This is a genomic window from Streptomyces sp. NPDC047043, assembly GCF_040644055.1.
Classification (GTDB): Bacteria; Actinomycetota; Actinomycetes; order Streptomycetales; family Streptomycetaceae; genus Streptomyces.
This window is the reverse complement of the sequence record NZ_JBEYVO010000012.1, coordinates 111,785-224,243: the sequence shown is the minus strand read 5'-3', so window position 1 is coordinate 224,243 and position 112,459 is coordinate 111,785. Positions and strand designations below refer to the sequence as shown.

The 112,459-nt window shown below is 70.4% G+C and carries 103 protein-coding genes, 1 tRNA gene and 1 pseudogene (2 of these 105 cut by a window edge); 46 read left to right on the top strand and 59 right to left on the bottom strand.

Going from position 1 to position 112,459, the window contains the following annotated elements:
- Positions 1-317: the beginning of an acetyl-CoA C-acetyltransferase gene (locus ABZ880_RS20845; protein ID WP_361264826.1), read on the bottom strand. The gene continues 886 nt to the left of window position 1, outside the view; 317 of the gene's 1,203 nt are visible here — the first part of the coding sequence; it begins with the start codon at positions 315-317; its stop codon lies off the left edge, out of view.
- A gap of 148 nt (positions 318-465) precedes the next feature.
- Here ABZ880_RS20845 and mce point away from each other — a divergent pair, with 148 nt between their 5' ends.
- The 3 genes from mce to ABZ880_RS20830 all read left to right on the top strand — a co-directional run bounded on the left by mce (position 466) and on the right by ABZ880_RS20830 (position 6,126).
- Positions 466-906, top strand: coding sequence for a methylmalonyl-CoA epimerase (gene mce, locus ABZ880_RS20840; RefSeq protein WP_361264823.1), 441 nt, complete (start codon positions 466-468; stop codon positions 904-906).
- 210 nt (positions 907-1,116) lie between these two features.
- Positions 1,117-4,995 (top strand): polarized growth protein Scy, encoded by a 3,879-nt coding sequence (gene scy, locus ABZ880_RS20835; RefSeq protein ID WP_361264820.1) that lies wholly within the window; start codon positions 1,117-1,119, stop codon positions 4,993-4,995.
- Between the two features lie 195 nt (positions 4,996-5,190).
- On the top strand, positions 5,191-6,126 hold the full coding sequence (locus ABZ880_RS20830) for a cellulose-binding protein (RefSeq protein WP_361264817.1): 936 nt from the start codon (positions 5,191-5,193) through the stop codon (positions 6,124-6,126).
- Here ABZ880_RS20830 and ABZ880_RS20825 read toward each other — a convergent pair.
- Entirely contained in the window at positions 6,111-6,737 is a 627-nt protein-coding gene (locus ABZ880_RS20825) for a TetR/AcrR family transcriptional regulator (protein ID WP_361264815.1), read from the bottom strand. The genes ABZ880_RS20830 and ABZ880_RS20825 overlap by 16 nt on opposite strands.
- A 98-nt stretch (positions 6,738-6,835) precedes the next feature.
- Between ABZ880_RS20825 and ABZ880_RS20820 the strand changes: the two genes are divergently transcribed.
- The 5 genes from ABZ880_RS20820 (at position 6,836) to ABZ880_RS20800 (ending at position 12,220) form a co-directional block, all read left to right on the top strand.
- Entirely contained in the window at positions 6,836-8,224 is a 1,389-nt protein-coding gene (locus tag ABZ880_RS20820) for a DHA2 family efflux MFS transporter permease subunit (protein WP_361264812.1), read from the top strand.
- A 9-nt stretch (positions 8,225-8,233) separates the two neighbouring features.
- Positions 8,234-9,202, top strand: a complete 969-nt coding sequence (locus ABZ880_RS20815; RefSeq protein ID WP_361264809.1) for an ABC transporter ATP-binding protein — start codon at positions 8,234-8,236, stop codon at positions 9,200-9,202.
- 2 nt (positions 9,203-9,204) lie between these two features.
- On the top strand, positions 9,205-9,975 hold the full coding sequence (locus tag ABZ880_RS20810; RefSeq protein ID WP_361264806.1) for an ABC transporter permease: 771 nt from the start codon (positions 9,205-9,207) through the stop codon (positions 9,973-9,975).
- Positions 9,976-10,088: 113 nt separating this feature from the next.
- Positions 10,089-11,348 (top strand): ABC transporter ATP-binding protein, encoded by a 1,260-nt coding sequence (locus ABZ880_RS20805; protein WP_361264803.1) that lies wholly within the window; start codon positions 10,089-10,091, stop codon positions 11,346-11,348.
- Entirely contained in the window at positions 11,345-12,220 is an 876-nt protein-coding gene (locus ABZ880_RS20800) for an ABC transporter permease (RefSeq protein WP_361264801.1), read from the top strand. The genes ABZ880_RS20805 and ABZ880_RS20800 overlap by 4 nt, the downstream gene beginning before the upstream one ends.
- 7 nt (positions 12,221-12,227) lie before the next feature.
- Here ABZ880_RS20800 and ABZ880_RS20795 read toward each other — a convergent pair whose 3' ends face one another.
- Positions 12,228-12,569, bottom strand: coding sequence for an ATP/GTP-binding protein (locus ABZ880_RS20795; RefSeq protein WP_361264797.1), 342 nt, complete (start codon positions 12,567-12,569; stop codon positions 12,228-12,230).
- 221 nt (positions 12,570-12,790) lie between these two features.
- On the opposite strand from ABZ880_RS20795, the gene ABZ880_RS20790 reads away from it, so the two are divergent.
- Positions 12,791-13,819, top strand: coding sequence for an LLM class flavin-dependent oxidoreductase (locus ABZ880_RS20790; RefSeq protein WP_361264794.1), 1,029 nt, complete (start codon positions 12,791-12,793; stop codon positions 13,817-13,819).
- Between the two features lie 100 nt (positions 13,820-13,919).
- Here the strand turns inward: ABZ880_RS20790 and ABZ880_RS20785 are convergent, their stop codons facing one another.
- Entirely contained in the window at positions 13,920-14,312 is a 393-nt protein-coding gene (locus ABZ880_RS20785) for an SCO5389 family protein (protein WP_361264791.1), read from the bottom strand.
- A gap of 255 nt (positions 14,313-14,567) precedes the next feature.
- Here ABZ880_RS20785 and nucS point away from each other — a divergent pair, with 255 nt between their 5' ends.
- Positions 14,568-15,239 (top strand): endonuclease NucS, encoded by a 672-nt coding sequence (gene nucS, locus ABZ880_RS20780; RefSeq protein ID WP_361264788.1) that lies wholly within the window; start codon positions 14,568-14,570, stop codon positions 15,237-15,239.
- 77 nt (positions 15,240-15,316) lie between these two features.
- On the opposite strand, the gene ABZ880_RS20775 is transcribed toward nucS, so the two are convergent.
- The 4 genes from ABZ880_RS20775 to ABZ880_RS20760 form a co-directional block, all read right to left on the bottom strand.
- Positions 15,317-17,854: an ATP-binding protein gene (locus tag ABZ880_RS20775; RefSeq protein WP_361264786.1), complete on the bottom strand. Its 2,538-nt coding sequence runs from the start codon at positions 17,852-17,854 to the stop codon at positions 15,317-15,319.
- Between the two features lie 256 nt (positions 17,855-18,110).
- Positions 18,111-18,434 carry an STAS domain-containing protein gene (locus tag ABZ880_RS20770; RefSeq protein ID WP_123997713.1) on the bottom strand — a complete coding sequence of 108 codons (324 nt, stop codon included), beginning with the start codon at positions 18,432-18,434 and terminating at the stop codon, positions 18,111-18,113.
- 169 nt (positions 18,435-18,603) lie between these two features.
- Positions 18,604-19,452, bottom strand: coding sequence for a 3-hydroxyacyl-CoA dehydrogenase family protein (locus ABZ880_RS20765; RefSeq protein ID WP_361264783.1), 849 nt, complete (start codon positions 19,450-19,452; stop codon positions 18,604-18,606).
- Between the two features lie 137 nt (positions 19,453-19,589).
- On the bottom strand, positions 19,590-20,231 hold the full coding sequence (locus tag ABZ880_RS20760) for a TetR/AcrR family transcriptional regulator (protein WP_361264780.1): 642 nt from the start codon (positions 20,229-20,231) through the stop codon (positions 19,590-19,592).
- An 81-nt stretch (positions 20,232-20,312) separates the two neighbouring features.
- On the opposite strand from ABZ880_RS20760, the gene ABZ880_RS20755 reads away from it, so the two are divergent.
- The 3 genes from ABZ880_RS20755 to ABZ880_RS20745 are packed head-to-tail and all read left to right on the top strand — an operon-like array spanning position 20,313 to position 22,456.
- Positions 20,313-21,098, top strand: a complete 786-nt coding sequence (locus ABZ880_RS20755) for an ATP-binding cassette domain-containing protein (RefSeq protein WP_361264777.1) — start codon at positions 20,313-20,315, stop codon at positions 21,096-21,098.
- Positions 21,099-21,105: 7 nt separating this feature from the next.
- Complete coding sequence (locus ABZ880_RS20750; RefSeq protein WP_361264774.1) at positions 21,106-21,855, top strand: ABC transporter permease; 750 nt, start codon at positions 21,106-21,108, stop codon at positions 21,853-21,855.
- A 13-nt stretch (positions 21,856-21,868) separates the two neighbouring features.
- Entirely contained in the window at positions 21,869-22,456 is a 588-nt protein-coding gene (locus ABZ880_RS20745; RefSeq protein ID WP_361264772.1) for a cob(I)yrinic acid a,c-diamide adenosyltransferase, read from the top strand.
- On the opposite strand, the gene ABZ880_RS20740 is transcribed toward ABZ880_RS20745, so the two are convergent.
- Genes ABZ880_RS20740 through ABZ880_RS20720 form a run of 5 tightly spaced genes read right to left on the bottom strand, consistent with a single transcriptional unit; the run spans position 22,453 to position 25,855 of the window.
- Complete coding sequence (locus tag ABZ880_RS20740; RefSeq protein ID WP_361264769.1) at positions 22,453-22,647, bottom strand: hypothetical protein; 195 nt, start codon at positions 22,645-22,647, stop codon at positions 22,453-22,455. The two genes, ABZ880_RS20745 and ABZ880_RS20740, sit on opposite strands and share 4 nt — an antisense overlap.
- Entirely contained in the window at positions 22,647-23,054 is a 408-nt protein-coding gene (locus tag ABZ880_RS20735) for a hypothetical protein (protein WP_361264767.1), read from the bottom strand. Before ABZ880_RS20735 ends, ABZ880_RS20740 begins: the two co-directional genes overlap by 1 nt.
- 54 nt (positions 23,055-23,108) lie before the next feature.
- Entirely contained in the window at positions 23,109-24,572 is a 1,464-nt protein-coding gene (locus ABZ880_RS20730) for a HAMP domain-containing sensor histidine kinase (RefSeq protein WP_361264764.1), read from the bottom strand.
- Positions 24,569-25,264, bottom strand: coding sequence for a response regulator transcription factor (locus ABZ880_RS20725; RefSeq protein WP_361264761.1), 696 nt, complete (start codon positions 25,262-25,264; stop codon positions 24,569-24,571). The genes ABZ880_RS20730 and ABZ880_RS20725 overlap by 4 nt, the downstream gene beginning before the upstream one ends.
- A gap of 12 nt (positions 25,265-25,276) precedes the next feature.
- A complete protein-coding gene (locus ABZ880_RS20720) occupies positions 25,277-25,855 on the bottom strand; it encodes a hypothetical protein (RefSeq protein ID WP_361264758.1) in 579 nt (192 codons plus the stop codon).
- Positions 25,856-26,007: 152 nt separating this feature from the next.
- Here ABZ880_RS20720 and ABZ880_RS20715 point away from each other — a divergent pair, with 152 nt between their 5' ends.
- The 3 genes from ABZ880_RS20715 to ABZ880_RS20705 all read left to right on the top strand — a co-directional run bounded on the left by ABZ880_RS20715 (position 26,008) and on the right by ABZ880_RS20705 (position 29,788).
- Entirely contained in the window at positions 26,008-27,180 is a 1,173-nt protein-coding gene (locus ABZ880_RS20715; protein WP_361264755.1) for a histidine kinase, read from the top strand.
- Positions 27,177-27,818, top strand: coding sequence for a response regulator transcription factor (locus tag ABZ880_RS20710; protein ID WP_361264752.1), 642 nt, complete (start codon positions 27,177-27,179; stop codon positions 27,816-27,818). The genes ABZ880_RS20715 and ABZ880_RS20710 overlap by 4 nt, the downstream gene beginning before the upstream one ends.
- Positions 27,819-27,961: 143 nt before the next feature.
- Positions 27,962-29,788: a glycoside hydrolase family 18 chitinase gene (locus tag ABZ880_RS20705; RefSeq protein WP_361264749.1), complete on the top strand. Its 1,827-nt coding sequence runs from the start codon at positions 27,962-27,964 to the stop codon at positions 29,786-29,788.
- 356 nt (positions 29,789-30,144) lie between these two features.
- Here the strand turns inward: ABZ880_RS20705 and ABZ880_RS20700 are convergent, their stop codons facing one another.
- The 26 genes from ABZ880_RS20700 to ABZ880_RS20575 form a co-directional block, all read right to left on the bottom strand.
- Positions 30,145-30,591, bottom strand: a complete 447-nt coding sequence (locus ABZ880_RS20700; RefSeq protein ID WP_361264746.1) for a DUF2550 domain-containing protein — start codon at positions 30,589-30,591, stop codon at positions 30,145-30,147.
- Positions 30,592-30,733: 142 nt separating this feature from the next.
- Entirely contained in the window at positions 30,734-31,108 is a 375-nt protein-coding gene (locus ABZ880_RS20695) for a F0F1 ATP synthase subunit epsilon (protein WP_053753233.1), read from the bottom strand.
- A gap of 132 nt (positions 31,109-31,240) precedes the next feature.
- Positions 31,241-32,677 (bottom strand): F0F1 ATP synthase subunit beta, encoded by a 1,437-nt coding sequence (atpD, locus tag ABZ880_RS20690; RefSeq protein WP_240868639.1) that lies wholly within the window; start codon positions 32,675-32,677, stop codon positions 31,241-31,243.
- The gene (locus tag ABZ880_RS20685; RefSeq protein ID WP_240868641.1) at positions 32,677-33,594 is read right to left on the bottom strand and encodes a F0F1 ATP synthase subunit gamma; all 918 of its coding nucleotides are present in this window, start codon (positions 33,592-33,594) and stop codon (positions 32,677-32,679) included. Before ABZ880_RS20685 ends, atpD begins: the two co-directional genes overlap by 1 nt.
- A gap of 21 nt (positions 33,595-33,615) precedes the next feature.
- A complete protein-coding gene (gene atpA, locus ABZ880_RS20680; RefSeq protein ID WP_361264741.1) occupies positions 33,616-35,205 on the bottom strand; it encodes a F0F1 ATP synthase subunit alpha in 1,590 nt (529 codons plus the stop codon).
- 128 nt (positions 35,206-35,333) lie between these two features.
- The gene (locus ABZ880_RS20675; RefSeq protein ID WP_361264738.1) at positions 35,334-36,149 is read right to left on the bottom strand and encodes a F0F1 ATP synthase subunit delta; all 816 of its coding nucleotides are present in this window, start codon (positions 36,147-36,149) and stop codon (positions 35,334-35,336) included.
- Positions 36,146-36,694, bottom strand: a complete 549-nt coding sequence (locus ABZ880_RS20670) for a F0F1 ATP synthase subunit B (protein WP_361264735.1) — start codon at positions 36,692-36,694, stop codon at positions 36,146-36,148. Before ABZ880_RS20670 ends, ABZ880_RS20675 begins: the two co-directional genes overlap by 4 nt.
- Before the next feature lie 38 nt (positions 36,695-36,732).
- The gene (locus tag ABZ880_RS20665; RefSeq protein WP_361264732.1) at positions 36,733-36,969 is read right to left on the bottom strand and encodes a F0F1 ATP synthase subunit C; all 237 of its coding nucleotides are present in this window, start codon (positions 36,967-36,969) and stop codon (positions 36,733-36,735) included.
- Positions 36,970-37,038: 69 nt separating this feature from the next.
- Complete coding sequence (gene atpB, locus ABZ880_RS20660) at positions 37,039-37,809, bottom strand: F0F1 ATP synthase subunit A (RefSeq protein ID WP_361264993.1); 771 nt, start codon at positions 37,807-37,809, stop codon at positions 37,039-37,041.
- A gap of 273 nt (positions 37,810-38,082) precedes the next feature.
- Positions 38,083-38,520, bottom strand: a complete 438-nt coding sequence (locus ABZ880_RS20655; protein ID WP_361264729.1) for a hypothetical protein — start codon at positions 38,518-38,520, stop codon at positions 38,083-38,085.
- 303 nt (positions 38,521-38,823) lie between these two features.
- Positions 38,824-40,152: an MraY family glycosyltransferase gene (locus ABZ880_RS20650; RefSeq protein WP_361264727.1), complete on the bottom strand. Its 1,329-nt coding sequence runs from the start codon at positions 40,150-40,152 to the stop codon at positions 38,824-38,826.
- A gap of 139 nt (positions 40,153-40,291) precedes the next feature.
- A complete protein-coding gene (gene glyA, locus ABZ880_RS20645) occupies positions 40,292-41,530 on the bottom strand; it encodes a serine hydroxymethyltransferase (protein ID WP_361264724.1) in 1,239 nt (412 codons plus the stop codon).
- Positions 41,531-41,789: 259 nt separating this feature from the next.
- Positions 41,790-42,470 carry a protein-tyrosine-phosphatase gene (locus ABZ880_RS20640; protein WP_361264721.1) on the bottom strand — a complete coding sequence of 227 codons (681 nt, stop codon included), beginning with the start codon at positions 42,468-42,470 and terminating at the stop codon, positions 41,790-41,792.
- Complete coding sequence (locus tag ABZ880_RS20635) at positions 42,467-43,114, bottom strand: L-threonylcarbamoyladenylate synthase (RefSeq protein WP_361264718.1); 648 nt, start codon at positions 43,112-43,114, stop codon at positions 42,467-42,469. Before ABZ880_RS20635 ends, ABZ880_RS20640 begins: the two co-directional genes overlap by 4 nt.
- A gap of 52 nt (positions 43,115-43,166) precedes the next feature.
- The gene (gene prmC, locus ABZ880_RS20630) at positions 43,167-44,012 is read right to left on the bottom strand and encodes a peptide chain release factor N(5)-glutamine methyltransferase (protein WP_361264715.1); all 846 of its coding nucleotides are present in this window, start codon (positions 44,010-44,012) and stop codon (positions 43,167-43,169) included.
- Positions 44,013-44,053: 41 nt separating this feature from the next.
- Positions 44,054-45,130, bottom strand: coding sequence for a peptide chain release factor 1 (prfA, locus tag ABZ880_RS20625; RefSeq protein ID WP_361264712.1), 1,077 nt, complete (start codon positions 45,128-45,130; stop codon positions 44,054-44,056).
- A gap of 105 nt (positions 45,131-45,235) precedes the next feature.
- The gene (gene rpmE, locus ABZ880_RS20620) at positions 45,236-45,460 is read right to left on the bottom strand and encodes a 50S ribosomal protein L31 (RefSeq protein WP_019753312.1); all 225 of its coding nucleotides are present in this window, start codon (positions 45,458-45,460) and stop codon (positions 45,236-45,238) included.
- Between the two features lie 122 nt (positions 45,461-45,582).
- The gene (locus ABZ880_RS20615) at positions 45,583-46,716 is read right to left on the bottom strand and encodes an LCP family protein (protein ID WP_361264709.1); all 1,134 of its coding nucleotides are present in this window, start codon (positions 46,714-46,716) and stop codon (positions 45,583-45,585) included.
- 203 nt (positions 46,717-46,919) lie between these two features.
- Positions 46,920-48,722 (bottom strand): trypsin-like serine protease, encoded by a 1,803-nt coding sequence (locus ABZ880_RS20610; RefSeq protein WP_361264989.1) that lies wholly within the window; start codon positions 48,720-48,722, stop codon positions 46,920-46,922.
- A gap of 165 nt (positions 48,723-48,887) precedes the next feature.
- A complete protein-coding gene (rho, locus tag ABZ880_RS20605) occupies positions 48,888-50,918 on the bottom strand; it encodes a transcription termination factor Rho (protein WP_361264706.1) in 2,031 nt (676 codons plus the stop codon).
- A gap of 416 nt (positions 50,919-51,334) precedes the next feature.
- Positions 51,335-52,252, bottom strand: coding sequence for a homoserine kinase (gene thrB, locus ABZ880_RS20600; RefSeq protein ID WP_361264703.1), 918 nt, complete (start codon positions 52,250-52,252; stop codon positions 51,335-51,337).
- A 284-nt stretch (positions 52,253-52,536) separates the two neighbouring features.
- Positions 52,537-53,595 carry a threonine synthase gene (thrC, locus tag ABZ880_RS20595; RefSeq protein ID WP_361264700.1) on the bottom strand — a complete coding sequence of 353 codons (1,059 nt, stop codon included), beginning with the start codon at positions 53,593-53,595 and terminating at the stop codon, positions 52,537-52,539.
- A 6-nt stretch (positions 53,596-53,601) separates the two neighbouring features.
- On the bottom strand, positions 53,602-54,894 hold the full coding sequence (locus tag ABZ880_RS20590) for a homoserine dehydrogenase (protein WP_361264698.1): 1,293 nt from the start codon (positions 54,892-54,894) through the stop codon (positions 53,602-53,604).
- Between the two features lie 152 nt (positions 54,895-55,046).
- A complete protein-coding gene (gene lysA / locus ABZ880_RS20585) occupies positions 55,047-56,438 on the bottom strand; it encodes a diaminopimelate decarboxylase (protein WP_361264695.1) in 1,392 nt (463 codons plus the stop codon).
- Between the two features lie 16 nt (positions 56,439-56,454).
- The gene (nrtL, locus tag ABZ880_RS20580) at positions 56,455-57,441 is read right to left on the bottom strand and encodes an ArgS-related anticodon-binding protein NrtL (protein WP_361264693.1); all 987 of its coding nucleotides are present in this window, start codon (positions 57,439-57,441) and stop codon (positions 56,455-56,457) included.
- A 211-nt stretch (positions 57,442-57,652) separates the two neighbouring features.
- Positions 57,653-58,180: a response regulator gene (locus ABZ880_RS20575; protein WP_361264691.1), complete on the bottom strand. Its 528-nt coding sequence runs from the start codon at positions 58,178-58,180 to the stop codon at positions 57,653-57,655.
- A gap of 334 nt (positions 58,181-58,514) precedes the next feature.
- Between ABZ880_RS20575 and ABZ880_RS20570 the strand changes: the two genes are divergently transcribed.
- The 3 genes from ABZ880_RS20570 to ABZ880_RS20560 all read left to right on the top strand — a co-directional run bounded on the left by ABZ880_RS20570 (position 58,515) and on the right by ABZ880_RS20560 (position 61,138).
- Positions 58,515-58,586, top strand: a tRNA-Arg gene (locus ABZ880_RS20570).
- A gap of 783 nt (positions 58,587-59,369) precedes the next feature.
- Positions 59,370-59,981, top strand: a complete 612-nt coding sequence (locus ABZ880_RS20565; RefSeq protein WP_361264689.1) for a hypothetical protein — start codon at positions 59,370-59,372, stop codon at positions 59,979-59,981.
- Positions 59,981-61,138: a S8 family serine peptidase gene (locus tag ABZ880_RS20560; protein ID WP_361264686.1), complete on the top strand. Its 1,158-nt coding sequence runs from the start codon at positions 59,981-59,983 to the stop codon at positions 61,136-61,138. The genes ABZ880_RS20565 and ABZ880_RS20560 overlap by 1 nt, the downstream gene beginning before the upstream one ends.
- 650 nt (positions 61,139-61,788) lie before the next feature.
- On the opposite strand, the gene ABZ880_RS20555 is transcribed toward ABZ880_RS20560, so the two are convergent.
- The gene (locus ABZ880_RS20555) at positions 61,789-62,823 is read right to left on the bottom strand and encodes a Ku protein (protein WP_361264684.1); all 1,035 of its coding nucleotides are present in this window, start codon (positions 62,821-62,823) and stop codon (positions 61,789-61,791) included.
- A gap of 62 nt (positions 62,824-62,885) precedes the next feature.
- Here ABZ880_RS20555 and ligD point away from each other — a divergent pair, with 62 nt between their 5' ends.
- Positions 62,886-63,767: a non-homologous end-joining DNA ligase gene (gene ligD, locus ABZ880_RS20550; RefSeq protein ID WP_361264682.1), complete on the top strand. Its 882-nt coding sequence runs from the start codon at positions 62,886-62,888 to the stop codon at positions 63,765-63,767.
- Positions 63,768-64,064: 297 nt separating this feature from the next.
- Complete coding sequence (locus tag ABZ880_RS20545; protein ID WP_361264679.1) at positions 64,065-65,375, top strand: vanadium-dependent haloperoxidase; 1,311 nt, start codon at positions 64,065-64,067, stop codon at positions 65,373-65,375.
- A 16-nt stretch (positions 65,376-65,391) separates the two neighbouring features.
- On the opposite strand, the gene ABZ880_RS20540 is transcribed toward ABZ880_RS20545, so the two are convergent.
- Positions 65,392-66,195: a nuclease-related domain-containing protein gene (locus ABZ880_RS20540; protein ID WP_361264676.1), complete on the bottom strand. Its 804-nt coding sequence runs from the start codon at positions 66,193-66,195 to the stop codon at positions 65,392-65,394.
- A gap of 100 nt (positions 66,196-66,295) precedes the next feature.
- Between ABZ880_RS20540 and ABZ880_RS20535 the strand changes: the two genes are divergently transcribed.
- From ABZ880_RS20535 to ABZ880_RS20505, 7 genes and pseudogenes are all read left to right on the top strand, one after another.
- Positions 66,296-66,802: a dual specificity protein phosphatase family protein gene (locus tag ABZ880_RS20535; protein WP_361264673.1), complete on the top strand. Its 507-nt coding sequence runs from the start codon at positions 66,296-66,298 to the stop codon at positions 66,800-66,802.
- 68 nt (positions 66,803-66,870) lie between these two features.
- Positions 66,871-67,611 (top strand): hypothetical protein, encoded by a 741-nt coding sequence (locus ABZ880_RS20530; RefSeq protein ID WP_361264670.1) that lies wholly within the window; start codon positions 66,871-66,873, stop codon positions 67,609-67,611.
- Positions 67,611-68,736: pseudogene (locus ABZ880_RS20525) on the top strand (histidine kinase dimerization/phospho-acceptor domain-containing protein). The gene ABZ880_RS20530 and the pseudogene ABZ880_RS20525 overlap by 1 nt, the downstream one beginning before the upstream one ends.
- Before the next feature lie 97 nt (positions 68,737-68,833).
- Entirely contained in the window at positions 68,834-69,292 is a 459-nt protein-coding gene (locus tag ABZ880_RS20520; protein ID WP_361264668.1) for an SH3 domain-containing protein, read from the top strand.
- A 43-nt stretch (positions 69,293-69,335) separates the two neighbouring features.
- Positions 69,336-70,697, top strand: coding sequence for an FtsW/RodA/SpoVE family cell cycle protein (locus ABZ880_RS20515; RefSeq protein WP_361264665.1), 1,362 nt, complete (start codon positions 69,336-69,338; stop codon positions 70,695-70,697).
- Positions 70,694-72,169 (top strand): penicillin-binding transpeptidase domain-containing protein, encoded by a 1,476-nt coding sequence (locus ABZ880_RS20510; protein WP_361264662.1) that lies wholly within the window; start codon positions 70,694-70,696, stop codon positions 72,167-72,169. Before ABZ880_RS20515 ends, ABZ880_RS20510 begins: the two co-directional genes overlap by 4 nt.
- Positions 72,170-72,236: 67 nt before the next feature.
- Positions 72,237-72,752, top strand: a complete 516-nt coding sequence (locus ABZ880_RS20505; protein ID WP_361264659.1) for a DUF3291 domain-containing protein — start codon at positions 72,237-72,239, stop codon at positions 72,750-72,752.
- A 19-nt stretch (positions 72,753-72,771) separates the two neighbouring features.
- Here the strand turns inward: ABZ880_RS20505 and ABZ880_RS20500 are convergent, their stop codons facing one another.
- Both ABZ880_RS20500 and ABZ880_RS20495 read right to left on the bottom strand, forming a co-directional pair.
- Positions 72,772-73,470: a hypothetical protein gene (locus ABZ880_RS20500; RefSeq protein ID WP_361264656.1), complete on the bottom strand. Its 699-nt coding sequence runs from the start codon at positions 73,468-73,470 to the stop codon at positions 72,772-72,774.
- A 47-nt stretch (positions 73,471-73,517) separates the two neighbouring features.
- On the bottom strand, positions 73,518-74,627 hold the full coding sequence (locus ABZ880_RS20495; protein ID WP_361264653.1) for a ferritin-like domain-containing protein: 1,110 nt from the start codon (positions 74,625-74,627) through the stop codon (positions 73,518-73,520).
- A gap of 126 nt (positions 74,628-74,753) precedes the next feature.
- On the opposite strand from ABZ880_RS20495, the gene ABZ880_RS20490 reads away from it, so the two are divergent.
- From ABZ880_RS20490 to ABZ880_RS20475, 4 genes are all read left to right on the top strand, one after another.
- A complete protein-coding gene (locus ABZ880_RS20490; protein ID WP_361264651.1) occupies positions 74,754-75,692 on the top strand; it encodes a diiron oxygenase in 939 nt (312 codons plus the stop codon).
- A 106-nt stretch (positions 75,693-75,798) separates the two neighbouring features.
- On the top strand, positions 75,799-76,446 hold the full coding sequence (locus tag ABZ880_RS20485) for a TetR/AcrR family transcriptional regulator (protein ID WP_361264649.1): 648 nt from the start codon (positions 75,799-75,801) through the stop codon (positions 76,444-76,446).
- Between the two features lie 10 nt (positions 76,447-76,456).
- Complete coding sequence (locus tag ABZ880_RS20480) at positions 76,457-76,768, top strand: hypothetical protein (protein WP_361264645.1); 312 nt, start codon at positions 76,457-76,459, stop codon at positions 76,766-76,768.
- Between the two features lie 103 nt (positions 76,769-76,871).
- Positions 76,872-77,945, top strand: a complete 1,074-nt coding sequence (locus ABZ880_RS20475) for an NlpC/P60 family protein (protein ID WP_361264642.1) — start codon at positions 76,872-76,874, stop codon at positions 77,943-77,945.
- On the opposite strand, the gene ABZ880_RS20470 is transcribed toward ABZ880_RS20475, so the two are convergent.
- The 5 genes from ABZ880_RS20470 to ABZ880_RS20450 are packed head-to-tail and all read right to left on the bottom strand — an operon-like array spanning position 77,918 to position 83,508.
- Positions 77,918-79,171 carry a styrene monooxygenase/indole monooxygenase family protein gene (locus tag ABZ880_RS20470; protein WP_361264639.1) on the bottom strand — a complete coding sequence of 418 codons (1,254 nt, stop codon included), beginning with the start codon at positions 79,169-79,171 and terminating at the stop codon, positions 77,918-77,920. The genes ABZ880_RS20475 and ABZ880_RS20470 overlap by 28 nt on opposite strands.
- A 15-nt stretch (positions 79,172-79,186) precedes the next feature.
- A complete protein-coding gene (locus tag ABZ880_RS20465) occupies positions 79,187-79,825 on the bottom strand; it encodes an ATP/GTP-binding protein (RefSeq protein ID WP_361264637.1) in 639 nt (212 codons plus the stop codon).
- Positions 79,806-80,243: a DUF742 domain-containing protein gene (locus ABZ880_RS20460; protein ID WP_361264634.1), complete on the bottom strand. Its 438-nt coding sequence runs from the start codon at positions 80,241-80,243 to the stop codon at positions 79,806-79,808. Before ABZ880_RS20460 ends, ABZ880_RS20465 begins: the two co-directional genes overlap by 20 nt.
- Positions 80,240-80,743 carry a roadblock/LC7 domain-containing protein gene (locus tag ABZ880_RS20455; protein ID WP_361264632.1) on the bottom strand — a complete coding sequence of 168 codons (504 nt, stop codon included), beginning with the start codon at positions 80,741-80,743 and terminating at the stop codon, positions 80,240-80,242. The genes ABZ880_RS20460 and ABZ880_RS20455 overlap by 4 nt, the downstream gene beginning before the upstream one ends.
- Positions 80,740-83,508 carry a nitrate- and nitrite sensing domain-containing protein gene (locus ABZ880_RS20450; protein ID WP_361264629.1) on the bottom strand — a complete coding sequence of 923 codons (2,769 nt, stop codon included), beginning with the start codon at positions 83,506-83,508 and terminating at the stop codon, positions 80,740-80,742. Before ABZ880_RS20450 ends, ABZ880_RS20455 begins: the two co-directional genes overlap by 4 nt.
- Before the next feature lie 378 nt (positions 83,509-83,886).
- On the opposite strand from ABZ880_RS20450, the gene ABZ880_RS20445 reads away from it, so the two are divergent.
- A complete protein-coding gene (locus ABZ880_RS20445; RefSeq protein ID WP_361264627.1) occupies positions 83,887-84,675 on the top strand; it encodes a protein phosphatase 2C domain-containing protein in 789 nt (262 codons plus the stop codon).
- A gap of 16 nt (positions 84,676-84,691) precedes the next feature.
- On the opposite strand, the gene ABZ880_RS20440 is transcribed toward ABZ880_RS20445, so the two are convergent.
- Positions 84,692-85,186 carry a MarR family transcriptional regulator gene (locus ABZ880_RS20440; RefSeq protein ID WP_361264624.1) on the bottom strand — a complete coding sequence of 165 codons (495 nt, stop codon included), beginning with the start codon at positions 85,184-85,186 and terminating at the stop codon, positions 84,692-84,694.
- 222 nt (positions 85,187-85,408) lie between these two features.
- Here ABZ880_RS20440 and ABZ880_RS20435 point away from each other — a divergent pair, with 222 nt between their 5' ends.
- Positions 85,409-86,233: a lysozyme gene (locus tag ABZ880_RS20435; protein WP_361264621.1), complete on the top strand. Its 825-nt coding sequence runs from the start codon at positions 85,409-85,411 to the stop codon at positions 86,231-86,233.
- A gap of 71 nt (positions 86,234-86,304) precedes the next feature.
- Here ABZ880_RS20435 and lon read toward each other — a convergent pair whose 3' ends face one another.
- Complete coding sequence (lon, locus tag ABZ880_RS20430) at positions 86,305-88,725, bottom strand: endopeptidase La (protein WP_361264618.1); 2,421 nt, start codon at positions 88,723-88,725, stop codon at positions 86,305-86,307.
- Positions 88,726-88,939: 214 nt separating this feature from the next.
- Here lon and ABZ880_RS20425 point away from each other — a divergent pair, with 214 nt between their 5' ends.
- A complete protein-coding gene (locus ABZ880_RS20425; RefSeq protein WP_361264615.1) occupies positions 88,940-90,457 on the top strand; it encodes a sulfatase in 1,518 nt (505 codons plus the stop codon).
- Positions 90,458-90,476: 19 nt separating this feature from the next.
- Here the strand turns inward: ABZ880_RS20425 and ABZ880_RS20420 are convergent, their stop codons facing one another.
- The 4 genes from ABZ880_RS20420 to ABZ880_RS20405 all read right to left on the bottom strand — a co-directional run bounded on the left by ABZ880_RS20420 (position 90,477) and on the right by ABZ880_RS20405 (position 95,406).
- The gene (locus ABZ880_RS20420) at positions 90,477-91,244 is read right to left on the bottom strand and encodes a rhomboid-like protein (RefSeq protein WP_361264612.1); all 768 of its coding nucleotides are present in this window, start codon (positions 91,242-91,244) and stop codon (positions 90,477-90,479) included.
- A 144-nt stretch (positions 91,245-91,388) separates the two neighbouring features.
- The gene (locus ABZ880_RS20415; protein WP_361264610.1) at positions 91,389-91,802 is read right to left on the bottom strand and encodes a hypothetical protein; all 414 of its coding nucleotides are present in this window, start codon (positions 91,800-91,802) and stop codon (positions 91,389-91,391) included.
- A complete protein-coding gene (locus ABZ880_RS20410; RefSeq protein ID WP_361264607.1) occupies positions 91,799-92,173 on the bottom strand; it encodes a hypothetical protein in 375 nt (124 codons plus the stop codon). The genes ABZ880_RS20415 and ABZ880_RS20410 overlap by 4 nt, the downstream gene beginning before the upstream one ends.
- An 83-nt stretch (positions 92,174-92,256) precedes the next feature.
- Entirely contained in the window at positions 92,257-95,406 is a 3,150-nt protein-coding gene (locus ABZ880_RS20405) for an AAA family ATPase (RefSeq protein WP_361264604.1), read from the bottom strand.
- 196 nt (positions 95,407-95,602) lie between these two features.
- Between ABZ880_RS20405 and ABZ880_RS20400 the strand changes: the two genes are divergently transcribed.
- The 7 genes from ABZ880_RS20400 (at position 95,603) to ABZ880_RS20370 (ending at position 104,827) form a co-directional block, all read left to right on the top strand.
- Positions 95,603-96,280, top strand: coding sequence for a spermidine synthase (locus tag ABZ880_RS20400; protein WP_361264602.1), 678 nt, complete (start codon positions 95,603-95,605; stop codon positions 96,278-96,280).
- Positions 96,281-96,413: 133 nt separating this feature from the next.
- A complete protein-coding gene (locus ABZ880_RS20395) occupies positions 96,414-97,151 on the top strand; it encodes a response regulator transcription factor (RefSeq protein ID WP_208785792.1) in 738 nt (245 codons plus the stop codon).
- Positions 97,148-98,260, top strand: coding sequence for an ATP-binding protein (locus ABZ880_RS20390; protein ID WP_361264598.1), 1,113 nt, complete (start codon positions 97,148-97,150; stop codon positions 98,258-98,260). The genes ABZ880_RS20395 and ABZ880_RS20390 overlap by 4 nt, the downstream gene beginning before the upstream one ends.
- Before the next feature lie 292 nt (positions 98,261-98,552).
- Positions 98,553-102,335, top strand: a complete 3,783-nt coding sequence (locus tag ABZ880_RS20385) for a multifunctional oxoglutarate decarboxylase/oxoglutarate dehydrogenase thiamine pyrophosphate-binding subunit/dihydrolipoyllysine-residue succinyltransferase subunit (RefSeq protein WP_361264596.1) — start codon at positions 98,553-98,555, stop codon at positions 102,333-102,335.
- 84 nt (positions 102,336-102,419) lie between these two features.
- Entirely contained in the window at positions 102,420-102,599 is a 180-nt protein-coding gene (locus ABZ880_RS20380; protein ID WP_028420339.1) for a DUF6104 family protein, read from the top strand.
- A 142-nt stretch (positions 102,600-102,741) separates the two neighbouring features.
- Positions 102,742-103,767, top strand: a complete 1,026-nt coding sequence (locus ABZ880_RS20375; RefSeq protein ID WP_361264593.1) for a hypothetical protein — start codon at positions 102,742-102,744, stop codon at positions 103,765-103,767.
- Between the two features lies 1 nt (position 103,768).
- Positions 103,769-104,827, top strand: a complete 1,059-nt coding sequence (locus tag ABZ880_RS20370; RefSeq protein ID WP_361264590.1) for a helix-turn-helix transcriptional regulator — start codon at positions 103,769-103,771, stop codon at positions 104,825-104,827.
- Between the two features lie 26 nt (positions 104,828-104,853).
- On the opposite strand, the gene ABZ880_RS20365 is transcribed toward ABZ880_RS20370, so the two are convergent.
- The 4 genes from ABZ880_RS20365 to ABZ880_RS20350 form a co-directional block, all read right to left on the bottom strand.
- Positions 104,854-105,420, bottom strand: coding sequence for a Clp protease N-terminal domain-containing protein (locus ABZ880_RS20365; RefSeq protein ID WP_361264587.1), 567 nt, complete (start codon positions 105,418-105,420; stop codon positions 104,854-104,856).
- On the bottom strand, positions 105,420-105,629 hold the full coding sequence (locus ABZ880_RS20360; protein WP_016437953.1) for an HTH domain-containing protein: 210 nt from the start codon (positions 105,627-105,629) through the stop codon (positions 105,420-105,422). Before ABZ880_RS20360 ends, ABZ880_RS20365 begins: the two co-directional genes overlap by 1 nt.
- A 127-nt stretch (positions 105,630-105,756) precedes the next feature.
- Entirely contained in the window at positions 105,757-106,722 is a 966-nt protein-coding gene (locus tag ABZ880_RS20355) for a zinc-binding dehydrogenase (RefSeq protein WP_361264584.1), read from the bottom strand.
- A gap of 281 nt (positions 106,723-107,003) precedes the next feature.
- On the bottom strand, positions 107,004-108,224 hold the full coding sequence (locus ABZ880_RS20350) for an NADP-dependent malic enzyme (RefSeq protein WP_361264581.1): 1,221 nt from the start codon (positions 108,222-108,224) through the stop codon (positions 107,004-107,006).
- A gap of 569 nt (positions 108,225-108,793) precedes the next feature.
- Between ABZ880_RS20350 and ABZ880_RS20345 the strand changes: the two genes are divergently transcribed.
- From ABZ880_RS20345 to ABZ880_RS20335, 3 genes are read left to right on the top strand one after another with little or no spacing between them, the layout of a single operon-like run.
- Positions 108,794-109,753, top strand: coding sequence for an ABC transporter substrate-binding protein (locus ABZ880_RS20345; protein ID WP_361264578.1), 960 nt, complete (start codon positions 108,794-108,796; stop codon positions 109,751-109,753).
- Between the two features lie 29 nt (positions 109,754-109,782).
- Positions 109,783-110,712, top strand: coding sequence for an amino acid ABC transporter permease (locus ABZ880_RS20340; protein WP_361264575.1), 930 nt, complete (start codon positions 109,783-109,785; stop codon positions 110,710-110,712).
- 3 nt (positions 110,713-110,715) lie between these two features.
- Positions 110,716-111,477: an amino acid ABC transporter ATP-binding protein gene (locus ABZ880_RS20335; RefSeq protein WP_361264572.1), complete on the top strand. Its 762-nt coding sequence runs from the start codon at positions 110,716-110,718 to the stop codon at positions 111,475-111,477.
- A 70-nt stretch (positions 111,478-111,547) separates the two neighbouring features.
- Here ABZ880_RS20335 and ABZ880_RS20330 read toward each other — a convergent pair whose 3' ends face one another.
- Positions 111,548-112,306, bottom strand: a complete 759-nt coding sequence (locus ABZ880_RS20330; protein ID WP_361264570.1) for a class I SAM-dependent methyltransferase — start codon at positions 112,304-112,306, stop codon at positions 111,548-111,550.
- A 100-nt stretch (positions 112,307-112,406) separates the two neighbouring features.
- Between ABZ880_RS20330 and ABZ880_RS20325 the strand changes: the two genes are divergently transcribed.
- Positions 112,407-112,459, top strand: partial view of a CGNR zinc finger domain-containing protein gene (locus ABZ880_RS20325; RefSeq protein WP_361264568.1) — the beginning only. The gene runs 577 nt beyond the window's last position; the window shows 53 of its 630 coding nt (coding positions 1-53); its start codon is at positions 112,407-112,409; its stop codon lies off the right edge, out of view.

Below are 112,459 nucleotides of genomic sequence, written 5' to 3'. Positions count from 1 at the left end.
AGCTGGTCGGCGAGGGCGATGGCGTCGAGGCCGGACAGACACACCTTGTTGATGGTGAGCGCCGGGACGTTCATCGGGATGCCTGCCTTGACGGCGGCCTGGCGGGCCGGGATCTGCCCCGCCCCGGCCTGCAGCACCTGACCCATGATCACGTACTGCACCTGGTCGCCACCGATCCCCGCACGGTCGAGGGCGGCCTTGATCGCGAAGCCGCCGAGGTCGGCTCCGGAGAAGGACTTGAGGGAGCCCAGCAGCCGTCCCATGGGCGTACGGGCGCCCGCGACGATCACCGAGGTCGAATTGTTCGATCCAGACATGAGCTGCGATCCCCTTCCGGCTGCACTGCCGAGGAGTGAACGAGGGTTTACTTCGAATGTACTGAGTGGCACTCCGTGCCGTCACCCGGCGGTCGGTGTGATCGCTGGCACGTTGCGTAACCATCGGAAGAGCGCTGCACTGACAACCATGCTGACGCGAATCGACCACATCGGAATCGCCTGCTTCGATCTCGACAAGACCGTCGAGTTCTACCGGGCCACTTACGGCTTCGAGGTGTTCCACTCCGAGGTCAACGAGGAGCAGGGCGTCCGCGAGGCCATGCTCAAGATCAACGACACCTCCGACGGCGGGGCCTCCTACCTGCAGCTTCTGGAGCCGACGCGCCCGGACTCGACCGTCGCGAAGTGGCTCGACAAGAACGGCGAGGGTGTCCACCACATCGCTTTCGGTACGGCAGATGTCGACGGGGAGGCCGCGGACATCCGCGGCAAGGGCGTACGCGTTCTGTACGAAGAGCCCCGACGCGGTTCCATGGGGTCACGGATCACGTTCCTGCATCCCAAGGATTGTCATGGCGTTCTGACAGAACTGGTCACTTCGGCGCCTGTTGAGTCACCTGAGCACTGACCCCCGTACATATGGGCCGGTAGGGTTGGGGGCGGTCGCCGCTTCTTGGGGGGTGACCGCACGCCGGGGACCGGGTTTCGGGGGGCGAGCGTCGGGGCAGCAGCCCGTGCTCCGCCGTTGATCTGACACCATTCCCCGGGGGCCCCGTTCGGCGGATGGACGGAGCTCGTTTGGCCAGACTTGCGACCAGGGGACGGATGGGACCGCGCAGTGCGGGGCTACGAACGCCAGGAGCGAGAGCCGGCGGCTGACGTCGACCACCTCTCTCGGTTCGAGGCCGAGATGGAGCGGCTGAAGACCGAGCGGGAAAAGGCGATCCAGCACGCCGAGGACCTCGGCTACCAGGTCGAGGTGCTGCGCGCCAAGCTGCACGAGGCGCGCCGCACCATCATGTCCCGGCCCGCCTTCGACGGCGGCGACATCGGCTACCAGGCCGAGCAGTTGCTGCGGAACGCCCAGATCCAGGCCGACCAGCTGCGCCAGGACGCCGAGCGCGAGCTGAGCCAGGCGCGGGCCCAGACCCAGCGCATCCTCCAGGAGCACGCGGAGAACGCGGCCCGGCTGCAGGCGGAGCTGCACCAGGAGGCGGTCACCCGCCGCCAGCAGCTGGACCAGGAGCTGTCGGAGCGCCGGCAGACCGTCGAGTCGCACGTCAACGAGAACGTGGCCTGGGCGGAGCAGCTGCGCGCCCGTACGGAGTCACAGGCCCGCAGGCTGCTCGACGAATCCCGTGCGGAGGCCGAGCAGGCGCTGGCCACCGCCCGTGCGGAGGCCGAGCGGGTCGCCACCGAGGCCCGGCAGCGGCTGCAGGCGGACGCCGAGTCGGCCCGCGCGGAGGCCGAGCAGCTCCTGCTCCGGGCCCGTACGGACGCCGAGCGGCTGCTGAACGCCGCCTCCACGCAGGCCCAGGAGGCCACCGACCACGCGGAGCAGCTGCGCTCCTCCACCGCCACGGAGTCGGACTCCGCCCGCCGCCAGGCGCAGGAGGCGAGCCGGGCCGCCGAGCAGCGCATGGCCGAGGCCGAGGAGGCACTGCGCAAGGCGCAGGCCGAGGCCGACAAGCTGGTCACCGAGGCCACGGCGCAGGCCGAGAAGGCCCTGGCGAGCGCCGAGTCGGCGAACGAGCAGCGCACGCGCACGGCCAAGGAGCAGGTCGCCCGGCTGGTCGAGGAGGCCACCAAGGAGGCCGAGTCCACCAAGGCGGACGCCGAGCAGGTCGTCGCGGACGCCCGCGCCGAGGCCGAGCGGATCGTCGAGGAGGCCGCCGAGAAGGCCCGCACGATCACCGCCGAGGAGAGCGCGACCCAGCTGTCGAAGGCGGCCAAGACCGCCGAGGACGTCCTGAACAGGGCGCAGGAGGACGCGCAGAACACCACCAAGGCGGCCGGCGAGGAGGCCGAGCGGATCCGTCGCGAGGCGGAGGCCGAGGCCGACCGGCTGCGCGCCGAGGCGCACGACATCGCCGAGCAGCTCAAGGGCTCGGCGAAGGACGACACCAAGGAGTACCGCGCCAAGACGGTCGAGCTGCAGGAGGAGGCCCGCCGGCTGCGCGGCGAGGCCGAGCAGCTGCGCGCCGAGGCGGTCGCCGAGGGCGAGAAGATCCGCGCGGAGGCCCGCAAGGAGGCCGTCCAGCAGATCGAGGAGGCGGCCAAGACCGCCGAGGAGCTGCTGGCGAAGGCCAAGCAGGACGCGGACGAGCTGCGCCAGAAGGCCACGACGGACAGCGAGAAGGTCCGTACGGAGGCCATCGAGCGGGCGACCACGCTGCGCCGGCAGGCCGAGGAGACCCTCGACCGGACCCGCAAGGAGGCCGAGCGGCACCGTGCGGAGATCGTCGAGCAGGCCGAGAGCATCAAGGCCGACGCGGAGCGGGACGCACGCGAACTGCACGAGGAGACCGAGCGGGCGATAGAGGCGCGCCGCGCGGAGGCCGCCGAGGGGCTGACGCGGCTGCACACGGAGGCCGAGGAACGTCTCGCCGCCGCCGAGCAGGCGCTCACCGACGCCCGCCAGGAGGCCGCGCGGATCCGCCGCGAGACCGCCGAGGAGTCCGAGCGGCTGCGCGCCGAGGCCGCCGAGCGGATCCGCTCGCTGCAGGCGCAGGCCGAGGCGGAGGCCGAGCGGCTGCGCAACGAGGCCGCGTCGGACGCGTCCGCCTCGCGCGCCGAGGGCGAGGCCGTCGCCGTACGTCTGAGGTCGGAGGCCGCGGCCGAGGCCGAGCGGCTGAAGTCGGAGGCGCAGGACACCGCCGATCGTGTACGGGCGGAGGCGCAGGCCGCGGCCGAGCGGCTCGGCACGGAGGCGTCGGAGACCCTGGCCGCCGCGCAGGAGGAGGCCAACCGGCGCCGCCGCGAGGCCGAGGAGTACCTCGGCACGGCCCGCCAGGAGGCCGACCAGGAGCGCGAGCGGGCCCGCGAGCAGAGCGAGGAGCTGCTGGCCTCGGCGCGCAACCGCGTGGAGGAGGCGCAGGCCGAGGCGCTCAGGCTGGTCGAGGAGGCGGACCGGCGCGCGAACGAGATGGTGTCGGCGGCCGAGCAGCACGCCCAGCAGGTACGGGAATCCGTGTCCGGGCTGCACGAGCAGGCCCAGGAGGAGATCGCCGGGCTGCGCAGCGCCGCCGAGCACGCGGCGGACCGCACCCGGCGCGAGGCCCAGGAGGAGTCGGACCGCGTCCGCGCCGACGCCTACTCCGAGCGGGAGCGCGCCACCGAGGACGCCAACCGCATCCGGCGCGAGGCCGCCGTGGAGACGGACGCCGCCAAGTCCCTTGCCGAGCGGACCGTTTCGGAGGCGATCGAGGAGGCGGAGCGGCTGCGGTCGGAGACGGCCGAGCACGCCCAGCGGGTGCGTACGGAGGCCTCCGACGCGCTCGCCGAGGCCGACCAGGCCGCGGCGCGCACCCGGGCGGACGCCCGCGACGACGCCAACCGCATCCGGTCGGACGCGGCCACGCAGGCCGACACCCTCATCACCGAGGCCCGCAACGAGGCCGAGCGGCTCACCACCGAGACGGTCACCGACACCGACCGACTGCGCACGGAGACGGTCGCCGAGGCCGAGCGGGTGCGGGCCGAGGCGGTCGCCAAGGCCGAGAAGCTCATCGCGGACGCCACCGGGGACGCCGAGCGGCTGCGCGCCGAGGCGGCGGACACGGTCGGCTCCGCGCAGCAGCACGCCGAGCGGGTGCGCAGCGAGTCCGAGCGCGTCAAGGCCGAGGCCGCGGCGGAGGCCGAACGGCTCGTCAACTCCGCGCGCGAGGAGGCCGAGCGGACCCTCGACGAGGCGCGCAGGGACGCCAACAAGCGGCGCCAGGACGTGGCCGAGCAGGTCGACACGCTCATCACGGAGACCACGGCCGAGGCCGACAAGCTGCTCACCGAGGCGCAGCAGCAGGCGCACAAGACCACCGCCGAGGCGGAGTCGCAGGCCGACACCATGGTGGGTGCGGCCCGCAAGGAGGCCGAACGGCTGGTGTCGGAGGCGACGGTCGAGGGCAACGCCCGGGTGGAGAAGTCCCGTACGGACGCGGACGAGCTGCTCGTCGGCGCCCGCCGGGACGCCACCTCGATCCGGGAGCGCGCCGAGGAGCTGCGCGACCGCATCACCGGCGAGATCGAGTCGCTGCACGAGCGGGCCCGCCGCGAGGCCGCCGAGACGATGAAGTCGACCGGCGATCGCTGCGACGCGCTCATCAAGGCCGCCGAGGAGCAGCTGGCCAAGGCGCAGGCAAAGGCCAAGGAGCTGGTCTCGGAGGCCAACTCCGAGGCGGGCAAGGTCAGGATCGCCGCCGTGAAGAAGGCCGAGGGGCTCCTGAAGGAGGCCGAGCAGAAGAAGTCGGCGCTCGTGCGGGAGGCCGAGGAGCTCAAGGCCGAGGCGATCCGCGAGGCCAAGCGCACGGTCGAGGAGGGAAAGCGCGAGCTGGAGATCCTGGTGCGCCGGCGCGAGGACATCAACGCCGAGATCTCCCGTGTCCAGGACGTCCTGGAGGCGTTGGAATCCTTTGAGGCCCCGACGGCGGGCAAGGACAACGGCGTCAAGGCCGGCGCCACGGTCGGCGCCCCTCGTTCGGGTAAGCCGTCGGACGGCTAGTAGCACAGCTGATCGACAGGTCCAAAACGAGTGACGTCTGGGGCCTTTGACCAAGTTTTTGGCAAGTGGTCCTAGGGTTAGCCACTCAAAAGGGGTGTCATTCTCCAGATCAAACACGTATCCGCTCGATGACACACCGCTTCGGCCCCTAGGATTCCCCCTATCACCTCACCGGTCTCATTTGACAGGAACCCCATGAGCGACACTTCCCCCTACGGCTTCGAGCTTGTGCGGCGTGGGTACGACCGCGCTCAGGTGGACGAACGGATCTCCAAGCTCGTCTCCGACCGTGACAGCGCTCTCGCCCGCATCACCGCTCTGGAAAAGCGCATCGAGGAGCTCCACCTCGAGACGCAGAACGCCCAGGCACAGGTAAGCGACGCGGAGCCGTCGTACGCCGGTCTCGGCGCGCGTGTCGAGAAGATCCTCCGCCTCGCCGAGGAAGAGGCCAAGGATCTGCGCGAGGAGGCCCGGCGCGCGGCCGAGCAGCACCGCGAGCTTGCGGAGTCGGCGGCCCAGCAGGTCCGCAACGACGCAGAATCGTTCGCGGCCGAGCGCAAGGCCAAGGCCGAGGACGAAGGCGTCCGGATCGTCGAGAAGGCCAAGAGCGACGCCTCGCAGCTGCGTTCCGAAGCCCAGAAGGACGCTCAGTCGAAGCGCGAGGAGGCCGACGCCCTCTTCGAGGAGACCCGCGCCAAGGCCGCGCAGGCCGCCGCCGACTTCGAGACGAACCTCGCCAAGCGCCGCGAGCAGTCCGAGCGCGACCTGGCGTCCCGTCAGGCCAAGGCCGAGAAGCGCCTCGCGGAGATCGAGCACCGCGCGGAGCAGCTCCGTCTCGAGGCCGAGAAGCTGCGCACCGACGCCGAGCGCCGCGCCCGCCAGACGGTGGAGACCGCGCAGCGCCAGGCCGAGGACATCGTGGCCGACGCCAACGCCAAGGCCGACCGCATCCGTTCGGAATCCGAGCGCGAGCTGGCCGCCCTCACCAACCGCCGTGACAGCATCAACGCCCAGCTGACGAACGTCCGCGAGATGCTCGCGACGCTCACGGGCGCCGCGGTGGCCGCCGCCGGTTCGCCGGCCGAGGACGAGCCCATCTCCCGTGGGGTTCCGGCTCAGCAGTCCCGGTAACCAGTAGCGCGTTCAGAGGCCCGCACCGTCTCCCCCGGAGGTGCGGGCCTCCGGCGTACCAGGGGGAGGAAGAGCTCGTCGACGATCTCGACCAGAGTGGCCTCGGTGAGGGGTTCGCTGCGCATCACGATGTCGTTGCGCACCAGGTCCGTCGGCAGGGTCATGATCCGCGGTGAGACGTCGGCCGTGGGGATCTCACCCCGTTCCACCGCCCGTTCGAGCAGGGTCTTCATCACGTCACGCATGACGTCGAAGACCGCGGCCCGCTGTTCGCCGATCTCCGCCAGCACCCCGTGCACGACGTCCTGCCCGATGTCGCGCTGCCGCTCGGCCATCGAACGAAGTACGGCCAGGACGTCCTCGCGCAGCGATCCGGTGTCCGGGACCCGGTCCGCCAGGGATCCGCCCTGGCGGTGGCGCAGGGCCGCGACCACCAGCTCCGCCCGGTTGCCCCAGCGGCGGTAGAGGACCTGCTTGCCGGTGCGGGCCCGGGTCGCGACGCCCTCCATCGTCAACTTCGAGTAGCCGACGGCCTTGAGCTCCTCCCAGGCCGCCTCCAGAAGGTCGGCCTCCAGAGCGGCACCGCGCCGCCGCGTGGTCTCCGCGGGCACTGACCCACCTCCTTAAGAGACCTTGCGTCTCTAACGAGGGTCAGCCTATCGTCGACTCAAGAGACTCACCGTCTCTTAAAATCGTCACGGGGGCCCGTATGCCCGAAGAACGCCTCGACCCCGCCGTCCTCGAACTGGCCGGAATCCTCGTCCTCGGCGCCCTCGCGCCGCTCCTGGACAGCACGATCGTGTCGATCGCGATCCAGACCCTGGGCCACGACCTGCACGCCTCGACGGCAACCGTGCAGTGGGTGAGCACGGCGTACTTGCTGGCGCTCGCGATGGTCGTGCCGCTCAGCGGTTGGGCTGCCGAGCGCTTCGGGGGCCGGCGGATGTGGCTGGCCGCGCTGGCGCTTTTCCTCGCCGGGTCGGTGCTCTGCGGCGCGTCCTGGAACATCGAGTCGCTGATCGCCTTCCGGGTGGTGCAGGGCATCGGCGGCGGGCTGATGCTGCCCGTACTGCAGACCCTGATCCTGCGGGCCGCGGGCGGCCAGCGGCTCGGGCGGCTGATGGCCGTCGTATCGCTGCCGGCCCTCCTCGGCCCGATCCTCGGTCCCGTCCTCGGCGGCCTGATCGTCGGTCACCTCAGCTGGCGCTGGATCTTCTACGTCAACCTGCCGATCTGTCTGCTCGCCATCGCGCTCGCATGGCGGGGCGTGCCCAGGGACGCAGGCAGGGCCGGCGCCCGCCTCGACCTGACCGGACTCGCCCTGGTCTCCCCCGGGCTCGCCGCACTCATCTACGGCCTCTCCCAGGTCGGCGACCAGGGCGGCATCGGCCACGCGCGCGTGCTGGTGCCGCTGTGCGCCGGAGTCGTCCTGGTCGCCGTCTTCGCCCGCCACGCGCTGCACAGCGCCCAACCCCTGGTCGACCTGCGGCTGTTCCGGGTGCGGTCGTTCTCGGCGGCCTCGGCGCTGACCTTCACGGGCGGGCTGACGCTGTTCGGCGGAATGTTCCTGCTGCCGCTGTACTACCAGCAGGTGCGCCACGAGAGCGTGATCGCCGCGGGGCTGCTGCTCGTCCCGCAGGGCGTCGGCGCACTGCTGGCCCGGGCGACGGGCGGCCTCACCGACCGCCTCGGTCCCCGCCCGATCGCGGTCACCGGCCTGCTCCTGACCGCCCTCGGCACACTCCCCTTCGCCCTCGACGCCCGGAACAGCCTCCTTCTCGCAGCCGCCCTCCTCATCCGCGGCTTCGGCATGAGCGCGGCCAACCTCGCCCTGCTGGTCGGCGCCTTCCAGGGCCTCGCCCCCGAGCGCATCCCGCACGCCGGCTCCACGACCCGGATCGTGCAACAGCTCGGCGGCTCCTTCGGCACCGCGATCCTGGCGGTCCTCGTCCAGCGCGGCGGCTCGACGAGCACCGCCTTCGCCCACACCTTCCTGTGGACCGCCCTCTTCACGCTCCTCGCGGCCGGCGTCGCCCTGCTGCTCCCGGCGCGGCAGCCCGAGCCCGCTCAAGTGGCAGCGCCCGTACGCCCGTCTTAGCGTGGCCGCATGATCGAGCTCGAGGGGCTGACCAAGCGGTACGGCGAGAAAGTGGCGGTCAACAACCTCACCTTCGCCGTCAGACCCGGCATCGTCACCGGCTTCCTCGGGCCGAACGGCGCCGGCAAGTCGACGACCATGCGGATGATGCTCGGGCTCGACCGGCCCACCGCGGGCGACGTCCGCATCGACGGCAAGCACTACGACCGTCTCAGGGACCCCCTGAAGTACATCGGTGCCCTGCTGGACGCCAAGGCCATGCACGGCGGCCGCAGCGCCTTCAACCACCTGCTCTGTCTGGCACAGAGCAACGGCATCCCGAAGAGCAGGGTGGCCGAGGTCCTCGACACCGTGGGACTCACGGCCGTGGCGAGGAAGAAGGCCAAGGGGTTCTCGCTCGGTATGGGACAGCGGCTCGGCATCGCGGGCGCGCTGCTCGGCGACCCGCGGATCCTGATGTTCGACGAGCCGGTCAACGGCCTCGACCCCGAGGGCATCCACTGGATCCGCAACCTGATGAAGTCGCTGGCCGCACAGGGCCGTACGGTCTTCGTCTCCTCCCACCTGATGAGCGAGATGGCGCTGACCGCCGACCATCTGGTCGTCATCGGCCAGGGCCGGCTCCTCGCGGACACCTCGATGTCCGGCTTCATCGAGCAGAACTCGCGGTCCTACGTCCGTATCCGCACCCCGCAGCGCGAGCGGCTGCTCGACGTGCTGCACGAGGCCGGGGTCACCGTCGTCGAGTCCGGCAGCGGGACGCTGGAGGTGGACGGCGGCAAGGCCGAGCACATCGGCGAGCTGGCCGCGCTGCACCAGATCGTGCTGCACGAGCTGAGCCTCCAACAGGCCTCCCTGGAGGAGGCGTTCATGCAGCTGACCGCGGAGTCGGTGGAGTACCACGCGCACTCCGACACACCCCACGACGACGCGCCGCCCGTGCAGCAGCCCTGGGGCGACGGCTGGAACAGGAGCTGAGCATGGCGGCGATCCAGGTCGTACGGTCCGAGTGGACCAAGATCCGGTCGGTGGCCTCGACCGTGTGGACGCTCTCGCTCGCCGTGGTCGTCACGATCGCCCTCGGCATGCTGATCTCGGCGCTGTCGCGGCACGAGTTCGACAACATGAGCGCGAAGGACCGGCTCTCCTTCGACCCGACGTTCATCAGCTTCGCGGGCATGAGCCTCGGACAGCTGGCGATGATCGTGTTCGGCGTGCTGGTGGTGTCCAACGAGTACAGCACCGGCATGATCCGCACCTCGCTGGCCGCCGTACCGCAGCGCGGCACCTTCCTGCTCAGCAAGATCGCCGTCGCGACCGGCCTCGCGCTGGTCGTCGGCATGGCCACGAGCTTCGTCGCCTTCTTCCTCGGGCAGGCGATGCTCGGCTCGCACCGGGCGTCGATCGGCGACCCGCACGTGCTGCGCGCCGTGATCGGCGGCGGCATCTACATGACCCTCATCGCGGTGTTCTCGATGGGCGTCGCCGCGATGCTGCGCTCGCCGATGCTGTCGCTGGGCATCCTGATGCCGTTCTTCTTCCTGATCTCCAACATCCTCGGCAACGTCGACGCGACCAAGAAGATCGGCCGCTTCCTGCCCGACCAGGCCGGCAGCAAGATCATGCAGGTGGTCCCGCGCATCGACGACGACACCCCGTACGGCCCCTGGGGCGGCCTCGGCATCATGGTGCTGTGGGCGCTCGCCGCGCTGCTCGGGGGGTACGTGTTGCTGAAGAAGCGGGATGCATGAGCGGGGGCAGACCTTTTACCTGGTCTTGAGCGGAACCGTCAGCGCTTCGATACCCTCCTAACCCTTACGGGGGCGTGTGCCCTGCTGTCCTGACCTTTCGATGGGTGCGGAGCATGATCGAGGCTGTCGGCCTGACCAAGCGCTACGGCGACAAGACCGCCGTCTACAACCTTTCCTTCCAGGTGCGGCCCGGTGCCGTCACCGGCTTCCTCGGACCCAACGGCTCCGGCAAGTCGACGACGATGCGGATGATCCTCGGCCTGGACAACCCCACCGCGGGGCACGTGACGATCGGCGGCTACCCGTACCCCAAGCTGCCGAACGCCCCCCGCCAGGTCGGCGCACTGCTCGACGCCAAGGCCGTGCACGGCGGCCGTTCGGCCCGCAGCCACCTGCTGTGCCTGGCCCAGCTGTCCGGCATCCCGGCCCGCCGGGTCGACGAGGTGCTGGGCGTGGTCGGTCTGCAGGAAGTGGCCAGGAAGCGCTCCAAGGGCTTCTCCCTCGGCATGGGCCAGCGCCTCGGCATCGCCGCCGCCCTCCTCGGCGACCCCCAGGTGCTGCTGTTCGACGAGCCGGTCAACGGCCTCGACCCCGAGGGCATCCTCTGGGTCCGCAACCTCATGAAGGCGCTCGCGGCCGAGGGCCGTACGGTCTTCGTCTCCTCGCACCTGATGAGCGAGATGGCGCTGACCGCCGACCACCTCATCGTCATCGGTCGCGGACAGCTCCTGTCCGACATGAGCGTCAAGGACTTCATCTCGGCCAACTCCGCCGACTTCGCACGCGTGCGTACGCCCGACACGGAGCCGCAGCTGCGCGAGAAGCTGACGTCCGCGCTGACCGAGGCCGGCGGGCACGTACTGCCCGAGCAGGACGGCGCCCTGCGCGTCACCGGTCTGCCGCTCCCCCGCATCAGCGACATCGCGCACGACTCCGACGTGCGCCTGTGGGAGCTGTCGCCGCATCAGGCCTCGCTGGAGGAGGCGTACATGCGGATGACGCAGGGCGCCGTCGACTACCGCTCGACCATCGACCAGAAGGAAGGGCTCATGCAGCCGCTTCCGCCCGGCGCCCAGCCCCCGATGCCGGTGCCCGGCCAGGGCCAGCCCGGCTGGTACGCCCCGCCGCCGCCCCAGCAGGGCGGTCAGCCGTTCGCGATGCCGCAGGGACAGCCGGGTCCGTACGGCGGCCCTGCGCAGCCCCCGGCGGGCCCGTACGGCGCTCCGGGCGCTCCCGGCGCGGGTGAGCCCAACCCGTACGCCGGCGCAGCTCCCCAGGCTCCCCAGGCGCCGCAGGCACAGCCCGCCGCGCCCGCGCAGCCGCCCGCCTCCGCCGCCCCCGCCGACCTGACCAAGCCCGAGGACGCCCGATGAGCACGCCCCAGCCCCCGATGCCGCAGGCCGCCGCACCCAACTGGCAGGCGGCGGCGCCCGGTTCGCCGCACCCCGGCTACACCTCGCCGATCCCCGTCGTACGCACCCACCTCGGCCACGCGATCGCCTCGGAGTGGACGAAGATCAGGTCGGTGCGCTCCACGATGTGGACGCTCGGCGTGTTCGTGCTGCTCGTCGTCGGCATCGGTCTGCTGACCGCCGCACTGATCTCCGCGAACGAGTCGGATGCGGGTCTGGCGGGCGAGAACCCGCTGTCCTTCGGTGTGTTCGGGCTGCTCCTCGGCAGCATCTGCATCATCACGCTCGGCGTGCTGACCACCGCCTCCGAGTACGGCACCGGCATGATCCGCACCACGATGACCGCCTGCCCGTCCCGGGCCCGGGTGCTGGCGGCGAAGGCGATCGTGTTCTTCGCGGTGGCGTTCACCATCACGTTCGTGTCGGTGCTCCTGGTCGCCCTCGCGGACGTGGCCATGCTGGACACCGCCAGGGAACCGTCCGGCGGCGAGTGGCTCAAGGGCACGGTCGGCATCTCGCTCTACATCGCGCTGCTCGGACTGCTCTCGCTCGTCATCGGCTCGATCATCCGGCACTCGGCGGGCGCGATCACGATCATGATCGGCGTCGTGCTGGCCCCGCTGGTGATCGCGCTGTTCATGTTCTCGGAGGCGCTGGAGGGCGTGCGCCAGGCCCTGTTCGAGTACTCGATCCCGAACCAGCTCAGCGTCTTCTACTCCAACTCCCTCAGCGACTCCGGGCCGACGGGCTGGGACCCGCTGTGGATCGCCATCGGCGTCACGGCCGCCGCGTTCGCCGGCGCGGTCGCCCTGCTGCAGCAGCGCGACGTGTAACCGGGCTTCAGAACTTCGGCGCGTTTCGGGACCGCTGCACCCGCGTGGTGCGGCGGTCCTTGGCGTTCCAGCACGCCTTGTGCCAGTGCCGGCGGTCGTCGACGCCCGAGTGCTCCGGCCACGCCACGACGTGCGGCACACCGGAGGGGATCATCTGGTCGCAGCCCGGGCAGCGGTAGGTCTTGCCCTGCGCGCTCGCGCCCGCGACGTGCCGGATGTTCCAGTCCTCGCCCTGCCAGTTCTCGGTGGACTGCCAGCCGCCGTAGCGGCCGGGCCGGTCGTCCTCGGCGCTCCGGCCGGACGAGCCGGACGGATCAGCTCCCTTGGGTCGGTTGCGACGCGGGGACACAGGACACCTCACGGGGCTATACAGGAAGCACGGGTCGTGTCCAGCCTACGGGGCGCGGACGGGGGTACGCGTGGGGTACCGGCCGGCCCCGACCCCGCCGCGACCGCCCATTCTGCAGACAATCCGCAAATCTCTTCGCCAGGCCGTGTCCTTCGGCACGTGTCAGACGTTTATGCCGGGTGGGGGAGCTCCGCGTCGGAGCCAAGGAAGCAGGAAGAGCAATGCGCGTAGGTAGTTTCGTGTTGGCGGCCCAGTTCCCGGGGCAGGGCCAGGGGGAGGCGCTGCACCGCGCGGTCCGCTCGGCCGAGATCGCCGAGGAGGCCGGCCTGGACTCCGTCTGGCTGGCCGAGCACCACTTCGTGCCGTACGGCACATGCCCGTCGGCGATCACCCTCGCGGCCTTGCTGCTCGGCCGCACCCAGCGCCTGAAGGTCGGCACGGCGGTCACCGTACTGCCCACCGCCCACCCGGTCTCGGTCGGCGAGCAGGCCGCGCTGCTGCACATCACGTCCGGCGGGCGCTTCTCGCTGGGCCTGGGGCGCGGCGGGCCCTGGGTCGACCTGGAGGTGTTCGGCTCGGGCATCAAGGCGTACGAGGAAGGATTCCCGGAATCGCTCGATCTGCTGCTGCGCTGGCTGCGCGAGCCGTCGGTCGCGGCCGCGGGCGAGCGCTTCGCCTTCCGTGAAGTCCCCGTCGTACCAAGGCCGTCGGAGTCCCTGTCGGAGGCGCCGGGCCCCGAGGTCGTCGTCGCGTGCACCTCGCCGTCGAGTGTGCGGACGGCCGCCGAGCGGGGTCTGCCGATGCTCCTCGGGATGCATGTCGGGGACGAGGAGAAGGCCGAGATGGTCGCCCTGTGGCGGCAGTTGGCGCGCGCGGCCGGGCATCCTCCCGAGCAGGTGCTCGGCGCGGCCCATGTCTCGGCCGGTGTCTGCCAGATCGCGGACCGGCGTACGGACGCGGTGGAGGCGCTGACCAAGGCGATGCCGGGCTGGCTGAGGCAGGGGCTCGACGCGCATGTCACCGTGGACGGCCGGACCCGGCAGATGCGCGACCCGCTGGCGTACACCGAACTGCTCTGCGGGCTGCACCCGGTGGGCACCCCACGGCTGTGCGCCGACCGCCTGGCGGCGACCAGCGAGCGCACCGGCATCTCCCGCTTCGCCCTGCTGGTCGAGGGCTCGGGAGACCTGGCGGCCACCGAGGAGAACGTACGGCGCCTGGGCGCCGAAGTGCTCCCGCACCTCGCCTGAGAAGGAGACCGAACCTCAACTGCCCTGTCCGGCACGGAGCTTGCCGCCCCAGTACTGAAACACCTCCCGCGTACGGAGCGGCAAGCAAGCGGCGTGCCGCTCAGCAGTCCCGGAACTCCGGGGACTGGTTGAGCAACTGACTGCGGACCGAGGTGAAGCGGGTCAGCGTCTCGTCGACCGAGGCGTCCAACGGGAACACCGCCACCCGGTGGCAGTTCTGGAAGGCCAGCCGTACGCCGAAGTGCCTTTGCAGCGCGCCGCGTATCGCGTCACTCGCGAGCGCACGCAGCAGCTGACCGCGTGCCTGCTCGTCCGGCGGGGGCGTCTGGTTGTCGGCGAACGCTCCGCCGTCGACCTTCAGCTGAGCCACCAGGGAGCTGATCATCTCCCATGCGTAGGGCAGGGAGGTCCGGACGCAGTCGACGAATTCTGCTTCGTCGACCTCGCCTCGCTCGGCCTTTTCGAGTAGGGCCGGTGAGACGTCGAGCGACATGGGTACTCCTCTCGCACCCCCGTGGTCGACAGGGGTTGCCGGACAGATGAGGGAGTTCGCGAACCGGATACGGTGTGTACACGTCTCGCGACCTCCCGTTTACTACGGTAAGCAACGGACGGTGACGGCACCAGGAGAATGCGTACATGAGGGGCCCTCTTTGGGCACACAATCGGCCACAAATGAACAAGGGTTGACCCGGGTTTTCTGGGGCGAATCGCGTGCACCCGTACCCGTCGAGTAGCGTTGCCGACCATGCGTCTCGTCATTGCCCGATGCTCCGTCGACTACGCGGGCCGGCTCACCGCCCATCTCCCCTCGGCGCCCCGCCTGATCCTGGTGAAGGCGGACGGCAGCGTGTCGATCCACGCGGACGACCGCGCCTACAAGCCCCTGAACTGGATGTCCCCGCCCTGCACGCTGAAGGAGGGTGCCGGCGAGGAGGAAGGCGTCTGGACCGTCGTCAACAAGGCGGGCGAGAAGCTGATCATCACGATGGAGGAGGTCCTCCACGATTCCTCGCACGAACTGGGCGTGGATCCGGGCCTGATCAAGGACGGCGTGGAAGCACACCTTCAGGAGCTCCTCGCCGACCGCATCGAGACCCTCGGCGACGGCTACACACTCATCCGCCGCGAGTACATGACCGCCATCGGCCCCGTCGACATCCTCTGCCGTGACGCCGAGGGCCGGACCGTCGCGGTGGAGATCAAGCGGCGCGGCGAGATCGACGGTGTGGAGCAGCTCACCCGTTACCTGGAGCTGTTGAACCGCGACCCCCATCTCGCCCCGGTCCGCGGCATCTTCGCGGCCCAGGAGATCAAGCCCCAGGCCCGCGTCCTCGCCACGGACCGCGGCATCGGCTGCACGGTCCTGGACTACGACGCCCTGCGCGGCATCGAGGACGACAAGCTGCGGCTGTTCTGAGGGCCGGCACAGGCGGTTCTACGACGAAGAGGGCCGGGTCCGTCGGACGGACCCGGCCCTCCTGTGTGCTCTCGGCCTCACATCACCGTGCCGGCGCTGCTGCTGCTCTGCGTCGTACTTGCCGAACTGCTGGTCTCCGCCGGGGCGCTGGTGACCGGGGCGGAGGACGTGATCGGGGCGCTCGCCGAGTCCGACGTCGAAGGGGTCGTCGACGGCGGGTTGGTGGGCGTGGTCTCCGTCGGCGTCGGAGTCGGCGTCGGAGACGAGGACGTCGGAGGCGTCGTCGGAGGCTTGGTCGTAGGACTCGTCGACGGCGGCTTGGTCGTCGGCGACTTCGTGGGCGAGCTCGTCGAACCGCCGCCCGTGCCCTTCGTGCCGCTCGGGTCGTCCGACGGCTCGCTCGTGCCGGAGGACGACGGCGGGGTCGGGTCGTCGGAGGTGCCGTACGTGCCGTCGGGGCCCGGGTCGGTCGGGCGGCTGGTCGCGGTGCCCGTGTCGCCGTTGTCGCTCTTCGGCTTGTCGGCGCCCAGGCTGCCGTCGTCGGCGCCCTGGCTGGCGGACGGGTTGACGCCCACCTTGTCGGACGGGTTGTTGGCGTCGTTGTTGGACGTCGCGCCGAGCGTCACCACCGTGCCGAGCACGGCGACGAGCAGTGCGCCCGCGCCGGCCGCGACGAGGTTGCGCCGGGCGAGGCCCCTGATGCCGGCGCGGTGCGCCTTGGGCGGCGGGCCGGACGGGGCACGGTTCACGACGATGGTCGCGGCGGTGTCACCGGACGACGGCTGGAGCGGCGGGAAGGCCGCGGGCACACCGCCCGGCGGCGACTGCGACTCCTCGTAGCGCGCGTCCGGCACCTCCTCGCCCGCGGTCGAGCCGAGCCGCGGCGTGGTGCCGGTGCGGTCGGCGAGCAGGGCGAGGGCGCGGCGGCCTGCCACACCCCCGCGCTTGTCGGCGGTAGCGCCGCGCAGGCCGACGGAGGTCTCCAGCTCGGTACGGGCCCGGTCGAACTGTCCGCCGCAGAGCGCGAGGATGCCCAACTCATGGTGGAAATAGGCCTGTTCCGACACCTCACCGGCGAGCCGGGCGGCCTCGGAACCGGACCGCAGGGCCCGCTCCCAGGCACTCCAGTGCAGCCCCGCGGCGAACGCGGGCGCCGCCGTGCGGGCCAGCTGCACGGTGACGCTCTCCTCGCCCTCGGCCGGCGCGGTGGTGCCCGGCACCAGGAGACCGAGCGCGGCGAGCAGGGCGTCGGCCTCCGCGCACACCCGCTCCGGGGTGACCGACGGATGTCCGGCCCACCAGGCGTAGTGCTGGGCGGCGGTCAGGGCCCGGGCATCGATGTCGTCGCCGTACCCGGCGGCCTCCAGCTGCGTCAGCACCCCGGCGGCGAGCCGGTAGCGGGATCCGACCGGCGAGACCAGTCCACAGGCGGCCAGTTCACCGAGGGCGGCGTCCGCGTGGGTGTCGCCGACCAGCGCGGGCAGATGCGCCTGATGCGGCACCTCGCCGCCGAGCGCGACGGCGAACCGCAGGGTGGCGCGCGCCGAGGCGCTCAGCCGGGAGGCGAGCAGCGGCGCGGGCGCGGCGGCCTCGCCGAGCGAGGGCAGCGGTACGTCGTCGCCGTCCCCGGCGACCGACGAGGCGTCGAAGGGCGCGTCGACGGGCAGCGCGTCCTGGAAGACGCCGAACTCGTCGACGGCGTCGGTGCCGGCCCGCTGCCGGTCGCGCTGGAGCAGCAGGGCGCCGGCCTGGACGAAGCGCAGCGGCAGACCCTCGGACTCGAACCAGAGGTCGCCGGCCCAGTTGGCCTCCTCCTCGGTGAGGAGGCGGCCGACGACACGCTCGATCAGGTCCACGCCGCCGGCGCGGTCGAGGCCGCCGAGGAAGACCTCCTCGATGGCGGAGTCGGCGGAGGGCGCGTGCACGTCGGGCGTCGCGCCGATCACGAAGGCGCACTCTGGCGTCGCGTCCAGCAGCTCGTCCAGCCCGGCGCCGCCGAACTCGATGTCGTCGAGGACGACGACGGCCCCGATGTCCCGGACGTACTGGAGCAGTTCGTCCCGTTCCGGGCGGTGCAGGGGCGCGTTGTAGACGGCGTAGAAGAGGTCGTGGAGCAGGTCGTCGGTGGTGCGGTGGAAGCCGCTGAGGCGGACGACGCCGTCGGGGGCGAGGTCCGAGCAGTCCTCGGCGACGAGGTCGAGGAGGGCGGTGCGGCCGGAGCCCGCGGGGCCGGTGAGGCGCACGGAGCGGCCGCGGGCCAGCAGCCGGACCAGGCGCTCGCGCTCGTCCTGGCGCTCCAGGAGCGGCAGCGACGGCCGGGCCTGGCCGGGCGGCACCGGCGGCTTGGCCGCGCGGTCCGTCTCGGCGCGCTCGGCGGCCGTGAGCTTCTCGGGACGCCCCGGGCGTTCGCCCGGCGGGCAGGCCTCTATCTCGCTGCCGTCGACGGGGTTGACGGTCAGCAGGTAGTCGCCCGTGACGAGTTGCACCGTGCGCGCGAGCGCGGACGAGTGCTGACCGAAGTCGGGTGTGAGGGGATCCCTGGGCGGGCGCTGACGCGGCGCTGTGCCGTCGCCGTCATGGCCGTACTCCTCGGGTCCCCGGTTGTTCGGGTCCATAGGTTCAAGCCCCCCAAAAGCGTCTCGTGTGCCGAAGCCCTCCCCGGCCTTGCCGCACACCACGCTGTCGCTTCTGGTCCGGTGCCCGCTCGAGGGTTCTCGGGGCGGCGGGCAGCCGAACCCTAAACCTTTGCACAGTATCTACGACAGCCCGGGGTACCGCGCCGCCCGAGACGTCACAGTCTCATGAGGATTGCGCGCGTCGTGTGTTTCGCAACCGGAACGCCCGACTGCCCCACCCCATCCGTGCCGGTGGTCACACGCGGGGCAGTGACTCCACCCCGATGCCCCCCTCGATCGCCAGGATCCGGTGCAGCCGGGTGGCCACCAGCAGGCGCTGCATCTGCGGCGGAACGTCGCGCAGCACCAGGCGCCGGCCGCAGCGGCCGGCCCGCCGGTGGACGCCCATGATCACCCCGAGTCCGGTGGCGTCCCAGGAGTCCAGTTCGGACAGGTCGAGCACCAGGTCGCCGACTCCGTCGTCGACGGCCGAGTGCAGGACCGTACGGGCGTCCGCCGCGCTGCGGACGTCGAGGCGGCCCCCGACGACCAGCTCGGCGTGGTCGCCCCTGATGTGCATATGCGCTCCCCGTGAGTGCGGTGGCGTACTCCGTGACGGTGGCTGTGCAACGTCTGACTGCTTCAGCGGCAACGAGGTTGCCGTCTGTAAGCGAACCGATACCGAATTCACCCGAGGGGGTGAGACCCCTGGGAACTGTGCGGTTTCAGTGACTGTACGTACCGATCTTTCAGTACGTGTAGAAGCCCTGCCCGCTCTTGCGTCCGATGTCACCGGCGTCAACCATCCGGCGCATCAGCTCCGGCGGCGCGAACTTCTCGTCCTGCGACTCGGTGTAGATGTTGCTGGTGGCATGCAGCAGGATGTCGACACCGGTCAGGTCCGCCGTGGCCAGCGGGCCCATCGCGTGGCCGAAGCCCAGCTTGCAGGCGAGGTCGATGTCCTCGGCGGTCGCGACGCCCGACTCGTAGAGCTTGGTGGCCTCGACGACGAGCGCCGAGATGAGACGGGTCGTCACGAAGCCGGCGACGTCGCGGTTGACGACGATGCAGGTCTTGCCGACGGACTCGGCGAACTCCCGCGCGGTGGCGAGGGTTTCGTCGCTCGTCTTGTACCCGCGGACCAGCTCGACGAGCTGCATCATCGGCACCGGCGAGAAGAAGTGGACACCGACGACCCGCTCGGGGTGCTCGGTGGCCGCCGCGATCTTGGTGATCGGGATCGCGGAGGTGTTGGAGGCGAGCACGGCGTCCTCGCGCACGATCTTGTCGAGCGTGCGGAAGATCTCGTGCTTGACCTCGAGCTTCTCGAAGACCGCCTCGACGACGATGTCCGCGTCCGCGGCGGCGTCCAGGTCGGTGGTCGCGGTGATGCGGGCGAGGGCGGCGTCGGCGTCGTGCGCCTCCAGCTTCCCCTTGCCCACGAACTTGTCGTACGAGGCCTTGATGCCGTCGGTGCCACGCTTCAGCGCTTCGTCGGTGACGTCACGAAGGACGACGTCCCAGCCCGCCTGAGCGGAGACCTGGGCGATCCCGGAACCCATCAAGCCGGCGCCGATGACGGCAAGCTTCCGTGCCACTGTTACGACTCCCCTTTGAAACGCCTTACACCCTGTTTAGGTTGCCTCTTCGGCGGACCTTAGCGCTCGTGAGGTGCCGTGTGACCGGTAAGTAATGCGCGTCACGTCTCATCTGACGGACATCACACCGGCACGGCTCATTCAGCGCCTCGGACGGCGTAGTTGAGCACCTTCTCGCTCAACAGGTCCTCGATGTCGTCGAGGAGAGCCAGTACCTCTCGTGACACTTCGCGTGGATTGCGCCCCTTGACCATCTCACGCCCGATGACGGCGACGACGGTGCTGTGCACCCAGCCGAGCTGACCGGCGATCAGGTTCGGCATCGGGTCGCCGGCGTCGGCTCCGATCTCCTCGCGCAGGGCCTCCTCGAGGTTGGCCTGCACCTCCTGGCCGATGGCCCACAGCCGGGAGCGCAGAGCGGGCGCGTCCTCGATGACCCGCATGAACTTGGCGTACCCGGAGATCAGCCCGACCCGCGGCGAGACGGCCTCGACCTCCTCGCGCAGCTCGCGCAGGATCGCGGCGGCGGCCGACTCCCCCTTGTTCCGGCCGCGCACCCAGCGGCCCATCCGGTCGACGACACCGGAGGAGCGGTCGAAGAAGAGGTCCTCCTTCGCCGGGAAGTAGTTGTAGACGGTGTTGACGGAGACGTCGGCGGCATCGGCGATCTCCGCGACGGTCACCGCGTCGAAGCCGCGCTCCACGAACAGGCCCGTGGCGACGTCCGAGATGTACTGCCGGGTCTGCCGCTTCTTCCGCTCCCTGAGCCCCTCTGCCATGACCGAATCCTAACTTTCGCTGAGCCCGCTGAAAACTTGGAGTCATTGCAAAATTTCAGGGACTCTGTTTTTCTGGACGGCATGCCAGCAGTCATCAGCGCGGCCGGACTGGCCCGCACCTTCCAGACCAAGCGCGGCCCGGTCGAAGCGGTCCGCGGCATCGACCTCACCGTCCGCGAGGGCGAGATCCTCGGCTTCCTCGGCCCGAACGGCGCGGGCAAGACCACGACCCTGCGCATGCTCACCACGCTGCTCGCACCGACCGGCGGTACGGCCACGGTCGCGGGCTGCGACCTCGCCACCGATCCGGCCGGGGTGCGCCGGGTGTGCGGATACGTGGCCCAGTCGGGCGGCGTCGACCCTCAGATCTCCGTACGGGAGGAACTCGTCACCCAGGGCCGCCTCTACCGCCTGACCAAGGTCCAAGCGGCTGCGCGCGCCGAGGAGTTGGCCGGCGACCTGGGTTTCGCCGAGCTCCTCGACCGCAGGGCGGGCGCGCTCTCCGGCGGTCAGCGCCGCCGCCTCGACATCGCGATGGCGCTCACCCACCGCCCGAGGGTCCTGCTCCTCGACGAGCCGACGACCGGTCTCGACCCCGGCAGCCGCGCCGACCTGTGGGACCTGATCCGCGGCCTGCGCGACGACCACGGCACGACGGTCTTCCTGACCACCCACTACCTGGACGAGGCCGACGCCCTCGCCGACCGCCTGGTGATCGTCGACAAGGGCGTGATCGTGGCGGAGGGCACACCGAGCGCGCTGAAGCTGCAGCACGGCGGCTCGATCGACGCGAGCCTCCAGGACACGTTCCTCGCCATCACCGGCCGCGGTCCCGTCCCGGCCGACGCCGCCCCCGTAGCCGTATAGGAACCCGATGCTTCTCCACGACACGGCCCTCATCTACGGCCGCTATCTCCGCCAGTCCCTCCGCTCCCGCTTCGCGCTGCTCTTCGGCCTGCTGATGCCGCTGCTCCATCTCCTCTTCTTCGGCCCGCTGCTGACCGGCCTGCCACTGGGCGGCCGGGGCAGTTCCTGGCAGGTGCTGGTGCCGGGACTGCTGCTTCAACTCGGCCTGTTCGGGGCCTCGTTCGCGGGGTTCGCGATCATCATCGAGAAGAGCCAGGGAGTGCTGGAGCGGATGCGGGTGACCCCCGTGAGCCGTCTCGCCCTGCTTCTCGGCCGGGTGCTGCGCGACGCCACGGTGTTCGTCTTCCAGGCGGTGCTGCTGGTCCTCGCCTCGGTGGCGATGGGGTTGCGCGCGCCGCTGCCCGGCGTGCTGATCGGTTTCGCGTTCGTCGGTCTGCTCACGGTCTCGCTGGGCTCGCTGTCGTACGCCATGGCGATGAAGGTCCACACGCCGCAGGAGTTCGGGCCGCTGGTCAATGCCATGACCATGCCGTCGATGCTGCTGTCGGGGCTGATGCTCCCGATGACGCTGGCGCCGGCCTGGCTGGACGTGGTCTCCCACTTCATGCCGTTCCGCTATCTGGTGGATGCGGTGCGGGACGCCTACGTCGGCTCGTACGCGACGGATCACATGCTGTACGGCGTCCTGGTGGCTGTCGCCTTCGCGGGACTGGCCGTGACGGTGGGCACACGCGTGTTCCGCACGGCCGGGGCGTAACTACGCTGGTCGCATGGTCAATCTGACGCGCATCTACACCAGGACCGGCGACCAGGGCAGCACCGCCCTCGGCGACATGAGCCGGGTCGCCAAGACCGATCTGCGGATCTCCGCGTACGCGGACGCCAACGAGGCGAACGCGGTGATCGGCACGGCGATCGCGCTGGGCGGGCTCGACGAGGAGATCGTCGCGGTTCTCACCCGCGTGCAGAACGACCTGTTCGACGTGGGTGCGGACCTGTCGACGCCGGTGGTGGAGAAGCCGGAGTTCCCGCCCCTCAGGGTCGAGCAGTTCTACGTCGACAAGCTGGAGGCGGACTGCGACCGCTTCAACGAGCGGCTGGAGAAGCTGCGCTCCTTCATCCTGCCGGGCGGCACTCCGGGCGCGGCCCTGCTGCACCAGGCCTGCACGGTCGTACGACGGGCCGAGCGCTCCACGTGGGCCGCGCTGGAGGTGCACGGTGCCAAAGGAAAAGACGGCAGCATGAACCCCCTCACCGCGACCTATCTGAACCGCCTGTCGGACCTCCTGTTCATCCTGGCCCGCACCGCCAACAAGGACGTCGGTGACGTGCTGTGGGTGCCGGGCGGGGAGCGCTAGCGCTCCGTGTCCTGGGCCGCGTCCTTGTCCGCCCGAGCGAGCGCGGACTCGGCCGCGGCCACCTTCTTCTGCATCTCCGGGTAGCCGGAGGGGGTGGCGGGCGCCTTCTCCGCCGCACCGCCCTCGTGGGTGCAGCCCGCGGTGAGTGCCGCGAGGGCGACGAGCGCGGCGGTCGTGATCCTCAGGTGCATCAGCTCGCGCCCTCGTTGCTGTCCTTGCACCAGGTCCGGACGTCCGCGAGATCCTTCTGCCGCTGCTGCAGTGTCGTCAGCAGGGACTTGCGGAAGGTCAGCCGGTCCTGGAGATACGTGGCGATCTCGTCGTGGCCGGCCGACCTGGCGTTGTCGACGCGCTGCTGGAGCCGGGCGATCGAACCGCGCTTGTCCGCGCCCGCGTTCAGTCGCTTCAGCGCACGGTCGATGCGGTGGTCGATCTTCGGCGCCCGCTTGCAGAGGGCCTTCGCGCCATCACCGGTCGGCGTGGCGGCGGGCGCGGGTGTGGTCGTGCTGTCGGCCGTCGCCGCGCCCGTGCCGGTCGCCAGCAGTGCCGTCGCGGCCAGCCCCACGAGGAGGGTGCGCCGCTTTCGTCGTACGTACATCTCGAGCCTCCGTTCCGCGGACGGCCCCCTTCGTCCGTCCGCTCGCCGTGGAGGCTAGGAAGCGTCTTTGGGGAAACTCTGTGACCGGTTTGTCCCTGCTGTACCGATCAGCCAGTCGCGGTGGACGGGCAGGGTGCCGGCGGCCCTCGGCAGCCGCACCTCGAAGCGGGTGCCGACGCCGGCCGGGCCGTCGGCGACCGTGACCGCGCCCTGGTGGAGCGCCGTCTGCTGGGCGACCAGCGTCAGGCCGAGACCGGAGCCCGAGCTGCCGGGGCCGCGGGCGAACCGCTCGAAGATCCGCCCGCGTTCCTCGAAAGGCACGCCCGGTCCGCGGTCGTCGACGGTGATCACGACCTGCTCGCCCGCTCCCCGCACCCCGACTTCCGCAGTCGCCCGGCCGTCCTTGTCCCGGCCGTGGGCGAGCGCGTTGGCCAGCAGGTTGCCGAGGAGGAGCCGCAGACCGGGTTCCCAGCCGTGGACGGTGAGCCCAGGCGCCGCGTCCAGGGTGATCCGGGCGTCGGGCGCTCGGCGGCGGGCCTCGGCGACCGCCGCGTCGGCGACCTCGGCGAGGTCCACCGTCCGCAGCGCCTCCGCCTCGACCAGGTCCCCACGCCCCAGCTCCCGCAACATCACCAACAGACCGAGCAGCCGGGCGTGTTCGTGGCGCAGGTCGGTGAGCACCTCGGTGCGGTCGGGCTCGGGGAGGTCGGGGTGGGCGGCGAGGATGTCGAGGTTGGTGCCCATGCTCATCAGCGGGGTGCGCAGTTCGTGCGAGGCGGCCGCGGAGAAGGAGCGTGCGGTGTCCAGGGCCTCCGCGGTGCGGGCGGCCTGTTCGTCGTAGCGGGCGAGGACCGTGCGCAGGGTGGCGGCCAGTTCGTCGACCTCGGTGACCCCGCTCGGCTCCTCGGGCAGCCGGGCCGTGCTGGTGCGCGGGTCGAGTCCGGCGGTACGGCGGCCGAGCCGGCGCAGTGGGCCGCTCGCACCGGTGGCGACACCCCACGCGAGCAGGCCGGCCAGGGGTGCCGCGAGCAGGGAGATCACCGCCACGCGGCGCCGCACGAGCCGGAGTTGGGCCTGGTCGGCGGCGTTGGGCGAGAAGACCCACAGGGTGCCGGAGCCGCGGGCGGTGCTGATCGGCACGGACAGCGCGCGCCAGCTGGTGCCGCCGTCCCGGACCGTGACCGGGGTGGTCGCCCGCGCCGGCAGCGACACCGAGGCGTCCGGCTGCGGGCCGCCGCTGAAGGTGGCGTCGGGACCCATGACGCGCACGCCGACGTCGAGGGCCGCGCTGTACAGGAGCCGTTCCCTGTTGTCGGCCGCTTTGGGCCGGCCGTTGGCGCTGGCCCGCAGCAGGGCGCGGGCGTCGGCCCGCACGGCGGCGGCCCGGGCCCGCAGATGTTCGTCCTCGGCGCTGTGCAGATCACGGTTGACCAGCTGGAGCAGCAGCCAGCCGGAGGCCAGCACGAGCAGCGGCACGGTGAGTCCGACGGCGAGCCCGATGCGCGTCGAGAGCCTCATGGTTCTTCCCTCAGTACGAAGCCCACCCCGCGCACGGTGTGCACCAGCCGTGGCCGCCCGTCCGCCTCCAGCTTGCGCCGCAGATAGCTGACGAACGTGTCCACGGCGTCGGTGCGCACGTCGAAGTCGTAGCCCCACACGCGTTCCAGCAGCTGGTCGCGGGTGAGGACCAACCCGGCGTTGCGGGCGAGGACTTCGAGGAGTTCGAACTCGCGGCGGGTCAGCTCCAGCGGGCTGCCGTCCCGCTCGGCGGTACGGGCCGCCGGGTCGATCACCAGGCCCGCCACCCGCAGCACTTCCCGGCCGGTGGGCGGCCTGCGGCGCAGCAGGGCGCGCAGCCGCAGCACCAGTTCCTGCAGCGCGAACGGCTTGACCAGGTAGTCGTCGCCGCCCGCCTGGAGCCCGGCGATGCGGTCGGCGGTCTCGTCGAGCGCCGAGAGCATCAGGACGGGGAGGTCCCGGCCGTCGTCACGGAGCCGCTCGCAGACCTCGATGCCGCTCATGCCGGGCATCGACACGTCGAGGACGAGCACGTCCGGCGGCGCCTCCTGAATCACCGCCAGCGCCTCGCGGCCGCCCTCCGCCGTACGCACCCGGAAGCCGCTCAGCCGCAGCCCGCGCTCCAGCGACCGCCGGATGGCCGCGTCGTCGTCGACGACCAGCACCGCACCGGGACCACTCGTCTCGCCCATGCGCCCCTCCCCTCAGCGTTCGGTCAGGGTACGGTCCTGCTCCGCGCGGGCGGCAGCGGTCGCCGGACGCTTCTTCGGCCAGATCAGATACGTCAGCGCGATCAGCCCGTGGATGACCAGGGCCCTGAGCGCCGCCCACTGGAAGGTCCGCAGGGACGAGGTGTCGCCGTCGCCGACGTACCGGATCGCGGCCTGGAGCAGCGCACAGGCAACGGCCGCGGCGACGACGGTACGCAGCCACAGCCGGCCCTCGTGCCGGGCCCTGGCCAGACCGTGGCGAGGTGGCCCCACGGGTTTCGGCGCACCGGTCAGCCGATGTGCCGCGTGCCCGTCGAGCCAGCGGATCGTGTAGTGGCCGTAGGCGACGGTGAAGCCGATGTAGAGCGCCGCGAGGCCGTGTTCCCAGCTCGGCTCCGCGCCCTTCTTCAGGTCGACCGCCGTCACCACGAACAGCAGGAGCTCCAGTAGTGGCTCGCACAGCAGCAGCGCCACGCTGGTGCGGCGCAACCTCAGCAGATAGCGGACGGCCAGGCCGGCGGCCAGCAGCACCCAGAAGCCGACCTCGCAGGCCACGATCAGCGCGACGATCACGGCACACTCCCTTCCCTCGTCCTCCCAGGCTCCCGGTGGGGTGCGCGGCTTTCGTCGTCGGCGCCGACGAACTCGCGGTACATCGAAAGATGCAGTTGCGAACCCTTCCCGGGGATCAGGCGAGCGTCGGGCGGGCCGTGTTGGATGGAGTCATGGCCCTGCGTCTCCCCCGCCCGCACCGCTTCGACGTGTACGTCGCGGTCGGCGGGCTGCTCGGCGGCCTGCTGCTGGTGGTCCTGGGCCTCGGCACCCGGCAGTCCGACGACCCGATCACGCTCTTCGACGGTCCCTGGCCGGTCCTGCTGCCGCTCGGCGTGATGGCCGCCTGCGAGCTGCTGCGCCGCACCGCGCCGCGCACGGCCCTGCTGACCGGCACGGCCGCGATCACCACGGACCTGGTGACCCAGGGCAACGTGGCCACGATCCTGATGTTCACCGACCTCGTCTACGCGGCCGTCCTGTACGGGCCGCCGGCCTCGGCCCGCCGCATCCCCTGGATCACCGGGCTGCTCACGGTCGCCGGAACCCTGGTGCCGTTCGCGGTGTGGCGGGTGCCGGAGGCGCTGCTGATCGGTGTGGTCATCGGCATCGTGGCGTTCGGCCCCGCGGCCACCGGCTGGATCGTCCGCGACCACCGCGACGCCGCCGCGGCCGCCCGGCTGCGTGCCGAACAGACAGCGCTCCTGGCCGAGATGGACCGCAGCCAGGCGGTCTCCGCCGAACGGGCGCGGATGGCACGCGAGTTGCACGACATGGTCGCCAACCACCTCTCGGCGATCGCCATCCACTCCACGGCCGCGCTGTCGATCGACGACCCGGGCACCTCGAAGGAGGCCCTGTCCGTCATCCGGGAGAACAGCGTGGCCGGCCTCGCCGAGATGCGCCGCCTCATCGGCATCCTGCGGGACGCGGGCGCCGGCACCGAGCCCGCCGCCGCACCCACCCTCGACGGCCTCACCGCCCTCGTCGACGGCGCCCGCGCCAACGGCCTCGACATCAGCCTCGAACCCGACCACGGCAAGGTCCCCGCCCCGGTCGAGCTCGCCGCCTACCGCATCGTCCAGGAGTCCCTGACCAACGCCCTCAAGCACGCCTGCCCCGGCCGCATCACGGTCGCGCTCGCACGGCGGGACGGCGTCCTCGACGTCCGGGTGACCAGCCCGTACGGCCACCGGGACGGCCCGCGCGCTCCCGGTTCCGGCGCCGGGCTGGTCGGCATGCGGGAGCGGGCGGCCCTGCTGGGCGGCACGTTCGAGGCGGGCCCCGAGGGCACCCTGTGGACGGTGCGTGCCACCCTCCCCGTAGCCGAAGGAGCCGTCGAATGATCCGCGTCCTCGTCGCCGAGGACCAGTCCGCCGTGCGCGCCGGGCTCGTCCTCATCCTGCGCAGCGCACCGGACATCGAGGTGGTGGGCGAGGCGGCGGACGGGGAGCAGGCGGTGTCGCTGGCCAGGGAGTTGGGGCCGGACCTGGTCCTGATGGACGTTCAGATGCCGCGTCTGGACGGGGTGTCGGCAACCGGGAAGGTCGTCGAGGAGGGCCTCGCGGACGTTCTCGTCCTCACCACCTTCGACCTCGACGAGTACGTCTTCGGGGCGCTGCGCGCGGGTGCCGCCGGTTTCCTGCTCAAGAACACCGACGCGAAGGGCCTGCTGGAGGCGGTACGGACGGTCGCGCGCGGGGAGGGCCTGATCGCTCCGGCGGTGACCCGCCGTCTGATCGCCGAGTTCGCAGCGGGGCCCGTACGGCAGCCGACCGCCGACCCCGCCGTCCTGGACGCGCTCACCCGGCGCGAGCGAGAGGTGCTGTCGTGCCTCGGCGAGGGTCTGTCCAACGCGGAGATCGCCGTCCGGCTCGACATGGCCGAGGCGACGGTGAAGACCCATGTCAGCCGCCTCCTCGGCAAGCTGGAGCTGCGCAGCCGGGTCCAAGCTGCCGTACTGGCACAGGAGTTGGGGATCTAGAGGCCGTCACTCGTACGCGTCGCATCCGCCGTATACAAGAGTGGTCCAGACCTATTGACCGATGGTCCAGACCTTTCTATTCTCGCGGCACCGTGGGCGTGAAGGCTCAGTCGCGCCCCCAACTCCCGCTAAGGAGGCGCGACATGCGCTTCAGACACAGAGCCGCGGCAGGGTTCGCGACCCTGTTGCTCCCCCTGGCCGGTCTGGTCGGACTCGCGAGCCCCGCCCAGGCCGCGACGACCGCCACGGCGACATACGCCAAGACCCAGGACTGGGGCACCGGCTTCGAGGGCAAGTGGACGGTGAAGAACACCGGCACCACGGCCATCAGTTCATGGACGATCGAGTGGGACTTCCCCTCCGGTACGTCCGTCACCTCGGCCTGGGACGCGGACGTCACGTCCTCCGGCACCCACTGGACCGCCAAGAACAAGTCCTACAACGGCTCCATAGCGCCGGGCGCCTCCGTCTCGTTCGGCTTCAACGGCGCGGGCTCCGGCTCGCCCTCCAACTGCAAGCTGAACGGCGACAGTTGCGACGGCACGACGGTCCCCGGCGACGCGGCGCCCTCCGCGCCGGGCACCCCCACCGCCTCCTCCGTCACCGACACCTCGGTGAAGCTCGCCTGGAGCGCGGCCACCGACGACAAGGGCATCAAGAACTACGACGTCCTGCGCGACGGCAAGGTCGTCTCGACGGTCACCACCACGAACTACACGGACACCGGCCTGACCGCCGGCACCGACTACTCCTACACCGTCCGGGCCCGTGACACCGCCGACCAGACCGGCCCGGTCAGCGGCGCGGTCGCCGTGCACACCACCGGCGGCACCACCGACCCGCCCCCGACCGGCGGCAACAAGGTCAGGCTCGGCTACTTCACCGAGTGGGGCATCTACGGCCGCAACTACAACGTCAAGAACCTGGTGACGTCCGGCTCGGCCGCGAAGATCACGCACATCAACTACGCCTTCGGCAACGTCACCAACGGGCAGTGCGCGATCGGCGACTCCTACGCCGACTACGACAAGGCCTTCACCGCCGACCAGTCGGTGAGCGGTGTGGCCGACACCTGGGACCAGCCGCTGCGCGGCAACTTCAACCAGCTGCGTGAGCTGAAGGCCAAGTACCCGAACATCAAGGTCCTCTGGTCCTTCGGCGGCTGGACCTGGTCCGGCGGCTTCGCCCAGGCCGCGGCCAACCCGGCCGCCTTCGCCCAGTCCTGCTACAACCTGGTCGAGGACCCGCGCTGGGCCGACGTCTTCGACGGCATCGACATCGACTGGGAGTACCCGAACGCCTGCGGTCTGTCCTGCGACAGCAGCGGTGCGGCCGCGTACAAGAACCTGATGTCCGCGCTGCGCGCCAAGTTCGGCTCGAACAACCTGGTCACCGCGGCCGTCACCGCGGACGGCTCCTCCGGCGGCAAGATCGAGGCCGCGGACTACGCGGGCGCCGCGCAGTACGTCGACTGGTACAACGTGATGACGTACGACTTCTTCGGCGCCTGGGACGCCCAGGGCCCGACCGCCCCGCACTCCCCGCTGACCTCGTACTCCGGCATCCCGAAGGCGGGCTTCACCACGGCCGACGCGATCGCCAAGTACAAGTCGATCGGCGTCCCCGCGAGCAAGCTGCTCCTCGGCATCGGTTTCTACGGCCGCGGCTGGACCGGCGTCACCCAGGACGCCCCGGGCGGCACCGCCACGGGCGCGGCGGCCGGCACGTACGAGCAGGGCATCGAGGACTACAAGGTCCTCAAGACGTCGTGCCCGGTCACGGGCACCGTCGCGGGCACGGCCTACGCCCACTGCGGCAGCAACTGGTGGTCCTACGACACCCCGTCGACGATCGCCGGAAAGATGACCTGGGCCAAGTCCCAGGGCCTCGGCGGCGCGTTCTTCTGGGAGTTCAGCGGCGACACCAGCAACGGAGAGCTGGTGAGTGCGATCAACAGCGGCCTGAGCTGACGGCTCGGCACAGACCCGGGGGCGCGCGGTGCATGCCGCGCGCCCCCGGCGTGCGTGCCAGGGGCCGTTCGGCCCTTCCGGGGAGGCCACTCGGCCGGTGGGACAGGATCCCCGACCGGGGACAATCCGTATCTCAACCAGTAAGCGGAATAAGGCGTTCAGGGGGAAGAAATGATTCGGGGGGCAGCAATGAAGCGGAGGCGCAGCAGGTCCGATACGGCGGTCGATCGGCCGCGCAGGTCCAGGGTGGCGTCCGCCGGGGTGTTGACGGGGACGACGGTCGCGGCCCTGCCGGCCACCTGGCCGGTGAACGTGACCGTGTCACTCGCGCCGGAACCCCATACCGTCGCGGTCTGTCAGGCGACGTTGACCCGCTGACCGGGGGGCGCCGCCTCCAGCCACGCGAGGAAACCGGTCAGCGCGTCTTCGCTCATGGCGAGTTCGAGACGTGTGCCCCGGTGCAGACAGGTCAGGATCACGGCGTCGGAGAGGAGCGCCAGCTCCTCCTCGCCCTCGGGGAGGCGGCGGCCGGCCACCTCGATCGCGGCGCGTTCCAGGATGCGGCGGGGGCGGTAGGCGTAGGAGAAGACGCGGTACCACTCGATGCGGTCGCCGTTGTAGCGGGCGACGCCGTAGCTCCAGCCCTTGCCGGAGGTGTCCGGTTTCTCGGGGACGTCCCAGCGAAGGGAACAGTCGAAGGTGCCCCCGGAGCGCTGGATCAGTCTGCGGCGCAGGCCGAAGACGAACAACCCCAGCACCACCAGGGCCACGACGATTCCGCACACAGTCAGAGCGAGGACCATCGACACCGACCTCCTCGTCTCCTAGGTACCGAAAATAGGTAACGGAACGGAAAAAACATCCATATCTGCCTCAGCCGCGGCCGGCACCGGATTGCTCCGGTGCCGGCCGCGGCTGAGGGACGTCATCACACGGTGCGCTCGATCAGCGCGCCGCCGCCGCACGAAGTCGTACGTCCGCACGGCGCTCGGCGGAGGCGTCGCCCTCCGCCTTCGCACGCTCCAGCTCCCGCTCCGCGCGCTGGACGTCGATCTCGTCCGACAGCTCGGCGATCTCGGCCAGCAGCGACAGCTTGTTGTCCGCGAACGAGATGAAACCGCCGTGCACCGCGGCGACGACCGTTCCACCATCACTCGTACGGATGGTCACCGGGCCCGACTCCAGCACACCGAGCAGCGGCTGGTGACCGGGCATGACGCCGATGTCGCCGGACGTGGTGCGCGCGACGACCAGGGTGGCCTCGCCGGACCAGACCTCTCGGTCGGCCGCGACCAGCGCGACGTGCAGCTCAGCAGCCAAGGTGGCTCCTCGGGTCACCACCCGGCGGTTCGGCCGGGTGTTGGTTACAAGTCTAGTGGGCGTGGAAGAGGGGGCGGGACGAGCCCCGCCCCCTCACACGAACTCAGAGCTCAGAACGCTTGAGTTCCGAGTTCAGGAGACGCCCAGCTCCTTGGCGTTGGCCTTGAGGTCCTCGATGCCACCGCACAGGAAGAACGCCTGCTCCGGGAAGTGGTCGTAGTCGCCGTCGATGATCGCGTTGAAGGCCGCGATCGACTCGTCCAGCGGGACGTCCGACCCGTCGACGCCGGTGAACTGCTTGGCGACGTGGGTGTTCTGGGACAGGAAGCGCTCCACGCGACGGGCACGGTGGACGACGAGCTTGTCCTCCTCGCCGAGCTCGTCGATACCGAGGATCGCGATGATGTCCTGGAGGTCCTTGTACTTCTGGAGGACCGTCTTGACGCGCATCGCGGTCTCGTAGTGGTCCGCCGCGATGTAGCGCGGGTCCAGGATGCGGGACGTGGAGTCCAGCGGGTCCACGGCCGGGTAGATGCCCTTCTCGGAGATCGGACGGGAGAGAACCGTCGTCGCGTCGAGGTGGGCGAAGGTCGTGGCCGGGGCCGGGTCGGTCAGGTCGTCCGCGGGGACGTAGATCGCCTGCATCGAGGTGATCGAGTGACCACGGGTCGAGGTGATGCGCTCCTGGAGGAGACCCATCTCGTCGGCCAGGTTCGGCTGGTAGCCCACCGCGGAGGGCATACGGCCGAGCAGGGTCGACACCTCGGAACCGGCCTGCGTGAAGCGGAAGATGTTGTCGATGAAGAACAGCACGTCCTGCTTCTGCACATCGCGGAAGTACTCCGCCATGGTCAGACCCGCGAGGGCCACGCGCAGACGGGTGCCCGGGGGCTCGTCCATCTGACCGAAGACCAGCGCGGTCTTGTCGATGACGCCCGAGTCCGCCATCTCCTCGATGAGGTCGTTGCCCTCACGAGTGCGCTCGCCGACACCGGCGAACACCGAGACACCGTCGTGGTTGTTGGCGACGCGGTAGATCATCTCCTGGATGAGCACCGTCTTGCCGACGCCGGCACCGCCGAACAGGCCGATCTTTCCACCCTTGACGTACGGGGTGAGAAGGTCGATGACCTTGACGCCGGTCTCGAACATCTCGGTCTTCGACTCGAGCTCGTCGAAGTTCGGGGCCTTGCGGTGGATGGACCAGCGCTCGCCCTCGTACTGCTCGTCGACGTTCAGCACCTCACCGAGGGTGTTGAACACCTTGCCCTTGGTGAAGTCGCCGACCGGGACGGTGATGCCCGTGCCGGTGTCGGTGACGGCGGCCTGGCGGACCAGGCCGTCGGTGGGCTGCATGGAGATGGTGCGGACCAGGCCGTCACCCAGGTGCTGGGCGACCTCCAGGGTCAGCGTCTTCTTCTCGCCCTCGTTGGCCGGGTCGGCGACCTCGACGTGCAGAGCGTTGTAGATGTCCGGCATCGCGTCGACGGGGAACTCCACGTCGACGACCGGGCCGATGACCCGGGCGACGCGGCCCGTGGCCGTCGCGGTCTCAACAGTGGCGGTCATTAGCGGTCACTCCCCGCGGTCGCGTCGGCCAGGGCTGCGGAGCCACCGACGATCTCGCTGATTTCCTGGGTGATTTCGGCCTGGCGGGCCGCGTTGGCAAGTCGCGAGAGCGTCGTGATGAGCTCTCCCGCGTTGTCGGTGGCCGACTTCATGGCACGGCGCGTGGCGGCGTGCTTGGAGGCGGCCGACTGGAGCAGCGCGTTGTAGATACGGCTCTCCACGTACCGCGGCAGCAGGGCGTCGAGGACGTCCTCCGCCGACGGCTCGAAGTCGTACAGAGGAAGGATCTCGCCCTTGGGGGCGGCCTCCTTGGCGACCTCTTCGAGGCTGAGCGGCAGCAGGCGGTCGTCGAGCGCCGTCTGCGTCATCATCGACACGAACTCGGTGAAGACGATGTGGAGTTCATCCACGCCGCCCTCGGCCGTCTCCGTCTCGATGGCCTCGATCAGCGGACCCGCGACCTTCTTGGCGTCCGCGTACGTGGGCTCGTCGGTGAAGCCCGCCCACGACTCCACGACCTTGCGCTCGCGGAAGTTGTAGTGAGCCAGACCGCGGCGGCCGACGATGTACGTGTCGACCTCCTTGCCCTCGGCCTCGAGACGCTCGGTCAGCTGCTCCGCCACCTTGATGGCGTTGGAGTTGAAGGCGCCGGCCAGACCACGGTCGCTCGTCAGGAGCAGCACCGCGGACCGCGTGACCGTCTCGGCCTGGGTGGTCAGCGGGTGCTTCGTGTTCGAACCGGTGCCGACCGCCGTGACCGCGCGGGTGAGCTCGGTCGCGTACGGCGTGGAGGCCGCCACCTTGCGCTGCGCCTTGACGACACGCGAGGCGGCGATCATCTCCATCGCCTTGGTGATCTTCTTGGTCGCGGTGACGGATCGGATGCGACGCTTGTAGACCCGGAGCTGGGCTCCCATGAGTCAGGTCCCTTCCTTACGTCACTTGGCCGCGGCCGGGGCGTCCTCGCCGAGAAGCTTGCCGTCCGAGGTCTCGAACTGCTTCTTGAACTCGGCGATCGCGTCGGCAACAGCGACGAGGGTGTCGTCCGACATCTTGCCGCCCTCCTTGATGGAGGTCATGAGGCCCTGCTCCTTGCGGTGCAGGTACTCCAGCAGCTCCTTCTCGAAGCGGCGGATGTCGGCGACCGGGACGTCGTCCATCTTGCCGGTGGTGCCGGCCCACACGGAGACGACCTGGTTCTCGGTCGGCATCGGCTGGTACTGCGGCTGCTTGAGCAGCTCGACCAGTCGCTGACCACGCTCCAGCTGGGACTTCGACGCGGCGTCCAGGTCGGAACCGAAGGCGGCGAAGGCCTCCAGCTCACGGTACTGGGCGAGGTCGAGACGGAGGCGGCCGGAGACCTGCTTCATCGCCTTGTGCTGCGCGGAACCACCGACTCGGGAGACGGAGATACCGACGTTCAGCGCGGGGCGCTGACCGGCGTTGAACAGGTCCGACTCCAGGAAGCACTGGCCGTCGGTGATGGAGATGACGTTGGTCGGGATGAACGCCGAGACGTCGTTGGCCTTGGTCTCGACGATCGGCAGACCCGTCATCGAGCCGGCGCCCATGTCGTCGGAGAGCTTCGCGCAGCGCTCCAGCAGACGGGAGTGCAGGTAGAAGACGTCACCCGGGTAGGCCTCACGGCCCGGCGGGCGGCGCAGCAGCAGCGACACGGCGCGGTAGGCGTCGGCCTGCTTCGACAGGTCGTCGAAGATGATGAGGACGTGCTTGCCCTCGTACATCCACTGCTGACCGATGGCCGAACCGGTGTACGGCGCAAGGTACTTGAAGCCGGCCGGGTCGGACGCCGGGGCGGCGACGATGGTCGTGTACTCCAGCGCGCCGGCCTCGTCGAGGGCACCACGCACGGAGGCGATGGTCGAGCCCTTCTGGCCGATGGCGACGTAGACGCAGCGGACCTGCTTCTTCGGGTCGCCCGAGCGCCAGTTGTCACGCTGGTTGATGATCGTGTCGACGGCCAGGGCGGTCTTGCCGGTCTGGCGGTCACCGATGATCAGCTGACGCTGGCCACGGCCGATCGGGGTCATCGCGTCGACGGCCTTGTAGCCGGTCTCCATCGGCTCGTGCACCGACTTACGGGCCATGACGCCCGGAGCCTGCAGCTCAAGGGCGCGGCGGCCGGACGTCTCGATCTCGCCGAGGCCGTCGATCGGGTTGCCGAGCGGGTCGACGACGCGGCCGAGGTAGCCCTCGCCGACAGCCACGGAGAGCACCTCACCGGTGCGCTGCACCGGCTGACCCTCCTCGATGCCGCTGAACTCACCGAGGACGATGGCACCGATCTCGCGCTCCTCGAGGTTGAGGGCGAGGCCGAGGGTGCCGTCCTCGAACTTCAGCAGTTCGTTGGCCATGGCCGAGGGCAGACCCTCGACCTTCGCGATGCCGTCGCCGGCAAGGGTGACCGTACCGACCTCCTCGCGCGAGGCCGCGTCCGGCTTGTACGACTGGACGAAGTTCTCCAGCGCGTCCCGGATCTCCTCCGGCCGGATCGTGAGCTCCGCCATCTGGGTTCCCTGCTCTCCTTGTTGGGCCCGAAGTTTCAACTTGGGGGTCTGGGGGCGACCCCCAGGAATCCTCTGCACGACCCAACCGGGCCGTAGGTACGTACTGCTTACTGCTTATGAAGTTGCTGCTAGCCCGCCAGTCGGCGGCCGGCGTCCTCGATGCGGTCCGCGATCGAGCCGTTGATGACCTCGTCACCGACCTGCACCCGGATCCCGCCGAGGACCTCGGGGTCCACGTCGATGTTGAGGTGCATCTTGTGGCCGTAGAGCTTCGCGAGAGCGGCGCCCAGGCGCTGCTTCTGCGCGTCGCTCAGCGGCACCGCCGAGGTGACCACGGCGACCAGGCGCTCCCGGCGCTCGGCGGCGAGCTTGGACAGGGACTCCAGTCCCGACTCCAGGCTACGTCCCCGCGGCGCGGTAACAAGGCGCGTCACAAGACGCTCGGTCGTCGCAGCGGCCCGGCCGCCGAGCAGCCGGTGCAGCAGCTCGATCTTGGCCGCGGCGGACGCGGCGCGGTCGGTGAGCGCGGCACGCAGCTCGGTGTTCGAGGAGACGATCCGCCCGAAGCGGAACAGCTCGTCCTCCACGTCGTCGAGCGCGCCGCTCTTCTGCGCGGCGGTGAGGTCGGCCGTGTTGGCCAGCTCCTCGAGGGCGTCCACCAGGTCGCGCGACTGCGACCAGCGGGAGCGCACCATGCCGGACACCAGGTCGACGGTCTGCCCGCCGACCTGACCGCCGAGCAGGCGCTGGGCCAGCTCGGCCTTGGCCTCACCGGCCTGCGCCGGGTCGGTCAGGACCCGACGCAGCGACACCTCGCGGTCGAGCAGCGCGGTGACGGCGGCCAGCTCGTCGGCGAGCGTGCCCGCGTCGACGGACGTGGAGTCCGTCAGCGCGTCCAGGCGCTCGCGTGCGGCGGCCAGTGCCTCGCGGCTCGCTCCGTTCATCGGGTGGCCTCGGCCTTCTCCTCGAGCTCGTCGAGGAAGCGGTCGATGACACGGCTCTGCCGGGCGTGGTCCTCGAGGGACTCACCGACGAGCTTGCCGGCCAGCTCGGTTGCGAGGTGACCGACGTCCTGCCGCAGCGCGGACGCGGCGGCCTTGCGGTCGGCCTCGATCTGCGCGTGACCGGCGGTGACGATCTCCTCGCGCTGCCGCTGGCCCTCGGCGCGCATCTCGGCGATCAGCGCGGCACCCTGCTCCTGCGCCTCCTGGCGCAGACGCGCGGCCTCGTGCCGGGCCTCGGCGAGCTGGGCCTTGTACTGCTCGAGAACGCTCTGGGCTTCGACCTGAGCCGCCTCGGCCTTCTCGATGCCACCTTCGATCGCCTCGCGGCGCTCCTCCAGAACCTTGTTGATGTTCGGGAGCAGCTTCTTCCAGAAGAAGAAGAACACGATGGCGAAGGCGATGGCGCCGACGAGCAGCTCGGGACCGGCCGGGACGAGCGGGTTCTGCTCTTCCTCGGCCGCCAGCTGTACCAGGTTGGCGATCACATCAGTGCCTTTCGTCGATGCGTGTCAGTAAGGGTGGATCACTTACCGAACACGAACGGCATAACGATGCCGATGAGGGCGAGCGCCTCACAGAACGCGAAGCCGAGGATCTGGTTGGCGCGGATCAGGCCGGCAGCCTCGGGCTGACGGGCGAGGGCCTGGGTGCCGTTACCGAAGATGATGCCGACGCCGACGCCCGGGCCGATGGCCGCGAGGCCGTAACCGACGGAACCGATGGAACCGGAGACAGCGGCGAGGGTCTCAGTGGCAGCCATGCTGAATCTTCCTTCTCTTTACGGACCGGTGGGGGTTGACCACCGGACGACTGGGGTGGGGATGGGGGCTCAGTGGTGCTCGGCGAGAGCACCCTGAAGGTACGAGCAGGCCAGCAGCACGAACACGTACGCCTGGACGGCCTGCACGAAAAGCTCGAAGAGGATCATGACCATGGTCATCACGAACGAGACGCCGGCGGCCGGGATCATGTAGCTGTTCAGCAGGTACCAGGAGGCGACGGTGAACATCACCAGCATCAGGTGACCGGCGAACATGTTGGCGAAGAGTCGCACCGCGTGCGTGAAGGGCCGGACGAAGAGGTTCGAGAGGAACTCGATGACCATGACGAGCGGCAGCACCGCACCGAGCGACTTGTCGTAGCCCGTGACGTTCTTGAAGAAGCCGACGAAGCCGTGCTTCTTGAACGTGACCGAGACCCAGAGGATCCAGACGAGAGCGGCGAGCACCACCGGGAAGGCGAAGACCGACGAGACCGGGAACTGGGCCAGCGGGATCACGGACCAGATGTTCATGATCCAGATGAAGAAGAACAGCGAGACCATGAGCGGGACGTACTTCTCGCCCTCGCGCTTGCCGAGCGTCTCGTAGACGATCCCGCGGCGCACGAAGTCATAACCGGCCTCGGCGACCATCTGCAGCTTGCCCGGTACGACCTTGGCCTTGCCGAACGCCGCCGAGAAGAAGGTGACGACGAGCAGGGTGGTGATGAGCGCAAGCAGCATCACCTTGTTGAACTCGAACCCGCCGACCGTGACGATCGGCTTGAACATGAACGAGTGCAGGCCCGGAGCCGGGAAGCCACAGCCGTTGTCGGACAGGATGCGGCAATCCCACTCAAAGGCGAGCTGGGTCGGGTCAGCACTCACCGCGGACTCCTTCGGCGTGACGCATGGGTTCGGCAACCTCGTTGTGTCGGCGCGGCACGCAGCCGCGAGTCGGCACCGGACTGGTGTTACGGATGTGGGGGCGGCAGAGGGGCATCGAGCCTCGCGCTTGAGCAGGCGTCAGCTCGGATGCCCGCGCCCGCGATGCCGCAGTTGGCACCGGACGATAGCAGGAGATCTCACAAGCCTTTATCCCGCCCCTACCCCTCACGACGACGACCCTGTCTTCTCGGACTTCCCACTCTTCTCCGAGTCGGGGTCGATGTAGAAAAGCTTGGCTTTCATGTGCGCACGAGCCTGCGCAGCCATCCACACGACGGTCGCGACCACGAGCGAGACGGCGAACGTCTTCGCGTTGAAGAGAGTGGTGTCCTTGAAGACGGCCACGAAGATCAGGAGCAGGAGGAGCTGGGCGACGTAGAGCATCAGCCCCATGGCCTGGAACAACTGCGGGAGCGTTTTTGCCGTCCACTGCAGCACGTACAGGCCGATGCCCATGAACAGGATCGCCAGCAGTGTGCCGACCGCCGCGCCGAGCGCGCCCTTGCCGCCGGCCACCGCAGCGCTGACGGCGACGACAAGCGCGCCGACAGCCGCTGTGGGCACAGCGGTCTGCAAGAGGTTCCGGGCGTCATTGGACGGCATGGCGGCAACTCCGCTTTCACAGGGGGCGGGGGGGTGTCGTCATGGACGAGCGTAGTCCCGGACTGAGAGGGGAATTCACGGCCAATGGACCGTCGCACTACGGTCCTTCGGCTCTGTCCGGGGTTCTCGTGAACCGTATCACAAACTATTTGATGCGGTCTTTACCTAGTAGGTGTGCTCGCTGTCACACATGAGAGTGACAGCGCGCGTCTGTGCAGAAACGCGGTTGTTCTGTCTGGTATTAGGGGGCTTTGTTCCCCCACGACTTGGCAATGCTCTAGTCAGATTCTTACCTTGCCGCTGTCAGCGCGACGATCCGGCCTTTCGCCTCTCCAGGAAGCGCGAACGGGCGCCGAGCGCCGTCGCTCCGTTGACTCCCGCCACACCGGCGGCGACCGGAGCGCGCTCCTCCTCCTCGGCCGGGTCCGCCTGCACCGGAGTCGACGCGGACTCGGCCACGGCCCTGCGGCGGCGGTAGCGGGGCGGCACGAAGGCCTCGGCCCAACGCGGGGCGCGCGGCGTGAAGCGCGGCAGCAGAAGCAGCAGCAGCCCGATGGCGCTGAGGATCACGACGCCCAGCACGATCCACATGGACGCCGAGTTCACCGAGTAGGCGAGGGCTCCGAAGGCGATCAGCGCCGACCAGAAGTACATGATGAGGACGGCCCGGCTGTGCGAGTGGCCGATCTCCAGCAGACGGTGGTGCAGGTGCCCGCGGTCCGCGGCGAACGGCGACTGGCCGCGCCAGGTGCGGCGCACGATGGCCAGGATGAGGTCGGCGGCCGGGATCGCGATGATCGTCAGCGGCATCACCAGGGGGATGTAGACCGGCACCATCTGGTGGACGGTGTTGCGCTCCGACCCGGCGAACAGCTTCATGACGTCGGGGTCGACCTGGCCCGTGATCGAGATCGCACCCGCGGCCAGCACCAGCCCGATCAGCATCGAGCCCGAGTCGCCCATGAAGATCCGCGCGGGGTGCATGTTGTGCGGCAGGAACCCGATGCACATGCCCATCAGGATCGCCGCGAACAGCGTCGCCGGGGCGGCGGCCTCGATGCCGTACGAGTACCAGATGCGGTAGGCGTACATGAAGAACGCGGCGGCGGCGATGCACACCATGCCGGAGGCGAGGCCGTCCAGGCCGTCCACGAAGTTGACCGCGTTGATGGTGATGACGACGAGCGCCACCGTCAGCAGGGTGCCCTGCCACTGGGTCAGCGCGACGGTGCCGACCTTCGGGATCGGCAGCCACAGGATCGTCAGACCCTGCATGACCATGACGCCGGCGGCGATCATCTGGCCGCCCAGCTTGATCAGGGCGTCGATCTCGAACTTGTCGTCCAGGACGCCGATCAGCCAGATGAGCGCCGCTCCGGAGAGCAGCGCCCGCGGTTCGTTGGACTTCTCGAAGACCTCACTGAGGTTGGTGAGATGGTCCGCGACCAGCAGGCCCGCGCACAGGCCGAAGAACATGGCGATCCCGCCGAGGCGCGGAGTGGGCTCCCGGTGCACGTCACGGGCCCTGATCTCCGGCATGGCTCCGGCCACGATCGCGAACTTACGTACCGGCCCTGTCAGCAGATACGTCACCGCGGCCGTGATGCAGAGCGTCAGCAGGTATTCACGCACAGGCTTCCCCACAGGTCTCGCTGGCCATCTCAGCCCCACACCCTAGCGACGGACGCATAACAGTGGGGACTTCCGGGTAGCGACGATGGTTGCATGCGTGGCTGTGCGCGAAGGCTGCACCAGGTGCGTGTACCCCCGCTCAGCCGGTGTACGGCTGAAATCTACCGGTCAGCTCGCGCACTTGATCACGCGCCTTCTGGGTTTCGGTCCCGCCCCGCAGCACAGCGCCGAACAGAACGGCGATCTGCGCCATCTCCTCCTCTCCCATGCCCTGCGTGGTGACGGCCGCCGTGCCGAGGCGCAGGCCCCGGGCGTCGCCGTGCGGCAGGGCGCAGCAGTCCAGCACCATTCCGGCCGCCGCGAGCCGCCCGCGCGCGGTGCGTCCGTCGATGCCGAGCGGTGCCGGGTCGGCGGTGATCAGGTGCGTGTCCGTGCCGCCGGTGGTGACGACCAGGCCCTCGGCGGCCAGCGCGGCCGCGAGCACCCTGGCGTTGGCGACCACCTGATGGACGTATGTCTTGAACTCCGGTGTTGCCGCCTCGCCGAACGCGACGGCCTTGGCGGCGATGGTGTGCATCTGGGCGCCGCCCTGGGTGAAGGGGAAGACGGCCCGGTCGACGCGCTCGGCCAGGTCCGCCCCGCACAGGACCATCCCGCCGCGCGGCCCGCGCAGCACCTTGTGCGTGGTCGCGCAGACGACATCGGCGTACGGCACCGGGCTGGGCGCCGCTCCGCCGGCCACGAGCCCGATGGGATGGGCGGCGTCGGCGATCAGATACGCCCCCACCTCGTCGGCGACCTCGCGGAAGAGGGCGTAGTCGATGTGCCGGGGATAGGCGATGGAACCGCAGACGATCGCCTTGGGGCGGTGGTTGCGGGCCAGCGTCCGCACCTGGCCGTAGTCGATGAGCCCGGTCTCCGCGTCGACGCCGTACCCGACGAAGTCGAACCAGCGGCCGGAGAAGTTGGCCGGCGAGCCGTGCGTGAGGTGGCCGCCGTAGGGGAGGCCGAGGGCGAGGACGGTGTCGCCGGGGCGCAGGAGTGCCGCGTACGCGGCGAGGACGGCCGACGAGCCGGAGTGCGACTGCACGTTGGCGTGCTCGGCGCCGAACAGGGCCTTCGCGCGGTCCACGGCGAGGCGCTCGGCGACGTCGACGATCTCGCAGCCGCCGTGGTGCCGGGCGCCGGGATAGCCCTCGGCGTACTTGTTGGCGAGCGGTGAGCCGAGGGCGGCGAGCACGGCCGGCGAGGAGAAGTTCTCGGCGGCGATGAGCTGCAGCGTCGTCGACTGCCGATCGAGCTCGCCGAGGAGGATCTCGGCCAGCTCCGGGTCCTGCCGTCGCAGGGCATCGGCCTCGAGGGTACGGGTGACCGGCATGGTGGGCTCCGGGGGCGTCGACGGTGACGTACGACCAATGTAGGCCCGGTGCGGGTGGGGTGCTCGGTTGTTACGCCCTCGCAGGTACACCCGTGAGCGCTGTGACGACCGGATCCGGCGCGACCACCGCGGCCCGCACCGGCGCACGCGCGCGTGCCACCACGCCGACCCGTCCCCGACGCGCACCGCTCGGCCCAGACGGGCCTCCCGGGCATCGAGCCGCTGCGCCGGACTCCGTCCGGCGGCTCATGGCGCCGCCTCAAGCGCGCGCAGGTACTCCGGTGAGCGCTGTGACGACCGGATCCAGCGCCAGATGTATCTCGTCCCCGATCGACCGGAAGAAGGTCAGCGGGGCGCCGTACGGGTCGTAGACCTCGTCCGCCTCGGCGGTCGGGGCCAGGAGCCACCCGCGTAGAGCCGCCGCGGCCCGCACCAGCGCACGCGCGCGTGCCACCACGCCGTCCTCCAGGGGCGGCAGCGTGGCGGGGTCGATCGCGCGAACCAGGCGGGTGAACTCCTTCAGCGTGAAGGTGCGCAGGCCCGCGGAGTGGCCCATGGAGATGACCTGGGCGCGGTGGTCGCGGGTCGCGGTCAGGACCAGGTCGGCCATGATGACGTGCTCGTCGAGCAGTTCGCGGCCCACGAAGCCGGAGGCGTCCGCGCCGAAGTCGGCCAGCACGGCCTCCGCGTTGGCCTCCATGGGCGCGCCCTCGTGACCCCAGGTGCCCGCGCTCTCCACGATCAGCGCGCCGCCCAGGACACCGAGCCGCTGGTGCACGAAATGCCGGGTCAGCCGCTCGGTCATGGGTGAGCGGCACACGTTGCCGGTGCTGACGTGGAGGATGCGGAAGCAGTCGCGCGGAAGCCCCACGAACGTCGTCGTGATCTCCGCGGCGTTTTCCCCGTTGCCTATGCCACGCCCCGCGTCAGGGGCCGTCAATTGGCCACCTCGAGGTCTGGTACGACCTTGCGCAGCTCGTCCGGCGACAGCGCGCCCTCGCGCAACAGCACCGGTACCCGGCCGGTGACGTCGACGATGGAGGACGGGACGTTGCCGGGGGTCGGGCCGCCGTCGAGGTAGACGGAGACCGAGTCGCCGAGCATCTCCTGCGCGGCGTCACAGTCCTCCGGCGCCGGGTGGCCGGTGAGGTTGGCGGAGGAGACGGCCATGGGCCCGACCTCGGTCAGCAGCTCGATGGCGACCGGGTGGAGCGGCATGCGCACGGCAACCGTGCCCCGGGTGTCCCCCAGGTCCCACTGCAGGGACGGCTGGTGCTTGGCGACGAGGGTGAGCGCACCCGGCCAGAAGGCGTCGACCAGCTCCCAGGCCAGCTCGGAGAAGTCGGTGACGAGACCGTGGAGCGTGTTCGGGGAGCCGATCAGCACAGGGGTGGGCATGTTGCGGCCCCGCCCCTTGGCGTCCAGCAGGTCGGCGACGGCCTCCGAGGAGAACGCGTCCGCGCCGATGCCGTACACCGTGTCGGTCGGGAGGACGACCAGCTCGCCACGGCGGACGGCGGACGCGGCTTCGCGCAGACCGGTCTCACGGTCGGTCGCGTCATTGGTGTCGTATCGCCGTGCCATGTCTAGCGGGCCTCCTCGTACACGTACTGCCTGATGGAAGTCGGGGCGGTGCTCACGGCAGTGCCTTGCGGGCCGTGGCGAACCGTGGACGGTTGTTGAGGTCCGGGTGGTCGGCCGCGTCGGCCCAGCCCCGCTCCTCGGTGAAGATCCACGGCACCTGGCCGCCCTGGGTGTCGGCGTGCTCGATGACGACGACGCCGCCGGGGCGCAGGAGCCGGTGTGCGGTCCGCTCGAGACCGCGGATGAGATCGAGGCCGTCCTCCCCTGAGAACAGGGCGAGTTCGGGATCGTAGTCCCGCGCCTCGGGAGCGACGTACTCCCACTCGGTCAGCGGGATGTAGGGCGGGTTCGAGATGACCAGGTCGACGTGGCCGTCGAGGTCACGGAAGGCGTCCAGGGCGTTGCCCTGCCGCAGGTCGACCCGCGACCCTTCCACGTTCTTGCGCGTCCACTGGAGCGCTTCCTCGGACAGCTCCACGGCGTGCACGCGAGAGCGCGGGACCTCCTGGGCGAGGGCGAGCGCGATCGCGCCGGAGCCGGTGCACAGATCGACGATGCAGGGCTCGACGACGTCCATGGCGCGTACGGCGTCTATGGCCCAGCCGACCACGGACTCGGTCTCCGGCCGCGGCACGAACACGCCCGGCCCCACCTGGAGTTCGAGATACCGGAAGTAGGCCCGCCCGGTGATGTGCTGCAGCGGCTCACGCTGCTCGCGCCGGGCGATGACCTCCCAGTAACGGGCGTCGAAGTCCGAGTCCTTCACGGAGTGCAGCTCGCCCCGCTTCACGCCGTGCACGAACGCGGCGAGCTCCTCCGCGTCGTTGCGCGGCGAGGGCACGCCGGCGTCGGCCAGCCGCTGGGTGGCCTGTGCCACCTCTGCGAGCAGCAGGTTCACGCAAGTCCTCCGTGTCTTACTGGGTCGCTCGTACGTGCCTTTTATGCAGCCGCCAGCTTCGCCGCCGAGTCCGCGTCGATGCAGGCCTGGATCACCGAGTCGAGGTCGCCGTCCAGGACCTGGTCCAGGTTGTACGCCTTGAAGCCGACGCGGTGGTCCGAAATGCGATTCTCCGGGAAGTTGTACGTGCGGATCTTCTCGGAGCGGTCGACGGTGCGGACCTGGCTGCGGCGGGCGTCGGCGGCTTCCCGCTCCGCCTCCTCCTGCGCCGCTGCGAGCAGCCTGGAGCGCAGGATACGCAGTGCCTGCTCCTTGTTCTGCAGCTGGCTCTTCTCGTTCTGGCAGGAGGCGACGACTCCGGTCGGAATGTGCGTGATGCGCACCGCGGAGTCGGTCGTGTTGACGGACTGGCCGCCGGGGCCGGAGGAGCGGTAGACGTCGATCCGGAGGTCGTTCGGGTTGATCTCGACGTCGACCTCCTCAGCCTCGGGCGTCACGAGAACGCCGGCCGCCGAGGTGTGGATACGGCCCTGGGACTCGGTCGCCGGCACGCGCTGCACGCGGTGCACACCGCCCTCGTACTTCAGCCGGGCCCACACGCCCTGCCCGGGCTCGGTCGCGCCCTGGCCGCCCTTGGTCTTCACGGCGACCTGGACGTCCTTGTAGCCGCCCAGCTCGGACTCGGTGGCGTCGATGATCTCGGTCTTCCAGCCGACGCGCTCGGCGTACCGCAGGTACATGCGCAGCAGGTCGCCCGCGAAGAGGGCGGACTCGTCGCCGCCGGCGCCCGCCTTGATCTCGAGGATCACGTCCTTGTCGTCGCTGGGGTCGCGCGGGACGAGCAGCAGGCGCAGCTTCTCCGTCAGCTCCTCGCGCTGCTTCTCCAGCTCCTTGACCTCGGCGGCGAAGTCCGGGTCGTCGGCGGCGAATTCCTTCGCCGTCTCGATGTCGTCGCCTGTCTGTTTCCAGGAGCGGAACGTGGCGACGATCGGGGTGAGCTCGGCGTAACGCTTGTTCAGCTTGCGCGCGTTGGCCTGGTCGGCGTGGACCGACGGGTCGGCGAGCTTCGTCTCCAGGTCGGCGTGCTCACCGACGAGTTCCTCGACGGCCTCGAACATCTTGGGCTCCTGAAATGCGAAAAGAGAGGGAAGGCGGGCGACCAAAAACGCCGGTCCCGGCGCGCCTGTGAAGGGCGCGGCCGTGGACCGGCGGATTGGAGCTCGCTACTTCTTGGAGCCGGCTGCAGCCTTGCCGAAGCGGGCCTCGAAGCGGGCCACACGGCCACCGGTGTCGAGGATCTTCTGCTTGCCCGTGTAGAACGGGTGGCACTCGGAGCAGACCTCGGCGCGGATGGTGCCGCTGGAGATCGTGCTACGGGTGGTGAACGACGCGCCACAGGTGCAGCTGACCTGCGTCTCGACGTACTCGGGGTGGATGTCGCGCTTCAAGGTGTCTCCTAGTTTCGGGAGGGCGCCGGGTCGCAGCCGCGGGATGCGGGCGCGTGAACCGGAGCCGACGTACCAGTCTGCCAGGACTGGGGCCATCCCCCAAAACCGGGGGTCGGCGCGATCTATTCCACGACGCCCTTGGCTTCGCCCGTCGCCGTGCCCTTGGTCGCCGACTTCGGGATGGCCTGGTCGTTCTTCAGGGCTGTCCAGACCTGCTCGGCCTTGGCCTTCTGGACGATCACGCGATTGGGGTTCGCGGGGTCGTACTGGACCGGCATCGTGACCATGTGCATGTTCTTCGAGCTGATGCCCTTGAGGCCGTTGGCGAAGGACATCAGGGAGTTGACCGAGCCGAGGTCGGAGTCGGTCGTCACGGCCTTGGTGGAGGTGTCGGCGAGGTCGTAGAGCTTCTTCGGGTTGGTGAAGATGCCGACGTGCTTGACCTGGTCGACCAGGGCCTTGATGAAGGCCTGCTGGAGCTGGATGCGGCCGAGGTCGGAGCCGTCGCCGACACCGTGCCGGGTGCGGACCAGGCCGAGGGCCTGCTCGCCGTCGAGCTTGTGCGTGCCGGCCTTGAGGTCGAGGTGGCTCTCGGAGTCCTTGATGTCCTTGGTCGTGGTGACCCGGACACCGCCGAGCTCGTCGATGAGCTTCTCGAAGCCGCTGAAGTCGACCTCGAGGTAGTGGTCCATGCGCAGCCCGGTGATCGACTCCACGGTCTTCACGGCGCAGGTGGCGCCGCCGGTGGAGTACGCGGTGTTGAACATGGCGCCGGATGCGGCGGGATGCGTCTTGCCGTCGGTGTCGGTGCACTCGGGCCGGTCGATGAGGGTGTCGCGCGGCATGGAGACCACGCTGGCCTTCTTGTGGCCCTTGTAGACGTGCACGATCATCGCGGTGTCGGAGCGGGCGCTGCCGTCGTCGGTGCCGCCGCCGAGCTTCTTGTTCTTGCCGGATCGGGAGTCCGAGCCGAGCACGAGGATGTTCTCGGAGCCGTTGTCGACCTTCGTCGGCCGGTCGGTGCCGAGGGCCGAGTCGATGTCGACGCTCCTGATGTTGCCGTTGAGCTTGAAGTACAGGTAACCGACTCCGGTACCGCCCAGCACGACGATGCCCGCGGCGGTCCAGGCCGTGATCAGAAGGCCCTTGCGGCGCTTGCTGCGAGGCTTGCGGCGACGACCCTTGGCGCGGCCCCGCGCGCCACTGGTGCCGGGCTCCCCCGGTATGCCGGGATCCGGCGTGCTCTCGGCGGTCATGTGCTCCTCGTTCTCGTCCGGTCGGTTACCCCCTGCTGTGAGGGACAGGCCTGTCGATACGGCACTTACCGCACCATCGTCGCTCCGTCCGGTCAGACGGAGAAACCCGGGAAAGGGTTGCACAACGCACTGTGCCCAACCCGTGGAGGGTTGGGCACAGAGCGTCACCAATGTTTACGGCTGTACCACGCTCACCAGCGGTTTCAGCCGAAGAGGTCGTACTGCTGGAAACCGGTACCGACCGAGATCCTTGTGGCAAAGATCTCGCTCGTGGCCTTACCGGTGCCCTTGTAGAGGTACAGGGTGCCTCCGGTCGTACGTGCCAGGAAGTCCGCCTTGCCGTCGCCGTTGACGTCGCCGATCGCGTCGAAGGCGTTGTAGCCGGTCCAGGCGCTGCGCACCTTGATGCGGGCCGAGAAGGCGCCCGTGCCGGACTTGCCGGTGCCCTTGTACAGGTACAGGTCCCCGGTGCTCTTGCTGCGGGCGAGCAGGTCGGCCTTGCCGTCACCGGTGAAGTCGCCCTTGCCGCGCAGGGAGTTGTACTGGTTCCAGCCGGTGCCGACCTTCACCCGGGTGGCGAAGGTGCCGTTGCCCTTGCCGGGGTAGATCCACAGGGCGCCGCCGGAGTCGACCGAGAGCAGGTCGGGCAGGTAGTCGCCGGTGACGTCGCCCGGGGCGACGATGCGGGTCCGGGTCGACCAGTCGCTGAAGATCTTCGTCTTGGACCAGGAGGCGCCGGCCGGCACGTAGTGCAGCCAGTAGACGTCGCCGCCCGAGCTCTGACGGACCACCAGGTCCTGGTAGCCGTCCCGGTTCAGGTCGGTCTGCAGGACCAGGTTGACACCGTCGTACGACCCGACCGACACGCGGGCGCCGAACGCGCTGCCCGTGGAGTCCTTCTCGTACGCCTCCTTGGTGGAGGAGTTGCGCACCCACAGGTCGGCCTTGCCGTCGGTGCGGCTGAGGTTGGTGTCGTCGACGTTCGCGTAGGCCGCACCGATGTACGTGCTGACCTTCGAGAAGACGCTGTAGTAGCCCTTGCTCACACAGTTCGTCACGCCCCACGAAACGACGCCGACGATCCGGTTGTCGACGACCAGCGGTCCACCGGAGTCGCCGTTGCAGGCCGCCTTCGTGCCGGTGTCGGTGCCGCTCTGCGTGCCGGCGCAGATCATGTGGCCCTTGATGTAGTCGGAGCCGTACACGCCGGAGCAGGTGGTGTCGGTGTGGATGGTCAGCGTGGCCGACTTCAACGTCTCGGAGATGTCCTGGCTGCCGGAGCTGGTGCGCCCCCAGCCGTACAGCTTGGCGCTGGTGCCGCCCGCGTACGAGGCGGTGTCGCCCGAGGTCGTCATCCTGATCGGCGTCGCCGTGACCGGGGTGGCCAGGGTGATGACAGCGATGTCGTTGTTGATCGTCGTCGGGCTGTACGACGGGTGGTTCCACTGCCGCAGGGGCAGCGAGACCGTGCCGCCGTGCAGGTCGGTGTTGCCGGAGCTGTCGGTGGTCGGCAGCTGCGAGGTGCCGGTCAGGACGGCGCCGTACGCCTTCCAGTTGTAGCTCGTGCCGTCCTCGTCCTTGACGCAGTGCGCGGCGGTGAGGATCTTCGTCGGCGAGACGACCGTGCCGCCGCAGAAGAACCCGATGTCGTCGCTCTCGTCGGTGGTGCCCTGGTCGTCGTAGTACCAGAGCTGCGCCATCCAGGGCGCCGAGGTGATGGCGGTGTCGGTGCCGCCGATGACGTACGGGCTCACGGTGGAGTCGGAACCGGTGGAAGCCGTGGTGCTCGCGCTGTAGGACGACTTCGGCGTCGCCTCCCCCGCGGTGCCGTCGGTGGCGAGAGCGCCCGCGATGCGCTTCTTCAGCTCGGCGGTCGACACGGAGCTGGTGGCCGGCTTGGTGGTCGGCGTCGGCACGGAGGTCGCGGCGTTCGCCGAGGCGGTCAGCAGCGCGGCGGCGACGGCCGCGGCGACACCGGCGGCGGCAACGGGCAGCGCGAATCGAATCCGGCGTCTGTGACGACCGCTGCCGGACGAAGGTGTGGACAAGGGTGTTCCCCCCGGGACACAGGTGATGGGAGGGGCGCGAGAGTGCACCCGTTCCTATCAGCGCCAAAGGGGCGTTTTCCGTCACCGGTGTGACGGAAAACGCCCCTTTGAGAAGGCTGTGCCTCAGTCGCCGTTGCCGGGCATCGGCGTCGTCTTCTGGATCTGCAGCAGGAACTCGGCGTTCGACTTGGTCTGCTTCATCTTGTCGAGGAGCAGCTCGATCGCCTGCTGCTGGTCGAGCGCGTGCAGCACCCGGCGCAGCTTCCACACGATCGCCAGCTCTTCGCTGCCGAGCAGGATCTCTTCCTTACGGGTGCCGGACGCGTCGACGTCCACCGCCGGGAAGATGCGCTTGTCGGCGAGCTTGCGGTCGAGCTTGAGCTCCGCGTTGCCGGTGCCCTTGAACTCCTCGAAGATCACCTCGTCCATGCGGGACCCGGTGTCCACCAGGGCGGTGGCGAGGATGGTCAGCGAGCCGCCGTCCTCGATGTTGCGGGCCGCACCGAAGAAGCGCTTCGGGGGGTACAGCGCGGTCGAGTCGACACCACCGGACAGGATGCGGCCGGAGGCCGGGGCGGCCAGGTTGTACGCACGGCCCAGACGCGTGATCGAGTCGAGCAGCACGACGACGTCGTGGCCCAGCTCCACCAGACGCTTGGCGCGCTCGATGGCGAGCTCGGCGACCGTGGTGTGGTCCTCGGCCGGGCGGTCGAAGGTCGAGGAGATGACCTCGCCCTTGACCGACCGCTGCATGTCGGTGACCTCTTCCGGACGCTCGTCGACGAGGACGACCATCAGGTGGCACTCGGGGTTGTTGTGCGTGATCGCGTTGGCGATCGCCTGCATGATCATGGTCTTGCCGGTCTTCGGCGGGGCCACGATCAGACCGCGCTGGCCCTTACCGATCGGCGCGACGAGGTCGATGATGCGGGTGGTGAGGACACCGGGGTCCGTCTCCAGGCGGAGGCGGTCCTGCGGGTACAGCGGGGTGAGCTTGTTGAACTCCGGGCGGCCGCGGCCGTGTTCGGGCGCCATGCCGTTGACGGAGTCCAGACGCACCAGCGCGTTGAACTTCTCGCGCCGCTCGCCTTCCTTGGGCTGACGGACCGCACCGGTGATGTGGTCGCCCTTGCGCAGGCCGTTCTTGCGGACCTGGGCGAGGGAGACGTACACGTCGTTGGGACCCGGCAGGTAGCCCGACGTACGGATGAAGGCGTAGTTGTCGAGGATGTCCAGGATGCCCGCGACCGGGATCAGGACGTCGTCCTCGGCGATCTGCGGCTCGGCACCGCCCATCTCGTCACGGCCACGACGGCCACGGCGGTCGCGGTAACGGCCCCGACGGCCACGGCGGCCGCCCTCGAAGTCGTCGTCGTCCTGCGGACCGGCGTTGCGGTCCTGGCGGCCGCCGCCCTGCTGCTGGTTCTGCTGCTGGCGCTGACCGCCCTGGCCCTGCTGCTCGTCGCCCTTGCGGCGGTCACCGCGGTCACCGCGCTCGCCGCGGTCACGGCCACCACGGTCGCGGTCGCGGCCCCGGTCGCGGCGGCCCTGGCGGCCGTCGCCGTCAGCGGCGTCGCCCTTGGCCTCGCCCTGCGCCTGCGGGGCGGGCGTCTCGGCCTTCGGCTCGCTCTTCGCCTCGGCGGTGACCGTCTCGGGGCTGCCCGCCTCGGCCGTGGCACGGCGACGACGGCGCTCCGCGGGAACGTCCTCTCCCCCACGCTCGGCTTCGCTCGCGCGGGAGGGGCCCCCAGCAGGCTGGCCGGGGATCTCGATCTGCTGCTGGGCCACGGCCTTCTCGGCCGGGGCGGCCGCCTTCTTCTCGGCGGCGGGAGCGGCGTCGTCGCCCGTACGGGCCTTGGAGGTGGCCCGGCGCTTCGGCTTGGTCTCTGCGGCGGGCTCGGCCTTCGCCGGGGCACCACCACCAGCCTGCGCCTCCTTGATGACCTCGATCAGCTGGCTCTTGCGCATACGCGCCGTGCCCCTGATGCCGAGGCCGGATGCGACCTGCTGCAGCTCGGCCAGCACCATGCCCTCGAGGCCGGTACCGCGGCGCCGCCGGGAGCCGGCACCGGTGGCAGGCGCGGAGGCGTCCGTGGCGGGCGCGGCAGCGGTCTCCTCGACACGTGCGCCCATCAGATCGGTGGTGTCGCTCACGAAGGGTCCTTCCCTGGAGCGGACGTCGGCCTGTCTGGCTCGGCGACCGGTTGTGCTGTCCGACTTCGGTCCTTGCTGTGTGGACCGTGCCGGGGCGGTGGTCCGCCAAAGGTGGCGGAGGGAATATCTGGGATGGCGCTTCCCAAAGCCTGGGCCGTGGCACCGGGTGTCAGTGTCACGTGGCTTGGTCGCACCGATTCCGGAGCGTGCCCGGCAAGTCGCTCAGTGCCCGCGTACGAGGTACTGCCCGCGTACGTCGTACGGAACACAGTGCGGCTTGGGAGGCTCCCGGAAGAATGTCTGTCCCGGACGGGGACACGAAGCACCTCGCCATGGTGGGGTCGGGTGCAGACTTGAGGTTAACACTACCGGATCCAACAAACATTCCCCCTCTCGAAATCCGGCAACCGCGCGTGTCAGGTGGCAAGCGGCAACACACTCGCTCCCTGCGCGTCGAGGTCCAGCCGGTTCGCCGCCCAGCCCTCGCCTGCCAGATGGGCCACCTTGTCGGCACTGTCGGCGTCCGCCAGCGCGAGCACGGTGGGTCCCGCTCCTGAAATGACTGCCGGGACTCCGTCGGCCCGCAGTCGCTCCACCAGGGCGGCGCTCTCCGGCATGGCCGGAGCGCGGTACTCCTGGTGGAGACGGTCCTCGGTGGCGGGCAGCAGCAGCTCGGGGCGCCTGGTGAGGGCCTCGACGAGCAGGGCTGCACGGCCCGCGTTGGCGGCGGCGTCGACGTGCGGCACGGAACGCGGCAGCAGGCCGCGGGAGGTCTCGGTCAGGACCGGCTTTCCGGGCACGAAAACCACCGGAACGATGGAATCGGCGGCATCCATCCTGATCGCCCGCGCGGCGCCCGCCTCCATCCAGGAGAGGGTGAAACCGCCGAGCAGACACGCCGCCACGTTGTCGGGATGGCCCTCGATCTCGGTCGCGAGCTCGAGCAGGGCCGTGTCGTCGAGCTTCGACTCGCCGCCTATGGTCACGGCTCGCGCGGCGACGATGCCGGCGCAGATGGCGGCCGAGGAGGAGCCCAGGCCCCGGCCGTGCGGAATGCGGTTGGCGCACACGATCTCGAGGCCGCGCGGCTGCCCGCCGAGCAGGTCGAAGGCGGTGCGCAGGGAACGTACGAGAAGGTGCTGTTCGTCACGCGGCAGCGTCTCGCTGCCCTCACCCGCGATGTCGATGTGCAGCCCGGAGTCGGCGACCCGCACGACGACGTCGTCGTACAGCCCCAGCGACAGGCCGAGGGCGTCGAAGCCCGGGCCGAGGTTGGCGCTGGTGGCGGGGACGCGCACCCTGACGGCGGCGGCGCGGAACGCTGGACCGGCCATCGCTCGATGACTCTCCTTGAGCTGCGTGATTGTCGAAGACTTTCGATACGTACGGGAGGGCCCCGGGGGCCCGTGGGAACCGCTTCCCGGCCGCGGAGACGGCGCGGCACCCAGCCGGATGCGAGGCATATGCGGCGGGCGGGTTCAGTACAGCCTATCGAAGGAAGGTTCTGTGGCGACATAGGGCGCACAGGAGGCGCACGATGCGTACCGTAAGCCCCCTGTGCACCCCTCCCAGGGAATCCCCGGATGAGGACGCCCCGGGGAGGTGCGGGGTTGCTTCGTCAGGCGAGGCCGAGGCGGTCCGCCGCCGTCGCAGCGTCGACCGGGACGGTCACCGGCTGGGGTGCGCCGGCGACGGCCCAGTCGGGGTCCTTGAGGCCGTTGCCGGTGACGGTGCACACGATCTTCTGGCCCGGGTCGACCTTGCCCTGCTCGGCCGCCTTCAGCAGACCGGCGACGGAAGCGGCGGACGCGGGCTCCACGAAAACGCCCTCCTGCGCGGCCAACAGCCGGTAGGCGCGCAGGATTTCACGGTCCGTCACCTCGTCGATGAGACCGCCGGACTCGTCCCGCGCGGCGAGCGCGTACTGCCACGAGGCCGGGTTGCCGATGCGGATGGCGGTGGCGATGGTCGAGGGGTCCTTGACGACCTCGCCGCGCACGATCGGCGCACTGCCGGAGGCCTGGAAGCCCCACATTCGGGGGGTCCTGGAGGCGACGCCGTCACCGGCGTACTCCTTGTAGCCCTTCCAATAGGCCGTGATGTTGCCCGCGTTGCCGACCGGCAGGACGTGGATGTCGGGCGCGTCGCCCAGCATGTCCACGATCTCGAAGGCGGCCGTCTTCTGGCCCTCGATGCGCACCGGGTTGACCGAATTCACCAGCGCCACGGGGTAGTTGTCGCTCAGCGCGCGGGCGAGAGTGAGGCAGTCGTCGAAGTTGCCGTCGACCTGGAGGATCTTGGCGCCGTGCACCAGCGCCTGGCCCATCTTGCCGAGCGCGATCTTGCCCTGCGGCACGAGAACGGCCGAAACCATGCCGGCGCGCACGGCGTAAGCGGCGGCGGAGGCCGACGTGTTGCCGGTGGAGGCGCAGATGACGGCCTTCGCGCCCTCCTCCTTGGCCCGGGTGATGGCCATGGTCATGCCGCGGTCCTTGAAGGACCCGGTGGGGTTCGCGCCCTCCACCTTCAGGTGGACCTCGCAGCCCGTGCGCTCGGAGAGCACCTGCGCGGGCACGAGGGGCGTGCCGCCCTCACGGAGCGTCACGACCGGCGTGGTGTCGGATACCGGCAGCCTGTCCCGGTACTCCTCGATGATTCCGCGCCACTGGTGGGTCATTGCTGGTTACTCTCCTTCAACCCGCATGATGCTGGCGACACCCCGCACGGTGTCGAGCTTGCGCAGCGCCTCGACGGTCCCCGAGAGGGAGGCGTCGGACGCGCGGTGGGTGACGACGACGAGGGAGGCCTCGCCGTCCTTGCCCTGCTGCCGAACCGTATCGATCGAGACACCGTGCTCGGCGAACACGGTCGCGACCTGGGCGAGAACACCCGGTTTGTCCGCGACGTCGAGACTGATGTGGTAACGGGTGACGACGTCACCCATCCCCGACACGGGCAGCGCGGCATACGACGACTCGCCGGGCCCCGTTGCCCCGCTGAGCCGGTTGCGGCAGACGGCGACGAGGTCGCCGAGCACGGCGGAGGCGGTGGGTGCGCCGCCGGCTCCCGGCCCGTAGAACATGAGCTGGCCGGATGCGTCGGACTCCACGAACACGGCGTTGTACGCGCCGCGCACGGAGGCGAGGGGGTGGGTCAGGGGGATCATCGCCGGGTGCACGCGCGCCGTCACGGACCCCCCGTCCTCCGCGCGCTCGCAGATGGCGAGCAGCTTGATGGTGCAGCCCATGTTCTTGGCGGAGGCGAAGTCCGCGGCGGTGACCTCCGTCATGCCCTCGCGGTAGACGTCGTCGAGACGTACGCGCGAGTGGAAGGCGATCCCGGCGAGGATGGCGGCCTTGGCGGCGGCGTCGAAGCCCTCGACGTCGGCGGTGGGGTCGGCCTCGGCGTATCCGAGCGCGGTGGCCTCGTCGAGGGCCTCCTGGTAGCCGGCCCCGGTGCTGTCCATCTTGTCGAGGATGAAGTTGGTGGTGCCGTTGACGATGCCGAGCACCCGGTTGACCTTGTCGCCGGCGAGGGACTCGCGCAGTGGCCGGATCAGCGGGATGGCGCCGGCGACGGCGGCCTCGTAGTAGAGGTCCTTGTCGTGCTCCTCGGCGGCGGCGTGCAGGGCGGCGCCGTCCTGGGCGAGCAGCGCCTTGTTCGCGGAGACGACGGACGCGCCGTGCTCGAAGGCGGTGGTGATGAGGGAGCGGGCGGGCTCGATACCGCCGATGACCTCGACCACGACGTCGATGTCGCCGCGTTTGACGAGGGCGGTGGCGTCGGTGGTGATGAGCTCGGCGGGGATGCCCTCGCGGACCTTGGAGGGGCGTCGTACGGCGACTCCGGCGAGCTCGACGGGCGCCCCGATCCGGGCGGCGAGGTCGTCGGCGTGCGTCGTCATGATGCGCGCCACCTCTGAGCCGACAACCCCACAGCCCAGCAGCGCCACCTTCAGCGGACGCGTACGCATCATCCGACCTCGTTTCCTCTTACCATCTACGGTTCGACCAGTCTCACTCACCGGACGGGACTTTCTATCCCATGTCCGGATCGTGAGACATCTATTTCATTTGTACAGGGGCGGAAGACAGGAGATCTTCCACCCCCTCCTTCTTATTGGGTGACTCACCCGACGTCGAGACGCAGGAGGTCCTCCTCCGTCTCGCGGCGGACGATGACACGGGCCTCGCCGTCGTTCACGGCGACGACGGGCGGCCGCAGCACGTGGTTGTAGTTGCTGGCCATGGACCGGCAGTACGCACCCGTGGCGGGGACAGCGACGAGGTCACCCGGTGCCAGGTCGGCGGGCAGGAACGCGTCCTTGACCACGATGTCCCCGCTCTCGCAGTGCTTGCCGACGACCCGGGCGAGCATGGGCTCGGCCTCGGAGGTGCGGGAGACCAGGGCGACGCTGTACTCGGCGTCGTACAGCGCGGTCCGGATGTTGTCCGACATGCCGCCGTCGACGGAGACGTACGTACGCAGCCCGTCGAGGGGCTTGACGGTGCCGACCTCGTAGAGCGTGAAGGCGGTGGGCCCGACGATGGCCCGGCCGGGCTCGACGGAGATGCGCGGCGTGCGCAGCTTGGCGCCCTCGCACTCGCGGGTGACGATCTCGGTCAGTGCCTTGGCGATCTCGTGGGGTTCGCGGGGGTCGTCGTCACTCGTGTACGCGATCCCGAGCCCGCCCCCGAGGTCGATCTCGGGCAGCTCGACACCGTGCTCGTCCCGCACGTCCTTGAGCAGCCCGACCACCCGGTGCGCGGCGACCTCGAAGCCGGACATGTCGAAGATCTGCGACCCGATGTGGCTGTGGATCCCGACGAGTTCGAGCCCGTCGAGCTGAAGGGCACGCCGTACGGCCTCGGCGGCCTGCCCGCCGGCGAGCGGAATCCCGAACTTCTGGTCCTCGTGGGCGGTGGCGATGAACTCGTGCGTGTGGGCTTCCACACCGACGGTGACACGGATCTGCACGCGCTGCCGCTTGCCGAGGGACTGGGCGATGTGGGCGACGCGGACGATCTCCTGGAAGGAGTCGAGGACGATACGGCCGACTCCGGCGCGGACGGCCCTCTCGATCTCCTCGGTGGACTTGTTGTTGCCGTGGAAGGCGATGCGGTCGGCGGGCATCCCGGCGGAGAGGGCGGTGGCGAGCTCGCCGCCGGAGCAGACGTCGAGGTTGAGTCCTTCCTCGTGCAGCCACCGCACGACGGCACGGGACAGGAACGCCTTCCCGGCATAGAAGACGTCGGCGTCGTGGCCGAAGGCGGTGCGCCAGGCACGCGCGCGTGCCCGGAAGTCGGCCTCGTCGAGGATGTAGGCGGGGGTGCCGTGCTGCTCGGCGAGGGTCTTCACGTCGATACCGCCGACGGTGGCCACACCGTCCTCGTCACGCGTGACCGTCTGGGCCCAGACCTTGGGGTCGAGAACGTTGAGGTCGGTGGGCGGGGCGGAGTAGTGGCCCTCGGGAAGGACGTCGGCGTGACGGGGCCCGGCGGGGTGTGCGGAACGGCTCATCTTCTTGGCTGGCTCTCTAGAGGTGTTGGGGTGCGTCGATGCCGAGCAGGGACAGGCCGCCGGCCAGCACCGCCCCGGCGGCTTCGGCGAGCGCGAGCCGGGCACGGTGGGCGGCCGAGGGTTTCTCGTCACCGCGCGGAAGAACGGCGGGCAGGAGAGGCAGAACGGCATCGGCGACGGTGACGAGGTGCCGGGCGAGACGATCGGGCGCGCGGTGTTCGGCGGCACGGGCGAGGACGCGGGGATGGTCGGCGAGCACGGCGAGGAGCGGAGTGGCCGTGTCCTCCTGTACGTCTCCGGGCTCGGGGGTGAAGCCCAGGTCGGCGGCGTTGCGGCTGAGGGCCCGGGTGCGGGCGCAGGCGTAACGGACGCGGAAGAGAGGGTTGCTCTCGCGCTGGACCAGGTGGTCGGCGGTGATACGGGGCCGGTCGTGGGCGGCGGGATGGAGCAGGGCCCAGCGGGCGGCGTCGGGGCCGAGGGGGGCGGGGTCCTCGGAGGCTGGCACGGGCCGGAGGTTCACGGGCTCGCGGTGGTCGAGCTCGACGCGGCCGCCCTGGGAGCCGACGATGCGCACGAGGGCGTCGGCGACGACCTCGGCCCGGACGTCGTACGGGATGCGCAGCTCGACGACCTGACCGACGAGGGCGTCGCTGTGCCCGTAGGCCGTGCCCGCGTGGACGATCTCGCGGATGAGCGAGACCGCGGATGCCGATGCCGCCGCCCCCTGCAGGCTGATGTTGATGAACCCCGGCCCGGTGACGACGACGTCGGCGACACCGTCCGTCCGGGCGAGGTGCTGCCGCAGGATCTCGGCGACGCGCCGGGGCGGCTGCCCGGCGGGGCGGGCGAGCTGCAGGGCGATGTTGGTGGCGTAGTCACCACAGCCGCCGGGTCCGGGCGGCGCGACAACGACCCGTTGCGGCAGGGCCACGCTCAGCTCCCCCTCGTCGACAGCACAACGCACCGCGCGCAGCACGGTGCGGGAGAGCTCGACGGGGGTCACGGGACAAGCGTATGGGAGGAGGGGGGTGGGTAGGCGAGCCGGTTTGGGCGAGGGTCCGGGATGTGGGACGGAGGGTGGCCTGCGGACACGGCGGGAGCGGGTGGGGTGTGCGGGAGCAGGAGGGGTGTGCGGAGGCGAGTGGGGTGTGCGGGAGCAGGAGGGGTGTGCGGAGGCGAGTGGGGTGTGCGGGCGAGTGCGCGGTGGGCCGGGATCAGGCGCCGGCACGTCCGGCTCGCTCGGCCTCACCTACGCCGAGCACGCTGCCGAGTCCCGACGACGCGTCCCCTCCCCCACCCCTCGCGCTCCGCCCACTCCTCTTCCGCTCGATCAACTGCTGTACGAGGCGCACGAGTTCGGCAGGTTCGAAGGGCTTGGCGAGGAAGGCGTCGACACCGACGTCGAGGCCGGCCTCGACCTCGTAGGAGGTGCACGCGCTGACGATGGCGAGGGGGAGGTCACGGGTGCGCGGATCGGAGCGGAGCCGGGCGGCGGTACGAAGTCCGTCCAACCGGGGCATGACGACGTCGAGTGTGACGACGTCGGGCCTCACCTGATGAACCACATCCAGACACTCGGCACCATCGGCCGCGGTCACCACCTCGAAACCCTCCAGCTCGAGATTGACCCTGATCAGCTGCCGGATGACCTTGTTGTCGTCCACAACAAGCACCCGGCCCGACGCGCCTGGCACAACTCGAGAGTAGGTCGGGACCGGCCATCGCGTCCGGGTTTTCTCCACTTCTGGCTCGGGCGGGGGACGGGGGTGTGGGTCGGGAGGGCGGGGGTGGGGTTGTGTGCGCGGGTGGGGGTGCGTGGGGGTGCGGCGGTGTCGGAAATGGGGGCTACGTCGGAGTAGGGGGCGGGCGCTCGTGCAGGGGCGGGGTTGTCTTGCGCAGGGGACGGCCGGGCAATCGGTGCACGTGCGGGGGGGACTCTGCGCCCGGGTGGCGGGGTAACGGCGGGCCCTGCGGCGAGGGGTGACGGCGGGGGCGACGTCGGAAAACCCGTTCATGAACACCCCGGGACAGCTGGTAGGGTTCTACCCGTCGCCGCGCACACAGCGCAGCGGACACGCCCCCGTAGCTCAGGGGATAGAGCAACGGCCTCCGGAGCCGTGTGCGCAGGTTCGAATCCTGCCGGGGGCACTCGCCTTGGCCTGCATGATCGTGCGGTTGTCGGCGTAGGTGCCTGATGTGGAGAGCGGGATCCAGTCTGACTGGGTCCCGCTTTTTGGTGTTGTCGTGGGCTGATCGCGTCGCGCCTCTTTGTCCCTTTTCCAACGCAAAGGTCAGGGGCGGCCCCGGGTGGTGCGGGGGCGGGTGGGTGATGGGGGATCAAACGGGGTCTATATGATCGGCGTTCGCATGTGCGGGGGCATGCGTCGGGGCGGCAGTGTTGGGTTTCGGTTTGCATTGCTGTCTTCGCTCCTCCGTGTCTCGCGTCCGCTCACCCGACACCGAACGATGAGGAGAGGGGCAATGACCTACCCCGGGCCGCCCCAGAACCCCGGCAGTGCCGGAGGCTACGGGCAGCCGCCTCACCAGGCGCCCTGGCCTCAACCCGCCCCGCCACCTCAAGCCGCCCCGGCGCAGTATCCGGGGGTGCCGCCGCAACCGGCCGCGCCGCCGCAGTCGTACGGAGCGCAACCCTCGCCGTACGGGACACAGCCCCCGCAGTACGGGGCACCCGTGCCGCCGCCCGGCGCACCCGCATCGCCGTATGGTGCGCCGCAACCGGCCTACGGCGGTGTGCCCGGTGCTCCGCAGGTTCCGGCGCCTGCCCCGGGCAGGAGCGCGGGGCGGGGCTGTCTCGTCGGGTTTCTCGGGGTCGTAGGGGCTCTCGGCATGCTGGGTGGCGGGTTTCTCGTCAGTCACGCGTACTCGAATCACAGTCAGCAGATCACCAACCGCGGCGCCTACGGACCCGTCATGTGGCGTGACGAGCGGGCGGACACGCTCTTTCCCGCTGCGCTGTCCGCGCGTGTGGGCACCCAGTCGACGTCCGACGACAGCTCCCGGGCCGCGTGGCACCGTATCGGCATATCCCAGGACACCGACTGCTCGGCCGGGCTCAACGGCGTCACCCTGGCCGCGGTGAAGAAGACCGGGTGCGAGGCGGCGCTGCGGGCCACGTACGTGGACCCGACCGGCAACACCGTCGCCACCGTCGCGATCGTCGTGCTGCCCAAGGGCGAGGCCTCGAAGACCGAGATGACCACCTTCTTCGAGAAGGACGCGGACAAGCTCGATCCCGAGGTCGGGGTGAAGGCGTACGGCGTGCCCGGTACCGTCGCGGCCGGCTGGAGCGACGCGGACAGCAACGGCGGGGCCGGCATCACCGCCACCGACGGGTCCCTGCCGTACGTCCTCATCGCCTCCACCGGTGCCGTCGACGGACGTAAGGCGGGCCATCTGCCCGGTGAATGGGGCAGCCACAACTGGGACGCGGGCGACGACCGTGCCCCCTGGCGCGGTGCGGCCAAGTCCATCTGCGACGACATGAACCTCCACCTGACCGACCTGCTGCTGGAGGGATCCTGATGAGCGCGCGGCGCATCACCGTGGCCGTGACGGCGGCCCTGCTGACCCTTGCCGTGCCGGGCGCGGCGAGTGCGGCCGGGACGGTGCCGTGGAGCTGGGAGTACCAGTCGCTGGGGCTGGCCCAGGCTCAGCAGGTCGCACAGGGCGACGGCATCACCGTCGCCGTACTGGACTCCGGTGTCGTGGCCGACCATCCGGCGCTCGCGGGGAAGGTCACCACCGGGCCCGACTACATCGGGGACGGCCTGGGCACCAGCGATCCCAAGTACGGCGCCCACGGGACTGCTATGGCCTCGGACGTTCTCAAGGTCGCGCCGAGGGCGAGGATTCTTTCCGTCCGGGTCACCAATGACGACGACGAGAAGACGGAGTTCGTCAAGGGCGGCAGTCCCATCGCCAAAGGCATCGAGTACGCCGTCGACCACGGCGCCGACGTGATCTCCATGTCCATCGGGGGCGAACTCCTCGGCAACGACTACGACGAGGACGAGGCCGCCGCGCTCGCCCACGCCGCCCGGAAGGGCGTCCCTGTCCTCGCCTCGGCGGGCAACAGCGGTGACGAGTTCAACGACGCCCAGTACCCGGCGGCCTACCCGGGTGTGATCGCGGTCGCCGCGCTCCAGCAGGACGGCACCCGCGCGCCCTTCTCCACCGTGCGCACCTACAACGCGGTGGCCGCGCCGGGCGTCACCATCACCAGCGCCAGGAACACCGGTGGCTACGAGCCGATCAGCGGCACCTCGCCCGCGACCGCCCTCACCTCCGGCGTCGTGGCGCTGATGCTGTCCCACAACGGCAAGCTGACCCCGGCTCAGGTCCGTTCCATCCTGACCGGCACGGCCCGGCACCCGTCCGGGGGCCACGACCCCCTGGTCGGGTACGGCCCCGTCGACGCCGCGGCCGCGGTCCGGGCCTCGGCGAAGCCGCCCGCGGACAAGACCGCGCCCGTCGCCTACAAGGGCAAGGAGCACCTCGCCACTCCGGACGGCACCTCGAAGACCCAGCATCCTGCGCTGGAGACGGACCTGGTCGCCGTGGGTGGAGGTGCGGCGGGTGCGGGACTGCTGATGGTCGTGGGTGCCGTGCTGATCGGCCGGGCCGGTCGTCGGCGTGCGGCGACGCCGGTGACGATGACGGCTGGAGGGTACGGGGGCTGACCTTCTTGCCTTTGCGTCCCTTACGAGGGCTCCGCTGCGGACCGTGTATCGCGGTGAACTGCCGGTCAGCTACGGGCAGTTCTACGTGGAGAGCCGGGCCGACGCGCGTGGCGGGGATCGTCCTTGGCATCCCCCGTGCCGGGCAGAGCAACAGGCCGTGGCCATACCTGCACTGGTCGCCGGGGCGTCCACCTATGGCAGCGCCGGCCACCGCTGTTCACGGAAGTACGCCGACGGTTCCCGTGCATGGCAGTGAATCGTCGTCCCGACCAGCTACCGGGCGCCCGGATTCTGGTTGTCCCTGGTGATCATCACGAAAGATCCGATGCGGAACAACTCCCCACAGACGCTGCCTCGTCATGGCAAGGCGTGTGCCCGTCTCTACGTCAGTGGGGTGCGGCGGGCGAGTCGGTGTCACAACGTTACGAAATGAGCTTTCTCATGGCCGAGCAGCGACGTGAACCAGGATGCGATCAGGAACGGCCAGGCGGGAACTGGGTGTTTCTGGCGGGGGGGCGCCATCGTCGTGTCTCTCGCCGTTGGAGGGCCGGCTCGTTGGGGTTGGCGGGCATGGGTGGCGAAGACTTGTGCGCAGAGGATCGAGCGTAAGTAACCCGACGGTGTCCCGCAGGGCCGTGGCAACGCATACGTCAGGCTGTGCGTTTGCGGGATGTCGTCTTCTTCGCCGTCGTCTTTTTGGCCGCCGTCTTCTTCGTCCCCTGCGTCGACTTCGCCGTCTTGGCCGTCTTTGCCGTCGACTTCTTTGCGGAGGCCGTTGTTTTCTTCGCTGTTGTCTTTTTCGCCGTCGACGTCGACTTCTTTCCTGTGGTCTGTTTCGGGGTGGCACGGGCCGACTTGCGGGCCGGTAGGCGTCTCACCTCCGCCTCCTCCGGCTCCTCGCCCCGCGACTCCTTCGCCGCCTTCACGCTGTTCTCCAGTGCCGCCATCAGGTCCAGGACCTTGCCGCCCCGTGCCGGCTCCGGAGCCTCCGGGGGTGCCTCGCCTGCCGCCTTTGCCGCTACGACCTCCTCCAGGGCCTCGCGGTACTCGTCGTGGAGTTCGGCGAGGTCGATCTCGCCCAGGGTGTCCATCAGGGCGTCCGCCAGGTCGAGTTCCTTGTCGTTGACCTTGACGTTCGTGTCGGGGGCGACGCCCTCCGGGGCGCGGACCTCGTCCGGCCACAGCAGTCCGTGCATGGCGATGGCGTCCTCCACCACCCGGAGCATGCCCAGGCGTTCCTTGCCGCGGAGGGCGAACTTGGCGATCGCCACCTTGTTGCTGCGTTTGAGGGCCTCACGGAGCAGCGTGTACGGCTTTGCCGCGGGGGCGCCGCCCGCCGCCAGGTAGTACGCCGCGTCCATCTGGAGCGGATCGATCCTGTCCGCCGGCACGAAGGCCACGATCTCGATCGTCTTCGCCGTCGGGAGCGGCAGGTGGGACAGGTCCTCGTCCGTGATCGGGATGATCGTGCCGTCCGCGTCCTCGTAGCCCTTGCCGATCTCCGACCCGCTCACCTCCTTGTCGTCCAGTTCGCACACCTTGCGGTAGCGGATGCGGCCGCCGTCCTCCGTGTGGATCTGGCGGAAGGAGATCGAGTGGGTCTCGGTGGCGTTCACCAGCTTGATCGGGATGCTGACCAGGCCGAACGAGATGGCCCCGTTCCATATGGATCGCACGTGCAGCACCCTTTCGATGTGTTTGCGTCATTCACGCCGTTCTGGTGGCGTTTGCGTGAGATTCTCATCGTATGACGCCGATCACAGAGGTGGAGGGGAGACGGCTCGCGCTCAGCAACCTCGAGAAGGTGCTGTATCCGGGCAGCGGGTTCACCAAGGGGGAGGTGCTGCACTACTACGCCACCACCGCCGAGCATCTTCTCCCCCACCTCCGCGACCGGCCCGTCTCCTTTCTGCGGTATCCCGACGGCCCGGGCGGGCAGGTCTTCTTCGCCAAGAACGTGCCTCCCGGTACGCCCGACTGGGTCACCACCGCCGAGGTGCCGCGGATGGAGGGGCCGGCGCGGATGGTGCTCGTACAGGATCTGGCCAGCCTGATGTGGGCCTCGAATCTCGTCACCGAGTTCCATACGCCGCAGTGGCTCGTCCAGGATCCCGGCGTCGCCGACCGGATCGTCTTCGATCTCGATCCCGGGGCGCCCGCCACCGTCGTCGAGTGCTGCCAGGTCGCGCTGTGGCTGCGGGAGCGGCTCGCCGCCGACGGTGTCGACGCCTTCGCCAAGACCTCCGGGTCCAAGGGGCTGCATCTGCTCGCCGCCGTACGGCCGACTCCGTCCGAGCAGGTCAGTGAGTACGCCAAGCAGCTCGCCGTCGAGGCCGAGCGGGCCATGCCGCGGCTCGCGCTGCACCGGATGACCCGGAGTCTGCGGCCCGGGAAGGTGTTCGTCGACTGGAGCCAGAACGCCGCCCGCAAGACCACCGCCACGCCCTACACCCTGCGCGCCCGGCCCGAGCCCACCGTCTCCGCGCCGGTCACCTGGAGCGAGGTCGAGGAGTGCGGGGCGCCCGCGCAGCTCGACTTCCGGGCACCCGACATCGCGCCCCGCCTCCAGGACTACGGCGATCTGCTCGCCCCGCTGCTCGACCCCGACGGCGCCGCCCCGCTGCCCTGAGCCCACAAGCCCGCAGCCCGCAATCGGCAAGAAGACCCCGCCACCGAGGCCGACCCGTCCTTGGAACCGCTGCCGCGCACACCGCCGTACCCGATTCGCCGACTACAACCGTGACGTGGTCAACGCCCGGGAACCAGCTCGGACGGCGCATCGGGCACTGGACTTTCACGCACCACTTCCAGCCCCTGCGGTAGCGGCTTCGCGTTCAGCGGGTCGGTCAATCACGGGGAATCCCCCAGTCCGCCCCCGCCCCGGGTGCACCCTGGCTCCAACCAGAACCAGCAAGGGGGGCACCCCATGACAAAGGAACAGCATGGACCATTAGCACCACCCGGCCGCACCGTCCGCCGCACGCTCGTCGTCGGCCTGACGGTGCTCGCCCTCGGCGCCGTGCCGTGGGCGTCCTCGGCGGTCGCCTCGGCGCCGGCCAACGCGGCACCCGGCCCCGGTGTCATCAACGACTGGAGCGAGACCGCCGTGGCCGTCGTGAACGGCGACGCCAAGCGGCCCGGGGCCGAGCAGGCCCTCTGGTACGGCTTCATGGGCGCCGCCGTCTACAACGCGGTCGTCGGCATCGAGGGGCGGTACGCCGAGTACAAGTGGCATGCGCGCGGCCCGCGCCGCGCCTCCTCGGAAGCGGCCGCCGCTGCTGCCGCCCACCGCATCCTGCTCACGTACTTCCCGGGCTCACAGGCCCGCGTCGACGCCGCCTACACCGCCTCGCTCGCCAAGATCCCCGACGGGAAGGCGGAGGACCAGGGCGTCGCCTTCGGCGAGAAGGCCGCCGCGCGGATCGTGCAGCTGCGCAGGGACGACGGGCGGAACGCCCCGGTGACGTTCGACAAACCGCCCGCACCCGGCGTCTGGCGCCCCACCCCGCCCGCCAACGCGCCCATGGTCGACCCCTGGCTCGCGAAGCTGCGGCCGCTGCTGCTCGACTCGCCAGATCAGTTCCGGCCCGGCCCCCCGCCGAAACCGACCTCGAAGACCTACACCAAGGACTTCAACGAGGTGAAGGCGATGGGCGCGAGGACCGGATCGTCCCGGACCGACGCGCAGACCGACACCGCGCGCTTCTTCAGCGATGTGCTTCCGGTGCAGTTCCAGGCCGCCCTGCGCGGGTACACCCAGCGGCACGGCCTGGACCTCGTCGACGCCGCCCGGCTGTCCGCCGCCACCTGGACCGCGACCGCGGACGCCCAGATCACCGCCTGGAACACCAAGCTGACGTACGGGCAGTGGCGGCCGATCACCGCCATCCAGCTGGCCGACACCGACGGCAACCCGGCCACCACGCCGGACCCGTCCTGGCTGCCGCTCATCGACACGCCCGCCTACCCGGACTACATGAGCGGCCACTGCAGCTTCGACGGCGCCGCGGTGGCGGTCCTGTCCCGTCTGACCGGCGGCGACATCGATCTGCGTATCTCGTCGGCCGTCACGGGCACCACACGTACGTACGCCAGTGCGCGCGACTACAACCGGGACGTGATCAACGCCCGGGTCTGGGACGGTATCCACTTCCGGACCAGTGACATCGTGGCCAACCGTGTCGGCACGCACATCGGTGCCTTCACGCTCGACCACTACTTCGAACCGGTCGGGTGAACCCGTCAGGTACGGGTCACACCCGAGACCACGTCTCCCTGTCCCGCGCCATCGCGTGCAGCGCCTCCACGTCGGCGGGCTTGAGTACGCCGCCGAGGCGGGCCAGGTCCGCGAGGTCCGTGTCCTGCAGGATGCGGACCTCGCGGAGGGGGGTCGTGATCGAGACGTCCGCGGGGCCCGCGAGGGCCAGGACCGGGTGGACCTCCGCCGTCAGTGCGTACGACGCCCGGTCGGCGTCGGCGCGGACGCGGCGCAGCAGGGGCTGCGGGTCGCGGCGGCCCAGGGAGACCATGGGGTCGGCGACCGTCACCCGCTGCTTGCGGGCGTGGAGGGTGTGCAGGGCGAACAGGCCGCCCGGGCCGATCACCAGGTGGTGGACGCGGTCGCCGCCGGGCAGCGGGATCGAGTGCAGGGTGTGCCAGCCCGCGCCGTCCAGGCGGTCCAGGGCCTCGCCGACCGCCTGTTCCGCCGCCAGGGCCCGCCGGCGCGGATCCGGTCGCAGCCGGTGGGAGGAGGCGGGTTCCCGCTCCAGGGCGACCAGCAGCGCCTCGCCGGGGCGGTTGGGCGCCAGGTCGTCGTCGGGGTGGAGGGAGAGCCGGGCCAGCTCGGCCGGGGTCGGGACGGGCGGCGGGCCGACCGTCACCCGGCCGGTGATGAAGGGGCCGAGGGCCTCCAGTACTCCGTCCCTCTCGTCCTCGCTGAGCAGGTTGACCCTGGCTGCCTCACGGTCGTACCAGGCGACGTTCCGCCCGTCCGTGAAGCACACGTAGAGCCGTTCCTGACCATGCCTCCAGGTAGGTACGACGCGCAGTCCGGTCATGAACCATCACCCCTTGACCATGGGAACAGGCGGGGTGCTCCTGCGGCAAGAACCCGGTTACCTTTGACAGGAGTTGGGAGGGGGACTTGGGGAGGCGTTATTGCGTACCCGCAGGAAGCAACCCGACGTACCGGCTCCGGACGCCCCGTGGAGCGAGGTCGTGCCCGGCCTGTGGATGGGCGGGCACGAGTTCAGGGGCCGCTCCGGACAACTCGAATTCGCTGTCGTACGGGACGAGTTCGATCTCGTACAGACCCTGCTGAGACTTCCGGGGCACGGGCCCGATCCCGGCGTCGAGCACCATGTGTGGGCGATACCGGACGGGCCGCTGGACGGCACACAGCTCGCGGGCGTGATGCGCCTGGCACAGGCCGCGAGCGACGCACTGGACGAGGGCCGCAAGGTCCTCGTCCGCTGTTACCACGGGTACAACCGCTCGGGGCTGGTCGTCGCGCACGCCCTGGTCCGGCGGGGGCACTCCACGGAGGAAGCGATACGGCTGATCCGGTCCCGTCGCTCGCCGTGGGCGCTGCACAACGAGCTGTTCGTCGACTATCTGCGGGCGGGGCTGGCGACGGCCCGGCTGCTGGAGGAGCTGACAGAGTAACGAGGTAATCGTTTCGCCGGACGAATAGGGTGTACCGGGTACCGATCGTTCTGAGCCACAGGAGTCCCGTGCCCCGCATCCGCGCCGCACGCGCGGCGCTCGCCGCCGCCGCTCTCGCCCTGCCGGCGGCGGGCTGCGGCGACGCGGGCGGGCTGCAGGGCGCGGGGTCCACGCCGACCGCGACCAGCCCGGCGAAGCTGTGGCCGAACCTGGCGCCCGCCTCCAGCCCCGCCTGGAACTACGACAACGGCGACGCCGAGGCCATGAAGGGCGTCACGGCCCCGGGCGGCGACATCCGCAAGGTCGAGCCGGTGTCCCTGGTGCGGGCCGAGATGGCCCAGCACCCGGACGACTACTCGGGCTCCAAGGCGCCGTACCGCGAGACGGCGCGCCGGATGGCCTACTGCGGCAAGGAGCCGGCGGATGCGCGGTGCCCGCTGCTCAAGGCGTACTACCGCGACATCACCGGCGACGGGAAGGCCGACCTGACCCTCGGCTTCCGGCTGCTGCCCGGCCATCAGACGGCCGTGCGCGTCTACACCGTGGAGGCGGGCGACCGGGTGGTCCAGGTGATGTCCAACGACGACGCGGTGAGCGGGGTCGAGCTGGCCGGGCGCTCGGTGATCATCCATGCGCCGTCCGACCTCGCGGACTACGAGTACCGGTTCCAGTGGACCTGGGACCCGGACCAGCGCGTCATGCTGCTCACCCACGACGAGATGCTCCGCATCGGCAAGCGCGAGCGCTCCTCGAGCCCGTCCCCCACGGCCTCCGTCTCCCCTTCCCTCTCTCCCTCGGCGAGCCCGTGATGAGGCTCGGGCTCCCGCACTGGGCGGGCACGCTCGCGGTGAAGGCCGCCGTGTTCATCGCGGTGATGTGCTGCGCGCTCGCCGCGCTGCTCGGCGTGCTCGTGCACGTCTCGGTGACGAACCAGACCGTCGGCCAGGCCCGCGACCTCGCGCTGTCGCGCCTGGACGACGCGACGAAGGCGTACGAGGCCGGGGACACGCTGCTGCCGGGCGCGGGCGTCGACCCGCCGGGGCTGCCGTCGGCGCTGCGCGCGCTGGCGGTGGACGGGGACCGCGGCACGATGGTCTCCGACCGGCACGGACACCCCACGATGTGGGCGGCGGGCCCCGCCGACCGCAACCGGGCACTGGCCGTCGAGGTCGACTACGCGCAGCAGTCCCGCACCATCGCCGGGCTCGACCGGGCGATCCTTTGGTCGTCGGCGCTGGCGATCACGGCGACGCTGCTGGTGGGCGCGTTCGCGGTGACCCGGGTGACGCGGCGGCTGCACGCCACGGCGACGGTGGCCCGGCGGATCAGCGCGGGTGACCTCGACGCGCGCGTCGGCGATCCCCGTACGAAGGATCCGACGCGCCCCCAGGACGAGGTGGCCGCGGTGGCGGCCGCGCTGGACTCCATGGCGGCTTCGCTGCAGGGCAAGCTGCTGAGCGAGCAGCGGTTCACGGCGGACGTGGCGCACGAGCTGCGCACCCCGCTGACCGGACTGCACGCGGCGGCCGAGCTGCTGCCGCCGGGGCGGCCGACCGAGCTGGTGCGGGACCGGGTGGCGGCGTTGCGCACCCTGACCGAGGACCTGCTGGAGATCTCCCGCCTCGACACCGGGCGGGAGCAGCTGGAGCTGGACACCGAGGAGCTGGGTGCGCTGGCCGAGCGGGTGGTGCGGGCGTCGGGGGCCGACACGGAGGTCGTCGTCCTGCGGGGGCACGACCGTGCGGGACCACGGGGACGGGTACCCGGACTATCTCGTGGAGCACGGGCCGCAGCGGTTCCGTACCGAGGGGGGCGTGAAGGGGCACGGGCTGGGGCTGACCATCGCGGTGGGGCAGGCGGAGGTGCTGGGGGCGCGGCTGGAGTTCGCGAACGCGTTGGACGGCGGGGCGGTGGCGACTCTGACGCTCGGTTAGGGGGCGCTCCTATGGCCCAATGTGACGGGCGCGCCCCGGGGCCGACTCCTAACGTGGCGAATAGTCAGCTTCGCCCGCTTTCATGGAGGTACCCCCCATGTCCCTGCGCTCCCTCCTCGGCCGTGTGGCCATAGCCGGCGCCGCCGGTGCTCTGCTCGGTTCCGTCGTTGCCGCTCCCGCCCTCGCGGACGACGGGGACGACGGGGGTGATCCCGGTGTCAGCGTTCAGGACGGCTGGGATCAGGGCGGGGACGGGGATCCGGGCGGGGACTGGGGGCAGGGTGGAGACGGAGACTGGGGGCAGGGCGGCAACAACAACTCGCGCCTGGCCCGCGGCGTCGTCACCGCGAACACGCTGAACCTGCGCAGCGCGCCCAACCGCGGCAGCCAGGTGATCCGGGTGGTCCACCGGGGCGAGCGGGTCTCCATCTTCTGCCAGACCCCCGGCCAGAGCGTGCAGGGCAACAACGTCTGGTACCTCCTCACGGACGGCACCTGGGCGTGGGGTTCGGCCCGCTACATCGACACCATCGGAACTCCCCCGCGCTGGTGCTGAGACCGTGAGATCACAACTCCCGCTATTTGGGTAGGTTCCGGACATGACCAACGCCGGCACCACCGTGGCACAGGCGGATCCCCCCGCTTCCGCGGTACGCCTGCCCCGGCGCCGTGGCATCGAACTCGCCCTCATCGTCGTGGCCGTGCTGCTGTCCGTGTACGGCTACTGCGCGGTCGGCCTCGCGAAGAACGGCACTCTCCCGCCCGGCGCCGTCGGTTACGGCGCCGGGCTCGGCGTACTCGCGCTGCTCGCGCATGTCGCGGTGCGGCTGCGGGCCCCGTACGCCGACCCGCTGCTGCTGCCCATCGGCGTCCTGCTCAACGGCCTCGGTCTGGTGCTGATCTACCGGCTCGACCTGGAGACCCCGCACGACCATGCGGCACCCACCCAACTCGTGTGGTCCACACTGGGCGTGACCCTGTTCACCGTCGTCGTCCTGATGCTCCGCGACCACCGTGCGCTGCAGGACTACACGTACGTCTGGGTCGTCGCCGCGCTCGCCCTGCTGCTGCTTCCGATCCTCTTCCCGGCCGTGAACGGCGCCCGGATCTGGGTCCGGATCGCCGGATTCTCCATCCAGCCGGGCGAGTTCGCGAAGGTGCTGCTGGCCGTCTCGTTCGCCGCGTATCTGGCGGCCAACCGCAACGCGCTGGCGTACACGGGCCGTCGGATCTGGTTCATGCAGCTGCCCACCGGCCGGGCGCTCGGGCCCATTCTCGCGATCTGGCTGGTCAGTGTCGGTGTGCTGGTGCTGGAGCGCGACCTCGGTACCTCGCTGCTGTTCTTCGGGCTCTTCGTCGTCCTGTTGTACGTCGCCACCGGCCGCACCGGCTGGATCGCGGTCGGGCTGCTGCTGGCGGCACTCGGCGCGGTGGCCGTCGGCTGGCTGGAGCCGCATGTCCACAGCCGCGTCCAGGACTGGCTGCATCCCTTCGCCTCGATCGAGGCCGGGCAGGGCCCCAACCAGCTGGCCCAGTCCCTGTTCGCCTTCTCGGCGGGCGGCGTCCTCGGCACGGGCCTGGGGCTCGGCCACTCGATCCTCATCGGCTTCGCCGTCAAGTCGGACTTCATCCTCGCCACGGCCGGCGAGGAACTGGGTCTCGCGGGCCTCTGCGCGATCTTCCTCCTCTACGGTCTCCTCGTGCATCGCGGCTTCCGCGCCGGCCTCGCGCTGCGCGACCCCTTCGGCCGGCTGCTGGCCGTCGGCCTCGCCTCGATCGTGGCGCTGCAGGTCTTCGTGATCGCGGGTGGGGTGACCGGGCTGATCCCGCTGACGGGGATGGCGATGCCGTTCCTCGCACAGGGCGGCTCGTCGGTCGTCACCAACTGGGCGATCGTGGCGCTGCTGATCAAGGTGAGCCATTCGGCACGCCGTCAGTACGACGGGGAGGCCACCCCATGACACGGCACATCAAGCACGCCGGCTTCTTCTGCGCCCTCCTCCTCGTGGCGCTCCTCGTCGGCGCCGCCCGCATCCAGCTGGTCAACACCCGTTCCTACGACGCCAATCCGGCCAACCGCCGTACCACCATCGCCCGTTACGACCAGCCGCGCGGCGACATCATGGTCGCCGGCGAGAGCGTCACCGGCTCCCGGGACAGCGGCGAGCAGCTCCGCTACGAACGGACGTACCGCGACGGCCCGTTGTACGCCCCCGTCACCGGCTTCGCCTCGCAGGTGTACGGCACCACGCTCCTGGAGCACACCGGGGACACCGTGCTGTCCGGCACGGACCCGATGCTCGCGCCGTTCCCCATCTGGCACGACCTCACGCGCGCCCAGAGCGCCGGCGGCAACATCGTGACGACCCTCGACCCGGGCGCACAGCAGGCGGCTTACGAGGGACTGGACGGCCGCAAGGGTGCGGTGGCGGCGATCGAGCCGGCGACGGGGCGGGTGCTGGCACTGGTGTCGAGTCCCTCGTACGACCCCGCCGCGCTGTCGGGGAACGCCGCGGCGACGGCCCGGTCCTGGGCCCGGCTGAACTCCGATCCGGACAAGCCGATGCTCAACCGGGCGGTGCGGCAGACGTATCCGCCGGGTTCGACGTTCAAGGTGGTCACCGCTGCGGCGGCGCTGGACGCGGGGGTCGTCACGGACCTGGACGAGCCGACCCGCTCGCCGGACCCGTACCGGCTGCCGGGTACGACGACCTCGCTGATGAACGAGGGCGAGGGGTGTGAGGACGCCCCGCTGCGGGACGCCTTCGAGTGGTCCTGCAACACGGTGTTCGCGAAGCTGGGCGTGGACGTGGGCCTGAGGCGCATGTCGGCGACGGCGAAGGGCTTCGGCTTCAACGACGCCGGGCTGCGGATCCCCTTCTCCGTCGCGCCGAGCACCTTCGACACCACGCTCGACCGGGCGCAGCTCGCACTGTCGTCGATCGGGCAGTACAACACCCGGGCCACACCGCTGCAAATGGCGATGGTCGCGGCGGCCGTGGCCAACGAGGGGCAGCTGCGCTCGCCGTACCTGGTGGAGCGGACGACGACGAAACACGGCACCACGGTGGCGACGGCAGGCTCGCGGCCCGTGCGCCAGGCGATGCGCCCGGAGACCGCCGACCGCGTGAAGGAGCTGATGGAGGACGTCGTGACGGAGGGCACGGGCACGAACGCCGCGATCCCCGGCGCGGTTGTCGGCGGCAAGACCGGCACCGCACAGCACGGCATCGGCAACGCCGGGGTGCCGTACGCCTGGTTCGTGTCCTGGGCGCAGCGCGACCGGGACATCGCGCCGAAGGTCGCGGTGGCCGTGGTGGTGGAGGACGCGTCGGCGAACCGGGGGGACATCACCGGCGGCGGGGTGGCGGCGCCGATCGCCCGGGCAGTGATGGAGTCGGTGCTCAACTCCTCGTCGGACGACGGCAGTTGAGGATGCCGTGCCCACGTACTGAGACGGGGTCTGGAGCGGCGGACGCTCCCGACCTATCGTTCGGTAGATGACGACCTCCGGAGCAGCAGCCGCATACGAACTCGCCCAGGTGAACATCGCCCGCCTCAAAGCTCCGCTGGACTCCCCGCAGTTGAAGGACTTCGTCGACAGCCTCGATCCGGTGAACGCCGACGCGGACGACGCGGACGGTTTCGTCTGGCGGCTGGAGGACGAGTCCGGCAACGCGACGGACGTGGCCGTCTTCGGCGACGAGTGGCTGATCATCAACATGTCGGTGTGGCGGAACACCGACGCCCTGACCGCGTTCATGTACCAGGGCCGCCATCGCGAGATGCTGGCCCGCCGCAGGGAGTGGTTCGAGCGGGTTCAGGAGGCGATGGCGGTGCTGTGGTGGGTGCCGGCCGGGCACCGCCCCACGGTCGCGGAGGCCGAGGAGCGGCTGCTGCACCTGCGGACGAACGGGCCCACGCCCTACGCCTTCACGCTGCGGACGTCCTTCCCGCCGGGAGCGCAGGAGCCGGTCGCGGCGACGATCCCCGAGGACCTGGGCTGCCCGGTCTAGCGCCGCCGTGAAGTGACCGTCACCGGATCGCCTTCCGGGTCTCGGAGCGGACCTTCAGGGTGGTCTCGGCGGCCGCCGCGAGGTCGACGTCGGACGGGGACTGCGTGTAGGCCTCTTGGGCCATGTGGGCGACCGCGGCTGCCGTGTTGCCGTCCGCCCAGGCGCAGACCGGGAAGGTCAGCGTGTCATCGGCCTGCTGCTGTGTGGCCACTTCGCAGGTGACCGTGATGTCCGAGCCGTGCGGGTGGAAGTCCTTCGGCTTCACGGTCACCGTCACGCCCTCGGTCTGTCCGACGCCCGCCATCATGCCGTCGCGGCTCCCGTCCACGCTCTGGAACCGGCCTTCTACGCCCGAGATCATCAGCGCGCCGTCGGCCTCGACGCCGCCCAGGCTGTACGTGGCGACCTTCGCGTCGGTGACCCTGTCAGCCCAGGGCTCGGTGACCACCATGTCCTGGATGTTCTGGCCCGCAGTGTCCGAGAGGTCCTGGGTGAGTTCGTAGCGGTTGTCCAGCAGCGTCTTCGGCAGCGTCAGGGCGAACTCGGCCTCGGGCAGCCCGCTTTCACCCTTGCCGCCCGTCGCCACCACGTTCGCCACGATCACTGCGACGACCCCACCCGCGATGCCGAGGACGAGCCAGATGCGCCGCCTCTTCGGAGTCGGCGCCGGGTCACTGGTGGGCTGGATGTATGAATCCTGCGGAGAAGTCGTGGACACGTCAGCACATTACTGCATAGGCACGCCCCGCCACTCACCGACAGGCATCAGCCCTCCGTGGCCCCCGCCTCGATCGCGTCCCGCACCTCCGCCACCCGCTCCCGCTCCTCCGCCGCGAAGCGTTCGGCGTCCAACTGCTCGGCGATCTCCTCGTCCTGGGCCATCAGCAGGTCCAGGTTGGAGTCGCCCATCTCGAAGACGCCCATGTCGACGTACGCCTGCTGCAGCCGCTTGCCCCACAGGCCGATGTCCTTGACGCACGGGACGATACGGGAGAACAGCAACTGCCGGAACAGGGCGAGGAATTCGGACTGCTCGCTGTACTCCTCCGCCTCCGCTGTGGGGATGCCGAAGTTCTCCAGGACCTCCACGCCCCGCAGCCGGTCGCGCATCAAGTAGCAGCCCTCGATGACGAATTCCTCGCGCTCGCGCAGTTCGGCGTCGCTGAGCTGCTTGTAGTAGTCGCGCAGCGCCATCCGGCCGAAGGCCACGTGCCGGGCCTCGTCCTGCATGACGTAGGCGAGGATCTGCTTGGGCAGGGGCTTGTCGGTGGTGTCCCGGATCATGCCGAAGGCCGCCAGCGCCAGGCCCTCGATCAGGACCTGCATGCCGAGGTAGGGCATGTCCCAGCGGCTGTCGCGGAGGGTGTCGCCGAGCAGGGACTGGAGGTTGTCGTTGATCGGGTAGAGCATCCCGACCTTCTCGTGCAGGAAGCGGCCGTAGATCTCCGCGTGCCGTGCCTCGTCCATGGTCTGGGTCGCCGAGTAGAACTTGGCGTCCAGGTCGGGTACGGACTCCACGATCCGCGCCGCGCAGATCATCGCGCCCTGCTCGCCGTGCAGGAACTGGCTGAACTGCCAGGAGGCGTAGTGCTTGCGCAGCTCGCCCTTGTCCTTGTCCGTCATCTTCGCCCAGTACTTGGTGCCGTACAGGGACATCGACTCGTCGGGGGTGCCGAGGGGATCGTACGGATCGACCTCCAGATCCCAGTCGATGCGCCGCTGCCCGTCCCACTGCTTGTCCTTGCCCTTCTGGTACAGGGCGAGCAGGCGGTCGCGGCCGTCGTCGTACTCCCAGCTGAAGCGCGCCGCGCCGGTCGCCGGCACCTGCCAGAGAGGGTTTCCCGCGTCCTTGGCGTACAGGTCGTAAGTCGGCATGCTCCGCAGGCTCACACGTGGTAGACGCGGGGTCAACAAGTCGCGCACAGGGGATTGACGAGCTTGCTGACAAGCAGTCTCATAAGACACGGAGGATGTGACCCCGGGTAACAAGGTGGGAGAACCATGACGACCCTGACGGAAGCCGACGCGCTGGAGGGTCTGCGCGACGCGCTCGGCCTGCTCAAGGACCGGGAACAGGTGGCCGAGCGGCTGCTTGCCTCCTCCGCCAAGCACTCCTTCGACCCGGACAAGGAGCTGGACTGGGACGCGCCCTTCGAGGAGGGCAAGTGGTTCTGGCCGCCGGAGCTGGTGTCGCTGTACGACACCCCGATGTGGAAGCGGATGAGCGAGGAGCAGCGGATCCTGCTCTCGCAGCACGAGTCGGCGGCCCTCGCCTCGCTCGGCATCTGGTTCGAGCTGATCCTGATGCAGCTGCTCGTCCGGCACATCTACGACAAGGCTGCGACGAGTGCGCATGTGCGGTACGCGCTCACCGAGATCGAGGACGAGTGCCGGCACTCCAAGATGTTCGCGCGGCTGATCTCGCGCGGGGATGCGCCGTGGTACCCGGTGGCACGCGTGCACCAGCACCTGGGGCGGCTGTTCAAGACGATCTCGACGACGCCCGGTTCTTTCACGGCCACGCTGCTCGGCGAGGAGGTCCTGGACTGGATGCAGCGGCTGACGTTCCCGGACGAGCGGGTGCAGCCGCTGATCCGTGGCGTCACGCGGATCCATGTGGTCGAGGAGGCCCGTCATGTGCGGTACGCCCGTGAGGAGCTGCGGCGGCAGATGGTGACGGCGCCGAAGTGGTCGCAGGAGTTCACTCGGGTCACCTCCGGTGAGTTCGCGCGGGTGTTCTCGGTGGCGTTCGTGAATCCCGAGGTCTACACGAACGTGGGGCTGGACCGGCGGGAGGCCGTGGCGCAGGTGAGGGCCAGTGGGCATCGGCGGGAGGTCATGCAGACCGGGGCGAAGCGGTTGACCGATTTCCTGGACGACATCGGGGTGCTGCGGGGAGTTGGGCGGCGGCTGTGGAGGTCCTCGGGCCTCTTGGCGTAGGTGCAGGTTGCCGCCCCGGGGGCGCGGGACTTTGACATGCGCGGCTCCGCCGCGTGGGCGCGACCAGCCACAACGAACCCGCACCCGGCCGACTACCCTGCGAGGCATGAGCCCCTCCGCCCCCGCCTACCGTCGTCTGAGTGTCGAAGAGCGTCGCAGTCAGCTTCTTGAAGCCGCGCTCGGCCTCTTTGCGCACCGCGCGCCCGAGGACGTCTCCCTCGACGACGTGGCGGAGGCCGCCGGGGTCTCCCGTCCCCTGGTCTACCGGTACTTCCCGGGAGGCAAGCAGCAGCTGTACGAGGCTGCGCTGCGCTCGGCCGCGGACGAGTTGCAGCAGTGCTTCGACGAGGCGCGGGTCGGGCCGCTCCTTCCCCGGCTGGCCCGCGCCCTCGACCGGTATCTGGCCTTCGTCGATCAGCACGACGCCGGGTTCAGCGCGCTGCTCCAGGGCGGCAGCGTGGTCGAGACGTCCCGGACGACCGCCATCGTGGACGGTGTCCGGCGGGCCGCCGCCGAGCACATCCTGAGTCACCTGGAGGTCACCGATCCCGGGCTGCTGCTGCGCATGACCGTGCGGATGTGGATCACCGCGGTCGAGGCGGCCTCCCTGATCTGGCTCGACGAGGACAAGCAGCCGCCGGTCGACGAGCTGCGGGACTGGCTGGTGGAGCAGTTCGTGGCCGTGCTCTCGGTGACCGCGGCCCGGGACCCGCAGACCGCCGCGCTGGTGCAGGCGCTGGCCGAGGATGTCTGAGACTGGTGCCGTGAAGAGCGAAGACACCCCCTTCGAGGGCGGACCCATGGACGGCCGGGTGCTGCCGGTGCTCGTGGGACCCACCGGGCACCCCCCGAAGACGTACCGCATCCCCGTCCCGGACGCCGCCGGCGGGCAGCCCACCGTGCTGGTCTACCGCCGCGTGCCGCGCGGCCACAGCAAGCGGCTCGGACTGCCGCAGGGATGGAAGTACGAGTACGACCCCGAGGGCAAACCCGACAAGCTGAAGTGGCCCTGGTCGAAGCCGGACACCGTTCCAGACGCCACGCCGGGCGGCAAGCCGGACGACACCGACGGGTGACGGAGTTGCGCCGAACCGCGCACACACGGCGCGTGGCTCGCCGCCCGCGCGTCAACACCTCACGGTGCGGAGCAGAGGTGCTGCCCGCGCCGGAGGTGATGACGTGTCAGGAAGGCTTCTGCGTCTGGTGTGCACGGCGGCGCTCGCGGCCGGCACCGTCCTCGCACCGCTGCCCGTAGCGGCCGCACCCATGCCGCCGGACCCCGCCGGGACGTCCGTGGCCCGGCAGCTGACGGATCTTCAGCAGCTGTACCGACAGGCCGAGAAGGCCACCGAGACCTACAACGCCACCGAGGAGAAGCTGAAGAAGCAGCGCGCTGAGGTGGCCCGGCTGGACGCCGAACTGGCCCGCGCCCGGCTCGCCCTGCACGACAGCCGCGGTGCGGCGGGCCGTCTGGCCAGGCAGCAGTACCAGAACAGCACCGACATCTCGCCGTACGTACGACTGCTGCTCGCCCGCAATCCGCAGCAGGCGCTCGACGAGGGCCATGTCATCGGGCAGGTGGCGCGGGAGCGCGCCGAGACGATCGGCCGGCTGACCGGGAACGAGAAGAAGGCCGCCGATCTGGCCCGCCGGGCCCGCAAGGCCCTGGACGACCGGCTCACCCTCGCAAAACGCCAGAAGAAGGACCGCGACGACGTACGGGGGCGCCTCGCCGACGTCGAAAAACTCCTGGCCTCCCTCACCCCCGAACAGCTCGCTGCTGTGGCCGAGTTGGAGAAGAGCGACGTCGACAAGGCGCAGCAGCGGCTGATCACCTCGGGTGCGCTGGGCGACGACAACCGTCCGCCGTCACCGGCGGGCGACCGGGCCCTGCGGTATGCCGTGCAGCAGCTCGGGAAGCCGTACCAATGGGGCGCCGAAGGCCCGAAGTCCTACGACTGCTCGGGCCTGACGTCCCAGGCCTGGGACCACGCGGGCACCCCCATCCCCCGCACCAGCGAGGAACAGTGGGCCCACCTGCCGAGAATCCCCCTGAAGCAGCTGCGCCCGGGCGACCTGGTCCTCTACTTCCCCGAGGCCACGCACGTGGCGATGTACCTCGGGGAAGGAATGATCCTCCAGGCCCCGAGGACGGGAGAAACGATCAAGGTCTCCCCGATCGCGGCCTACCCGATCCTCGGAGCCGTGCGTCCGGACGGGAGTCCTCAGGCCCCGGCCACCGACGCCAGGTAGGCCCCGGTCTTCTCGGGCTCGTAGAAGAAGTTCTCGAAGTCGGCCGGGTCGTTGAAGCCGTTGGCGAACCGGTCGGCGACCGGCTGGAGTTGGCCTGCCGCGCCGATCAGGTTGAGGATGTGCTCCGGCGGCGGAGCGAGCATCGCGTTGGTCCACTTGGTGACGTGCTGGGCGGTGTCCCAGTAGCGGTCGAACGTCGCCTGCATCCAGGTCTCGTCGAACTCCTTCTCGCCGTTCTCCAGGATCGACGCGAGGTACGAAGCCGCGCACTTGGAGGCGGAGTTGGAGCCCTGGCCGGTGATCGGGTCGTTGGCGACGACGACGTCCGCGACGCCGAGGACCAGGCCGCCGCCGGGCAGACGGCCGATGGGGTTGCGGACGGTGGGGGCGTAACGGCCGGACAGCACGCCGCCCGCGTCGGTCAGTTCGACCTTGGTGGCCCGCGCGTACTCCCAGGGCGTGAACCGCTCCATGAGTTCCAGGGTCAGGGAGAGGTGCTCCGCCGGGTCCTTGACGCCGTTGAAGACGTCGAGCGGGCCGCCGGGTATGCCCTCCCAGAAGAGGATGTCCGCGCGGCCGGAGGTGGTGAGCGTCGGCATGACGAACAGCTCTCCCACGCCCGGGACCAGGTTGCAGCGGACCGCGTCGAAGTCCGGGTGCTCGGGACGCGGGCCGAGACCGTGGACGTACGACACGGCGAGCGACCGCTGCGGCTCGCTGTAGGGCGACCGCGACGCGTCCCGGCCGAACATGGAGACCAGCTCGCCCTTGCCCGCCGAGACCAGGACCAGGTCGTACGTACGGGAGAAGTAGTCGAGGTCGGAGACCGCCGCACCGTGGATGACCAGCTGGCCGCCGCGCTGTGCGAAGGTCTCCATCCAGCCGGCCATCTTCACCCGCTGGTCGACCGACTGCGCGTACCCGTCGAGCTTGCCCACCCAGTCGATCGCACGTGCCGCGGGGCCCTCGCTCCAGGAGCCGGGGGCCGCGACGGAGGCGCCGAGTCCTACGATCTTCGGGGCCTGGGACTCCCAGAAGTTCAGCTGGAGATCGCGCTCGTGCTGCAGTGCCGTGTGGAACATGCACTGCGTCGACATGACGCGGCCGGAGCGGATCTCGTCCGCCGTCCGGTTCGACATCAGGGTGACCTCGTACCCGTGCGACTGGAGTCCGAGGGCTATCTGGAGACCGGACTGGCCGGCTCCGACGACGAGTATCTTCCGCATGCGGGTGTGGTTCTCCTACTCGGGGGTGACGTCCAGCGCGTGGCCGACGAGGGACAGCAGAGTCTCGATCACGGAGATCCGGCGGCGCGCATCCATGATCATTACAGGTATGTGCGCAGGGATCGTCAACGCCTCCCGCACGTCCTCCGGTTCGAAGCGCTCGCTGCCGTCGAAGTGGTTGACCGCGACGACGTACGGCATCCCACAGCTCTCGAAGTAGTCCAGCGCGGGAAAGCAGTCCTTCAGCCGCCTGGTGTCCGCGAGGACGACCGCACCTATCGCGCCGCGCACCAGGTCGTCCCACATGAACCAGAACCGCTGCTGGCCCGGTGTGCCGAACAGGTAGAGCACCAGGTCGTCGTCGAGCGTGAGGCGGCCGAAGTCGATGGCCACGGTGGTGGTGAGCTTGCCGGGCGTGGCGGTGAGGTCGTCGGTCTCCTCGCTCGCCTCGGTCATCAGCGCCTCGGTCTGCAGGGGCGTGATCTCCGAGACCGCGGTGACCAGGGTGGTCTTGCCGACGCCGAAACCGCCCGCCACGACTATCTTCGTCGCGATGGGGGCGCGGGTCCGGTCCGTCTGCCAGGGCTGTTCGGGCCCCTCTTCGTCGAGGAGCGGGGAGACACCGCGAGCGGCGTCAGAGACGACGGAGTCCACTCAGCACCCTTTCCAGCAGAGCGCGGTCCGGGCGGCCCGTGCCGTGCCCGGTACCTGTTCCGTACACACGGATCTTTCCCTGGTCCGCGAGGTCGCTGAGCAGCACGCGGACCACGCCGAGCGGCATCTTCAGCAGCGCGGCGATCTCGGCCACCGTGCGCATACGGCGGCACAGTTCGACGATCGCCAGCATCTCGGGCATGACCCGGGTGCTGAGCGAACCTCCCCCACTGCCGAAGGCGTGGGCGGTGCCCCCAGTCAATTCCTTGCGCTCCTCCGGAGCCTCCAGTGCCGCGACGAACGTCTCGACAAGGAGGACGTGGCCGAAGCGGGTTCGGCCGCCGGTGAGCGAGTAGGGGCGGACGCGGGCGGGCTTGCGGTCGCCGCCGCGGACGGGGAGGTTGGGCCGGTCGGTCATCGCGTGCTCCCCGCGGACTCCGACTCCAGGGATTTTCGTAGCTCGCTGCGGAGTTCGGGGGTCAGGACGTGTCCGGCGCGGCCCACGAACAGAGCCATGTGGTAGGCCACCACGCTCATGTCGCAGTCCGCGGAGCCGTGCACGCCGAGCAGCGAGCCGTCGCTGATCGACATCACGAACAGGCTGCCCTCGTCCATCGCGACCATCGTGTGCTTCACGCTGCCGGAGTCCATCAGCTTGGCTGCGCCGATGGTGAGGCTGCCGATGCCGGAGACGATGGTCGCCAGGTCGGCGGAGGAGCCGCGGGGGCCCTTCACCGTACGTGGCCGCGCCTGGCGGGCCTCGAGGTTGCGTCCGGGGTCGGAGGAGAGCAGGAGCAGGCCGTCGGAGGAGACCACCGCCACCGACTGGATGCCCGGCACCTCCTCGACCAGGTTCGTGAGCAGCCAGTGCAGGTTGCGGGCTTCACTGCTCAGTCCGAAGGTACTGGGCGCGGTCAACTGCTTGCCTCCTCGACAGTGCCCCCCGTGGCTTCTTCGGATACGGCTGTTTCGGTGGCCGGCACCTCGTTCTGGGCCGTCTGTTCCGCGATCTCCGCCTCTACGGCGCGGTAGCCGGCCTGGGCGCCGGTGCGGAAGCCGCCGAGTCTTCTGCGCAGTGCTTCCGCGTCCACCGAGCTTGTGCGCTGGCGGGGCGGTTGGGTGGGTGCGGTGATCTTGGGAGTGCGCTTGGGGAGGCCCTTTGCGGTGACCGGTTCCTCGTCCGGTGTGCGCGTGTGCTCCGCCTCGGCTTCGCCTTCGCCTTCGGCGGATGTGTTTCCACCCGTACCACCCCTACCACCGTCGTCGTCGGGTGCGGGTGGCCCCTGTGGGGGTTCCTCGCCCTCGGCGGCCGCCGGCTGTGTGTGGATCGGGTCCGACTCCCCCGCCTGGGCCGGGATCAGGAGTTCCATCGTCGTCTCGACCGGTGCGGCGGACGGTGTGGACTCGCCCAGCGCCTTCTCCGCCAGCGCGACCAGCGGGTCGGCGGTCGGCTTCGGGCGGCCGGGCAGGACGTTGGAGTTGGCCTCGGCGTCCGCGCCCGGCAGGGAGAAGGAGTGGGTCGTTCCCGTCACCGGGGAGGACGACGAGGGGACCGCGGCGGTCGGGGCCGCGGCCAGCAGGGCCTTCGGCAGGACGACGACCGCCGCCACGCCGCCCTGCTTCTGCTCGCGCAACCGGACGCGGACGTCATGGCGGTGGGCGAGGCGGGCCACGACGTAGAGGCCGAGGCCCAGGCCCTCCTCGCCCTCCTGGTCGTAGGGGGACTCGGGGTCGAACTCGGCCAGGCGGGCGTTGAGGCGGGTCATCCGCTCGGCGGTCATGCCGATGCCCTCGTCCTGGACGGAGAGCATGACCTCGCCGCTCTCCAGGAGCCAGCCCGAGATCTCGACGGGCAGGTCCGGCGGGGAGAACGACGTCGCGTTCTCCATCAGTTCGGCCAGCAGATGGGAGAGGTCGTCCGCGGCGAAGCCCGCGACATGCCCGTGCGGCGGGAGGGCTGCGATACGAACGCGCTCGTAGCGCTCGATCTCGCTGACCGCGGCCCGTACGACGTCCACCAGCTGGACGGGGTGGACGCTCTGCTGGACGTGCTCGGTGCCGGCGAGAACGAGGAGGTTCTCGCTGTGGCGCCGCATGACCGTGGCGAAGTGGTCGAGTTTGAAGAGGGTGGCGAGTCGCTCGGGGTCGTGCTCGCGCTCCTCCAGGCCCTCGATGACGGCCAGTTGGCGCTCGACGAGGCCGAGGGTGCGCAGCGCGAGGTTGACGAAGGTGCCGCCGATGCTCTCCCGCAGCTTCTCCAACTGGGCCGCGGATTCCGCGAGTTCGGCGCGCAGCTGCTCGCGGGCGTCGGCCATCTTCCGGCGCTGGCCGACCAGGTGCTTGCGGTCGGACTCCAGGGTGGCGATGCGCTCGTGCAGGGCCTCGGCGTGCGCGTGCAGGGCGTTGACCGAGCGGACGACCTGGGCGAACTCGTCGTTGCGGCCGGTGAAGGTGACCGGTGCCTCGGCGGCCGGGTTCTCCGCCTCGGCGAGCCGGGCCGAACCGCGGCGCAGGACGGAGAGCGGACGCGTGAGGCTGCGCGCCATGGCCGTGGCGACGCCGACCGCGACCAGCAACAGGGCTCCGAGGACCGCGATCCGGATCTCCAGCGCGGTGACGTCGTCGTCGCGCAGCTGGGCCAGGTCCTTGGTGCGGTGGTCGTAGAGCGCGGACTCCGCACCGCGCATGGCGTCGATACGGGCGGAGAGGGCCGCGTCCACCTTCGTGGCACCGGTGCCGAGCTCGGCGGAGCTCAGCGTCGGCTGGTCGGTGAGGAGCGCGAGGTACTTCTCGGCCGAGTTGACCTCGGGACCGGTGACCGTGGAGTCGTACGACGCCCGGGCCGCCCTGGGCGCGGTGTCGCGGAAGTCGGCGAGCGCGGCGTCGGAGCGCAGCCGGGCCTGCTGGGCGGCCGCGGACAGGGCGTCGCGCTGCTTGGTGTCGGCGGCCGAGGAGGTGGTGGTCCTGATCGGCAGGCCGGTGGTGGGGCTGATGACCGTCTGGGTGGTCGTCGGCACGTTGAGCGCCGCGAGGAGGAGCCCGCGGGCGGCCGCGGACTGCTGCACGGCCGAGTCCAGCTCGGCGAGCGCGTAGGCGCCCGAACCGGCCCGGGGCGGCATCTGCTGCGCCAACTGCTCGGCGAGCGCGTGCAGTTCGGTGATGGCCGCGGAGTAGGCGTTGTGCGTCTCGAGGGCGCTGCTCTTGCCGGTGAGCGCGGCCCGCCGCACGGTGGCGATGCCGTCGAGGTCACCGAGCACGGAGGCAGGGGTGTCGGTGTTCTCCCGCAGATCCTCGACCTGCCGGTCGACACGGGCGCTGCGCTGCTCGGAGGGCGCCTTGGACTTGGCGCGGCCGGCCGCGATGTACGAGGTGACCTCGTCCCGCTCGTCGGCGAGCGAATGGGCCAGGGCCACGGCGTCCTGGGTCTGTTCGGCGAGCGTCACCAGGTCCTGGGAGTCCTTGAGCTGCCCGGAGGCGGCCAGGACGGAGGGGGCTCCGGCGCCGGCGATGGCGGCGGCCACGACGGCCACGGCGACGACGAGCCGGTTGCGGACGTGGGTGGGCCGGCCCCTGCCTGTGGTGGTGCCGGTGCCGGTGCCGGTGCCTGTGGTGCCGGGCGTGCCCTCCGCGCCCGCTGCGGGGTCCGTCTGCTTGCCTGTGCGACGAGGCCGCGTCTTCTGCACCGGTGCTCGCATTCCTGACTCGTGATACTCATGGGCCCGGGTGACGATCCGTCAACTGCCGCAGACTGTACGTACACCCAGCTCGGTCCCCGACCCTCCCAGTGCCGGTGGGCAGTGGTCGCGCATCACCTGACCCGCCACCCGAAGGAGTGAACATCGGAGAAGAGCGGGCGGGCAAGTTCCTCCGACGACTGCGGCGGCCTTTCCGGGCGGGCCGGTTGGACGTCCACAGCCACCGATGGCAGTATTTGCCGCCACGCATTCCCGGAACGGCGAATTCCGTCCCAAACCAGGCGCCTGACCTGCGTAAGTGCGCCAATTCGGCGACCAATGCCAGCCTTTGGCGAACCTTGTGAAGACGTCGTGCAGACTGGCCGAATGCGTACGGAACTTGTCTCGGAGCCCGGTGATCCCGCCCGCCCCAACGAGGACTTCGCCGCCGTGGTCCTGCCCGCCTCCGGACAGGGAGGTGCGGTGGTGGCCCTGGACGGAGTGACACCGCCGCGCGGCGGGACCGGCTGTCTGCATTCCGTCGCCTGGTACACCGCACGCCTGGGCGGCGCCCTGACCGAACTGACCGTTTCCCTACCGGATGTTCCGCTGCCGGAGGCCCTGTCCCGCGCCATCTCCCGCACCGCCGCGACCCACGCCGACACCTGTGACCTTTCTCACCCGCGCACCCCGCAGGCAACGGTGGTCGTGGCGCGGTGGTCGCCGGAGACGGTCGAGTACCTGGTCCTGTCGGACTCGGCCCTGCTGGTGGAGTCGTCGGAGGGGTCGGTCACGGCGGTGCTGGACGACCGGCTGTCCCGGCTGCCCCGCTCGGCCCTGGCGACGGACGCGATCGTCGACTCGGCGGTGCGCAACAAGGAGGGCGGCTTCTTCACGGCGGCCGCGGACCCGGCCGTGGCGGAGCGGGCGGTGACGGGGACGCTGCCACGGGCCGGGGTCCGTTCACTGGCGGCACTGACCGACGGGGCCACGCGGTGGGTGGAGAAGTTCCGGGAGGGCGACTGGGAGGACTGCCTGCGTCTCGTACGGAAGGAGGGGGCGGGGGCGCTGGTGCGACGGGTGCGGGCGCTGGAGCGGGCGGACGCGGAGAAACGCACGTATCTGCGCCGGAGCAAGACGCACGACGACGCGACGGTCGTGTACGTGGAGCTGTGACCCGCTCCCGGACCCCCTACCTCTCCATCCCGCGGTTCAACCGCTGCAACAGCCGCGCCAGTTCGGCGACCTCCCGCTGGTCCCAGTCCGCGAGCCGCCCGGCGTACCGCGCCCGGCGGGCCTCGCGGACCCTGCTGACGCGGTCGTGGCCCTCCTTGGTGAGGGCGACGAGCCAGGCGCGGCCGTCGGCGGGGTCCGGTTCACGGGCGACGAGGCCGAGGTCCTCCAGGGCGCGCAGCTGGCGGGACATCGTGGCTTTGCCGACGCCGATGTAGGCGGCCAGCTCGGTGGCACGCTGACTGCCGCACTCGTCGAGGCGGACGAGGAGGCCGTACGCCGCGGATTCCAGGTCGGGATGGACCTCGCGGGCCATCTCGCCCTGGTTGGCCCGGGCCCGGCGCAGCAGGACGGTCAACTCGCGTTCCAGTGCCAGGAACGCGGGCCGGTCCACACCACTCGACGCCACACCGGTCTCGTCCCGGTGCCCATCGCCGTTTCCGTCTTCGCGCACGTCAGCCCTGCCTTGTTTCCCGGTCCTGAAAGTTTCCGCCGAAATCCGCCGTCATTGCAGCTCCGCCAGTATTTCGCAGGGCTAGACCAACGGCAGCCTCCGGGCCCTCTTCCCACCGGCTCCGCCCCGTGCGTAGCTTCCTTTACCTGCAATGACTGGCATGCCCACGCCAGTCACGTATGGCCCTCCCACCGAGCATCACCGAGCCTTCGGAGGCACGCTATGCCCGTGCACAGATCCGGATCGGTACGACCCCGGCGCCTCTTTCTCGCCGGGCTCCTGCTCGCCGCCTTCTCCCTCGCCCTGCCCCTCGCCGTCCCGGCCTCGGCGGCCGACACTCCGGCCCGGGGCTCCGCCTACATGGGCATGGGCGTCCTCGCTCACGACGGCCGCAGCGGCACGCCCGGCCCCACCGCCGCCACCCAGACCGAGGGCGTCGACGTGGCCAGCTACCAGGGCAACGTCGCCTGGTCGACCCTGTGGAGCAGCGGGGTCAAATGGGCGTACACCAAGGCGACGGAAGGCACGTACTACACGAACCCCTACTACGCCCAGCAGTACAACGGCTCCTACAACGTCGGCATGATCCGCGGCGCGTACCACTTCGCGACCCCCGACACCACCAGCGGCGCGACCCAGGCCAACTACTTCGTCGACCACGGCGGCGGCTGGTCCAAGGACGGCAAGACCCTTCCCGGCGCCCTCGACATCGAGTGGAACCCCTACGGCGCCTCCTGCTACGGCAAGTCGCAGAGCGCGATGGTCAGCTGGATCGCCGACTTCCTGAACACGTACAAGGCCCGCACGGGCCGGGACGCCGTGATCTACACGGCGACCAGCTGGTGGACGGACTGCACCGGCAACTACAGCGGCTTCGCGTCGGCCAACCCGCTGTGGATCGCGCGATACGCCTCCGATCCGGGCACACTGCCGGCGGGCTGGTCGTACCACACGATGTGGCAGTACACCTCGTCCGGCCCGACCGTCGGGGATCACGACAAGTTCAACGGGGCTCTGGACCGCGTCGTCGCCCTCGCCAACGGCTGAGGCCCCCGAGCAGGGCGAAGGCCCGGGCCTCCCTCACGGGACCCGGGCCTTCCCTTGTCCGGTGGCGTCCGTCACGCCGCCACCGGAACCTCCGGCCTCGCGTCGCTCGCGGCGGGCGCGAGGGCCAGTTCCAGGACCTGGCGGACGTCCGTGACGGCGTGGACGGCGAGCTTGTCCAGCACCTCCGCGGGGACGTCGTCCAGGTCGGGTTCGTTGCGCTTGGGGATGATCACGGTCGTCACCCCTGCGCGGTGCGCGGCCAGCAGCTTCTGCTTCACGCCACCGATCGGGAGGACCCGGCCGGTCAGCGAGACCTCGCCGGTCATCGCCACGTCCGTACGGACCAGCCGGCCGGAGAGCAGCGACGCCAGTGCCGTCGTCATCGTGATGCCCGCGCTCGGGCCGTCCTTCGGGACCGCACCCGCCGGGAAGTGGATGTGCACTCCGCGGTCCTTCAGGTCGGCGACGGGGAGTTCCAGCTCCGCGCCGTGCGACCGGAGGAAGGACAGGGCGATCTGCGCCGACTCCTTCATCACGTCGCCGAGCTGGCCGGTGAGGGTCAGGCCCGCCGCGCCCGTCTCCGGGTCGGCGAGGGACGCCTCCACGAACAACACGTCGCCGCCTGCGCCGGTCACCGCCAGGCCCGTCGCCACGCCGGGCACCGCCGTACGGCGCTCCGCCGGGTCCTGGGCGGACTCGGGCACGTGGTGCGGTCGTCCGATCAGGCCGCGCAGGTCGCCGTCCGTGATGGTGAACGGCAGCTTCCGCTCGCCCAGTTCGTGCTCGGCCGCGACCTTGCGCAGCAGCCGGGCGATGGACCGCTCGAGGGTGCGGACGCCCGCCTCGCGCGTGTACTCGCCGGCGAGCTTGCGCAGTGCGCCCTCGTCGATGGCGACCTCGTCCGACTTGAGGCCCGCCCGCTCCAGCTGGCGCGGAAGCAGGTGGTCCCGGGCGATGACGACCTTCTCGTTCTCGGTGTAGCCGTCGAGGCGGACCAGTTCCATACGGTCGAGCAGGGCCTCCGGGATGGCCTCCAGGACGTTGGCCGTGGCGAGGAACACCACGTCCGACAGGTCGAGTTCGACCTCCAGGTAGTGGTCGCGGAAGGTGTGGTTCTGCGCCGGGTCCAGGACCTCGAGGAGGGCGGCCGCGGGGTCGCCGCGGAAGTCCGAGCCCACCTTGTCGATCTCGTCCAGCAGGACGACCGGGTTCATCGAACCGGCCTCCTTGATGGCGCGGACGACACGGCCGGGCAGCGCGCCGACGTATGTGCGCCGGTGGCCGCGGATCTCCGCCTCGTCCCGTACGCCGCCGAGCGCCACGCGGACGAACTTGCGGCCCATGGCGTGGGCGACGGACTCGCCGAGCGAGGTCTTGCCGACGCCGGGCGGGCCGACGAGGGCCAGTACGGCACCGCCGCGCCGCCCGCCCACGACACCGAGACCCCGCTCGCTGCGGCGCTTGCGCACCGCCAGGTACTCGGTGATCCGCTCCTTCACGTCCTCCAGACCGGCGTGCTCGGCGTCGAGGATCGCCTTGGCGCCCTGGATGTCGTAGGCGCCGGTGTCATCGGTTCGCTCGTTCCACGGCAGTTCGAGGACGGTGTCCAGCCAGGTGCGGATCCAGGAGCCCTCGGGCGACTGGTCGGAGGACCGCTCCAGCTTGTCGACCTCCTTGAGGGCCGCCTCGCGGACCTTCTCGGGCAGGTCGGCGGCCTCGACGCGGGCGCGGTAGTCGTCGGACTCCTCGCCGTCCTGCTCGCCGTTGAGCTCGCGCAGTTCCTTGCGTACGGCCTCCAGCTGGCGGCGGAGCAGGAACTCGCGCTGCTGCTTGTCGACGCCCTCCTGGACGTCCTTGGCGATGGTCTCGGCGACGTCCTGCTCGGCGAAGTGGTCGCGCAGCTGCTGGGTGGCGAGCTTGAGGCGCGCGATCGGGTCGGAGGTCTCGAGCAGCTCGATCTTCTGGTCGGTGGTCAGGAAGGGCGAGTAGCCGGAGTTGTCGGCGAGCGCGGAGACGTCCTCGATGGCCTGGACCCGGTCCACGACCTGCCAGGCGCCGCGCTTGCGCAGCCACGCGGTGGCGAGGGCCTTGTACTCCTTGACCAGTTCGGTGACGTGACCGGGCTGCGGCTCGGGCACGCTCTCGTCGATCCTCGTCCCCTCGACCCACAGCGCCGCGCCCGGCCCGGTGGTGCCGGCGCCGATCCGCACACGGCCGCGGCCGCGGATCAGGACGCCCGGGTCACCGTCGGCCAGCCGGCCCACCTGTTCGACGGTGCCGAGCACGCCGGTGCCCGGGTATGTGCCGTCGATGCGTGGGACCAACAGAACCTTGGGCTTTCCCGGCTCCGAGCGGGCGGCAGCCTGGGCGGCCTCCACCGCGGCGCGTACGTCGGCGTCGTTCAGGTCCAGCGGGACCACCATGCCGGGCAGCACGACCTCGTCGTCGAGCGGCAGCACGGGCAGGGTGAGCGTTGTGGACGTCGAAGCCATGATTTTCCTTCCGGCAGCCAAGTTGAGTTATGTCGACTCAATGCATGGCGCTGCGCGGATGTTCCCGGGACACCGTTCGCTGTCAGCGATCGGGCGGTGACGTGGGCGTTGCCGTAGGAGGACCGCAAGGCCGTCGCCATGAACCCGCAACGCCGTTCACAGGAACGGTCTGCACACTGCAAGCTCATTCACAGGTTGTGAGGGTGGGGAGCGGATGGCCGAGGAGCAGCGGCGGGGGCCGGCCCGGCGGGCGGTGATCGCGGGGGCCGCCGTGGTGGCCGCGGGGACCGCAGTGCCGTTCGTGGTGCGGGCCGCGGGCCGCGACGAGGCACCGGCCGCCCCGACGAGCGGCAACGAACCCGCCGCCGAACAAGCCCGCACCGCCGCCCCCGCAGCGGGCAGGGCGGCCTCCCCCACCCCGTACCGCCGCCCCCGTTCCGACCGCCGCCCGAACATCCTGTTCGTCCTCACCGACGACCAGCCGAAGGAGACCGACTGGGCCCTCCCCCAGACCCTCGACTGGCTGGGCGGACACGGCGTCACCTTCGCCCGCGCGCACGCGAACACACCCCTGTGCGCGCCCTCCCGCGCCTCGATCATGTCGGGCCGCTACGCCCACAACCACGGCGTCCTCGACACCCGGCACCCGTACCACCTGGACCAACGCACCACCGTCCAGCGCCGGTTGCACGAGGCGGGCTACCGCACGGGCCTGTTCGGCAAGTACCTCAACTTCTGGCACACCGGCGACAATCCGCCCCACTTCGACGAGTGGCTGCTCCAGGAACCCGTGGCGTACTACAACGGCCACTACAACGACAACGGCACCGTCCGGAACATCCCCGGGTACAACACCACCGTCATCAAGGACCGCGCCCTCGCCTTCATCGAGCAGTCCCGCACCGACGAACGGCCCTGGTTCGCGTACGTCGCCACCCGCAGCGCGCACGAGCTGAACATCCCGGAGCAGCGGTACGCACACAGGCGCGTGCCCGACTGGGACGGGCGGCCGTCCGTCTTCGAGACCGACAAGGCCGACAAGCCGCCGTTCCTGCGCAGGGCGCACCACTCCTTCGCCCAGGGCAAGGCCCTGCGGGAACGCCAGCTGCGCACGCTGCTCTCCGTGGACGACGCGATGCGCGACTTCCGGGACAAGCTGCGCGAGCTGGGCCAGCTGGAGAACACCCTGGTGCTGTTCACCAGCGACCACGGCCTGTGCTGGGGCGACCACGGCTGGCTGCGCAAGTCGGTGCCCTACCGGCCGAGCCTGGAGGTGCCGTTCCACCTGTCCTGGCCGGCGGGCGGCTTCGGCCGGGCGGGCACCGACGACCGGCTCACCGGTCACGTCGACATCGCGCCCACGTTCCTGGCCGCGGCCGGCCTCGAGCCGGACACCCCGCAGGACGGCCACTCCCTGCTGGACCGGCACAACGACCGCACGCACCTGCTCGCCGAGTGGTGGTGGAACCAGGAGGACAAGCAGCCGATCCACACCTGGGCGACGTACATCGGGAAGACGGAGCAGTACACCGAGTACTACCGGACCCGGCTCGGCAGGGGCGGCCGCCCGAGAGGCAGCGGAGAGGTGCTCTTCCGGGAGTACTACGACCTCGCGAAGGACCCGTATCAGCTCAGCAACCGGCTTCACGGGGCGAGCAAGGAACAGGAGCGCAGGCTCGGAGTGCCGCGGCTGGCAAGGGAGTTGGCGGCTGCCCGGCGGGCGGACGGATGAGGCGCCCGGGCGGCCTGTCCTAGGCCGTCGCCGTCCGGCACCAGCGGCGGATGACCGGCCAGGTCGAAACGCCTATCGCGAGGGAGATCAGGTGGCCCCAGTTGGTCATCGGGTCCGTGAACGCGATGAGGTCCTGGAGCAGCATGCCGCCGAACAGCCCCAGCACCGGCCAGCGCAGCCACGGCGTGAGCAGCCCGGCCAGCGCGCCGACGCTGGCGGCGACGCCGAAGCTGATGCCGTAGTCGAGGCGGTGCAGGGAGCTGTCGGGCAGATGGCCGACCAGCACCGCCAGGCCCACCGTGCCCTCGGTCGCGAGAGTGGCCAGGACGTGCCCGAGCAGGAACACACCGGCGGTGCGCAGCCCGCCCATCCGCCGCTCCAGCGCCGTGAGGACGAGCAGGAAGCAGATCACGTACGGCGACAGCAGCCCGCCCGCGATCCACAGCGCGCTGGCGACCAGGACCAGCACCGGCGTGCGCACGAGGTGCGCCACGTCGGTGCTGGAGGCCTGGTACAGGGTCTGCATGAGGGAGGGCGAGGCGTACGCGGCGATCAGCGAGGTGACGGCGAGGAGGGCCGCGTAGCCGAAGGTGAACGGCGTCCCGGTCGGCGTGGGCAGGATGCGCCAGGGGCGGAGCGTGCGGGCCGGAGGGACGGCGACGACCGGCGCCGGGGGCGCCGCTGCGGCCACCGGGCCGCGCTGGCGCGGCATCGCGTCCAGCAGGTCGGAGACCTCGGGAAGCGGCGCGGCCGAGGGCCTGACGTCGGCCGTCGCGGTGGGTTCCACGGTGAGGTGCTCCTTCCGTTCCACCCCACCTTTCGTGGCCCCACAGGTCGCTGTCTATGACCGACGCCACGCGCGACGCGATTCACAGCAACCTTTAATGCTTTTCCTGCGTCCAACTCCTTTTCTCACAGCCGTCCTGGCCCGCTACGGCCGCAGGAGGGTCACCTCCCGGGCGTGGGCGGCCTGTGTGGCCGGGTCCCAGTCGCCGGTGCAGTAGACGGAGGCCTCGCTGATGGCTCCGTCGCGGAGCTCGGCGCGCATCAACTCCCGGCAGTACCAGCCGCCCTGCTCGTCCTCCCACTGCTCCTCGAACTCGAGGACGAGCCCGGTGGGCGTCGCGTCGACGCGGTGGCGCGGGACGGTGCCGAGGAAGGGATGGCTGCGGCGGCGCAGGGCGACGAGGGCCTCGCGGCCCGCGGTCTGCAGCCGCCACTGGGGCAGGGTCAGATCGAGGAAGACGTCCTCGGTGAAGAGGCCCTCGGGCGCGGTGTTGGTCTCCAGGAACCGCACGAAGAGATCGGCGAGTTCCTTGACGCGGGTGTCGGTCGCGGTGGTCATGACTGCGCCTGGGCGAGGTTGCGGCCGACGACCTCCATCGTGGCGTTCAGCTCGGCGGTGGGGCTGAACTCGACGACCTCGGTGCCGGCGAAGACCAGCGGCAGGTGGCCGGGCGCACCGTAGTAGGCGTCGCCGGCGTGGAAGACCTCGTCGTGGTCGGCGTACCGGAACACGATCTTTCCGGAGACGACCTGGCCCCAGTGCGGGCACTGGCAGCGGTCGTCGGGCAGGCCCCGGAAGAGCGGGGCGGGGTCCATGTCCTCCTTCATCGACTCGTACGAGACGGTGTACGGGCCGATCTCGGCGTAGCGCCCTTCGATGACCGGCTCGTCGACCTTGAGTTCGGCCTCGGCCTTGGTGGTGCGTGGCATGGTGTCCTGCCTTCCCTCGTCGCTGCTTCCAACTGCTTCACGAAGGAGGCGTGAGATCGGGCGGCACGGTGTGAGGCCGGGCCTCACAGATTCCAGGGTGGGGGCTGTTCCGGCTGGTAGAGGCAGAGGGTGCCGGTCCGCACGGACGTCTCCAGATGGCGGCCGAGTTCGGGGTGCACCTCGGCGATCCGCCGCACCGCGGCCCGGATGCGGGCGGTGACGGTGGTCCGCGCGCGCTCCGCGGGCGACCCGGTGCGCCGCACCCGTCCCCCGATGCCGTACGCGGCCGAGAGCTGCCCGACGAGCGCGTCCCGCTCGACGGCCACCCGCGCGGACCGCACGGCGTCCCCGGCGGCATCGGCGTCCTCGGCCTCCACCTCCAACTCCTGCAGCCTGCGCCGGTAGGCGGCCCGCGCGACGGCGTCGACGACCTCGCCGGTGTCGCCCTGGGGGTGCAGGCCGTCGACCTGCTCGTCGGCCTTCGTACCCGGCGCGGCCAGCTCGACGGCCGGCACGGGCGTACCCGGTCCGGCCAGGAGTACGGCGATGTCGCGCAGCCCCTTGCTGTCGGGGAGCCGGACGTCCCGGCCGGCGTAGCGGAGGTGCCAGAGGGAGCCGTCGCGCCGGAAGAGGGCGGTGCCCGCCTGCTCCGGCCGGTGGCTCACCCCTGCCCCGGCCGTCTCGCTCCCGATCCGCTCCACCAGCGCCACCGCCCCGGCCGCCTCCGCCGCCCGCAACGCCCTCTCCCGGTGCTCCCGGGCCCGCTCGCGGTCCCCCATGGCCGCCGCGAGCAGCGCCAGATGACGGTCGACCGGGCCCCGTACGGCCGCGCCGATGCCCTCCACCGCGAACAGCTCGGCGTACGGGGCGAGGAGGCCGTAGAGGGCGGGCGCGCAGGGGTGGGAGCCCACGGCCGCCACCGTCTCCGCCGCCTGTGCCAGCATCGGCAGCCACTCGCTGTCCCTGGGCGCGCCCCCGAGCCGGGGTGCCACTGCCGACAGCCGGCGTGCGGCCTCGTCGAGGCGGCCGAACTGCGCCGCCACGAGCGCAAGCGTGACGCGGGGCCAGAGCATCGGGGAGCGTTCCAGCAGCGTCGCCTCCGCCCGCACCCGCGCCAGCCCGTCCAGGTCGCCCGTCTCGGCGTACAGGCACCAGCGCTGGGTGACGGCGAGCATGGCGGCGTTCGCACTGCCGGATCTGCGGCCCAGCTCCTCGACCTCGTCGAGCGCGGCCGCGCAGTCCTCGTGGCGGCCCTCCATGAGCGCCCGCGTGCCTCGCCACAGCGGCACGTACCAGGAGTACAGCGGCCGCCGCAGCGGTCGTACGAGAGTCTCGTACGCGGCCGCCTCGGCGTCGGCCTCCGCGAACGCGCCCGTCTCCAGCAGCGCCTCCAACCGCAGCCGCCGGCCGAGGAGTTCGAGCACCGGGTCGCGCAGGTCTCGGGCGGTCGTCACGATCTGCGCGGACCAGCCGAGCCGGTCGCGGCAGTGGTCGGGGCCGGACCGGGCGTCGCACAGGGCGGCGAGCGCGGGACCGAGGGTGGCGGGGTCGCCGGCCTCGCGGGCGGTGCGGACGGCCTCCTCGGCGAGGGCGAGGCGGTGCTTCTCCGGTTCGACCAGCCCGGCGGCCAGCGAGAGCCGTGCGGTGACGGCGGCGCGCAGGGAGGCGTGTGCGGGCTCGACGGCGAGCGCGCTGCGTGCCTCGGTGAGCAGGTCGAGCTGCTCCCGGTCCTCGAGGTCGACCTCGAACCCGACGGGCCCGGTGCCGAGCCCGAGCGCGGCCCGCGCCAGCAGATCCGCCCGCCCGGCTTCTCGTGCAAGCCCGGCGGCCCTGAGCAGCGCCTCCCGGGCGGCCCCCGGCTCACCGGCCCCGAGCCGCGCGGAACCCAGGCCGAGGAGGGCTTCCACGAGGTCTGCGCGGCCGGCGGGCGCTACGGACGCGGACGGTGCGAGCCCCTGCTCCCCCACCTCCACCGCCCGTTCGTACCACCGCGCCGCGTCCTCGAACGCGAACAGCCCCTCCGCCCGCACCGCCGCCTCACGGGCGTACCGGGCGGCCTCCACCGCGTGCTCCGGGCCGGACTGCAGCAGATGGTGGGCGACCTCCGCGGGCCCGGTGTCGCGGCCGCGGCGGGCGTAGCCGGCGAGGACCTCGGCGGCGGTGCGGTGCAGTGCAGCGCGCTCGGCGGGGGTGAGCGTGTCGTACACCGCGTCCCGGAGCAGGTCGTGCCGGAAGGCCCCGCGGTCCGCCCCGGCCTCGGCGAGCAGCCCCGCCCCCGCGGCCTCCCCCAGCAGCGTTCGCACCTCGCCCAGCGGCACCTCCGCGGCCTCGGCGAGCACGTCGAGCCGGAACCGGGTGCCGAGCACGGCGGCCACGTCCAGCACGCGCGCGGCCCGCGGCGTCAGATCGCCCAGCCGTTCCTGTACGGCGGCCCGGACGGCGACCGAGGAGACCCCGGTGCCGTTCCCGTCCGGCGCCGCGCCCCAACTCCCGGCCCGCAGCAGCTCGGTGACGAAGAACGCCTCGCCTCCGGTACGACGCACCAGGGACCGCACCACCCCCGCGTCCGGAGCCGCCCCGGTCACCGCCTCGACCAGCGCGGCGACGTCCCGTACGGGCAGCGGCCCGAGCGCCGTCGACCGCCCCCGCCGCAGGAGTTGGGCCCGCGCCCAGGCCCGGTCCCGCCAGGCCGCGTCGTCGTCCCGCGCCGTCGCCACCAGCAGCACCGGCGCCGTACGTGCCGCGTCCGCCGTCTCCAGCAGCAGCCGCAGCGAGGAGGCGTCGGCGGCGTGCACGTCGTCCAGGACCAGCAGCAGCGGCCGGCGGCGCGCGGCCGTGGCGAGGACCTCGCCGACGTCCCCCGCGAGCCGCAGCCGCGCCGTCTCCGGGTCGGCTCCGCGCAGCGTGCCCGGGGCCGAGCCGGACACCAGGGCCCGCAGCGGCGGCGAGGCGGCCACGAGCCGGCCGCACCGCACATCGTCCGCGACCAGCTCGCGCAGCAGCCGCGACCAGGGCCTGAAGGCGCGCCCGGCGGTCTCCGGCGGGCACCAGGTCCACAGGGTGCGGAAGGCATCGGCCTGTCCGGCCGCCTCCTCGGCCGTACGGGTCTTGCCCGCACCGGCAGGACCGGTCAGCGTGACGAGCCCGCCCCGCCCGGCCGCGGCCCGCTCCAGGGCGGCCCGGAGCTCCTCCAGCACGTCCTCGCGTCCCACGAACGGGTAATTCGCGGCCATGGCAGCCACCACGCACTTCTCGCAGGCTTCGCGCGTCTCGCGCCTCGCGGGTCCTCCGTCGGTGCTTCGAGCGTAGGCACGGGCGACGGCGGACGCGAGGCGCACGGCCGCGACCCACGGCGGGCGCTCCCGCGCGCACCTCTCCGCCACCCCTAATTCCCGTGGTCGTAAAGCCGAGTTCGTGCAGGATGGAGCCATGGCTGCCACTTACGACACCCCTGTTGTCCTGGACCGTCGCGAGGGCCCGTACGGCGAGGTCGTGCTGCGCCGGCACGGCGAGTTGCTGCAGATCATCGCCAACGGCTGCTTCCTGATGGACACCTCGGACGGCCGCTCGGAGCGCCTGCTCGTCGACGCCGCCCGCGACGCCCTGGACGGCCGCGCGCAGCCGAACGTGCTGATCGGAGGCCTCGGCGTGGGGTTCTCGCTCGCACATGCAGCGGCCGACCCCGGGTGGGGTGCGATCACGGTCGTGGAGCGCGAGCCGGCCATCGTCGAGTGGCACCTGAACGGCCCCCTCGGCGCACTCTCGGCGCAGGCTCTCGCCGACCCGCGCACGGAGATCGTCGAGGCGGACCTGATCGACTACATCAATGAGACATCCGCCACGTACGACGCCCTGTGCCTGGACATCGACAACGGACCCGACTGGACTGTCACGGACGGCAACGACGGGCTGTACTCGCCGGCCGGACTGACAAGCTGCGCAAGGGTGTTGAAGCCGGGCGGAGTGCTCGCCGTATGGTCGGCCAAGCCCTCTCCGGAATTTGAAGGAACACTGTGGAATGCCGGGTTCCAACGGGTGCGTACCGAAGAGATCCCGGTTGCCCGGGGCGTTCCCGACGCCGTACACCTCGCCGTCCGGCCTGGATAGCCGAAGGGCGGTTACTCCCCGTACTCTGCTTCCCTGGCGCAGATCATTCAAGCGTCAATCGCAAGCATGCGCAGGCATAGCCAGTCAGAAGGAATGACCCCACGCATTCCGGAAAGCAACTCAGGGGCGGGCGATGGAGCAGACCCACACATCCCACAACGGCACGACGGCGACCCCGGGCGCACAGCGCCGGGTCCTGGTGGTCGAGGACGACGCGACCATCGTGGACGCCATCGCGGCCCGCCTGCGCGCCGAGGGTTTCCTCGTGCAGACCGCGGGTGACGGCCCGGCCGCCGTCGACACCGCCGAGGCCTGGCAGCCCGACCTGCTGATCCTCGACATCATGCTGCCCGGCTTCGACGGTCTGGAGGTCTGCCGCCGTGTGCAGGCCGCCCGTCCGGTGCCGGTGCTGATGCTCACCGCGCGCGACGACGAGACCGACATGCTGGTCGGGCTCGGCGTGGGCGCCGACGACTACATGACGAAGCCCTTCTCCATGCGGGAGCTGGCCGCACGCGTGCATGTGCTGCTGCGCCGGGTGGAGCGGGCCGCGCTGGCCGCCGCGACGCCGAGAAGCGGCATCCTGCGCCTCGGCGAGCTGGAGATCGACCACGCGCAGCGGCGGGTGCGGGTGCGCAGTGAGGACGTTCACCTCACGCCCACCGAGTTCGACCTCCTGGTGTGCCTGGCCAACACCCCGCGCGCGGTGCTCTCCCGTGAGCAGCTGCTGGCCGAGGTGTGGGACTGGGCGGACGCCTCGGGCACCCGGACCGTCGACAGCCACATCAAGGCGCTGCGCCGGAAGATCGGCGCCGAGCGGATCCGCACGGTGCACGGCGTGGGCTACGCGCTGGAGACCCCGACGCCATGAGCGGCGGTCCGGCCGCTCGGAGAGGCCCCGGGGAGCCCGAGCCCTGGGGCGGGCTGCGCCCGTTCTCGATCAAGACCAAGCTGGGCGCGCTGGTCGTCATCGCGGTCCTCATCACCACCGGGCTGATGATGATCGCGATGCGCACCGCGACGGAGCTGCGCTTCATCACGGTCTTCTCGATGATCGCCACACTGCTGATCACACAGTTCGTGGCCCATTCGCTCACCGCGCCGCTGGACGACATGAACGCGGTCGCCGGCGCCATCTCGCACGGCGACTACACCCGCCGGGTGCGCGAGAACCGCCGGGACGAGCTGGGCGACCTGGCCCAGACGATCAACCGCATGGCCGACGACCTGGAGGCCCAGGACCGCCAGCGCAAGGAGCTCGTGGCGAACGTCTCGCACGAGCTGCGCACGCCCATCGCGGGCCTGCGCGCGGTGCTGGAGAACATCGTGGACGGCGTCACGACCGCCGACCCCGAGACCATGCGCACGGCCCTGAAGCAGACCGAGCGCCTCGGCCGGCTGGTGGAGACACTGCTGGACCTGTCCCGCCTGGACAACGGCGTCGTACCGCTCAGGCAGCGCCGTTTCGAGGTGTGGCCGTACCTGTCGGGCGTGCTGAAGGAGGCCAACATGGCCGTGCCCGCGCGCGCGGGCATCGCCTCGGGCTCCGGCAGCCACACCCGCACGGACGTCCATCTGCACCTCGACGTCTCCCCGCCGGAGCTGACCGCGCACGCGGACCCCGAGCGCATCCACCAGGTAGTGGCAAATCTCATCGACAACGCGGTCAAGCACAGCCCCCCGCACGGCCGCGTGATCGTGAAGGCGCGGCGCGGACTGCAGCCCGAGTCGCTGGAGCTGGAGGTGCTGGACGAGGGTCCCGGCATCCCCCGCTCGGAGTGGCACCGCGTCTTCGAGCGCTTCAACCGCGGCGGCGCGGGCTCGCCCAACGGACAGGGCGGCGACGGCGGTACGGGCCTGGGGCTCGCGATCGCCCGCTGGGCCGTCGATCTGCACGGAGGCCGGATCGGAGTGGCCGAATCCGAGCGTGGCTGCCGGATTCTCGTCACCCTTCCGGGAGAGACATCCGTTCAAAGTTGACGTAAAGTCCGAAGCGGAGCCACAAGATCCACCGGCGTCCGCACTGACGGACACGTGTGATCAGGAACACGCCCGCAGGCCGCGCCTGCAGGGCTTGCGTCGGCGTATCCCCAGCACGGTCAATCCTTGGCGGAACCTCGCTTGTTTCCCGCCATTTCCCGGCCCGAAACACGCTTTCCGATGTGACTTACACGACGATGACCTTGCTCGGCCTGACCTTCCCGGCCATGGAGGCGTAGCCTTTATTCCCGCTGTCCATCACCTTGTGAAGCGGAAGAGGGCGGTTGCCGCCGTGTCGCCACAGTCCCCCAGTAACTCGAGCATCTCGACCGACGCCGACCAAGCGGGCAAGAACCCCGCTGCTGCGTTCGGCCCCAACGAGTGGCTCGTCGACGAGATCTATCAGCAGTACCTCCAGGACCCGAATTCGGTAGACCGAGCCTGGTGGGACTTCTTCGCCGACTACAAGCCGGGAGCGGCCGCCGCCCCCGCTGCGGCGGCTGCTCCGGCCCCGGCGGCCCCTCCGGCTCAGGCCGCGCCCGCCCCGGCGGCTCCTGCGGTGCCCGCGCCGGCCCCCGCGGCCCCGAAGCCCGCGGCCGCCGCTCCGGCGCCCGCTCCCGCGAAGCCCGCCGCGGCTCCGGCCCCCGCGCCGGCGAAGCCCGCTGCCGCCGCCAAGCCGAAGGCCGAGCCCGCGACCGCGGCCGCCGACGGCCCGGAGCTGGTGCCCCTGCGCGGCCCCGCGGCCGCCGTCGCGAAGAACATGAACGCCTCGCTGGAGCTGCCCACGGCCACGTCCGTGCGCGCGGTCCCGGTGAAGCTGCTCTTCGACAACCGCATCGTCATCAACAACCACCTCAAGCGCGCCCGGGGCGGGAAGATCTCCTTCACGCACCTGATCGGCTACGCGATGGTGCAGGCCATCAAGACGATGCCGTCGATGAACTGGCACTACGCGGAGAAGGACGGGAAGCCCACCCTCGTCAAGCCGCCGCACGTCAACTTCGGCCTCGCCATCGACCTGGTGAAGCCCAACGGCGACCGCCAGCTGGTCGTCGCGGGCATCAAGAAGGCCGAGACGCTGAACTTCTTCGAGTTCTGGCAGGCCTACGAGGACATCGTCCGCCGCGCCCGCGACGGCAAGCTGACGATGGACGACTTCTCCGGGGTCACGGTCTCCCTGACCAACCCCGGCGGCCTCGGCACCGTCCACTCCGTGCCGCGTCTGATGCCCGGCCAGTCGGTCATCATGGGCGTCGGCTCCATGGACTACCCGGCGGAGTTCCAGGGCACCTCCCAGGACACCCTGAACAAGCTCGGCATCTCGAAGGTCATGACGCTCACGTCGACCTACGACCACCGGGTCATCCAGGGCGCCGCCTCCGGCGAGTTCCTGCGGATCGTCGCCAACCTCCTGCTCGGCGAGAGCGGCTTCTACGACGAGATCTTCGAGGCGCTGCGCATCCCCTACGAGCCGGTCCGCTGGCTCAAGGACATCGACGCCTCGCACGACGACGACGTCACCAAGGCCGCCCGCGTCTTCGAGCTGATCCACTCCTACCGGGTCCGCGGCCACGTCATGGCCGACACCGACCCGCTGGAGTACCGCCAGCGCAAGCACCCCGACCTGGACATCACCGAGCACGGCCTCACGCTCTGGGACCTGGAGCGCGAGTTCGCGGTCGGCGGCTTCTCGGGCAAGTCCCTGATGAAGCTGCGCGACATCCTCGGCGTGCTGCGCGACTCGTACTGCCGCACCACCGGCATCGAGTTCATGCACATCCAGGACCCGAAGCAGCGCCGCTGGATCCAGGACCGCATCGAGCGCCCGCACACCAAGCCGGAGCGCGAGGAGCAGCTGCGCATCCTGCGCCGGCTGAACGCGGCGGAGGCCTTCGAGACCTTCCTGCAGACGAAGTACGTCGGCCAGAAGCGCTTCTCCCTGGAGGGCGGCGAGTCCGTCATCCCGCTGCTCGACGCGGTCATCGACTCCGCCGCCGAGTCGCGCCTGGACGAGGTCGTCATCGGCATGGCCCACCGCGGCCGCCTGAACGTCCTCGCCAACATCGTCGGCAAGTCGTACGCCCAGATCTTCCGCGAGTTCGAGGGCAACCTCGACCCGAAGTCGATGCACGGCTCCGGCGACGTGAAGTACCACCTGGGCGCCCAGGGCACCTTCACCGGCCTGGACGGCGAGCAGATCAAGGTCTCGCTGGCCGCCAACCCGTCCCACCTGGAGACGGTCGACCCGGTCATCGAGGGCATCGTCCGCGCCAAGCAGGACATCATCAACAAGGGCGGCACGGACTTCACGGTCCTGCCGGTCGCCCTGCACGGTGACGCGGCCTTCGCGGGCCAGGGCGTGGTGGCCGAGACCCTGAACATGTCGCAGCTGCGCGGCTACCGCACGGGCGGCACGGTCCACATCGTCATCAACAACCAGGTCGGCTTCACGGCGGCTCCCGAGTCGTCGCGTTCCTCGATGTACGCCACCGACGTGGCCCGCATGATCGAGGCGCCGATCTTCCACGTGAACGGCGACGACCCCGAGGCCGTCGTCCGCGTTGCCCGCCTGGCCTTCGAGTTCCGCCAGGCGTTCAACAAGGACGTCGTGATCGACCTCATCTGCTACCGCCGCCGCGGTCACAACGAGTCGGACAACCCGGCCTTCACCCAGCCGCTGATGTACGACCTGATCGACAAGAAGCGCTCGGTGCGCAAGCTCTACACCGAGTCCCTGATCGGTCGCGGCGACATCACCCTGGAAGAGGCCGAGCAGGCCCTGCAGGACTACCAGGGCCAGCTGGAGAAGGTCTTCACGGAGGTCCGTGAGGCGGTCTCGCAGCCGGCCGCGGCTCCGACCACGGACCCGCAGGCGGAGTTCCCGGTCGCCGTGAACACCGCGATCACCTCGGAGGTCGTGAAGCGGATCGCCGAGTCCCAGGTCAACATCCCCGACCACTTCCACGTCCACCCGCGTCTGCTGCCGCAGCTGCAGCGCCGGGCGACGATGGTCGAGGACGGCACGATCGACTGGGGCATGGGCGAGACCCTCGCGGTCGGCTCCCTCCTGCTGGAGGGCACCCCGGTCCGTCTGTCCGGCCAGGACTCCCAGCGCGGCACCTTCGGCCAGCGCCACGCGGTCCTCATCAACCGCGAGACGGGCGAGGAGCACACCCCGCTCCAGTACCTCGCCGAGGACCAGGCCCGCTACAACGTCTACAACTCCCTGCTCTCCGAGTACGCGGTCATGGGCTTCGAGTACGGCTACTCGCTCGCCCGCCCCGACGCGCTCGTGATGTGGGAGGCGCAGTTCGGCGACTTCGTCAACGGCGCGCAGACGGTGGTCGACGAGTACATCTCGGCGGCGGAGCAGAAGTGGGGCCAGACGTCCGGCGTCACGCTGCTGCTCCCCCACGGCTACGAGGGCCAGGGCCCCGACCACTCCTCTGCCCGCGTGGAGCGCTTCCTCCAGCTCTGCGCCCAGAACAACATGACGGTCGCGATGCCGACCCTGCCGTCGAACTACTTCCACCTCCTGCGGTGGCAGGTGCACAACCCGCACCACAAGCCGCTGGTGGTCTTCACCCCGAAGTCGATGCTGCGCCTGAAGGCCGCCGCGTCGAAGACGGAGGAGTTCACGTCGGGTCAGTTCCGCCCGGTCATCGGCGACTCCACGGTCGACCCGGCCGCGGTCCGCAAGGTCGTCTTCGTGGCGGGCAAGCTGTACTACGACCTTGAGGCCGAGCGTCAGAAGCGCGGCATCACGGACACGGCGATCATCCGCATCGAGCGGCTGTACCCGCTGCCGGGTGCCGAGCTCCAGGCGGAGATCGCCAAGTACCCGAACGCCGAGAAGTACCTGTGGGCCCAGGAGGAGCCGGCGAACCAGGGTGCCTGGCCGTTCATCGCGCTCAACCTGATCGACCACCTGGACCTGGCGGTCGGCGCTGACGTCCCGCACGGCGAGCGCCTCCGCCGCATCTCCCGCCCGCACAGCTCGTCCCCGGCGGTGGGTTCCGCGAAGCGGCACCAGGCCGAGCAGGAGCAGCTGGTGCGCGAGGTGTACGAGGCGTAACCGCCCTCGCGGCACACGTGACCGGGCCGCACCCCCACTCCAGGGGGTGCGGCCCGGCCGTTTCCGCGCACTTATCCTTGACCCATGTACTTCACGGACCGTGGCATCGAAGAACTGGAGAAGCGGCGCGGCGAGGAAGAGATCACCTTCGAGTGGCTCGCCGAACAACTGCGAACGTTCGTCGACCTGAACCCGGACTTCGAGGTCCCGGTGGAACGTCTGGCGACGTGGCTGGCCCGCCTGGACGACGAGGACGACGAGTAGGCCACAGAGAACGTCAACGGGGCGCCCACGGGCGCCCCTTTCGCATGTACGGCTCCGGGAACTTCTTGACTTTCCCCGTCCGCGATATATCGTGAATTGCAGGAGACGCGATATGGCGCGTTGCGACGGGGAGGTCTGCACCATGTCCGAGTGGTCCGTCACGGAACCGAGGAAGCTCACGTTCGACGAGCCCGTGCGCGAGCTCCACGTACGCATCGTCAACGGAACGGTGAACGTGGTGGGGACGGACGAAGGTTCCGCCCGCCTGGAGGTCACCCGGATCGAGGGACCGCCTCTCGCCGTGACCCAGCTGGGCAGCATCCTCACGGTGGCCTACGACGACCTGCCCTGGAAGGGCTTCCTCAAGTGGCTGGACCGCAAGGGCTGGCGCCGCAGCGCCGTCGTCTCCCTCGCCGTGCCGGCCGACACCCGTGTCGAGGTGGGCGTGGTCGGCGCCGCGGCCGTCGTCTCCGGAATCGACGGGCGCACCGAGGTGAAGGGAGTCACCGGGGACACCACCCTGGTGGGGCTCACCGGCCCGGTCCGCGCCGACACCGTCTCGGGGAACCTGGAGGCCCAGGCCCTCCGCGGAGACCTGCGTTTCAACTCCGTCTCGGGCGATCTGACCGTCGTCGAGGCGGGTTCGTCCGTCAAGGCGGACTCGGTGAGCGGCTCGATGATCGTCGACCTCGATCCGGCGAGCCGCCCGACCGACATCAGCCTGACGAGCGTCTCGGGCGAGATCGCCATCCGGCTGCCCCACCCGGCGGACGCGGAGGTGGAGGCGAACACCGCGAGCGGGACGGTCTCCAACGCCTTCGAGGACCTGCGGGTCAGCGGCCAGTGGGGCGCCAAGCGGATCACCGGCCGGCTCGGCGCGGGCAACGGCAACCTGAAGGCGACGACCGTCTCGGGCTCCATCGCCCTGCTGCGCCGCCCACCGGCCGAGGACGAGCCCTGGGACGTGGATCCGGAGGACATCGGCCCGGAGGACATACGGCAGGAGGACATCCGTGCGGCGACCCCGGACGCGGCGGCGGAGGCCGACCCGACGAGCACCCCGGCGGCCGAACCGCACAGCGACTCGGGGGACAATTCCGTTTCCGGTGGGGGCGACAGCGCGAGCAGCGCCCCGGCCGACGGCACGACCGACAAGAAGGTGCTCTGACATGCCTCCCGTCTTCGCCCACGGCCGCCTCCGCCTCTACCTGCTGAAGCTGCTGGACGAGGCCCCGCGCCACGGCTACGAGGTGATCCGCCTCCTCGAGGAGCGCTTCCAGGGGCTGTACGCACCGTCGGCGGGCACCGTCTACCCCCGCCTGGCCAAGCTGGAGGCCGAGGGCCTGGTCACCCACACCACCGAGGGCGGCCGCAAGGTGTACGCCATCACGGACGCGGGCCGCGCGGAACTCGCCGACCGCAGCGGCGAGTTGGCCGACCTCGAGCTGGAGATCCGCGAGTCCGTCGCGGAGCTCGCCGCCGAGATCCGGGCCGATGTGCGCGGCGCGGCGGGCGACCTGCGGCGCGAGATGCGCGCGGCGGCCACCGAGGCCCGGCACGGCTCCGGAGCCAAGGGGCGCGGCGAACGGGCAGGCTCTGTGGGGGACTTCGGGGAGCACGCCGACAAGGAGTCGTGGCGTGCCGCCAAGGAGGAGCTGCGGCGCGTCAAGCAGGAGTGGAAGGAGCAGGCCCGGCGCGCCAAGGACGAGAGCCGCCGGGCCCGCGAGGAGGCCCAGCGGGCCAGGCGCCAGGCCAAGGAGGCCCAGGAGCAGGCCCGGGCCCAGGCGCAGGAGGAGCTGCAGCGCATCGCCAAGCGGGTCCAGGACCAGGTGCAGGACCACTTCGCGCGGGGTGACTGGCCGACGGGCGTGCGGGAAGGCCTGACCGAACTGGCCAAGGAGTTCGGCGACTTCGGGAAGGACTTCGGCAAGGAGTTCGGAAAGGACCTCGGATTCGGCCGGGGCGGCACCGGTACGTCGGCACTGCAGCCCGACTACTCGCACACACCTGAGGACTTTCCCGCCGAGTACGAACCGGCCTGGGCGCACGAGGCCCCCAGCGGCGACGCGGCCCGCGACCTCGACCGCCTGCTCGACCGCTTCCGGGACGACATCCGCGACGCGGCCCGCGACCACGGGGTCACCGACGACCAACTCCGTGACGCCCGCCGCCACTTGTCGACGGCTGCGGCGCACATCGGGGCGATACTGCGGGCGCCGAGGGCCTGAGGGCGGGCGTCACCGGTCCTCGCCGTCTAACCCGCCTTCGCCTCTCCCCCGCCGTACAGAACACGGATCAGCGACTCGTACGTCACCCCGTGGTCGGCGAGGACCTCGGCGGGGACGCCCGGGCGGACGGTCAGGGCCAGGAGGAGGTGCTCGTCGCCGATGTGGCGGTCGCCGCGGGAGACGGCGGTGCGCAGGGACTGCTCCAGGATGTTCTTGGCGGCCCGGCCGAAGGTGCGGCGCCCGCTCCACCAGCCCCTGTCCTTGCGGTCGCCGGACATCGCCCCGACGCCGTGCACCTCCTCGACCCGGGCGACGATCTCCGACACGTCGATCCCCAGTCCGGCCAGCGCGTCGGCGTCGGCCCGGGAAAGGCCGGCACGCCGCCGAGCCTCGACCACGGCCTCCCGCACCGCCTCCCTGCGCTCGCCGGCCAGCCCGAGCGAGGCCAGCGCGAACGAGGCGCGGCTCGCCTCGCGGTCGAGTACCGCCAGCAGCAGGTGCTCGGCGTCCACGGACTGCGCCCCGGACCGTTCCGCATGCCCCACCGCGCCCTGTACCACCGCGCGGGCGTCCTTCGTGAACCGCTCGAACATCAATGCCTCCCGTACTTCTTGTGCACGGCCTGCCTGCTGACTCCGAGTTCCGCGGCGATCTCCTGCCACGACCAGCCCTGATTGCGCGCACTGCGCACCTGCACCGCCTCCAGTTGCTCCAGCAGCCTGCGCAGCGCGGCGACGGCGCGCAGTCCGACCCGTGGATCGCGGTCGCCCGCGCGCTCGGCGAGATCCGTTGCTTCGGTCATGCTGTCAACTTACGTTGACACGAGAGGGAGTGTCAACCATGGTTGACACGAGTGGCCGTACGAAGACGCGAACGGCGGGCCCGGAGAACCGAGCCCGCCGCACGGCGAAAGGAGCAGCCGGAAACCGTCAGTCGTTGGTGAGCACGATCTTGCCGAACTGCTCCCCGGACGCCATCCGTTCGAAGCCCTCGCGGGCCCGGTCCATCGGCAGTACCTCGTCGATCACGGGACGCACACCGGTGGCGGCGCAGAAGGAGAGCAGGTCCTCGAGTTCGTCCTTGGTGCCCATCGTGGATCCGACGACCTTGAGTTCGAGGAAGAAGATGCGGGTCAGTTCGGCGTGCGAGGGGCGATCGCCGCTCGTGGCACCGGAGATGACCAGCGTGCCGCCCGGGCGCAGGGACTTGATCGAGTGCGACCACGTCGCCGCGCCCACGGTCTCGATGACGGCGTCGACGCGCTGCGGCAGCCGCGCCCCCGACTCCACCGCCTCGACGGCACCGAGTTCGACGGCCCGCTTCCGCTTGGCCTCGTCCCGGCTGGTGGCGAAGACACGCAGCCCCGCCGCCCTGCCGAGCACGATCGCGGCCGTGGCGACACCGCCGCCGGCGCCCTGTACGAGGACCGAGTCGCCGGGCCGTACACCCGCGTTGGTGAAGAGCATGCGGTACGCCGTCAGCCAGGCGGTCGGCAGACAGGCGGCCTCCGCGAAGGAGAGCTCCTTGGGCTTGGGCAGGATGTTCCAGGTCGGCACGGCGACCTGCTCGGCGAACGTCCCCTGGTAGTGCTCGGTGAGGATGGACCGGGGCTCCCTGGGCCCGACGCCGTGACCGCTCTGTCCGATCACGGAGTGCAGGACGACCTCGTTGCCGTCCTCGTCGACACCGGCGGCGTCGCAGCCGAGGATCATCGGCAGTTTGTCCTCGGACAGGCCCACGCCCCTGAGGGACCAGAGGTCGTGGTGGTTGAGGGAGGCGGCCTTGACGTTGACGGTGCTCCAGCCGGGACGGGCCTCGGGAGCCGGACGGTCCCCCAACTCGAGGCCGCCGAGCGGCTGGTCGCGGTCGATTCGAGCGGCGTAGACGGCGAACATGACCTTGACGATAGGCGGCGACTCGGGCCGACGGAACCGAGAGGCCCTGTGACACACGCCCTCTTGTCACGGGCCACCTGCTGATGCCGGGCAGCACTCCCGGCTCGTCCGGCGTTCGAGGACGAGGCCTTTCGGGCCGAAGGGGGTCTGGGGGTACAGCCCGAGGGCCGGCAACCCCCGCCCAAGGGGGAGGTCCACCCCTCAACCACCCGAACGGGTGGGCGGGTGGGTAAAGAAATGGCCCCGCCCAAACGGACGGGGCCATTCAGCCGACGCACACGTCAGCGCCGGGCAACACCCTCGGCCCGAGCCGCCGCCGCAACAGCCGCCGTCACCGCCGGAGCAACCCGCTCGTCGAACGGCGAGGGAATCACGTAGTCCGCAGCGAGGTCGTCACCGACGACCCCCGCCAGCGCCTCGGCCGCCGCGATCTTCATGCCCTCGGTGATCCGGGACGCCCGCACCTGCAGCGCACCCGCGAAGATGCCCGGGAACGCCAGCACGTTGTTGATCTGGTTCGGGAAGTCGGACCGCCCGGTGGCCACGACGGCCGCGTACTTGTGCGCGACGTCGGGGTGCACCTCGGGGTTCGGGTTGGCCATGGCGAACACGAACGCGCCCTCGGCCATCGAGGCGACGGCCTCCTCCGCGACCGTACCGCCGGAGACGCCGATGAAGACGTCCGCGCCCTCCAGAGCCGCCTCGAGCGGCCCGGTGATGCCGGCCTTGTTGGTGAAGGAGGCGAGCTCCCGCTTGACGTCCGTCAGGTCGTCCCGGTCGGCCGACACGATGCCCTTGCGGTCCGCGACGGCGACGTCACCGATGCCGGCCTCGACCAGCATCTTGGCGATGGCGACACCGGCCGCACCCGCGCCGGAGATGACGGCCCGCAGGTCACCGATGGCCCGACCGCTCAGCCGCGCGGCGTTGCGCAGCGCGGCCAGCGTCACGACCGCCGTACCGTGCTGGTCGTCGTGGAAGACCGGGATGTCGAGCCGCTCCTGGAGCTTCCGCTCGATCTCGAAGCACCGCGGTGCCGAGATGTCCTCCAGGTTGACGCCGCCGAAGGACGGCGCGAGCCGCACCACGGTCTCGACGATCTCGTCGACGCCCGTGCAGTCGAGCGCGATCGGGACGGCGTCGACACCGCCGAACTGCTTGAACAGAATCGCCTTGCCCTCCATCACCGGGAGGGAGGCCTCGGGGCCGATGTCCCCGAGTCCGAGCACCGCCGTGCCGTCGGTGACCACGGCCACGACGGACGACTTCCACGTGTAGTCGTGGACGAGTTCCGGCTGCTCGGCGATCGCGCTGCACACCTTCGCGACGCCGGGCGTGTACGCCAGGGACAGGTCGTCCTTGTCACGGACCGGCACGGTGGCCTGCACGGCCATCTTGCCGCCGCGGTGCAGCGCGAACGCCGGATCGAAGGAATCGAGGGGCTCGGCCCCGTCCTGATCCGTATTGCTGTCGCTGCGAGGATTGACGATCTCCGCTGCCACTTTGTTTTACCCCTTAAGTCTTCATTGGTTGAGGGTGGCCACTCCTGGTGAGGGGTGGGCGGGACCGCGCATGCCCGATCTGTTGATGCGTACGGGTCATACGCGACGGGCGCGCCGCACACGCGCCCCGAGCCCCGGATGAGGGGTGTAAAGAACCTTCTTACCGGACGGACCGCACGAGGACGAGTCCATTAAGTGCAAGGTCACATCCCGGCACCCGAAGGTCACGTCTCGGTGACAACAATCGTCACGAAATATGGGGACACGTCCTCGACGATCGCCTGACCAGCACTCAAACAGTGATCAACACCTCGGAGCCCTGGTCCGCATCCCGAGATGCACCGAAGATCTTCCGGCCGGAACGGCGGATTCCCGCAGATGGTCCGGACATGTTGTACCGAACTGGTGCGGTTCGGGGGTCACCCGTTATCCGATTTTGACATCACGGGTCCCCTGAACGGCTCAGTCCGAATGGCAAGATGCCGTAAACCCACGAGGTCGCGACACCCGAAGGTGTGTGTTGTCGTCGACCCATCGGCAACTCCACCCATCCGCCGGAGGAACCCAAAATGACCGCAAGCTCCACCCGTCGTACCACCGCCGCGCACCACCGTTTGGCAGCGGTCGGTGCGATCGCGGTCGCAGGCGCCCTGATCCTCACCGGCTGCGGTGACCAGACGGACAAGGGCAGCAGCAGCTCGGAGTCGGCCTCCTCCTCGGCCCCGCTCGCGAGCAAGCTTCCCGCCGACATCCGCAAGGCGGGTGTCATCAAGGTGGGCTCCGACATCGCGTACCCGCCGGTCGAGTTCATGCAGAACGGCAAGGCCGTCGGCATCGACCCGGACATCGCGGACGCCCTCGGCAAGCAGCTGGGCGTGAAGTTCGAGTTCCAGAACGGCAAGTTCGACAACCTGATCGTTGGCCTGCAGGCCAAGCGCTTCCAGGTGCTCATGTCCGCGATGAGCGACACCAAGGACCGCCAGGACGGCATCGACTCCGACACCGGCAAGAAGGTCGGCAAGGGCGTCGACTTCGTCGACTACTTCACCGCCGGCACCTCGATCCTGGTCCAGAAGGGGAACCCGAAGGGCATCAAGTCCCTCGACGACCTGTGCGGCAAGGTCGTGGCCCTGCAGAAGGGCACCACGTCCGAGGGGATCGCGAAGACGCAGAGCACGAAGTGCACGAAGGACGGCAAGAAGGCCATCAACCTGCAGACCTTCGACACCGACCCCGAGGCCCTGCTCCGTCTGAAGCAGGGCGCGTCCGTCGCCGACCTGAACGACTTCCCGGTGGCGGCGTACAACGCGAAGACCTCCGGTGGCGGCAAGGACTTCGAGGTCACCGGCGACCAGATCGAGGCGGGCCCGTACGGCATCGCCGTCAGCAAGGACGACACCCAGCTGCGCGACGCCCTGCAGGCCGCGATGAGCGCGATCATCGAGAACGGCGACTACACCAAGATCCTGCAGAAGTGGAACGTCACGGACGGCGCGGTGACCGAGGCGAAGATCAACGGCGGTTCCTGAGCCTCGGACGGCACTGAAAGGCAGTCACCGTGACTGACACTGTCGACAAGACTCCGGCGCCCTCCGTGCCGCCGGAGCAGATCAAGGCCATCCCGGTGCGCCACTACGGCCGCTGGGTGGCCGGCGTCGTGGTCATCGCCATCCTGGCGCTGATCGGCGTCGCCTTCTCCAACGCGAACATCAACTACAGCATCATTCCGGACTACCTGTTCGACCCGGGCATCGTGAAGGGCGCCTGGACGACGCTGTACATCTCGGTGCTGGCCATGGTGCTGGGCGTCGCCCTCGGCATCGTCCTCGCCGTGATGCGGCTGTCGTCGAACCCGGTCACCAGCACGGTGTCCTGGTTCTACATCTGGTTCTTCCGGGGCACCCCGGTCCTGGTCCAGCTGCTGCTCTGGTACAACATCTCGCTCGTCTTCCCCGTCCTGAACCTGGGGTTCTACAAGGACGAGATGAACCAGGTGATGACGCCGGTCCTGACGGCCCTGCTCGGCCTCGGCCTGAACGAGGCCGCGTACATGTCGGAGATCGTCCGGGCCGGCATCCAGTCCGTCGACGAGGGCCAGACGGAGGCGTCGCACGCGCTGGGCATGACCCAGGGCAAGACGCTGCGCCGGGTGATCCTGCCGCAGGCCATGCGGGTCATCGTCCCGCCGACCGGCAACGAGTTCATCAACATGCTGAAGACCTCGTCCCTGGCCTACGCGGTCCAGCTCCCCGAGCTGATCAAGAAGGCCACGGACATCTCCAGCACCTCGCTGGCGGTCGTCGAGATGTACTTCGTAGCCTGTATCTGGTACCTGTTCCTGACCACGATCTTCAGCATCGTCCAGTACTACGTCGAACGCCGTTACGCGCGCGGCTCGACGCGCAGCCTGCCGCCGACGCCGCTGCAGAAGATCCGAACGAACATGGCCAAGATGAACCTGTTCTCCGTCTCCAACTGGCAGCGGTGACCCATGAACGCAATGGTGAAGGCCGAGGGCGTCCACAAGTCCTTCGGGGTCTCGCACATCCTCAAGGGCATCGACCTCGAGGTGAACCCGCGCGAGGTGTTCTGCCTGATCGGCCCGTCGGGCTCGGGCAAGTCCACCTTCCTGCGGTGCATCAACCACCTGGAGAAGATCAGCGCCGGCCGGCTCTACGTCGACGGCAACCTGGTCGGCTACCGGCAGAGCGGCGACAAGCTCTACGAGCTCAAGGAGAAGGAGGTCGCGACGCAGCGGCGGGACATCGGCATGGTGTTCCAGCGCTTCAACCTCTTCCCGCACATGACGGCGCTGGAGAACGTCATGGAGGCGCCGGTCCAGGTCAAGCGCGAGTCCAAGGCGGCCGCCCGGGAGCGCGCGGGGCGGTTGCTGGACCGCGTCGGCCTCGGCGACAAGACCGGCCACTACCCGGCCCAGCTCTCCGGCGGTCAGCAGCAGCGTGTCGCCATCGCCCGTGCGCTGGCGATGGAACCCAAGCTGATGCTGTTCGACGAGCCGACCTCCGCCCTCGACCCGGAGCTGGTCGGCGAGGTCCTCGACGTCATGCGGGACCTCGCGGAGGAAGGCATGACGATGATCGTCGTCACCCACGAGATGGGCTTCGCCCGTGAGGTCGGTGACTCGCTGGTGTTCATGGACGACGGCGTGGTGGTCGAGTCCGGCCACCCGCGCGAGGTCCTGACGAACCCGCAGCACGAACGCACCAAGTCGTTCCTGTCGAAGGTCCTGTAAGCGGCACGACGGCGAGGGGCGGTACGGGGATTCCCGTACCGCCCCTTCCTCATGGTCCGTCGACCGGCAGTTACCTGACTGCCAGCAACAACGTGTCCGACGGCGAGCACCACACCGGACGCGCCTCCCCGAACCCCTTCTCCCGCAGTACCCGCGCATGCCAGGCCGCGGACGGCATGTCCCCGTCCGCATGCTCGCCGTAGATCTCGAAGCGGCGGGCGGTCGGACCGGCGAGGACCGGGTCCTCGGCGGCCAGCTGCCACCACTCCGCCCAGTCGAGGGCGCCGTCGCGCTTGGCCTGATCCATGTGGGCGTGGCGCTGGGCGCGCTCGGCCGCGTTGATCCTGGGCGTGGTCTCGTCGATCATGTGGTCGGCGTTCATGAAGACGCCGCCGTGTCGCACGAGTTGCGCGACCTGACCGTAGAGAGCCGCGAGGGGTTCGCTGTGCAGCCAGTGCAGGGCCGTGGCGGTGAGGACGGCGTCGTAGGAGTCGTACGGCAGTCTCGCCGGCCACCCGGCGTCCTTGAGGTCGGCCTCGACGAAGGCGACCCGGGCGTCGCCCTCGAAGGTGCCGCGGGCGATGGCGAGCAGTGCGGGGTCGAGGTCGACTCCGGTGCTCGTCGCCTCCGGGAAGCGGGCCAGCAGCCGGGCCGTGATGCTGCCGGTGCCGCAGGCGAGGTCCAGGACGCGGGGGGCGGTGCCGACGAGCGCCTCGACCATGTCCAGCATGATCCGGAAGCGTTCCTCCCGGTCCGGCATGTACCACTCCTGCTGCCGGTCCCAGCTCTTCTGCCAGGCCTGCCAGTCCGTTCCGGCCGTGGTGGTCATGGAGTCCCCTTTTCTCCGCGCCCGCGTAATACCCTGGGAGCACAGGCAGTCGTTACCCGCTCCCGCCAACGACCATAGAGCGCATCCGTAAGGACTACAAGTGGAACTGGCCTATTACTCGGACTATGCCGTACGACTCGTCAACAGCGAGGA

What these genes read in the sequence shown, in the direction of transcription:
- atpD (WP_240868639.1), bottom strand. Translation starts at nt 32,677, where the DNA reads ATGACCGCCACTGTTGAGACCGCGACGGCCACGGGCCGCGTCGCCCGG.
- ABZ880_RS20770 (WP_123997713.1), bottom strand. Translation starts at nt 18,434, where the DNA reads ATGCACATCAGGGGCGACCACGCCGAGCTGGTCGTCGGGGGCCGCCTC.
- ABZ880_RS20830 (WP_361264817.1), top strand. Translation starts at nt 5,191, where the DNA reads ATGAGCGACACTTCCCCCTACGGCTTCGAGCTTGTGCGGCGTGGGTAC.
- ABZ880_RS20715 (WP_361264755.1), top strand. Translation starts at nt 26,008, where the DNA reads ATGGCCCTGCGTCTCCCCCGCCCGCACCGCTTCGACGTGTACGTCGCG.
- ligD (WP_361264682.1), top strand. Translation starts at nt 62,886, where the DNA reads ATGACGCCGATCACAGAGGTGGAGGGGAGACGGCTCGCGCTCAGCAAC.
- ABZ880_RS20335 (WP_361264572.1), top strand. Translation starts at nt 110,716, where the DNA reads ATGAACGCAATGGTGAAGGCCGAGGGCGTCCACAAGTCCTTCGGGGTC.
- ABZ880_RS20355 (WP_361264584.1), bottom strand. Translation starts at nt 106,722, where the DNA reads ATGTTCGCCGTCTACGCCGCTCGAATCGACCGCGACCAGCCGCTCGGC.
- ABZ880_RS20675 (WP_361264738.1), bottom strand. Translation starts at nt 36,149, where the DNA reads ATGAACGGAGCGAGCCGCGAGGCACTGGCCGCCGCACGCGAGCGCCTG.
- thrC (WP_361264700.1), bottom strand. Translation starts at nt 53,595, where the DNA reads ATGACCCACCAGTGGCGCGGAATCATCGAGGAGTACCGGGACAGGCTG.
- ABZ880_RS20380 (WP_028420339.1), top strand. Translation starts at nt 102,420, where the DNA reads ATGTACTTCACGGACCGTGGCATCGAAGAACTGGAGAAGCGGCGCGGC.
- ABZ880_RS20730 (WP_361264764.1), bottom strand. Translation starts at nt 24,572, where the DNA reads ATGAGGCTCTCGACGCGCATCGGGCTCGCCGTCGGACTCACCGTGCCG.
- ABZ880_RS20755 (WP_361264777.1), top strand. Translation starts at nt 20,313, where the DNA reads ATGCCAGCAGTCATCAGCGCGGCCGGACTGGCCCGCACCTTCCAGACC.
- ABZ880_RS20365 (WP_361264587.1), bottom strand. Translation starts at nt 105,420, where the DNA reads ATGTTCGAGCGGTTCACGAAGGACGCCCGCGCGGTGGTACAGGGCGCG.
- ABZ880_RS20330 (WP_361264570.1), bottom strand. Translation starts at nt 112,306, where the DNA reads ATGACCACCACGGCCGGAACGGACTGGCAGGCCTGGCAGAAGAGCTGG.
- ABZ880_RS20410 (WP_361264607.1), bottom strand. Translation starts at nt 92,173, where the DNA reads ATGCCACGCACCACCAAGGCCGAGGCCGAACTCAAGGTCGACGAGCCG.
- ABZ880_RS20520 (WP_361264668.1), top strand. Translation starts at nt 68,834, where the DNA reads ATGTCCCTGCGCTCCCTCCTCGGCCGTGTGGCCATAGCCGGCGCCGCC.
- ABZ880_RS20505 (WP_361264659.1), top strand. Translation starts at nt 72,237, where the DNA reads ATGACGACCTCCGGAGCAGCAGCCGCATACGAACTCGCCCAGGTGAAC.
- ABZ880_RS20375 (WP_361264593.1), top strand. Translation starts at nt 102,742, where the DNA reads ATGTCCGAGTGGTCCGTCACGGAACCGAGGAAGCTCACGTTCGACGAG.
- nucS (WP_361264788.1), top strand. Translation starts at nt 14,568, where the DNA reads ATGCGTCTCGTCATTGCCCGATGCTCCGTCGACTACGCGGGCCGGCTC.
- ABZ880_RS20635 (WP_361264718.1), bottom strand. Translation starts at nt 43,114, where the DNA reads ATGGCACGGCGATACGACACCAATGACGCGACCGACCGTGAGACCGGT.
- ABZ880_RS20460 (WP_361264634.1), bottom strand. Translation starts at nt 80,243, where the DNA reads ATGACCGACCGGCCCAACCTCCCCGTCCGCGGCGGCGACCGCAAGCCC.
- ABZ880_RS20785 (WP_361264791.1), bottom strand. Translation starts at nt 14,312, where the DNA reads ATGTCGCTCGACGTCTCACCGGCCCTACTCGAAAAGGCCGAGCGAGGC.
- ABZ880_RS20395 (WP_208785792.1), top strand. Translation starts at nt 96,414, where the DNA reads ATGGAGCAGACCCACACATCCCACAACGGCACGACGGCGACCCCGGGC.
- glyA (WP_361264724.1), bottom strand. Translation starts at nt 41,530, where the DNA reads ATGCCGGTCACCCGTACCCTCGAGGCCGATGCCCTGCGACGGCAGGAC.
- ABZ880_RS20425 (WP_361264615.1), top strand. Translation starts at nt 88,940, where the DNA reads ATGGCCGAGGAGCAGCGGCGGGGGCCGGCCCGGCGGGCGGTGATCGCG.
- ABZ880_RS20345 (WP_361264578.1), top strand. Translation starts at nt 108,794, where the DNA reads ATGACCGCAAGCTCCACCCGTCGTACCACCGCCGCGCACCACCGTTTG.
- ABZ880_RS20445 (WP_361264627.1), top strand. Translation starts at nt 83,887, where the DNA reads ATGCGTACGGAACTTGTCTCGGAGCCCGGTGATCCCGCCCGCCCCAAC.
- ABZ880_RS20700 (WP_361264746.1), bottom strand. Translation starts at nt 30,591, where the DNA reads ATGGTCCTCGCTCTGACTGTGTGCGGAATCGTCGTGGCCCTGGTGGTG.
- ABZ880_RS20655 (WP_361264729.1), bottom strand. Translation starts at nt 38,520, where the DNA reads ATGCCGTCCAATGACGCCCGGAACCTCTTGCAGACCGCTGTGCCCACA.
- ABZ880_RS20805 (WP_361264803.1), top strand. Translation starts at nt 10,089, where the DNA reads ATGATCGAGGCTGTCGGCCTGACCAAGCGCTACGGCGACAAGACCGCC.
- lysA (WP_361264695.1), bottom strand. Translation starts at nt 56,438, where the DNA reads ATGAGCCGTTCCGCACACCCCGCCGGGCCCCGTCACGCCGACGTCCTT.
- ABZ880_RS20815 (WP_361264809.1), top strand. Translation starts at nt 8,234, where the DNA reads ATGATCGAGCTCGAGGGGCTGACCAAGCGGTACGGCGAGAAAGTGGCG.
- ABZ880_RS20360 (WP_016437953.1), bottom strand. Translation starts at nt 105,629, where the DNA reads ATGACCGAAGCAACGGATCTCGCCGAGCGCGCGGGCGACCGCGATCCA.
- ABZ880_RS20710 (WP_361264752.1), top strand. Translation starts at nt 27,177, where the DNA reads ATGATCCGCGTCCTCGTCGCCGAGGACCAGTCCGCCGTGCGCGCCGGG.
- prfA (WP_361264712.1), bottom strand. Translation starts at nt 45,130, where the DNA reads ATGTTCGAGGCCGTCGAGGAACTCGTCGGTGAGCACGCCGACCTGGAG.
- ABZ880_RS20370 (WP_361264590.1), top strand. Translation starts at nt 103,769, where the DNA reads ATGCCTCCCGTCTTCGCCCACGGCCGCCTCCGCCTCTACCTGCTGAAG.
- ABZ880_RS20540 (WP_361264676.1), bottom strand. Translation starts at nt 66,195, where the DNA reads ATGACCGGACTGCGCGTCGTACCTACCTGGAGGCATGGTCAGGAACGG.
- ABZ880_RS20485 (WP_361264649.1), top strand. Translation starts at nt 75,799, where the DNA reads ATGAGCCCCTCCGCCCCCGCCTACCGTCGTCTGAGTGTCGAAGAGCGT.
- ABZ880_RS20740 (WP_361264769.1), bottom strand. Translation starts at nt 22,647, where the DNA reads ATGCACCTGAGGATCACGACCGCCGCGCTCGTCGCCCTCGCGGCACTC.
- atpA (WP_361264741.1), bottom strand. Translation starts at nt 35,205, where the DNA reads ATGGCGGAGCTCACGATCCGGCCGGAGGAGATCCGGGACGCGCTGGAG.
- ABZ880_RS20510 (WP_361264662.1), top strand. Translation starts at nt 70,694, where the DNA reads ATGACACGGCACATCAAGCACGCCGGCTTCTTCTGCGCCCTCCTCCTC.
- ABZ880_RS20405 (WP_361264604.1), bottom strand. Translation starts at nt 95,406, where the DNA reads ATGGCCGCGAATTACCCGTTCGTGGGACGCGAGGACGTGCTGGAGGAG.
- ABZ880_RS20820 (WP_361264812.1), top strand. Translation starts at nt 6,836, where the DNA reads ATGCCCGAAGAACGCCTCGACCCCGCCGTCCTCGAACTGGCCGGAATC.
- ABZ880_RS20400 (WP_361264602.1), top strand. Translation starts at nt 95,603, where the DNA reads ATGGCTGCCACTTACGACACCCCTGTTGTCCTGGACCGTCGCGAGGGC.
- ABZ880_RS20490 (WP_361264651.1), top strand. Translation starts at nt 74,754, where the DNA reads ATGACGACCCTGACGGAAGCCGACGCGCTGGAGGGTCTGCGCGACGCG.
- ABZ880_RS20775 (WP_361264786.1), bottom strand. Translation starts at nt 17,854, where the DNA reads ATGGACCCGAACAACCGGGGACCCGAGGAGTACGGCCATGACGGCGAC.
- ABZ880_RS20565 (WP_361264689.1), top strand. Translation starts at nt 59,370, where the DNA reads ATGTGGCGTGACGAGCGGGCGGACACGCTCTTTCCCGCTGCGCTGTCC.
- ABZ880_RS20495 (WP_361264653.1), bottom strand. Translation starts at nt 74,627, where the DNA reads ATGCCGACTTACGACCTGTACGCCAAGGACGCGGGAAACCCTCTCTGG.
- mce (WP_361264823.1), top strand. Translation starts at nt 466, where the DNA reads ATGCTGACGCGAATCGACCACATCGGAATCGCCTGCTTCGATCTCGAC.
- ABZ880_RS20750 (WP_361264774.1), top strand. Translation starts at nt 21,106, where the DNA reads ATGCTTCTCCACGACACGGCCCTCATCTACGGCCGCTATCTCCGCCAG.
- ABZ880_RS20810 (WP_361264806.1), top strand. Translation starts at nt 9,205, where the DNA reads ATGGCGGCGATCCAGGTCGTACGGTCCGAGTGGACCAAGATCCGGTCG.
- ABZ880_RS20745 (WP_361264772.1), top strand. Translation starts at nt 21,869, where the DNA reads ATGGTCAATCTGACGCGCATCTACACCAGGACCGGCGACCAGGGCAGC.
- ABZ880_RS20435 (WP_361264621.1), top strand. Translation starts at nt 85,409, where the DNA reads ATGCCCGTGCACAGATCCGGATCGGTACGACCCCGGCGCCTCTTTCTC.
- ABZ880_RS20615 (WP_361264709.1), bottom strand. Translation starts at nt 46,716, where the DNA reads ATGACCGCCGAGAGCACGCCGGATCCCGGCATACCGGGGGAGCCCGGC.
- ABZ880_RS20415 (WP_361264610.1), bottom strand. Translation starts at nt 91,802, where the DNA reads ATGACCACCGCGACCGACACCCGCGTCAAGGAACTCGCCGATCTCTTC.
- ABZ880_RS20760 (WP_361264780.1), bottom strand. Translation starts at nt 20,231, where the DNA reads ATGGCAGAGGGGCTCAGGGAGCGGAAGAAGCGGCAGACCCGGCAGTAC.
- ABZ880_RS20705 (WP_361264749.1), top strand. Translation starts at nt 27,962, where the DNA reads ATGCGCTTCAGACACAGAGCCGCGGCAGGGTTCGCGACCCTGTTGCTC.
- ABZ880_RS20790 (WP_361264794.1), top strand. Translation starts at nt 12,791, where the DNA reads ATGCGCGTAGGTAGTTTCGTGTTGGCGGCCCAGTTCCCGGGGCAGGGC.
- ABZ880_RS20515 (WP_361264665.1), top strand. Translation starts at nt 69,336, where the DNA reads ATGACCAACGCCGGCACCACCGTGGCACAGGCGGATCCCCCCGCTTCC.
- ABZ880_RS20665 (WP_361264732.1), bottom strand. Translation starts at nt 36,969, where the DNA reads ATGGCTGCCACTGAGACCCTCGCCGCTGTCTCCGGTTCCATCGGTTCC.
- ABZ880_RS20800 (WP_361264801.1), top strand. Translation starts at nt 11,345, where the DNA reads ATGAGCACGCCCCAGCCCCCGATGCCGCAGGCCGCCGCACCCAACTGG.
- ABZ880_RS20470 (WP_361264639.1), bottom strand. Translation starts at nt 79,171, where the DNA reads ATGCGGAAGATACTCGTCGTCGGAGCCGGCCAGTCCGGTCTCCAGATA.
- ABZ880_RS20735 (WP_361264767.1), bottom strand. Translation starts at nt 23,054, where the DNA reads ATGTACGTACGACGAAAGCGGCGCACCCTCCTCGTGGGGCTGGCCGCG.
- ABZ880_RS20560 (WP_361264686.1), top strand. Translation starts at nt 59,981, where the DNA reads ATGAGCGCGCGGCGCATCACCGTGGCCGTGACGGCGGCCCTGCTGACC.
- thrB (WP_361264703.1), bottom strand. Translation starts at nt 52,252, where the DNA reads ATGGCCGGTCCAGCGTTCCGCGCCGCCGCCGTCAGGGTGCGCGTCCCC.
- ABZ880_RS20390 (WP_361264598.1), top strand. Translation starts at nt 97,148, where the DNA reads ATGAGCGGCGGTCCGGCCGCTCGGAGAGGCCCCGGGGAGCCCGAGCCC.
- ABZ880_RS20545 (WP_361264679.1), top strand. Translation starts at nt 64,065, where the DNA reads ATGACAAAGGAACAGCATGGACCATTAGCACCACCCGGCCGCACCGTC.
- lon (WP_361264618.1), bottom strand. Translation starts at nt 88,725, where the DNA reads ATGGCTTCGACGTCCACAACGCTCACCCTGCCCGTGCTGCCGCTCGAC.
- ABZ880_RS20590 (WP_361264698.1), bottom strand. Translation starts at nt 54,894, where the DNA reads ATGATGCGTACGCGTCCGCTGAAGGTGGCGCTGCTGGGCTGTGGGGTT.
- ABZ880_RS20725 (WP_361264761.1), bottom strand. Translation starts at nt 25,264, where the DNA reads ATGGGCGAGACGAGTGGTCCCGGTGCGGTGCTGGTCGTCGACGACGAC.
- ABZ880_RS20685 (WP_240868641.1), bottom strand. Translation starts at nt 33,594, where the DNA reads ATGGGAGCCCAGCTCCGGGTCTACAAGCGTCGCATCCGATCCGTCACC.